Here is a 106,883-nt window from a genome sequence, read left to right on the forward strand (position 1 = left end):
ACCAGGGACCCAACGAGCTACACCCGCCAACATCAAGCCAAGGCTCAACGTACATCGCAATACACAGGGACCCAGGGCCGGCGCATCGCGGTTGCCCCCGGGTCCCGGCTCTCCGCTTCGCTGCGGCCGGGATGACAAGCTGGGTTTAACTACCGGTACGCTGTCAGCGACGTCGGCCTATCCGCCACCTTCGTCGCCCAGGTCTTGTTCGGCGTGGCGCTCATCGTGAAGACCAGTTCGCCGCCGGCCACGATCTCGTCGTGCCTGAGATAGGCCCGGGTCAGCGGCTTGCCGTTCAGCGTCACCTTGCCAACGTACGGCTTGTCGTCCGCCAGTCCCTCGGCGCGCACCGTGAAGCGTTTGCCGTTCGGCAGGTTCAGCGCCGCCTTGTCCACGAACGGCCGGCCGATGGCGTATTCGTTCGAGGCCGGTGTCACCGGATAGAAGCCCAGGCTGGTGAACATCAGCCAGGCCGACATCTGGCCCAGGTCGTCATTGCCCGACAGGCCGTCGGGCGTGGGCTTGTACTGGGTCTTGATGATCTGGCTCAGCCGGGCCTGGGTGCGCCACGGGGCGCCGGCGTAGTCGTACATATAGGCCACGTGGTGGCTGGGCTCGTTGCCGTGGATGTACTGGCCGATCAGGCCGGCGATGTCCTCGGCGTGCGAATAGTCGACCTTCGAATTGTCGAAGTCGAACATGGCGTCCAGCTTCTTGACCGTCGCGGCGTCGCCGCCCAGCGTCTTGACGATCCCGCCCAGGTCCTGCGGCGCGAACCACGAATATTGCCAGGCGTTGCCCTCGGTATAGTCCGAGCCGTAGTTGATGGCGGTCGGATTGAACGGCTCGCGGAAGGTCCCGTCGCTCTTGCGAGCCCGCAGGAAGCCGGTCTTCACGTCGAAGCTGTTGCGCCAGTAGGACGCCCGCTTCTCGAAGGTCTTGGCGACATCGTCCTGGCCCATGTCCTTGGCCATGCGGGCGATGGTCCAGTCGTCATAGGCGTATTCGACGGTCTTGGAGGCGGCTTCCGGCTCCTTGTCGATCGGTGCGTAGCCCAGCTTCATGTAGTCGCCGAGGCCGCCATACGGTGCGTAGGTCGCGCTCTTGACCATGGCGTCCAGGGCCGCCTTGCCGTCATAGCCGCGGATGCCTTTCATCCAGGCGTCGGCGATCACCGGCACGGCGTGGTAGCCGATCATCGTCCAGGTCTCCTGGCCGTGGAACTGCCAGACCGGCAGGATGCCGTACGGGCTCTGCTTCTGCGAGGCGATCAGCGAATTGACCACGTCGTTGGTGTAGTCGGCCGGCTGGATCAGGGTCAGCAGCGGGTGCTCGGCCCGGAAGGTGTCCCACAGCGAGAAGGTCGAGTGGAAGGTGAACGGGCGGCCGTCCAGCTTGCCCTCGTGCACCTGGTCGTCGGGCCCCCGGTAGCGGCCGTCGGCGTCGGCATAGACGCTGGGGGCCAGCAGGGTGTGGTAGAGCGCCGTGTAGAGCGTCTTCTTCATCGGGGCCGGGGCCTGGATGTCGACCACGCCCAGGGCCTTTTCCCAGACGGTCCTGGCGCGGGCGCGCTGGGCGTCGAAGTCGAAGCCCGGCTCGTCGCTGGCCAGGTTGGCGATCGCCCCGTCCTCGCTGACCGACGACAGCGCCACCTTCACGGTCAGCGGCCCGTCGATCTGGCCGAAGTCGAACACCCCGACCAGGGCGCGGCCCTGGACCTGGGCGCGGTCGCCCGGCGTGCGGCCCGGTTGGGCGAAGCCGTTATAGGGCACGTCCTTCTCGGTGTTGCGGAACTGCTGGCCGACCAGCGGGCGGTCGAACCTGATGGCGAAGAACAGCTTGCGGCCCGGCGCCCAGCCGCGCGTCTCGCGATAGCCGGTGACCACGCCGTCCGGCGAAACCCGCAGGCGCGACCACAGCACCTTGCCCGGATAGTTGTAGATCGAGCTGCGCAGGTCGATCAGCACCTGGGCGCGGTCGCCCTTCTGGAAGGTGTAGCGATGCAGGCCGGTGCGCAGGCCCGCAGTCAGCTCCGCCCGCACGCGGCTGTCGCTGAGGGTCACGGCGTAATAGCCCGGCTGGGCGACCTCGGTGTCGTGGCTGTAGCGCGACCGGTAGCCCGAACCCGGCTTGTCGACCTCGCCCGGCTCCAGCTTGGCCTCGCCGGCGACGGGGGTCAGCAGGATGTCGCCGAGGTCCGAATGGCCCGCGCCCGAGAAGTGGGTGTGCGAGAAGCCCAGGATGGTCGGGTCGCCGAAACGGTAGCCGGCGGCGCGGGCGTAGCTCTGCTTGAACGGCAGGATGTCGGTGTCGGGGCTCAGTTGCACCATGCCGAACGGCACGACCGCGCCGGGGAAGGTGTGGCCATCGCCGCCCGTGCCGATGAACGGGTCGACGGACTCATAGGCCGTTGTGGTCTGGGCCAGGACGGGCGTCGCCGCCAGGATCGAGAGGCTGGCGAGCAGGGCGAGGCCCGACACTGAACAGAGACGCATTCGGGAAACTCCGCAACTTGAGCGGAGCGCACCGTAGCAGCGCATCTCAACTTGTCATCCCAACGCCCGCTCCACCGCCGCCATCGCATGCAGGGCCGTGGTGTCGAACACCGGGACCGGACTGTCCGCCTGGCCGATCAGCAGCATGATCTCGGTGCAGCCCAGGATGATCGCCTGGGCGCCCCGCGCCGCCAGTCGAGCGATCACCGCCTTGTAGGTCTCGCGCGAGGCGCCCAGCACCTGGCCGGTCACCAGCTCCTCGTAGATGATCCGGTGCACGGCGGCGCGGTCGTCGGAGTCCGGGGTCAGCACGGTCAGGCCGTGCTTCTGCTCGAGCCGGCCGCGATAGAAGTCGTGCTCCATGGTGAAGGCCGTGCCCAGCAGGCCCACGGTCGTGAGGCCGGCCGCCTTGATCGCCTCGCCCGTCGGGTCGGCGATGTGCAACAGCGGGATCCGCACCGCCGCCTCGATGGCGTCGGCCTCGCGGTGCATGGTGTTGGTGCAGAGGACCAGGAAATCGGCCCCGCCGGCCTCCAGCGCCCGCGCCGCGTCGGCCAGGCGGCGCGACAGCTCGGGCCAGCGGCCGGCGTGCTGCAGGCGCTCGATCTCGGCGAAGTCGAACGACCACATCAGCGTCCGGGCCGAGGCGACACCGCCCACGCGCTCGCGCACGGCCTCGTTGATCAGCCGGTAGTACTGGGCCGAGCTTTCCCAGCTCATGCCGCCGATCAATCCGATGAGCGCCTGTTCGGTCATGCCGTCCTCCGTCGGAGACGGTCCTAGAGAGCCCGGCGCGGGGTTACAACACCTCGCGCCGCGCCAGATGGGCGATCGCTACAGCCAGGGCGACCAGGCCAAGGCCGCCGCCGAGCGCCAGGGCGGTCTCTACCCGCCACGCCTCCCTGGCCAGCATGTTCACCGGCATCTGCCAGGGGAAGAACACCCCCTCCTTGGCCGAGGTCGCCACCACCGAGAAGAAGGTCCCGCCGATGCCGATCGCCAGGGCCGGCACGAAGCTGGCGAAGCGCAGGGCGGTCCACAGCTGTATGGCGGTCAGCAGGATCGCGGCGGCGACGATCTTGAGATTCAGCAACAGCAGGCGCGCCACGTCCACCGTCCCGGTCGGCGTCATGACGGGCTTGATCGTCGCCGCCGCCGAGACCGACGCCCAGCTCAGCAGCAGGTTCAGGCCGCTCATGACCGTGACCACGGCGATCACGCAGATCGCCTTGGCGGCATAGAGCCTCCAGCGCGGGACCGGCAGCGCCCGCAGATGATCCCAGGCGCGGGGTCCGTGCTCCATGTGCGCGACCAGGGCAGTCAGGGCCGTCACGCTCATGGGCAGCATGAAGAAGGCCCATGCGGTGGTCGAGCCTTCCAACAGCCTGTCCCACGGCGGGGCCTTATCGCCGCGCAGCACCAGGAAGAACAGGAAGGTGGCGATCAGCGACGGCGCGGCCACAGCCAGGACGGCGGCCAGCGAGCGGTTCAGCTTGCGCAATTCGACGGACAGGGCGGCGAGCATCAGGCGGCCTCGGCTTGACGGGGGGCAGGAACGGCGACGCGGCGATAGATGTCCTCCAGCGACTGGGCGCGGGGACCGATGGCGAAGACGGGAACGGCGGCCTCGACCAGCAGGGCGGTGAGTCCGGCCACGGCCGGGTCGACGGCGTCGCCGGCGTCCAGGGCCACGGTCAGGCTTTCGCCGACGCGGACGTTCAGGCCGTGGCCGCGCAGCAGCGCGGCGGCCCGCGCATCGTCGCCGGTGCGCAGGACGATCTCCGGCGCGAGGCCGGCCTTCAGGCGGGAAAGCTCGCCCTCCAGCACCAGCCGGCCGTCATTGACGACGCCGACGTGGGTGGCGGTCTGCTCGATCTCGCCCAGCAGGTGGCTGGACAGCAGCACGGTGGCGCCGGTGCGTTCGGGCAGGGCGCGCAAGAAGCGGCGCATGTCGGCGATGCCGTCCGGATCCAGGCCGTTGGTCGGCTCGTCCAGCACCAGCACCGGCGGCGCGCCCAGCATGGCGCGGGCCAGGCCAAGCCGCTGGCGCATGCCCAGCGAATAGCCGGCGACCTTGCGACCGGCGTCGGGACGCATCTCGACCACCTCCAGCACCCAGTCGATCTCGCTGGCGGGACAGCCCAGCAGGGTCGTGGTCAGGGCCAGGTTCTCGCGGCCGGTCAGGTTGCCGTAGAAGCCGTGCGCCTCCAGCAACGTCCCGATCTTGCGGGCCGCGCCGATGCGGTCGCGAGCGACGTCGACGCCGCAGACCCTGGCCACGCCTGAGGTCGGACGGATCAGGCCCAGCACCATCTTCAGCGTCGTGGTCTTGCCCGCGCCGTTGCGGCCCAGGAAGCCGTACACGGCCCGCTCTGGCACGGTCATCGACACGCCGTCGACCGCCAGGCGCGGGCCGAAACGACGGGACAGGCCTTCGGTTTCGATGGCGACGGACATGCGGCGACGCTCACTTTCGTTTAAGTCAGATATAAAGTTGCGAAGCGACCGTCTTTAAGTCAAGATTAAAGATGAGACAGGTTGGGAGGCCGCCGTGAACGCCAAAGACGCCGAGAAATTCCGCCGCATGTGCGGCCAGTTCCGCTGGCTGGCCGTGTTCATGGTCGTCAGTGTCGGCCTGCTGCTGGCGCTGATGGCCTGGGGCTTTCCGCTCCTCTACGCGCTGGTGAAGCACAGGCCGCTGCGGCCCGACATCATGCTGGCGGTGACGATCCAGAACGCGCCGGCCGTCTGCTACCTGTTCGGCGTGTGGTCGATCGGCCGGGCGATGGGCCAGATCGCCAAGGGACGACTGATCCAGGCCGCCCTACCCTCGGCCCTGCGCCGGGTGGGCCTGGCTCTCGGCGTCGGCGGCGTGGCCAGCGTCTTCATCGTCAGCAACCTGATGCGACTGGTCGGCTTCACCAAGGGCAGCTATCTGAACTTCGACGTGGCCGGCATGACGCTGGGCATGATCGGCGGCGCCCTCTTCCTGCTAGGCCGGGTCATGGACCAGGCCCTGGCGGCGCAGGCCGAACTCGACGAGATGATCTGATGCCCGTTCGCGTCACCCTGGACGCCCTGATCGTCGCCAAGGGCCTCAAAGCCCGCGACCTGGCCCAGGAGGTCGGCCTCAGCGAGACCCAGCTGTCCCTGTTCCGCTCGGGCAAGGTCAAGGGCATCCGCTTCCGCACCCTGGCCCGTCTGTGCGCGGCCCTGGACTGCAAGCCGGGCGACCTGCTGGACTACGCGTTCGACACGTCTGACCTGACCGCGCCCGACGACGGGGACTAAGGCGCGTCCTGACCCCACATCTGGGTCGGGCCCGCCACGTCCATCGGCGGCGGCAGGTCGACCATCCTGATCAGCCGCGAGCCCAGTCGGGCGGCGACGGCCTGCGAGGCGAGATTGTCGGGATGGATCATGTGGGCCACCGACGTCCACCCCAGGTCCTCGAACACGAACTTCAGGCAAGCGCCAGCCGCCTCGGTGGCGTAGCCCCGGCCCCAGGCCGAGCGGTGCAGCATCCAGCCGACCTCCCGCGCCGGCCAGCCCTCCGGCTGCCAGGGACCGGAGCGACCGACCCAGCGCCCGGTGGCCTTCTCGATCACCGAGAAGGTCCCGAACCCGCGCAGCGGCCACATGCCGACCACCTGGGCCATGGCGCGCCAGGCGATGCTGCGCGGCATGGCGCCGCCCAGATAGCGCATGCACTCGGCATCGCCGTGGAACTCGGCCCAGCCGGCGTCGAAGTCGTCCTGGACCGGGACCCGCAGGATCAGGCGTTCGGTTTCGAGCGTGGGCGACAAGGCGTATCCCCAAGGCCAAGATTCTTCGCTCGACCTTAGGCGCTTCCCGGCGACCGCCAAGCCCCGCAAGGGCGGCGCGCCGCCGCCACCTAGTCCCGCAGGGGCCGCAACCGGTTCACGTGGCCCATCTTCCGTCCCGGCCGGGCCTCGCCCTTGCCGTAGAGGTGGATGCGGGTCTCCGGCTCGGCGGCCAGCTTGCGCCAGGCGTCGACGTCGGCGCCCAGAAGATTGGTCATCTCGACATGATGGTGCGGGTCGGTCGGGCCCAGCGGCCAGCCGGCGACGGCGCGGATGTGCTGCTCGAACTGGTCGACCTCGCAGCCGTCCTGGGTCCAGTGGCCGGTGTTGTGGACGCGCGGGGCGAACTCGTTGACCAGCAGCTTGCCGCCAGCCAGCTCGAACAGCTCCACACCGATCACCCCGACATAGTCCAGGGCGGTCAGGATCTTGATGGCGATGGTCTCGGCCTGGTCGCGGGTCGCCGGCGTGACCTTGGCGGGAGCCACGGTGCGCTTGAGCACGCCGCCCTCGTGGTGGTTCTCCGACAGGGGATAGCAGGCGATCTCACCGTCGCGGCTACGGGCGGCGATCACCGACAGTTCGCGGCCGAAGTCGGCAGGAGCCTCGAGAATGGCGGCGCGCCGGCCGATCTTCTCGAACGCGGCCTCGGCGTCGGAAGCCTTCTGGATCCAGGCCTGGCCCTTGCCGTCATAGCCATCGCGGCGCGTCTTCAGCAGCGACGGCGCGCCGATCTTGGCGACCGCCGCGGCCAGGCTCTCGCTGTCCTGGACGGGGGCGAAGGCCACCGTCGGCACGCCGATCTCGGCCAGGAAACTCTTCTCGACCACCCGGTCCTGAGCGGCGGCCAGGGCCTTGGCGCCCGGCGAGACCACCGCGCCCAGGGCGGCCAGTTCCGACACGGTGTCGGCCGGGACGTTCTCGAACTCGTAGGTTACGACGTCGCAGGCCTCGGCCAAGCGCTTCAGCGCCCAGCGGTCGTCGTAGGCCGCGACGATCTGGCGGGCGGCGACGCGGCCGGCGGGTGAATTCTCTTCCGGATCCTGGATGACGACATCGAAGCCCAGCCGAGCGGCGGCCTGGGCCAGCATGCGGCCCAGTTGGCCCCCGCCGAGGATGCCGATGGTCGAACCGGGAACGAGAGGAAACTCAGGCATCTGGATCAGTCCTCGACGCTCTCGGCGACGCTGTCGGTCTGGGCCTGGCGGAAGGCCGACAGGCGCTGGTTGAGGGCCGGATCCGACAGGGCCAGAATCTGGGCGGCCAGGAGGCCAGCGTTCTTGGCCCCAGCCTCGCCGATCGCCAGGGTCGCCACCGGGACGCCACCGGGCATCTGGACGATCGAGAGCAGGCTGTCGAGGCCGCTCAGCGCCTTGGATTGCACCGGCACGCCCAGCACCGGAAGATTGGTCATCGAGGCGGCCATGCCCGGCAAATGCGCCGCGCCGCCGGCCCCGGCGATGATCACCTTGTAGCCGGCGGCTTCCGCGCCGGTGGCGAAGTCGAACAGGCGCCGAGGGGTGCGGTGGGCCGAGACCACCTTGGCCTCATAGGCCACGCCCAGGGCGTCCAGCGCGTCGGCCGCGCCCTTCATGGTCGGCCAGTCCGAGCGGCTGCCCATGATGATGGCGACGGGCGGCGTGGTCGAAGGCATCGGCGTCGTCTCTCTGCTAGAGCCTGTCCGTTTCCGATGGAGACAATCGGAAACGGATGAACAGGCTCTACCTCAAACATTTAGAGCGTGGCAGGCGCCGAAACCGCTTACACTTTCGGCCGCCACGCTCTAGGCGAGCGTCGGAAGGCCGCCCCGTATGCGCGTCCGCCCGCTCCGGCAAGCCCAAAACGACACAAAACGTTCCGGGGTCGCCTCTAGAGTGGGCGCGTCGATCCGCGCCTGCGGCCTATCGGCGCTCCCGATTGCGTCGAACGGCGTTCCCGTTAACCTTAATGCTAGCTGTGCCATAACGATTCCCTGTGAACTCATGAAGATCTCCGGCGCCCGAACCGAACCTTTCGCCGCCATCCGCAAGCGCGCCCTCGCGCGCGCCGGGGCTCAGGTCGTGGCGCGCGAGGTGGCCGCCCCCGACAGCGCCGCCTTCCTGGGCCTCACGGAAGCCGACATGAGCCCGAAGGTCATCGAGGCGCTTCAGACCCTGATGAGCGAGATCGACGACCTGCGGAACGAGGTCGCCATGCTAAAGCTGCGCCTGAACGAGGCCCAGGGCCTGGCCGACATGGACGTGCTGACGCCGGTGCTGAACCGCCGGGCGTTCCTGCGCGAGATGAAGCGCGTCTCGGCCTTCGCCCAGCGCTATGGCTCGCCGGCCAGCGTGGTGTTCTTCGACCTCGACAACTTCAAGGCCGTCAACGACCGCTTCGGCCACGCCGCTGGCGACGAGGCCCTGAAGGCCGTCGCCAAGCGCCTGCTGGCCAATGTCCGCGAGAGCGACGTCGTGGGCCGCATGGGCGGCGACGAGTTCGCCGTGCTGCTGGCCCAGGCCGACAAGGAAACCGCCCTGTCCAAGGCCCAGAGCCTGGCCGACGCTGTCCGCTCCACGCCCGTCGAGTTCGGCGAATGGTCGGCCCCGCTGCATATCTCTTACGGCGTGCGCGAGATCGAGCCCGGCGCCGATCCGGAACAGGCCCTGGCCGAAGCCGACGCCGCCATGTTCGTCCGCAAGCGGAAGCAAGCCTGACGACAACTCAGGGGAATGCGACCTTATCGCACGGCGACGGCCCCCGCCGGTCGCGGTAACAGATCTTCATAGTCTGTTAAGCATGACTGGGCGTGGGACGGATGCAGCGTATTCTGATCGCCGAGGACGACCCTGTCCTCTCGCTGATCTACGAAATCACCCTGACCGAGGCGGGGTTTGACGTCCTGCTGTGTCGGGACGGCCAGGAAGCCTATGAGGCCTTGGACCGGTTCAAGCCCGACCTGGTGATCACCGACCACTCGATGCCGCGCATGAGCGGCGGCGAGCTGGTCAGCGCCGTGCGCAAGGCTCGCCCCTGCGCCATGACCCTGATGGCCTCGGCCGTCGACGCCCGCCTGCTGAAGGACGACCAGCACGCCGACGCGCGGCTGGAAAAGCCGATCACCCCGGGTCGCCTGCTGCAGACCGTCCGCGACCTGGAAGCGACCGCGATCGCCGCCTGACGCGTCCGAGAACCTGGCAGCCGAAAGCGTGAGCGGCTTCGGCGCCAGACACGCTTCTAAATGTTCGAGGTGGAGCTTGTCCGGCTCTACGCGATGATATCGGGGGTCAGCTGGTCTTCCAGCCGGCCGATCTCGTCCTTGAGGGCCAGCTTCTTGCGCTTCAGGCGGGCGACCTGCAGCATGTCGGGCTGGTAGCGCTCTTCCAGCGCTCGGATGGCGTCGTCGAGATCCTTGTGATCCTCGCGCAGGTCGGCAAGGCGACGTTCGATCGCGATGTCGGTGTCTTCCGACGGATCATCGTCGTTCATGGACATATCTCAGGTGAGCCCCAGTAGGGATTTAGATAGCAAAGGCTGACGAGCCGTAAAGGCGCTCAGCCCGTGGACTTTTCAAGCGCGACCGCCAGCTTTTCCAAAGCGGCGCGGCGAGGCGGGTCGCCCGAGGCCTCGGCGGCGGCGGCCAGGCCGTCCAGCACCGGCGCCGGCGCGCCCGGCGGACCGCTCAAAGCCTCCAGGCTTTCCATCAGCACCCGCTCGCCCTTCAACTCGGCGGCCTTCACGGCGTCGCGCAGGGCCTCCCTGGCGGCGTCATCGACCGGAGGGCGCGAGGGCTTCAGCGCCCGGCGCACGCCGCGCAGGGGCGCGCCGACCTCGGCGTCCCAGGCGCGCATCATCCTGGCCGCATCCTTCAGGTTGGCCGAGCGCCCTTCCCCGGCCATCCAAGCGGCCCATAGCAGGTAGGGCACGTTCTGGCCGTGGGCGTCCTGCAAGTGCAGGCACGCCTCCGCGACAGGTTGACGCGCATAGACCTCGAGAGCCCAGTCCCAGATCCGCATCGGCGTTAACTTTCCTCGCCTTGAACATCCTTGCCAGACAGGGTGGCGAGGTCCTCGCCCCAGCGCTTCACCGGCTTCCATGAGAGATCGAACAGGTCCAGCGCCCGGCCCACCGACTGGTCGACCATCTCGGCGATCGTGGCGGGCTTGGCGTAGAAGGCGGGCAGCGGCGGGGCGATCACCGCGCCCATCTCGGCCAGCCTGGTCATGGTCCGCAGGTGGCCCAGGTGCAGCGGCGTCTCGCGCACCAGCAGCACCAGCGGCCGGCGCTCCTTCAGGGTCACGTCGGCGGCCCGGGTCAGCAGCGAGGACGTTACGCCGGTGGCGATTTCGCTCATCGTCCGCACCGAGCAGGGCGCGATGACCATGCCCAGGGTGCGGAAGGAGCCCGAGGCGATGGCCGCCCCAATGTCGCTCACGCGATGGACAACATCCGCCCGCTCATTGAGCTCGGCGACCGACTGGCCGGTCTCCTGCTGCAGGGTCAGCACCGCCGACTTCGAGACGACGAGGTGGCTCTCGACGCCCAGTTCGCGGCACGCATCCAGGGTCCGCACGCCGTAGACCACGCCGGAAGCCCCTGAAATTCCAACGACCAGCTTGGGGCGATCCTGGGGGCGATCCGCGGCTTTCAAAACGTCCGTCATGGTAAATTTTCGTCCGTCTTGGGAGCAAACTCGGCCACGTCAAGCGGAGCCGCTTGCAATCATATGTGATCTGACACCGCCGCGCAGCGGGTGTTCACTTTCTTCTCCAACAGCAAGGAGCCGAGAGCCATGGCCATCGAATCCCGTATCCGCGAGCTTGGGTCCCGTCACGAGGGGCTCGATCGCAAGATCCAGGAGGAGACCAGTCGACCCGGGTGTGACGGAACGATGCTTAGGGAGCTTAAGCGGCAGAAGCTTCGGCTGAAGGAGGAGATCGAGGGCCTGAGGGCGCGACTTCACTAGCTGCTAGGGCAGCCGAAAAACGAGAGGCCCCGCTCCAGCACGGAGCGGGGCCTCTGCTTTTTTCAGCTCGGAAACGAGGATCAGTCCTCGTCGTCCTCGTCCACATAGGCGCCGGCCTTGCCGAACACGTCCTCGGCCTTGAGGTCGCCGCGCTTGGCGCGGAAGTCTTCTTCCTCTTCCTCGACCTCGGGCTCGAACTGGCCGGCCTCCGAGGCGGGACGCAGGGTCGGGTCTTCCGGCAGGATTCCCTTCTTCAGGTCGTCCTTGGCCTTCTTCTCGGCGGCCTTCTTGACCAGGGCGTCCAGCTCCAGCTGGCCGATCAGGCCCAGGGTCACCGGGTCGATCGGCTTGATGTTGGCCGCGTTCCAGTGCGTGCGGGCGCGGACCTGCTCGATCGTGGCCTTTGTCGTGCCGAGGATCTTCGAGATCTGGGCGTCGGTCACTTCCGGGTGGTGGCGCAGGAACCAGGCGATGGCGTCCGGACGGTCCTGACGGCGCGACACCGGCGTGTAGCGCGGCGCCTTCTTCTGGGGCTTCAGCAACTCGGCGTGACGGCTGACCTGGGCCTTCATGCGGTAGTCGGGATTGGCCTGGGCCTTGTCCAGCTCTTCGCGGGTCAGCTGGCCGTTGCCGATCGGGTCGGCGCCGCGGATGTCGCGCGCCACTTCACCGTCGGCGATGCCACGCACTTCCAGCGGGTGCAGGCCGCAGAAATCGGCGATCTGCTCGAAGCTCAGCGACGTGTTGTCCACCAGCCAGACGGCGGTCGCCTTGGGCATCAGAATGTCGGACATGCGGTCCTCCAGAAATGACGGCGCCCGGCCTTTCGGCCGGGCGGGATGTTGATGAACGCTATAATCCGGTTCTCGTGAAAAGGGAACGGGGATCAGGCAAACGAAAGCAACGTCAGAGCTTTGAGTGAATCTGCACTCTAGGCCTGGCCCTAGACCGTCAACACCACCTTGCCCACGTGCTCGCCGGCTTCGAGGTGCGCATGGGCCTTGGCGGCGTCCGCGAGTGGGAAGGTCGCGTCGATCAGCGGCTTCACCTGGCCAGCCTCGATCCACGGCCAGACCACGCGCTCGACCTCGGCGGCCAGCCGCGCCTTCTCGTCGGCGGAGCGGGGACGCAGGGTCGAGCCCGTGATCACCGCCCGCTTCTGCATGATCTTCATGACTGGCGCCTCCAGCACCGGCCCGCCCAGGCTGGCGATATAGACGATACGGCCGCCCACGTTCAGCGCGTCGAGGTTCTTGTCGAAATAGCTGGCCCCGACCATGTCGAGCACCACGTCGGCGCCGCCGGCCGCCTTGACGATCGCGGCGAAGTCCTCGGCCTTCGCATCGATGGCGATATCGGCGCCCAGCTCCAGGGCCTTGGCCTTCTTGTCGGCGCCGCGTCCCGTGGCGATGACCTTGGCGCCGGCCGCCTTGGCCATGGCGATCGCGGTTGTTCCGATTCCGGACGTTCCACCGTGAACCAGAAGCGTCTCGCCGGCCTTCAGGGCGCCATGCTCGAACACATTGGCGAAGACGGTGAAGACGGTCTCGGGCAGGGCCGCGGCGTGGACGAGGTCCAGGCCCTTGGGGATCGGCAGGGCGTGGCGGGCGTCGACCAGCGCGTATTGGGCATAGCCGCCGCCGCCCAGCAGGGCGCAGACCTTATCGCCGGCCTTCCAGCGCCCCGAACCGGTCACGACCTCGCCCGCGACCTCCAGGCCCAGGGTCTCCGGCGAGCCCGGCGGCGGCGGGTAGAACCCCATGCGCTGCAGAAGGTCGGGGCGGTTCACGCCCGCGGCGGCGACCTTGATCAGGATCTGACCAGCCCCCGCCTCGGGGCGTTGGACTTCAACGGGCTTCAGCGCCTCGGCCGGTCCCTTGCCGCCTTCGATCGCGATCGCCGTCATCGTTCCGGCCATGCTCGGGGTCCTCTCATGCTTGCCTTGGCCCCTAGGTAGGCGTCAGATGGCTGGCGGAAAAGGAGAGAAGCCGATGTTCGAAGAGCCCGCGGAGCCTCGCGCCTTCAACGGACACACCTTGAACGAGACGACCCACGAGGACCTGGAGGTCTACGGCGTCGCCGAACTGGAGGAGCGCATCGCGGCCTTGCAGGCCGAAATCGAGCGCACCAAGACCCAGCTCGCCAAGAAAAAGGCAGGCCGCGACGCCGCCAATGCGCTGTTTGGTCGCCTGGACTAAGGGTTCTTTTAAGGTTTCGGTGAGGTTACTGGCGTCTTAAGCGGTCATCCGCCTTCTGACGCCCATTCCTGTTCTCGCGCGCTCGGCGCGCTGGAGAGAGTATGGTCGATCGAAGGGGTGGGTCGCAACGGGACGGCGAGTTCTGGCACGGGGGTTGCACTCCACCCCGCCAAGCGAGACGTCCTCGCGGCCTTTCGAGGGGCATTGAGTAGATATGACCGAAGTGAACGCGTTCGCGGACACCCCTTGGCGCGCTGGAGTGATCCAGGATTTCGCGCGATCGGAGCTGTTCGACCGTACGTTCGAGGAGGGCATGCAACTGGTCGAGGAGACCGCCGCCTATCTCGACGGGGCCGGTCGGCATGACAGCAAGGTCCTCTCCCGCAACGCCGCCCTGGGCTACGCCACCGAGAGCATGCGCCTAACCACCCGCCTGATGCAGGTGGCCTCATGGCTGCTGGTGCAGCGCGCCGTGCGCGAGGGCGAGATGCCGCCGGAAGCCGCCTGCGCTGAATCCTACCGTTTGGGCGCGGAAGCCGCGGGCGAACCGCCGGTCATTGAGGAACTGCCCTTCGGCCTGATGAACCTGCTGCAACGCTCCGAACGCCTGTATGAGCGCGTCCGCCACCTGGATCGCCGCATGTACGTGGAATCGCCGAACGAAGAGGCGCCGCGGCCGGTGCAGGCTCACTTCGAACGCCTGGCGGCGGCGTTCGGGGGCTGAGCCAAATTCCGATCTTCCCAGCTTTCGCCGGGGAAATCGGAGTTGGGTTACTTCCCGTATCGGATGCGGGCCAGGGCCGAGACCGTCTCGCTGGCCAGGTCCATCGGCTTGAAGCCCGCCTTCCACGTCTCGAAGGCCATGACGTTGTCGATGCGCGCGTCCAGGTGCGACAGCGCCGAAGCGCGGCCCGAGGCCATGTCGACGGCCAGGGTCGAGATCAGGACGCCCGAGAGAATCGCCCGCTTCGAATAGTGGTTCTCGTCGGTCGCCACATCGCCGGCCCAGCGCCAGATCACATCGGCCGATTCCCAGGTCAGCCGCAGGGCCAGCGCCAGGTTGGTCGGAAAGGCCAGGAAGGCGGCCAGCGGGCGCAGCACGTCGGCGTTCTCCTGGGCCGCGTCGAGGCGCGCGACGACACCCTCGCGAATCCGCTGGCGAATCTTCAGCGTGGCCAGATCGAACGTCCGCAGCTTGCGAAGCGCGACCGCGTCATGGCGTCGCGAAAGCAAAGCGGCCAGGTCGCGCGGGCCTTCGGGCAACAGAAGCTGGCCCTCGGCCTCGCCGAGGCCCGCCGCCGCCAGGGCGCGACTGACCATCCCGGCGTTCCAGCCGGCCTTGGGCGCGAGACGCAAGGCTTCGTCCAGTACGCGCTGCTCGGCGGCGTCGGCCCATGAGGAGCCCGGTTGATCCGAAGCTTGGCTGGAGGTCTGAACGGCGGTCTGGGCGGTTTGCGTCATAAATCCGAGTCTACACTGGTGTTTAGGCCGCGTCGCGCATGGACAGCGGCCCTTCGCTCTGCTATCAGCCCCGCCTCATCGCCTGGGAGAACCCCTCTCAGGTTACCCGGTTTTGTTCGCCCGCCCGGCCCCTCAAGAGGGACTTGGGAATATTGGTCGGGCTGTCGAATGGAGAGATACCCCTGGTCCAGATTTTCGTCCGCGACAACAACGTCGATCAGGCCCTGAAGGCTCTGAAGAAGAAGATGCAACGCGAAGGCTCGTTCCGCGAAATGAAGCGGCACGTGCACTATGAGAAGCCGTCGGAAAAGCGCGCTCGCCAAAAGGCTGAAGCCGTCCGTCGCGCCCGCAAGCTGGCCCGCAAGCGCGCCCAGCGCGAAGGCCTGCTGCCGATGCCGAAGAAGCCGGCTGGTCGTTAAGACCAGACCTCTTCAGCTTCGAAGATCTCGAAAGCCGCGCGGCGATCCGCGCGGCTTTCGTCGTTTCTGGGCTAGAGGCTCCCTACCCCGCCTGCTTCCTGACGATCAGACCGACCAGGGTCTTCAGGTTCACCTTCCCCGTCGCCAGAGCCCCCACATGGAAGGCGCGGGTCGAGAAGGCGATGATCGCCGCCACGGCTGCGGCCATCAGCACCGTGGTTCCGACCACCTGGACCAGCGGCGGATCGCTGGCGATGCGCGCCGGCATCAGGAACGGCGTGAAGGGCGGAAACCAGGACAGGGCGCCGAGAATCGGCGCGTCGGGCGAGCGGATCGCCTGGCTCATGAACACCACCGGAATGGTCATCACCATCATGATCGGCCCCAGCAGGGTCTGGGCGTCGCGCTGGCTCTCGCAGAAGGCCCCGATGCCGGCGAACAGCGCCGCGTACATCAGATAGCCGCCGACCAGATAGGCGCCGAAATAGAACACCAGCCCCTTGCCCAGCAGCACGGCCGCGAGGTCTCCGGCCAGGCCGGGGGCGAAGTTGATCAGGGCCAGCCAGCCGGCCAGGGCCCAGATGCCCAAGACGGTCAGGGTCAGGCCCGCCACCCCCAGGATCTTGCCGCCCATGATCTCGGGCACGGAGGCCGATGACAGCAGCACCTCGAGGATCTTGGACGACTTTTCCTCGATCACGCTGTTGAGCAGGATACTGGCCCCGGTCAGGACCATCGACCACAGCAGCATCCCGGCCGCGAAGCCGACAATGGCCGGCAAGCGGTCGCGCAGACTGACCTTCTCGCCCGAAGCGGCCTTGGGCGACAGGCTGTTGAAGGCGGGCTTGAGACCGTCGGCGGCTTTCAGAACCTGGGCCGAGACGCCGGCGCGAGCCAGGGCGCGCTCGCGCATGAGGCCGCCCATGGCCTGGCGCAGGTCGTTCTCCAGCACCGGCGCGCCCAGGTTGCGGCTCCACAGGTCCATGACGATGGCGTCGTCGCGACCGCTGAGGATCAGCACCGAATCGAGGCGCTTGTCGGCCACGTCGCGACGCGCGACCAGGCCCGCCTCACGCGGCGTCGCGGCGGCTTGGGCCTCGGGAGACGCCGGCAGGATGATCACCTTGGCGCGTGGCGGCTTGAAACGCGCCGCGGCGGCCGGATTGAAGCCCGCCAGAGCCTCCCGCCCCGCCGCCTCGCCGCCCTTGGCCTGGGCCTTGCCGACGGCCTCCTGGGCCTTGGGACCAGCCGCCGACAGGGCCGCAGCGCGGAGGGCCCGGGCCGAAGCGCGGTTCTGGTCCTCGACCACCGCCCTGGCGACGGCGGGCCCCAGGTTCTGGCCCGTCAGGTCGACGATCGCCAGCCGCTCGGGCTTGGCGGTCTTCATCATCATCAACGGCGCGGTGGCGCTGACGCCGATGACCAGCGGCAGCGCCACGATCGACAGCCAGAAGCCAATGGTGCGGACATAGGCCAGGTATTCCCGGCGGGCGATCCTCAGCAGGCGGCTCATGCCTGGTCTCCCGTCAGGACGATGAAGGCGTCGTGCAGGCTGGGCTCCTTGAGCTCGAACCGGCGCAAAGCGAGATCCCGGGCGAAGGCGGCCTTCAGGGCGTCCTGACCGGCGCTCGTCTCCGGCAGCACGGCCACATGTCGCCAGCCGCCGTCCGGCAGTGGCTCGGACGTCACCGCGCCCAGGCCCGGCAAGGCCATGACCTGCTCGGCCAGCAGATCGCCCTCCAGCACCAGGGCTCGAGGCGCGGCGCGGCGGGCCGTGGCGACGTCGCCATCGAACACCTTCCGCCCGCGCGCCATCAGCACGACCCTGTCGCACAGCCGCTCGGCGTGCTGCATCACGTGGGTGGAGAACAGCACCGTGGCCCCGCGCGCGGCGATCTCGCGGATCATCGTCTCCAGGGCCTGCTGGTTGACGGGATCGAGACCCGAGAACGGCTCGTCCAGCACCACCAGTTCGGGCTCGTGGGCCAGGGCCGAGATCAGCTGGACCTTCTGGGCCATGCCCTTGGAGAGATCCTTGATCGGCCGCTTCATGGCGAAGCCCAGGCCTTGCGCCTCCAGCATCGCCTTGGCCCGCCTGCGGCCCTCGGCCTCCGGCACGCCCTTCAGCCCCGCGAAGAAGGCGATCGCATCGATCGGGGTCATGCGCTTGTAGAGGCCGCGCTCCTCGGGGAGGAAGCCGATCCGCTCGTGGACCTTGGTGGCGTCTCTGGCGCCCAGCACCGTGATCTCGCCCGCGCTGACCGGCAACAGGCCCAGGATCATGCGGATGGTCGAGGTCTTGCCCGCGCCGTTGGGGCCCAGGAAACCGGTGATCCGGCCCGAGGGGACCTCGAAACTGACGTCCCGGACGGCGTGGAAATCGTCATAGGTCTTGCTGACGCCCTCCAGGTTGACGGCGCTGACCATGATGACGACCTCCCCGAATCGACTTCCTGGAAGTTGTATCAGCCCTTCTGGCGAGCGTCGGCCACGAAGGCGACGGCCCGGACGATATGGTCGGCGAAGCGGCGGCCGATCAGCAGGGTGTGGGTGGCGGCCTCGACGTGATCGATCATGCCATGCTGGGAGGCGCGGGCCGGGGCGGCCTGCAGGTCCTTCCAGCTCTCACGCCCCTTCACAGGCCCGGCGGTCAGCACGGCGACCGGCCACTTCGGATCATAGGCCGGCTGCTCGCCGGCCTGCTGCGAGGCCTCATGCCACAGTCCGACCTCCTCGGCGGAGGTGCGGTTGTGGCGGCCATTGGCGAAGGCCCAGCCCTTCTCGGCCTTGGCGGCTGGGGGCAGGTCGATCTTGTCGCCCAGGCGGGTGTGCACCAGCGGCTTGTAGAGGCCGATCGAAGCGCCGCGCGCGGCCCATTTGGAGATGCTGGCGAAGGCCTCGATGAAACCCTTCATGCGTGGGCTCTGGGCGGCCTCGGGCGTAGCGGCGTCGATCAGCACGAGCCCGGCGACCTTGTCGGGATTGCGGCCGGCATATTGGCGCAGGCGCAGGCCGGCCATCGAGTGACCGACCAGGATGTAGGGACCAGGCTCGTCCGAGGCGGCGACCAGCTTCTCGAAGTCGGTGACGATGGCGATGCCGTCGCGCGGGTTGGGGCCCTTCGGCGAATAGCCCATGCCGGCGCGGTCATAGGCGCAAGAGCGCCAGCCGGCGGCGGTCAGGGCCTCCTGCGCGGCGCCCCAGTCGGCGGCGAAGCCGAAAGCCCCGGCCTCCAGCCAGACCACCGGGCGGTCGCTTCGGGGACCTTCGCAGACCAGCCGCAGCTTGCGCCCCGGCTCGATCTCGACCAACTGGCCGCGCGGCTGGGGCGCCCCAGAGGCGCTCATCAGCCCGCCGACGGCGATATAGGACAAGAGCAGGAGCACGAAGCCCGCGACGCCACGGCCGAGAAACTGGATCATGGCGTTCAATGTAGTAACGCTTTGTGACGCGTCGAGAACGCGGCGCTCTCTGAGCGGAGTTTTAGAGTCTGTCCGCTTCGGATTGCGTCCGAAACCTGGAGCGCTCTGCGCTCTAGCCGGCCACGCTGGGGATCGAGCCGTCGACCACCGGGATCGTGGCGCGCACGCGACCGCCCTTCACGCGGGTGACGGTGATTCCGTCCTTGCCGGTCCGAGCCACGCCTTTCGGCCATTTCGAGACCGTCGCCAGGCGAACCTTCCTGGACACCCGGCTGGCGGCCTTCAGCGGCAGGTCGTCAGCCTCGGCGAAGCTGCGGCCCAGGAAGAAGCTGGGGTTCAGGGCCTTGTCGCCGTCGCGGATCTCGAAGTGCAGGTGCGAGCCGGTCGAACGGCCCGAATTGCCGACATAGGCCACCGTCGCGCCACGACGCAGATAGACGCCGCGCTTGACGCCCTTGGCCGGTCCGGCGAGGTGGGCGTACATCGTGGTCAGCCCGCCCTTGTGCATCACCTGGACATAGCGGCCGTAGGTGGGAGAAACACCCGTGGCCTTGACCACGCCATCGGCGGCGACCTTGACCGCCGCGCCGCTGGGGGCGGCGATATCGACGCCCTGATGCAGGCGGCCGTTCTCTTCCCAGGGCAGCTGGCGCAGGCCGAACGGCGAATTGACCACCCGACCAGGCAGCGGCGCGTCGAACTGATAGGCTGGCGGCGGCGCGGCGGGCTCGGCCTCTTCTTCGGCGACGGGCTTGGTGGGAACAATGGCGGGCGTCGGGCGAGAGACAGGGGTCGCGTGGGCGACCCACTCACCCAGCGCCACCGCGCCGTTCAGCGCCCCCGCCATCGCCGCGACGCCCAGCATGGCGAAGAAGGCGACGCGTACTTGGGGAGACTGAACAGCCAGGCTCTTGGGGATCAAACCGCTTTCCTCTCGGACATTCGGTCAAGGAGAGGACCGCGCCGCGCGCGTCTAGCTCTCATGCTTGACCTTTCGGAACAGTGAATTGGCGGGGTGTATGGATGTCGCATGGGGCGAAAACAGGGCGCAGCTTAACCATTTGCTAACTATGCCGCCAAGCTCGCATCGACGATCGATCAACAGGCGTCATGTAATCGTCAAATATTACGGAAACTTCATTTCATTAAAACCAGGACACTTCTTTAATTTCACGTCATGAATGAGACGTAACGGGACTTCGCGAACTCCCGAGAATAGACAGTATTCATCGGCGCAGGGAATAGCGCCCAGCCAGAGGGATACTTCAAATGCGCAAGTTCATCATGAGCCTGACCACCGTCGCCAGCCTGAGCCTCGCCGCCGTGCCGGTGCTGGGCCTGACCCAAGCCGCCAACGCCGCCGAGCGCGAACCGGTCGCCACCGTCTCGTTCGCCGACCTGGACCTGTCCAGCCCGTCGCAAGCCGCGATCTTCAAGGCCCGCATCGACACCGCCGGCGAGGCCCTGTGCCGCGCCAAGCAACGCAGCAGCGAAGGCCTGCTCATGTCGCTGGGCGCCTGTGTCGCCGACGTCCATCGCGAAGTGAACGCCCAACTGCCCAAGCAACAACGCAAGGCCCTGGCCTTCGCCGCCCGCCGCAACGCGGTCGAGCTGGCCGCCAAGTGAGCTTGAGCGCCGCTTCCCCAAGAACACCCCACTCCCCCACACCCCGCGACAGAGGCTCCAGGTAACCCTGGGGCCTTTGTTTCGTTGGGGAACCGGGAAGAGCGCACACGAAAAAGGCCCCGGCGTCACCGCCGAGGCCTTCGTCGTTTCCAGCGGTGAGGAGCCCTACAGCCCCTTCACGATGCCTTCGACCATCTTCTTGGCGTCGCCGAACAGCATCATCGTGTTGTCGCGGAAGAACAGCTCGTTCTCGACGCCGGCATAGCCCGAGGCCATGCCGCGCTTGACGAAGAGGACGGTGCGGGCCTTCTCGACGTCCAGGATCGGCATGCCGAAGATGGCGCTGGTCGGGTCGGTCTTGGCGGCCGGGTTGGTGACGTCGTTGGCGCCGATCACGAAGGCCACGTCGGCCGTCGAGAACTCGCTGTTGATGTCCTCCAGCTCGAACACCTCGTCATAGGGGACATTGGCCTCGGCCAGCAGCACGTTCATGTGGCCCGGCATCCGGCCCGCGACCGGGTGGATGGCGTACTTCACCTCGACCCCCTCTTCCTTCAGCTTGTCGGCCATTTCGCGCAGGGCGTGCTGGGCCTGGGAGACGGCCATGCCGTAGCCCGGGACGATGATCACCTTGGACGCGTTCTTCATGATGAAAGCCGCGTCGTCGGCGCTGCCCTGCTTGACGGGACGGCTCTCGACCTTGCCGCCGGGACCGGCCGCCGCCGAAGCGTCGGCGCCGAAGCCGCCCAGGATCACCGACACGAACGAGCGGTTCATGCCCTTGCACATGATGTAGGACAGGATCGCGCCCGACGAACCGACGAGCGCGCCGGTGATGATCAGGGTGGTGTTCTCGAGCGTGAAGCCCAGCGCCGCCGCCGCCCAGCCGGAATAGCTGTTCAGCATCGACACCACGACGGGCATGTCCGCGCCGCCGATCGGGATGATCAGGGTGACGCCGATCAGCAGGCTCAGGGCGAAGATGCCCCAGAAGGCCCAGATGGCCGAACCGCCGCTGACCACCAGGACCACGACCAGGGCCACGATGGCCGCGGCGATGGCGATGTTCAGCAGGTGACGGGCCGGCAGCAGGATCGGCGCGCCGCCCATATTGCCGTTCAGCTTGGCGAAGGCGATGACCGAGCCGGTGAAGGTGATGGCGCCGATAGCCAGGCCCAGCGACAGCTCGATCAGGCTGTTGAGGTGGATGTGTCCGTCCTCGCCCACGATGCCGTAGGCGGCGGGCGTGTAGATGGCGGCCACGGCCACGAGGCAGGCGGCCATGCCGACCAGCGAGTGGAAGGCGGCGACCAGTTGCGGCATCGAGGTCATGGCGACCTTGCGGGCGATGACCGCCCCGACCGCGCCCCCGACGGCTACGCCGCCCAGGATCAGGCCCAGGGTCACGACGTCCAGCGCGCCCTGGCTCCACAGGGTGGCCAGGGTGGTGCCTACGGCGATGGCCATGCCGATCATGCCGTTACGGTTGCCCGCCTGGCTGGTCACGGGACTGGAAAGGCCACGCAGCGCGAGGATGAACAGCACCCCCGAGACGATGTAGAGAATGGCGGCGAGATTGGCGTTCATTGTTCTATTTCCCCCTGCTCTCGCTTGCTCACTTCTTCTCTTTCTTCTTGTACATCGCCAGCATGCGCTGGGTGACCAAGAAGCCGCCGAAGATGTTGACCGCCGCGAAGGCCGCGGCGAGCGTGCCGGCCCCCTTGGAGATCCAGGTCGAGCCGGCGACGGCGCCGCCGGCCAGGTCGCTATTGGCGCCATGGGCCGCGGCGGCCAGCAGGGCGCCGACGATGATCACCGACGAGATGGCGTTGGTGACGGCCATCAGAGGCGTGTGCAGCGCGGGCGTCACGCTCCAGACGACGTAGTAGCCGACGAAGATGGCGAGCACGAAGATCGCCAGACGGAACACGGTGGGGTCGACGGCTTCCATGGGAGCCTCCCTTTCGATGCTGTTGTTAGGCGGTCTTCAAATTCGGGTGGACGATCGCGCCGCCGCGGGTGACGACGGCGGCCTGCAGGATCTCGTCCTCGAAGTTGGGGGCGAAGGCGCCCTCCTTCGTCGTGAACAGGGTCGCCAGGGCCACCAGGTTGCGGGCGTAGAGCGCGCTGGCGTCGGTGGCGATGCGGCCCGGCAGGTTGGCGTGACCGAGGATCTTGGCGCCGTTGGCGGTGATCACCGTCTCGTTCAGCTTCGCGCCCTCGACATTGCCGCCCTGCTCGATGGCCAGGTCGACCAGGATCGAGCCCGCGCGCATCGAGGCCACCTGGGCGGCGCTGACCAGTTTCGGCGCCGGACGGCCCGGGATCAGGGCCGTGGTGATGACGATGTCCTGCTTGGCGATGTGGCTGGAAACCAGTTCGGCCTGCTTGGCCTGGTATTCCTTGGACATCTCCTTGGCGTAGCCGCCAGCGGTCTGGGCGTTCTTGAACTCTTCGTCCTCGACGGCCAGGAACTTGGCGCCCAGCGACTCGACCTGCTCCTTGGTGGCCGGACGCACGTCGGTGGCGGTGACCACCGCGCCCAGGCGGCGGGCGGTGGCGATGGCCTGCAGGCCGGCGACGCCCACGCCCATGATGAACACCTTGGCCGCGGCGACGGTGCCGGCGGCGGTCATCATCATCGGCAGGGCCTTGCCATAGGCCTCGGCGCCCTCGATCACGGCGCGATAGCCAGCGAGGTTGGCCTGGGACGACAGCATGTCCATCACCTGCGCGCGGGTGATGCGCGGGATGAACTCCATGGCGATCGCGGTCGCGCCAGCCTTGGCCAGGGCGTCCAGCGTTTCCTTGTCCTGGTAGGGATTGAGCGCGGCGGCGACGATGGCCCCGCTCTTCAGGGCCGCGATCTCGGCGGCCTCGGGCGCGCGCACCTTGAACAGGACATCGGCGTCCTTGAGGGCGTCTTGCGCGGTCTTGACGATCTTGGCGCCGGCGGCCTCGTAGTCGGCGTCCGGATAGGACGCGGCCGTCCCCGCCCCCGCCTGGACCACCACCGAGAAGCCGGCGGCGCCGAGCTTCTTGACGGTTTCAGGCGTGGCCGCGACCCGCGTTTCGTTCGCGCGGGTCTCTTTCGTGACGGCGATAACGGCCATCGGCATACCCCTCCCCAGAGCGCTGTTTGCTCAGCAGCATGCGGCGCTCTGTAGGGGATAGTCTTGCCTCTTGTCGAGGCTCAAGACACAGCTCAGGGAGAAAATATGCCGATGTCCACCGGTGTCAGTGGGTCGAGGCCGGCTTGTCGCGCAGGAAGAAGATCCCCGCGGCCAGCAGCAAGGCGGCGGCGATGGCGCTGCCGATGAAGCCGGCCGCGGTGCAGAACAGCAGGGTGATGAACAGCAGCAGGGTGGCGACGGCCAGCGAGCCCCACTTCGTCATGTTGTTGAACGCCGCGAAGGTCGCGACTTGTTCGTGAATGTCCATCTCACCGCGGTGATAATCGCCGGCCATGTGTCGTCCTTGGAAGCAAAGAGAGAATACCGAGCCCGCCCGATACAACGGGGGGCGCTAAGGCTCAAGCGTGCGTATTGCCCCAGGCTTCCGATACGAAGCGAGCGCGCACCGCGTCGACAGCCTGGTCGACCGTGATGTCGGAGATTCGCCCCTCGCCGCCGTCCAGCCGCGAGAGCCAGCGGGAATAGGCCGGCACCGGCGCCGTGCCCATCAGCCCCACGCACGGCGTGCCGACGGCGGCGGCCACATTCAGCGCGCCCGAATCGTTGCCCAGGAACCCGGCCGACAGCGCGATCAGAGCTGCGGACTTGTCCAACGTCAGGTCGCAGGCCACCACGTTGTTGGGCAGATCGCCGATCGCGGCCGTGGCGACGCGCGCCTCGTGCGGGCCGCCGACCCAGAACACCGTGCCGAACAGGTTCGAGAGCCGCGACGCCGTCTGGGCGAACCTCTCGGCCGGCCAGGTGCGCGCGGGCTCGCTGGCGCCAATGCCCAGGGTCAGCCAGGGACCAGGCTTGTCGGCGTATCTTGTCTTCACGGCCGCCAGCGCCTCGGGATCCAGCCTCAGCTCCGGCTCCCGACTGTCGACGACCAGGCCGTGAGCCTCCTCGAACGCCGCCAGCTTGTCGAGCCGGTGGGCGGAGCGCATCGCCTTGGGCAGGTACGGCCCCGTGGTCAGGAACCGCTCCTGCCCGTGCCCAAGGCCAAAGCCCCGTCGCTCGGGCGCGCCGGCCAGGGCGGCGGCGATGGCCGGGCGATCGATCTTCTCCAGGATCCACACCGCGCGCGGCCTCTCGGCGCGGCAGATGCGATAGAAGTCGATGACTTCGCGCACGCCCTTCAGCTTGCCCTTGTAGTGGGGGGCGTACAGCACGCGCGCGACGCTGGGCTCGACGGTCAGGACCTCGGCGGCGCGGCTGGACGGTCGCGCGACCAGCACGACCTGCCCCTCGGGGGTTGTCGCCGCGATCGCCCGGATCGTCGGCAGATGCCACATCAGATCGCCGATCCCGCGATCGGGCGCGTAGACGAGAACTGGTCCCGGCGCGTCGCTCAGGACCAGTTCGCCAATAGTCCACGGAGCCCGGCCACGAAGGCCAGGGGCTGGTCGATCATCACGTGATGATCGGCGTCGGGCAGCGGGAGAAGCAGCACGTCCTTGGGCATTTGCGCCACCATATAGTCGAGCGTCTCCGCATGCATCAGGTTAGATCGCTCGCCCCACATCAGGGCCGCCGGACAAGCGATCTGGGGCAGAAGCTGCCCAAGATCGGGCATCCGGAAATTGTGCCAGAGATCCGGATCGAACTTCCAGGTCCAGCCGCCCTCCACCGCCTTCAGCGAGCGACGGGCGATGAAGTCGGCGATGTAGAGGTTCTCGCACGGCTGCGGCGGGGCCAGGCGAAAGCGATTCAGCCCCTCTTCCAGCGTGGCGTAGACACGGCTGCCCTGCCCGGAACGCGGCGGCGGGCCCTTCCAGCGCTTTTCCGGCGGCTGGATGCTGCTGTCGGCCATGATCGCTCCGCGCAGGCGCTCGGGATGGCGCGCGGCGCAATAGAGGGTCGGAAAGCCGCCGAAAGAGTGGCCGACCACGATCGGCTTGACGCCGCCGGCCTCAAGGCCAGCGGCCTCGACGGCGGCGAAGATTTCGGTCGCGAACAGTTCGGCGCTGTAGGCCGGCCGCCAGTCGCTGCCGCCCATGCCCGACCACGAGATCGCCGCCACGCGCCAGTCCTGGGCGAAAAACGGCGCGATGAAGCTCCACCAGTCGGCGTGGGCGCCGTTGCCGTGCAGGAACAGCAGGCCCGGCTTGCCAATCTCGCCCCAGGTCAGCAGTTCGATGTTCGCGCCCTCGACGGCGATGGTCGAACGCTCCGGGGCTTGGGCGACGGCGCCCTTGAACCAGGCCGGGGCCGGCGGCGGCTCGCCGTGGAAGGGGGCCAGCAGCGAGACCGGCGAGGTTTGATCGTCAGCCATCGGCGCTTTCCGTATAGGCTAGTTCGCCCGGACGCGGCTTGCGGGGGCTCAGCGCCTTGAAGACGCCCGTACCGGTGATCAGGGTGCGGTCGCCGGCCCAGATGCGGCCGCGTACGGTGAACAGCAGGTCCTCCTCGCCGATCAGTTCGCCCTCGCCCTCCACCCAGTCGCCCAGCTTGGCGCCCGAGAGGAAGTCGCACATCAGCCGCACGGTGACCCAGCTGTAGGACTTCTGCAGCGAGATGATCCGGCCCCAGGCCATGTCGGCGAAGCTCATCAGCATGCCGCCGTGGCAGTTGCCCAGGCCGTTGGTGTGGTGCTCCTCGACCCGGAACGCCAGGCGCGCCTGGCCCGGGCCTTCGCTATGCTCGAACAGCGGCCCGATCTGACGGCCGAAGCCGCGAGACCAGTTCAGCTGGGAGAACCCGTCGGGGATCGCGGCGGTCTGGGCGTCTGTCAGGTCGTCGGACATGCCGTCAGGCTAACGAGCGTTTGAAAAAAGAAAAGCCTTCCGTAAGGACGAGGCCCCGGCCGGCATCTAACCTCTCGAAACGGGGAGACGGGTGGCCAAGGGGATGGCGAGCGACCACGACATCGACGAGGACTTCGCCGACTGGCTGGCGCCGCATCTGCCGATGCTGCAGCGGACGGCGCGGGCGTTCGCCGAACCCTGCGACCAGCACGACCTGCTGCAGGAACTGACGGTGGCGCTGTGGAAGGCGCGCCCGAGCTTCCGGGAGCAGAGCGCGGCCGGGACCTTCGCCCACCGGGTAGCCCACAACGCCGCCCTCACCTGGCGGCGGGGTGAGATCCGGCGACGCCTGCGCGGCGTGTCGATCGAGGCCGAGCTGCTGATCCGCGACGCGGGCGATGATCCGCAAGGCCCGCTGCTGGAGCGGCTCTACGCGGCCATCCGCACCCTGGCGCCGATCGAGCGCTCGCTGATCCTGCTGTCGCTGGACGGCGTCGCCTATGGCGAGATCGCCCGGCTGCACGGCCTCACCGAGAGCAATGTCGGCGCGCGGCTGACCCGCCTGCGCCAGCGGCTCTCGACCCAAGTGAAGGAGGACGCCGATGGACTTTGAGCGCCTCGAACAGGTCTGGCGGTCAGAGGCCAACCGCCCCTCCGAAGAGCACCAGGCCCGACTGATGGAGGCGTTGATGAGCACCCTGAAGACCCGCCGCAGGACGGAATTCCTGCTGAGCGCCATACCGTTCGCGGCCCTGGCCGTGTTCACGCTCGTCGCCGGCGCGGCCGTGCTGCGCGGCGGCGAGGACTTTCATGGCTGGGCCGGCATGGCGATGCTGGGCGTCTGCTGGATCGTGATGATCGCGGTGTTCTGGAACGGCTTCCGGGCCCGCGCCCGCGACACCGGCCAGCCGATGCGCGACACCCTGGCCAGCCTGCTGGCCCGCAACCAGGCGGCGCGGCGGAACTACCACGTGTTCTGGATGATGGCCCCGGTGTTCATCCTGCCCATGTGGTTCGCCATCGAACGCCTGCAGCGCGACGGCAAGATGGACAGCGCTGCGGGGATGCAGGCCCTGGCCCTGTGCGGCGGGGCGCTGGTGGCCAGCTTCGGCTGGAACACCCTGCGGTTCTACTGGGTGATGAAGCCCGAGCAGCGGCGACTGGAAGACCTTCTCCGGGAATACGAACACTAATCTTGTCATCCCGGCCGTAGCGTAAGCGGAGAGCCGGGACCCAGGGCCAATGGCAGGGCGGTTGCCCCTGGGTCCCGGACAGCCTCTGCGAGGCTTCCGGGATGACAAGAATTAGAGGCCGACCTCGGAGAGCGCCTTCGCCTGCCGCTCGGCGACACCCTCCTCCGAGAACCCCTCCAGCGACGCCTCGAACAGCGCCCGCCAGTTGTGGCGAGCCCCGAGATGCAGGAAGGCCGCGCCCAGCCCGATCGCCGCGCGGTCCATGAACACGAATTCGCGCGGGATGGTGATCCCGCCCACCGCCTTCAGGGCCTGGCGCACCTTGAAAGCTTCGCGGCGCCCGTACTCGCCCGGCGGGACGTCGTCGGCGACGGTGCGGATCCGGTCGTCCAGCAGCGGGCCGTAGATGAAGCGCGCCCAGACGTTCAGGGTGTCGACCAGTTCGTCGGTCAGGCCCTGGAAGCCCCAGGTGCGATAGGCCTCGACCTGCTCGGCGCGGTCGTCGTTCGAGAGCGCGCGATAGAGCCGCACCACCCCGGCCACGAACTTCGGCGGGAAAACGCGGATGCAGCCGAAGTCGAGCAGGTTCAGGTGCGCGGCCCCCTCGCCGCCGAAGCTGTAGTTCCCCAGGTGCGGGTCGCCATGGATGATCCCCAGGTGGGTCATCGGGCTCCACCACGCCTCGAACAGCAGGGCGGCGATGCGGTCGCGGGTCTCCTGCGGGGCGCTCTTGAAGGCCAGCAGGCCCTGGCCGTCCAGCCAGGTCATCGACAGCAGGCGGCCGGTGGACAGCTCCGGAACCGGCGTCGGCGTGCGGATGTTCTCGCGGTTGGCGAAAAAATTTCCGTACACGGACATCATCCTGGCCTCACGCCCGTAGTCCAACTCCTCGCGCAGGCGATCACCGATCTCGACGATCATTTCGGACGGGTCGATCGAGCCGTCCATGCGCCTGAAGACACCGATCAGGACGCGCAGCTGACCTAGATCGCTTTCGACCGCGCTCTGCATGTCGGGATATTGCAGCTTCACGGCGATGGCGCGGCCGTCGTGAGTCGTGGCGCGGTGGACCTGGCCCAGCGAGGCGGCGGCGGCGGCCTCGTGCTCGAAGCTCGCGAACCGGCCCTGCCAGTCCGGCCCCAGCTCGGCCGCCATGCGCCGGCGCACGAACGGCCAGCCCATGGCGGGCGCGTTGGTCTGGAGCTCGGCGAACTCCTGGGCGAACTCGGGCGGCAACAGGTCCGGCACCGTGGCGAACATCTGGGCCGCCTTCATCAGCGGCCCCTTCAGCCCGCCCAGCGCCGCCTTCAGCGCCTTGGCGTTGCGAGCGTTGGCGTCGTCGCCAGCGAAGACGCGGTTGGCGCCGTAGGACACGGCCGCGCCCGAGAGCCCGGCGCCCACCTTGGCGAAGCGGGAGAGCCGGCCGGAGAGCCGGTCGCGTTCGGGGTCTTTGGCGGGGTCGTTACGATCGTCAGCCATGCCGCGTCACCTCGTGCTTCGACAGGCTCAGCATGAGGTGACGGACGCACCCCGGAAGTTCTTCGCCCTCATCCTGAGCTTGTCGAAGGACGAGGGCGAACGCAGGGCGTCAGACGAGCCGTTCGAACTCGTCCACCAGCCGCTCCAGCTGCGCGCAGCCGGCGGCCCAGAACGCCTTGTCCCTCGGGTTCAGGCCGAACGGCTTCAGCGCCTCGACATAGGTGCGCGTGCCGCCGGCCGCGAGCAGATCCTCGTACAGGGGCGCGAATTTGGCCGGATCCTCGCGGCGCTTCTCCATCAGCCCGCGCACCAGGAGATCCCCGAACGCATAGGCGTAGACGTAGAACGGCGCGTGGCAGAAGTGGCTGACATAGGCCCAGTAGTGCTCGTAGCCTTCGTTCAGCTTCACGGCCGGGCCCAGGCTCTCGCCCATCACCTCCAGCCAAAGGCCGCCGATCTGGTCGGGCGACAACTCGCCCTCCTGGCGAGCCTCGTGGAAGCGGCGCTCGAAGCGGTGGAAGGCGATCTGGCGGACCACCGTGTTGAGGCCGTCCTCGATCTTGCCAGCCAGCAGGCCCTTGCGGTCCTCGGGGCTCGCCTCGGCCAGCAGGCGGTCGAAGACCAGGCCCTCGCCGAAGATCGAGGCCGTCTCCGCCAGGGTCAGGGGCGTATCGGCCAGCAGGGTGCCCAGCGGCTGGCACAGGGTCTGGTGGACGGCGTGGCCCAGTTCGTGGGCCAGGGTCAGCACGTCGCGCCGCTCGCCCATATAGTTCATGAACACGAACGGATGGCGGTCGGCGGTCACCGGATGGGCGAAGGCGCCGGACTGCTTGCCCGGACGCGGGCGAGCGTCGATCCACGGCCTGTCGAAGAACACCCGCGCGGCGTCGGCGAACTTCGGCGCCAGGTCTTGGAAGCTTTCCAGCACCATGCCCTTGGCTTCGTCCCAGGCGTAGGCGCGCGGGGCGGCGGCGGTCAGCGGGGCGTTGCGGTCCCAGTAGTCCAGGCTGTCGCGGCCCATGACCTTGGCCTTCAGAGCGTAGTAGCGGTGCGACAGGCGCGGATAGGCCTCGACCACCGCCTGCTCCAGGGCGTCGACCGCGTCGCCGTCGACATCGTTGGCCAGGTGACGCGACTGAGCCGGGCTGTCGTAGCGACGCCAGCGGTCCTCGACCTGTTTCTCGAAGGCCAGGGTGTTCAGCGCCAGGGCCTGGGTCGAGGCGCGCTCTTCCAGCGCCTTGGCCAGGCCGTCGGCGGCGGCCTTGCGCCGCGTGACGTCGGGATCCGAAAGGCGGTTCAGCGTCTCGGGCAGGGTCAGGGTTTCGTCGCCGGCGGTCGCGGTCAGCTTGGCAAGGGTTTCGTCCCACAGCCGCACCCAGTTGGCGACGGCCGGGCTCTTGTCGACGATGAAGCGCTCCAGCTCCGGCGACAGCTCGTGCGGCCGCGACAGGCGCACGCGGCGCAGCCACGGCGCCCAACGGGCGCTCAGCGGATGAGCTTCAAGCGCCTTGGTGATCTCGGTGTCTTCCAGCTGGTTCAGCTCCAGCGTGAAGAACAGGCTTTCGGCGGCGATCTGCGAGGAGCGGGCCCGCAGGTCGGCCTCGAACTTGGCCCAGGCCGGGTCGTCGCGGGCGACGGCGGCTTCCAGGCCGGCATAGGCCCCGACGCTCCAGAGGCCGTTGGTGGCCTGTTCGTAGAGCGTGATCCCGCGATCCAGCAGCACGCCCAGGCGGGCCGGTTCCTTGCGAGCCTCCAGGAACATCCCCTCCAGCGAGGCCAGTTCGTCATTGGCGGCCTTGGCGGCGGCGAGGTCGGTTTCGATCCGGGGATCGTCGCGGCCGACATAGAGATCGGCCAGGTTCCATTCGGGCGGGGTGTCGGGCTTGAAGGGCGCGTTCATGGGCTAGCAGATAGGCCTCGGCGGCCCGCAGGCGCAATGCGTCAGATCGCGGATGGCGTTTCTGGATCGCCTTGGGCGCCACGATCAGCCAGGCCTGCCGCAGAAGCCCCGCCAGTTCGTCGGTCTCGATAGCAGCAGATTGGCGTACGCACGCCCCTCCCCAGGTAAGGTCCTGTTAACGCTAAACCTTAAGCTCCGCGACACGTCTGCGAAAGCCGGTGTTTACCCGCGGCCTGTATCACTCTGAACCAACAAGAGCCTTGCTCCATGTGGGCATGGCCGGTTCTGGTGGATGTGCCCTATGACCAAAACGGTCCTAGTCGTCGATGACGACCCGACACAACGTCGGCTGATCCAGGCGGTGCTCGAGCGCGACGGGTTCGCGGTCTCGCACGCCGAAGGCGGCGACGCGGCGATCGCGCACCTGACGTCGGGCGCTCCGGCCGACGTGATCCTGCTCGACCTCGTCATGCCCGGCCTGACCGGTCAGGAGACGCTGAAGGAGATGCGCGCCCGCGGCTTCAACCAGCCCGTGATCGTGCTGACCGCCAGCGGCGGCGTCGATACCGTGGTCAAGGCCATGCAGGCCGGAGCCGCCGACTTCTTCATCAAGCCGGCCAGCCCCGAGCGCATCACCGTCTCGATCCGCAACGTCCTGTCCATGGGCGACCTCAAGGGCGAGGTCGAGCGCCTGACCAAGCGGGCCGGCGGCAAGACCACCTTCGCGGACCTGATCGGCGCCTCGCCGGTCATGACCATGGTCAAGCGCATGGGCGAGCGGGCGGCCAAGAGCGCCATCCCGGTGCTGATCACCGGCGAAAGCGGCGTCGGCAAGGAGTTGATCGCCCGCGCGGTGCATGGCTCCTCGGAGCGCGCCGGCAAGCCGTTCGTGGCCGTCAACTGCGGCGCCATCCCCGAGAACCTCGTGGAGTCGATCCTGTTCGGCCACGAGAAGGGCTCGTTCACCGGCGCCAGCGACAAGCATCTGGGCAAGTTCAAGGAAGCCGACGGCGGCACCCTGTTCCTGGACGAGGTCGGCGAACTGCCGCTGGACGTCCAGGTCAAGCTGCTGCGCGCGCTGCAGGAAGGCGAGATCGATCCGATCGGCTCAAAGCGTTCGCTGAAGGTCGACGTCCGCATCGTCTCGGCGACCAATCGCGACCTGCAGCAGGCCGTTTCGGCCGGGCATTTCCGCGAAGACCTCTACTACCGCCTGAACGTCTTCCCGCTGGAAGCCCCCAGCCTGCGCGAGCGCCGCGAGGATATCCCGGCCCTCGTCGAGGCGTTCATTCGCCGTTTCAACGTCGAAGAAGGCAAGCGCGTCATCGGCGCCTCGCCCGAGACCCTGCAGCTGCTGACCGCGTTCGACTGGCCCGGCAATGTTCGCCAGCTGGAGAACACGGTCTATCGCGCCATCGTGCTGGCCGACGCGCCTTACCTGCAGCCCTACGACTTCCCGGCCATCTCGGGGCTCGCCGCGCCAGTCGAGGCCGTCGCGACCCCGCCCGCGCCGCCGCCGGCCGCCATGCTGCAAGCCGCCCACGCGGCCATGGCCGCCCCGACGGGCGCGGCCGAGGCGCCCGTGCGGATCCTCGACGACTGCGGTCACCTGCGGACGCTGGAAGACATCGAGCGCGACCTTATTCAGCACGCCATCGACGTCTATGCCGGCCACATGAGCGAAGTCGCCCGCCGCCTCGGCATCGGTCGCTCGACCCTCTATCGCAAGGTTCGCGAGCAGGGCATCGAGGTCGACATGAAGGAGGCCGGCTGATGGCTCTGATGATCTTCCGTCCGGTGTCGCGCGAACAGCGCCTGAAGGCGCTGCTGAAGCCGGCGCGCCCAGCGGTGTCGGCGAAGCCGGCGCGCGCCTGAGGCGTTCAAGACCGAACTAGTGTCCGGGAGCGGCCAGGCTGAAGCTTGGCCGCTCTTCGGCGTTCTGGGGCGCCTCCTCGATGCGGATCCATCCCGCGCCGGACCGCCGCGCCATGCCCTCGATCTCCATCTGCTCCAGCTCGCGGCCGACCTGGGCCGGGGTCACCGGCCGGCTCCAGCGGTGATCCAGCTGACGGGCGATCTCCGCCTCGTTCAGGCCCGGCGCCTGGGTCAAGGTGATCAGGATCATGTCGCGGGTGGAGCGCCCCCTTCGGCCGCGCTTACCCGGAGCTGGCGGCGCGAACGGCGCCGGCTCGCCGGCCGACAGCCGCTCGGACATGCCGGCTTGCTTGAGGGCCTCCAGCGCCACGATGATCGCTCGTAGCTCGCCCTCGAACGGCGCCTGGGCGCGCTTTTGAGCCTCAACCATGCGGGTTTCCAACTCCGCCTTGCGGCGCAGCAGATATTGATAGGTGGTCGCCATTGTCCTTGATCCACGGAGCCGTGCAGCTCGCTCGACGCCGATCCAGGCTTTCGCCCGCGTACGTCGAGGCTGGAGCCGCGACCCGCCCGCGACCCAGAACCTCACAGCGATGAGTATTTAACTCTTTACAATTATTCACATTTTCAGCCGAGACTCTTACCAAGATCTTAACGTCACTCGGTGAACAATAGTTTTTGGTAAGCCTTTGAGACAAATCTCAGGCTGTTTTTGTCATCTTTTCTCGTGACGCCGCGATCAGGGCGATGGGCGCGCCGACCATGAACAGATGCGCGCCCAGATTGTTCACGAAGGTCGACAGCACGAAGGGTCCGCCATGCGGGGCCCGCGACAGCGGCAGGACCACATAATTCATCACCGCATAGGTCGCCAGGCCATAGGCCAGGCCCATGACGATCGGGCGCTTGGTCAGGATCGGCAGTCTCGGGCCGGCCAGCACATAGCAGGCGACCATCGCCGCCATGATGCCGAAGTGGGCCGCGAGCCCCAGCGCCGCCGCCGGCGCGCCGCCGGTGAAGGCCGCCTTGCCCAGCAGGCCGCTGGCCACGCTCTGGAAGATCCGCTCCGGCGCGACACCCTTGGTCACGCCCCAATAAACGCAGGCCTCGGTCATATCCAGGGTTCCGGCCACCGCCGTTCCCAGCAGGATGGTCAGCACGACGTGGCGCGGCGACTTGGTGTTTGCCATGGTTTTCCTCCCGGTTTCCTGGGGAGGAAGGCTAAGCGCGAACCGCGCGTCTCCAGGCCTGGCTTGGTCGCGTCGGAATCAGTCTTCGTCGCTTTCCGGCGCGGGTTCTGGCTCGCGACCACGCCGCGCAAAGCCCTTGCCGCGCTTCATCGGCTTGGCCTCGCCCTTGGCCTTGCGGGCGATTTCCTTGAGCTTGATGGCCTGGTTGCCCGACAGGGCCTGACCGCGCGCGCCCTTCTCGGGATCGGCGAAGGCCCGCCCATAGGTCTCGACGCGCTGGGCGACGCTGGTCAGGAACTCGCCCTCCCATTCGGAGAGTTCGACGCCCGACTTCTCGGCCGCGCGCCGGGCCCGCTTGAGGGCGTTCAGCGCGGCCTTCTTGGCCTGTTCTTTCGGATCGGGCGGCTTGGCGCGCATGTCGCGAGGACTATCCCCGACCCCGCGCGCCAAAACACTACCTAAAAAATGCGCGCCCGGTAAAAACTCAGATCTCGCCGATGGCCGAGAGGTACAGGTCGAGGATCGCGTCCTCTTCCTGGCGCTTGGCGCGGTCCTGCTTGCGCAGGCGGACCACCTTCTTGAGGATCTTCACGTCGAAGCCATTGCCCTTGGCCTCGGCATAGACCTCCTTCATCTGCTCCATGATCTCGGTCTTTTCGACCTCGAGGCGCTCGACGCGGTCGATGATCGACTTCAGCTGACCCTGGGCGGTCGAGTTCAGAACGTCGGCGTGGGGAGTGGCGTCATCGGCCATGCGGAAAGTCTCGCGAGAGGCTGGAATTGGGAGGCGCGGAACCTAGTGCGAACGCGCGCCCCTGGGAAGCGCGATTCAGCGACCTTCCACTACCTTCCTTCGACCCTGGCTCGCGCGACTTCGGCGAGGGCGGCCAGGTCGAGGTCCTTGTCCGGTCCGCCCAGCAGGGATTCCAGGCTGGCCTCGGCCAGATCGGCCAAAGGCATCGACAGACCCTTAGCCTCGGCGGCGTCCAGCACCAGGCGCACGTCCTTGAGGCCAAGCTCGGCGGCGAAGCCCGGCGGGCTGTAACGGCGCTCGGCGATCATGGCCCCGTAGATCTTGTAGATCGGCGCCGCGAACAGGGTGCTCGACAGCATGTCCAGCAACTCGGGCGCCTCGACGCCATAGGCTTCACCCAGCGCCACGGCCTCGCCCATGCTCTCGATGGCCGAGACGATCATGAAGTTGCCGGCCAGCTTCAGGGCGTTGGCGCGGACGGGATCCTCACCCAGCGGCCAGACTTTGGCGGCCAGCAGCTCCAGCACCGGCATGGCGGCGGCCACGGCGTCGGGCGCGCCGGCGGCCAGGACGTTCAGCCCCCCGGCCTGGGCCACGGGCGGACGGCCGAACACCGGCGCGGCGACATAGCCCAGACCCAGCTCGGCGTGCAGGACCGACAGCTCGGCGGCCAGGGCGGTCGAGATGGTGGCGAGGTTGACGTGGACCACGCCCTTGCGGGCCTTGGCCAGAACGCCGGTGTCCAGCAGCACCGCGCGCATGGCCTGGTCGTGGGCCAGCATGGTCAGCACGATATCAGCGGCGAAGGCCTCGTCGACGCTGGCGGCCGCGCTCGCGCCCTCGGCGGCCAGCTCGTCGACGATCGCGCGCGAGCGGTTCCACACCGTCACCTGGACGCCCTTGCCCAGCAGGTTGCGGACCATGGCCGCGCCCATGGCGCCGAGGCCGACGAAACCGACGTTCATGCAAGATCTCCCCTACTGGGACCTAGAGCAGGCCGTGCCGCTCGACAGCGGCGCGCAGCTGCGCCGGATCGGTGAAGTGGTGGGTGTGGAAGCCGATGTCCATGGCCGCCGCGATATTGGCGGCGCTGTCGTCGATGAACAGCAGGTCCGAGGCCCGCAGGCCCGTCCGCTCCAGCACGATCTCGTAGATCCGGCGGCCCGGCTTGATCACCTGCTCGTCGCCGGAGACGATCGCATCGCGGAAATGGCCGAAATGGGCCGGCGACATCGCCTGGACCACCGGCCACTTGCTCTGAGGCATGTTGGTCAGGGCGAATTGCGGCACGTCGGCGGCCGCCAGGGCTTCGATCACGGACGCCGTTTCGGGGATCGGCCCCGACAGCATCTCGCCGAACCGCTCGTCCCAGGCCCGGATCTCTGCTTCATGCTCGGGGAAGCGCGCGATCAGCGGCGCGGCGTTCTCCGGAAAGCCGACGCCCTTGTCGTGCTCGACGTGCCAATCCAGCGTGCAGACATGCGAAAGGAACCGGTCGAGATCGGCCGGTTCCTTGAACATCTTCGCGTACAGTGCGCGGGGATCCCAGCGCACGATGACGTTGCCGACATCCCAGAGAACGGCTCTGGGAGACGACAAGGTCATTAGCCTTGCTTGGCTTTGAAGCGCGGGTCGGTCTTGTTGATGATGTAGATGACGCCCTTGCGACGCACCATCTTGCAGTCGCGATGGCGACCCTTCAGCGACTTCAGCGAGCTGCGAACCTTCATGACCGGTCTCTGTACTTCGGCGGAGAGGTTCGGGCGCGCAGAATACGGCCAGAACTTCCGGGGTGTTTCGGAGGCGGTGCGTATAAGTGCGACGCGGACCGGAGTCAATGCGCTCGACGCCCTTTCGCCCAAATGCGCGTGGGGATTTCGCGGGAACTTCACCCGTCTGGCGCGCTTGTGATTGAAGGCTTTACTCGAACCCCGGTAGCTTCCCCCGCATGGCCATCGATCGTCGCGTCTTTCTCGTTCTCCTGCTCGCCGGTTGCGCGGACACGTCTCCACAAGGTCCGCTGACGGCGATCACCCCGCCGCAACCGGCGCCCAAGCCCCAGACTCCGGCCGCGCCGCAGCCGGTTCCGGCGACGCCCGTGCCCGCCGGCGAGCTGGCCTTCGACACCTGGCTGCGGGACTTCCGAGGCCGCGCCATCGCCCAGGGCCTGTCGCCCGCCCTGCTGGACCGCGAGCTGGCTGGCGTGACGCCCGATCCCAAGGTCATCAGCCTGGACAGCCGCCAGCCGGAGTTCTCCAAGCCGGTGGGCGACTACATCAAGGGCGTGATCAGCGACGACCGCGTGGCGGTGGGCCGCCGCAAGCGTGAAGAGCTGACCTACCTACCAACCATCGAGGCCCGCTACGGCGTGCCGCGTGACATCCTGCTGGCCGTCTGGGCCATGGAATCGGCGTTCGGCCAGCTGCAGGGCAATTTCGACGTCGTCCGCTCGATGGTCAGCCTGGCCGCTGACGGCCGCCGCCGCGCCTGGGCCGAGGGCGAGCTGATCGCCGCTCTGAAGATCATCGATTCGGGTGAGGTCACCCGCGCCCAGCTGCGCGGCTCGTGGGCCGGGGCGATGGGCCAGACCCAGTTCCTCCCCTCCAGCTACCGCTCGACCGCCGTCGACTTCGACGGCGACGGCCGCCGCGACATCTGGGGTTCGGACGCCGACAGCCTGGCCTCGGCCGCCAACCTGCTGGTCAAGGGCGGCTGGAAGCCCGGCGCGGGCTGGGCCAAGGAGGTGATCCTGCCGGCCGGCTTCGACTATTCGGTGACCGAAGTCGACAAGCAGATCCCGGCCTGGTGGGAAGCGCGGGGCGTGCGCCGCGCCGACGGCCTGCCCTGGACGGCGGCCGACGCCGCCTCGCCGGCCATGCTGCTCCTGCCGGCGGGCGCGGCGGGTCCGGCCTTCCTGGCCCTGCCGAACCATTTCGCGATCCGCACCTACAACAACTCGACGTCCTACGCCCTGGGCATCGGCCTGCTGGCCGACCGCTTCGGCGGCGGCGAGGCCCCGATCACGCCCTGGCCGGTCGAGACCCCGTTGTCGATGTCGGACCGCATGGCCGCCCAGATCGCCCTGGCCCGCGTCGGCTTCAATCCAGGTCCGGCCGACGGCGTCATCGGCGCCGGCACCCGCAAGGCCCTGCGCGCCTGGCAGCAGAGCCAGCAACTGCCGGCCGACGGCTACATGTCGAACGACATGGTGAGCAGGCTGAAAGCCCAGGCTGGGATTACGCCTTAGCCACTTCCATCCAGATCGACCGGCTCTCGCCGGGCTGAAGCGTCACCACGCCAGTCTCCCCTTCGCCGAACGGATTGGGGCGGCTGGCGCAGGGCTCGACGCAATAGTGATCCTCCCCCGGCGGGACGTAGACGTGCAGCCAGCGGCAATCGGCCGAAGCGGTGACGACCGTGTCCGGCTGGCCCGGCGCGCTCAGCACCGCTCGCTGGTCCCAGCCTGTGTAGCAATGGTCGATCAGCGCGTGGCCCTCGACCACGGCGCCAGTGGCCCAGTCTGGCCCCCAGACGCCCGGATGGCGCACCGTCGGCAGCACGTCGGCGTCGATCATCCAGACGCCGTCATTGGCCGCCGTCAGGACCTCGCCCTCGCGACGCGGGAAATAGGGGTGGAAACCCAGGCCGGCCGGCATCGCCGCGTCGCCGGTGTTGGTCACGGTCAGCTCGATGCGCAGCCCGCTCTCGGACAGCACGAGGCGCTGCTCGGCGCGATAGGCCCACGGCCAGGCGTCCGCCGCGTGTTCGTAGGAGAGCACCGCTTCGCCCCCCCGCGCCTTCTCCACCGTCCAGGCGTTGCGCCAGCCCTGTCCGTGCAGGGTATGCGGATGGCCGGCCAGGTTCGGCGGCAGCACGACCTCGCGGCCTTCGAACGCGAAGCGGCCGTTCGGGATGCGGTTGCAGAACGGGACCAGCGGAAAGCACGCCGAGGCCAGGGCGTCGGTCGCGCCGGCCGCCATCGGCCGCAGCACGTGGCGGTCGCCGATCGTGAAGCTGGCGATCGCACCGCCGACCTCTGGCGCGAGCACCAGGCGGGCCGGGCCCCATTCGATCACGGTCATGATGGCTGCTCCCTAGATGTTAGCGGTCTCACTGCCTTGCGCCCGGTCCCGACGCAAGTTCAACTAGAGCCATGGTCGAGACCCTCTCCGCGAAGGACGCGCGACGCATCGCGCTGGCGGCGCAGGGCTTCGCGCGGCCCCGTCCCGCCAATCCAGACAGGCGCCGCCTGCTCTCGACGATCGAGAGCCTGGGCGTCGTGCAGATCGACTCGGTCAATGTCGTCTCGCGCTCGCACTATCTGCCGCTGTTCTCGCGCCTGGGGGCCTACGACCGGTCGCTGCTGGAGGCGATGGCCTGGGGCAAAAAGCCGGACCTCGCCGAATACTGGGCGCACGAGGCCTCGCTGACGCCGCTCTCGACCCATCCCCTGCTACGCTGGCGGATGCAGGACGCCCTTGACGGCGTCGGGGTCTGGAAAAATGTCTCGGGCTTCCTGCGCAGCCACGCGGACTTCATCGACAAGGCCCTGGCCGCCGTCGCCGAGCGCGGCCCGCTGGCGGCCTCCGAACTGGAGCTGGGCGCCAAGGGCGAAGGCGGCTGGTGGGGCTGGAGCGAGGGCAAGCGGGCCATGGAATGCCTGTTCTGGACCGGCCGCCTGACCACCGCCACCCGTCGCAACAGCTTCGAGCGCGTCTATGGCCTGCCCGAGAAGGTGCTGCCCAGCGCGATCGTCGAGACCCCCACGCCCGACCGCGCCGAGGCTTGCCGCGAACTGCTGAAGATTTCGGCCCGCGCCATGGGCGTGGCCACCGAGCGGGACCTGCGCGACTACTTCCGGCTGGGCGTGACCGACGCTCGCGACGGCGTGGCCGCGCTGGTCGGCGACGGGACCCTGACCCCGGTCGCCGTGAAGGGCTGGGAGCAGCCCGCCTATCTGTGGCCGCGGGCGCGGCGGCCACGCGCGGTGAAGACCGCCGCCCTGCTCTCGCCGTTCGACAACCTGATCTGGTTCCGCGAGCGCACCGAGCGGATGTTCGGCGTCCGCGTGCGGCTGGAGATCTACACCCCCGCCCACAAGCGCACCCACGGCTACTACGTCCTGCCGTTCCTGCAGGACGAGGCGATCACCGCGCGTGTCGACCTGAAGGCCGATCGCAAGGCCGGCAAGCTGCTGGTCCTGGCCGCCCACGCCGAGCCTGACGCCGATGACGCGACCGCCGACCGGCTCGCCGGGGAACTGGCGCTGATGGCGTCCTGGCTGGGACTTTCCGGCGTCGAGGTTCGCCCCACGGGCGATCTCGCCCCCAAGTTGGGTTCGATCATCCGGGTCGCCGCATGAATGCTCGCTCGACCCGAGTGTAAAGCATTGTAAAAATGCCGCCTGAAGGCGAGCAACCGGGGGCGGGGCGCGATAACAATGAATAGCTGGTCGCCTGCTCGTCACCCCACCGACATCGGGCGTCCCGCGGCGCGTTCCGCTCCCCCGCGGGACGCGCCACTTCCCAGTATAAGTGAGCGCATGAAAGTCGCCCTGCTCGACGACGACCAAAGCCATAATGCGCTTGTCGCTTCGGTTCTGGATCCTGCAGGCTTTGTCTGCACCAGCTTCACGACGCCCTCGCGCCTTTTGGCTGAGCTGCGCAAGCAGACGTTCGACCTGATCATTCTCGACTGGAACATGCCGGAGCTGTCCGGTGTCGAGACCCTGCGCCTGCTGCGCGAGGATCCGACCACCGCCCCGCCGGTGCTGCTGCTGACCAGCCGCTCGGTCGAGGCGGACCTCGTGGAAGGCCTGAACGCCGGCGCCGACGACTACATCGTCAAGCCGCTGCAGCCCCAGGTGCTGCTGGCCCGCGTCAACGCCGTGGCCCGCCGCATCCACCGGCCGCCGGTCTCGCCCCAGGTCGAGCAACATGGTCCCTATCGCCTGGACCCGGGCGCCCAGACGGCCAGTTGGGCCGGCCATGTCGAGGCCCTGACGCCCAAGGAATTCCAGCTGGCGTCCCTGCTCTTCAACAACCTGTCCCGCCCCCTGTCGCGCGAGTACCTGCTTCGGCGCATCTGGGGCCAGCGGCCGGATCTGGAGACCCGCACCCTGGACGCGCACGTCTCGCGCCTGCGCGCCAAGCTGCACCTGCGGCCCACCAACGGTTTCCGACTCAGCACGGTCTACGGTTTCGGTTATCGTCTCGAGGCCTGCGATCCCGAGACGGCGGGCGGGGGAGAGTAGACATGATCAGGGCTGCCGGAGCGGGCCTCCTTTTTCTGGCGGGGCTGACGCTCGCGAGCGCGGCCAACGCCCAGACCGCCGCGCCGGAGCCGCCGGTGGCCTATGTGGTCAAGCCGGGCGACACGCTGATCGGTCTCGCCAGCCGCTACATGAACCGGCCTGGCGACTACCGGGCGGTGCAAAAGGCCAATCGCGTGGCCCAGCCCACACGCCTGCGACCGGGCTCGCAGCTGAACATCGACCCGAACCTTTTGAAGTCGACGCCGATCGCCGCCAGCCTGTCGGCGTTCACCGGCCCCGTCACCGTCGAGACCAACGGCCAGCGCACGCCGGCGCGGGTCGGCATGCCGCTGTCCGAGGGCCAGGTGATCAGCACCGGCCCCGGCGCTTTCGCCACCTTCGAGCTGGAAGACGCCTCGCGCGTCACCCTGCCGTCGAACACCCGCGTGCGGATCTCCAAGCTGCGTCAGGTGATGATCAACAATGCGCCCCAGCGGGTGTTCCAGCTGGACCAGGGCAAGAGCACGATCTCGGCGACGCCGACCCATACGCCGGGCGCCCGGTTCGAGGTGCGCACCCCTGTCTCGGTCTCGGCCGTGCGCGGCACCGAATTCCGGGTCGGCGCCAGCGGTGACGGAGCCCAGACGGAAGTGCTGAAAGGCGCGGTCGGGGTCGACGCCGGCCAGGTGGCGACCGGCGGACCGCCGGTGGCGGCGGGCTTCGGCGTCAGCGCCTCGGCCAGCGGCGTCGGCGCGCCCGTCGAACTGCTGCCCGGACCGAAGATGGGTCCCGGCGGCCAGACCCAGAACGAGGCGATCGTCCGCTTCACCGTCGAGCCCGTCCAGGGCGCGGCCGCCTATCGCCTGCTGCTGGCCCGCGACGCCGGCTTCATGGACGTCTTCGCCGAGGCCAGGACCCAGACCACGACCCGCGAGCGCCCGACCGCCGACTTCAGCCAGCTGGAGAACGGCACCTATTTCGTCCGCCTGACCGCGATCGACCCGGGCGGCCTGGAAGGCTTCCCGTCCGACTACAGCTTCGACCGCGACCTCAACACGCTGGACGCCGGCGCGCCGTCCGACAGCCGCGAGGGCAAGCATCGCAAATTCCTGTTCCGCTGGAGCGCGGCTGGCGACGGGGTGCGCAACTATCGCTTCCAGCTGTTTTCCGACGCCGAGGCCAAGGTCGCCATCGTCGACCAGCCCGGCCTGACCGAACCCCAGCTGACCCTGACCGACCTGCCGCCCGGGAGCTATTCCTGGCGCGTGGCCGCCGTGCGCTTCAAGGATGGCGCGGTGACCGAGAAGGTAGGGACGCTGCAGCAGCTGCAGATCGGGAAGTGACGAACGCCGGGCCCCGCGCGCCGCGCCCGAGCGGGCGGCTGCTGTCCTGGCTGCTGCTGGCCATCGTCTCCAGCCTGCTCATGGTGGTCTTCGCCGTCCTGCCGCCCAAGCGGCTGGACAACGTGCTCTACGACATCCTGGCCCGCGCCAACGGCCGGCCGGCCGATCCCTCGATCCTGATCATCGACATCGACGACCGCAGCCTGGCCCAGCTGGGCGCCTGGCCGTGGTCGCGCGAGACCCACGCCAGGATGGTCGACCGCCTGACCGAGGCCGGCGCGCGGACCATCGTCTACGATGTCCTGTTCAGCGAGGCCGGCGACCCGGCTCAGGACCAGGCGCTGGGCGAGGCCATCAAGCGTTCAGGTCGGGTCTACCTGCCGCAGTTTCTGGCGGACGCGGGCGCGGGCGCCCCGCCGCGAGTCGTGGGCTCGGTGCCCGCCATCGCCCAAGGCGCGGCTGGCGTCGGCCTGGCCCATGTCCGCTTCGACGACGACGGCGTCGTGCGCCGCATGGCCCCGTTCGAAATCAGCGGCGTCAGCCTCAGTCCCGATCTCGTCACCGTTGTCCACCGCGCCACCCGTCCGGTCGGGGCGCGCGACGTCACCCGCGGCTTCGACCAGACCCTGCTGATCCCGTTCGCCGGCCCGCCGTCGATCTATCGCCACGTCAGCTTTTCCAGCGTGCTGGACGGCGAGGCGCCGCCGTCGCTGATCGCCGGCCGCACCGTGTTCGTGGGCCTGACCGCCCCGGGCCTGGGTCCCGCCTTCCCGACGCCGGTGACGCCCGACGCCGCCAGCATGACCGGCGTGCAGTTGCAGGCCAGCATCCTGGACGGCCTGCGCAGCGGCCTGATGGTCAAGCCCGCCGGCCCGTGGAGCCGCGCGGCCTTCACACTCACCCTGCTGTGGCTGCTGATGGTCGGGTTCCTGATCCTGCCGCCGCGCGCCAACCTGATGCTGACGATCGGCCTCTGCCTGGTTGGTGTGGCCTATTCGGCGGCGATGTTCTGGCTGGGCCAGGTCTGGCTGTCGCCGATCGCCACCGTGCTGGGCCTGCAGATTATCGCCCTGGTCTGGGGCTGGGGACAGCTGGGCCGGGTCAACGACCTGTTGAGCCGCGAACTCGCGCGGGTGCGTGGCATCGTACGCGGACGCGGAACCGCTCCGGCCGACTTCGAAAGCGACGTCGTGGCGCGCCAGGCCTCGAACCTGGGCGAGGCCATCACCCGCATGGACGACCTGCGCCGCTTCTCGGCCGACGCCCTGTTCAGCCTGCCCGACGCCACCCTGGTCGCCGACGCCCACGGCCGGGTGATCGCCGCCAACGCCGCCGCCCAGGCCCTGTTCAAGCCCAGTCAGATTCAGCTGACGGGCTCGTCCCTGGCCGATCTGATCAACGCTCTGGAACCGCTGGGCCATCGCTTCGAGCTGGACTGGCCCCCCACTCCCCCCTCTTTGGCCAACGAGCGGCACGAGCCGATCGACCTGCATCTGCCCGACGGCCGCGCCTTCCAGCTGCAGACCGTGTTCCGCAGGGACGAGGCCGGCGCGCCGGCCGGCTGGATCGTCCGCCTGGCCGATATCTCGATCCTCACGGCCGCCATGCGCCAACGCGAGCAGGCCCTGCAACTGCTGACCCACGACATGCGCTCGCCGCAGACCTCGATCCTGGCCCTGCTGGCCACGACGCCGGACGTCCCGCCCGAGCTGTCCGACCGCATCGCCGCCTACGCCAAGCGAACCCTGGCCCTGGCCGATGGCTTCGTACAACTGGCGCGGGCGGAGGTGACGCCGGTCCATCTGGAGCCAGTCGACCTGGCCGACATCGCCGTCGAGGCCATCGACGAGGTCTGGCCGCAGTCGGTGCAGCGCAAGATCCGTATCGAGCAGGTCGGCGACGACGCGCCGCTGACCGTGCTGGGCGACCGGGGCGTCCTGGCCCGCACCCTGGTCAACCTGCTGGGAAATGCCGTGAAGTACAGCCCGGAGGGCTCGACCATCACCGTCAGCCTCTCGGAGCAACCTTCGGCCAGCGGCCCGACCGCCAATGTCTCCATCGCCGACCAGGGGCCGGGCTTCTCGCGCGAGGAGGCGGCCACCGCTTTTAGGCCCTTTCAGCGGTTCGAGCGGCCGGGTCACGACTTCGCGGTCAATGGCGCGGGCCTGGGCCTGGCCTTCGTGCAGGCCGCCGTCGCCCGCCACGGCGGCGAGGTTTCGTGCCGCAGCGCGCCTGGCGTCGGGGCGGAGTTCACCGTCCGCCTGCCGCGCCACACCGTCGGGCTGGCTAACTAGCTCCTGGCGTCTAGCCCTTGGTGGAAGGCCGCAGGGCCGCGACCAGCAGGTCGGCCACGGCCGCCGGCTCGCCTTTGCGCGCCCGGATGGAGGACCAGGCGACCGTCTTGCCCGTACCGGCCTCGACCACCGCCAGGGTGACGGTGCGGGCCGGTCCCTTGCCCTGCCAGGGTCGCCACCAGGGACGGCGCTCGGCCGGACTGCGCCAGGCCTTGTCGTCCAGGGTCCCGGCGGCGCTGGAAACCCCGACGCTCAAAGGCGCCACGGCCACGCCGACCTGCACGAGATAGGCCGGCTTGCCGCCATCGCTTCCGCCCAGCGCGTCGATCGCCCGCGCCTGGACCGCCTTGGCGAAGGCCGCGTCGGCGCCGTCGGCCGAGCTGGAATAGGGGGCCAGACCCTTCAACCCGGTGACGTCCCCCTGCCCCACGGCGCGAGGCGAGGCGCAGGCGGCAAGCAGCGTCAGACAGGCTCCGGCCAGCAAAAAGCCGCGTGCGCGCATGGTCGTTCGCCCCAGGTGGTCCAACTAAAAGATGATAGCGCCGTGCGCGCCGAAGGTCACGCGAGCCAGGCGCTCAGCGCGCACCAGGCCAGGATGATCATCGCCCAGCTCAGCACCGCCAGGCCCACGGCCACCAAGAACCGGCCGGGGCGAAGGCGACGCGGTCGGGACCGGTGGCCAACGGTCTCGACCGTCGGCGCCATCATGCTGGACCGTTCCATGTTCCGCGCTCCCCAGTCGCGTTTTTCAACTTAAATGGCAAGAGCTCGACGCCGGCCAGGGACCGCGTCTCTGATTTTACAATGGATTACATTGCCGACGTCGGCCGCAGGCGGACGATCGCCTTGAAGCGACGCAAAAACTGATCGTTCCATTCAAGTTTTCTTCGAGCCGAAGGCGCAAGGTGACGGGGTCTCGCAAGGACGAGGCCCGCCCCTCCCCCAAGCAGGGCCTGACATCGCCGCCCTTCTCCCCCCGTTCAGCGGAGGAGGGCGGTCCCCACTTCACGCGGAGATTTCGATGCGCGCTAAGACGGCGCCGCCTCGCGACGCCCGCGCCGCGACATTTCGCCACATAAGTCCAGGCATCGCCACCGTTCGTCGAGGACGGCGCCATTCAGGCGGCGAGGCTTAAGCATGAAAAGCCGCCGTTATTTGAACTTTCGCGGGTTTTTGGACCATCGACAGCCTCGCGCCCGCTCCGAGTCTGACTTGAGGATCGGTCGCAACAAACGATCGTCTTTCCGCCAAAAAGATGGATAGTGCTGCGCCGTGACGGGGCGGTTTTTGGCGGACGTGGGTGATCTTTTGGGCGTGACGAGCTCGGACAAGGCCACGCTGCTGGGCCTGTACGAGGAAAAGCGCGCCAATCTGGTGCGTTTCTTCTCCGCGCGCCTGGGCTCCCGCGCCGAGGCCGAGGACCTGGTCCAGGACCTCTACATCCGCATCAGCGGCATGGAGTCGATCGGCCCGGTCGACAATCCGTCGGCCCTGCTGCACCGGATCGGCTCGAACCTGATGCTGGACCGCCTGCGCAGCCAGAAGCGGTCGGGGACGCGCGACAGCGACTGGCGCCACGTCAACACCACCGTCGTCGCCGGCCACGAGGTCGCCGACGAGCCCGCCGCCGACGAGGTGGTCGCCGGCCGCCAGCGGCTGAAGGCCTTGGTCGAGGCTGTCGAGGATCTGCCTGAAAAGACCCGTCAAGCTTTCCAGTTGCATAAGCTGGAGGGTCACAGTCACATGGAAACCGCCCGGCGCATGGGCATCAGCGTCAGTACGGTGGAAAAGCACATTAGCGCCGCCCTAAAGACCCTGACGAGGCGGCTCCGGTGATTTATGCAAGTCCGCATGGGGGACGGGTCTCGTCGGCGCCGTCAGTTTTTAAGGGGATGATGGATCCTCGTCGGAGCACCACCGGATGAGCCGGTCAGCGCAACACCTGCAAGAGGCGGCTGATTGGCTGACCCGATTGCAGCGGCCGGAGGTCGAAGAGACCGACTGGCTGGCGTTTGACGCCTGGCTCGACGAGCCCGGTGCGCGGGAGGCGTATGACGCCATCCAGGCCGTCGACGAGGAGATCTTCCAGCGAGGCGCGGCCGTCCGGGGGGAATTGGCCGAGCCGAAGCGCGCCGCGGCGAAGCGTGTGTTCTCGATCGACTGGCGTTGGCTGGGTGGTCTGGGCGCCGCAGGCGCCGCGGCGGCCGTCGCCCTGGTCGTCGCGCCATGGAGCGAGCTCCTGCCCGCTTCCGACACGCTCTACACCACGGCCAAGGGCGAGAACCGCGCCATCGCGCTGGCCGACGGCAGCCACATCGACCTGAACACCGACTCGCATCTGTCCGTGCGCCTCGAGAAGGACGCCCGCCGCGTCACCGTCCATGACGGCCAGGCCCTGTTCGACGTGGCGCACGACGCCGCTCGCCCGTTTCTGATCACCGCCGGCGACGAGACCGTGCGCGTGGTCGGCACCAAGTTCGACGTCCGCCGCCGCGACGGCCTGCTCACGGTCACCGTGCTGCGCGGCCTGGTGGAAGTCTCGACCGATGGTGACGACACCCCCGTGCGGCTGCGCCCGGGCCAGATGCTGGAACATGTCGAGGGCGCTGCCGACGTCAGCGTGCGCGGCGTCGCGGCCGAGGACCAGGTGGGCTGGCGCTCGGGCCGGCTGATCTATCGCAACGAGCCGCTGACGCGGATCGTCGGCGACATGAACCACTATTTCGACCGGCCGCTTCGCCTTGAAGGTGAAAACACCGCCAACCTTCGGTTCTCCGGCGTATTGATCGTGGATGGTCAGGATGCGATGGTCCGTCGCCTGACCAGCCTCATGCCGATTTCGGCGACGCCGAGCGATGATTCGATTGTCCTGCGCGGAAGGCCGTCCGCTCCCAACTGACGTTCTTGACCGGGTCCGACCCTGAATCGGGCTTCGCTCCTGCTCGCCGCCAGTCTTCTGGGTCTGGGCGCCAGCGCGCATGCAGCCGCCGCGGCGGAATCGCGCGTCCGCCTAGACATCCGCAAGGCCACCGCCGCCGAAACCCTGATCGAGCTGGGCGTCCGCATGGGTACGACCATCGGAGGCGTCGAAGCCTGCAAGGGTCCAGGCGTCCCGCTGATCGGAACCTTCAGCCTGCGCGAGGCCCTGGATCGCGTCAGCCTGGGCAAGGGCTGCGCTTACAGCTTCGTCGACGCCCGCACGGTTCGCTTCTGGGTCGCTCGCCCGCCGGCGCCGCGCCCCGTGGTCGCCGGCCGGCCGGCCGTCGTCGCGCCAGAGCCGATCGCGCCCCTGACCCCGCTGGTCATCAACGCCGGCAAGCGCTCGCCGCGCCTCGGAGCCCTGGCCGGCGGCGTCAGCGTCATCGGCTCGCCGCAGCTGCAGGACACCGGGGTCGGCGAAACCGGCTCGGTGGCCCGCCAGACGGCTGGCTTCATGACCACCAACCTGGGCGCGGCGCGCAACAAGATCCTGCTGCGCGGCCTGTCGGACGGCACTTTCACGGGCCGCACCCAGTCGACGGTCGGCACCTATCTCGACGACATCCCCGTCAACTACAACGCCCCCGACCCGGACCTGCGGCTGATCGATGTCGATCGGGTCGAGGTGATGCGCGGTCCGCAGGGGGCGCTCTACGGCGGCGGCTCGCTGTCGGGCATCTATCGTATCGTCACCCGCCAGCCGGAGCTGGGACGCTATTCAGCCTCGGTCGGCTCGACCATCGCCACCACCGAATCCGGCTCGAACAGCTATCGCGCCGAGGGCGTGATCAACGCGCCGATCGGCCAGGTCTCGGCCTTGCGCGCGGCGATCTACTACGACGTCGACGGCGGCTATCTCGACGACGTCAACCTGCGCCTGTCCAACGTCGACAAGACCACGCGCCGCGGCGGCCGCGTGGCTTGGCGCGGGAACCTGGGCGAATGGCAGATCAAGCTGAGCTCGGCCCTGCAGAGCGTCTCGTCCAAGGACACCCAGTACGTCACCCTGGCCCCCGGCGGCCCGCGCCGCGCCAATCAGATGCGCGAGATTCACCGCAACCGCCTGTCCCAGACCTCCGTCAAGATCAGCGGCTCGGGCGACTGGGGCCAGTTCGAGTCGGTGACCGGCTACGTCACCCACCGCTACGCCAGCCGCTACGACGCCACCGTCTCGCTCAAGCAGTTCTCGAAGGAGGCGCTTGAGCTCGGCTTCTATGACGAAGCCGCGCGCGTGCGCATGGCGGTGGAGGACATGATCTACACCGCGCCCGCCCTGGGCCGGCTGCGCTGGATGATCGGCGGCTTCCTGGCCACCAGTATCGAGGACGGCGACGCCAATCTGCGCGCCCGCGCGGGCAATGTAACCCGCAGCTTCTACGACGAAAACCGCAAGGACCGGCTGAACGAGTACGCCCTCTATGGCGAGGCGACCTACGACCTGGGCGGCGACTGGAAGGTCGCGCTGGGCGGGCGGGCGTTCAAGACCACGGTCCACACCCGCTCCTACGTCCTGGCGCCGTCGCCAGGCCAGTCGCGCGACCTCGACCGCAAGGCCTCGTTCAACGGCTTCTCGCCGAAGATCTCGATCCAGCGCGACCTGGCGCGCGGCGGCATGATCTACGCCCTGAGCTCGGAGGGCTATCGCGCCGGCGGCTTCAACTCAGGGGGCCTGACAACGCCGTCCGAGGCAAGGCGAGTGTTCCATCCCGACCATCTGCGCAACTACGAGGTCGGCGCGACGCTGAGTCCGTTCGACGGCCGGGTGAATCTGCGGGCGGCGCTGTTCTATGATGACTGGCGCGATATCCAGACCGACCAGTATTTCGCGTCAGGCCTGTCCTACACCGCCAATATCGGCGACGGTCGCAACCGTGGCCTGGAGATCGAGGCGGGCTGGAAGGCGACGCCGCGCCTGACCCTGAAGGCCAACGCTCTGTTCAACGAGCCGAAGCTGACCCGTATCGCGCCCGGCTATGGCATCACCAACACCGCCAGCCTGCCCGGCGTGCCGGACGTCTCGTTCGGCAGCCTGGCGACCTATCAGCGCCCCATCGCCGGCGCCACACTGATGCTGACGGCCGAGACCGGCTATATCGGCGAGTCTCGCCTGACCTTCGACCCGCGCTTCTCGCCGACCATGGGCGGCTACTACACCGGCAAGCTGTCGGCCCAAGTGATGACCGACCGCTGGCGCGCGGCCGTGTTCGTCAGCAATCCCTGGAACAGCTCCAGCGACACCTTCGCCTACGGCAACCCGTTCAGCTTCGGCCAGGTCCGCCAGGTGACGCCGCAACGTCCGAGGACGTGGAGCCTGGCCCTGTCGGCCAACTTCTAGTCATCCCGGCGCCCCAGGCCGCGCCGGTAGTTTGTTGCAAAGCTTACATATTTGTCATCCCCGGGGGGAGGTCGCGCACGGCGGCGTCTTACTATCAAAGCGACCGCGGGGCGTGGTCGTTCGGTCGAGGACATGTGATGGCCAAGCTTTCGGCCCTGCTCTGCGTGCACAACGAAGAACAACGCCTTCCGGCGTGCCTGGCGGCCCTGTCGTTCTGCGACGAGATCGTCGTGGTCGCCGACCGTTGCAGCGATGGCTCCGAAGCCATCGCCCGCCACTACGGCGCCAAGGTCGTTTCGGGCATCTTCCCGATCGAAGGCCCGCGCAAGCACGCCGGCATCGCCCGCTGCACCGGCGACTGGGTCCTTGAACTGGACGCCGATGAAGGCGTCACCCCGGCCTTCGCCAAGGAGATCCGCCAGACCATCGAGCGTGACGACGCCGCCGACTGGTACCAGATCCCGATCGACAACTATGTCGGTCAACAACTGGTCCGCCACGGCTGGGGCGGGTCCTTCGGCACCGCCTCGGCGGCCCGCCTGTTCCGTCGCGGCGTCAAGTCGTGGAAGGCCGAGCGCGTCCATCCGGGCGCCAAGCTCGAGGGAGCCTACGGCGGCCGTCTGACCCACCCCCTGCAGCACATGGTCGACGAGGACATCGCCGACATGTTCGCGCGCCTGGGCCGCTACACCGCCCTGAAAGCCCAGGACCTGGCCGACAGCGGCAAGATCACGGGCCTCGGCGACGACGCCTTCCGCGGCGTGCGCCGGTTCTTCAAGTGCTACGTCTCGCGCAAGGGCTACAAGGAAGGCGACCTGGGCTTCCTGATCTCGCTGATGGCCGGCCTGTACCCGATCCTGTCGAACCTGCGGGCGCGCGAGATCCTGCGCGCCCGCGCCCAGGCGACCGAGGCCGGGCGTCCGGTGATCGCCCCCGCCCCGCTGCCGCTGCGCCGCGCCGAGGCCAGCGGCCAGTAACGCTCAGCGCCAGTATGTCCCGACCGCCGCTCGCCTTCCGTCTGGTCCTGGGGCCCGAGCTCGCGCTCTGGACCAAGGCCGGCCATGCGCCGGTCCTGTGGTGGCGCGATGACGACGCCCGCGTGGCGACCGACGGGCTGGAGCGGCTGCTGGCCCTGTCGCGCCGTCACGCCGCCCCGCTGACCCTGGCGGCCATCGCCGGGCCCAGCCTGTCGCTGCTGGTGCGCCGCCTCGAGACCGAGCCGCACGTCGAGCTCGCCGTCCACGGCTTCAAGCACGTCAACCGCCAGCCGGAAGGCCAGGGCTTCGGCGAGATCATCGACAGCGACGACGTCGACTGGCTGCGGGCCCAGTTGCGCGCCACCGTCGCGCTCTTCCATCGCGCGGGGGTGACGCCGACGCTGTTCGTGCCGCCATGGAACAATATCAGGCCTCGGCTTCTGGAGGCCTTGCCCGACTCGTCGATCACGGTGGTGTCTGGCTTCGACCAGACCAGCGGCGTGCGCGACGGCGTCACGCGCCTCGACGCCCACCTGGACGTGCTGCGCTGGAAGGGCGGCGGCCGGTTCCGCGGAACCTGGCGCTTCCTGTCACGGATGCGACGGCTGATGAGCCAGCGGCGCAAGACGGGTCAATGGAACGAGCCGATCGGCCTGCTGACCCACCACCTGGATCATGACAAGGCGACCTGGCTGTTCCTGGAGCGCTTCCTGGCAACGTTCCCCGTCACGGCGCGCCGTCAGCTGACGGGCGAAGCCGCCGTCCAGTCCGAAGCGCTCAGCGCTTAAGCCAGCTCGGGGCGGTCGCGCAGGCACTCGCCGATGGCGCGGGCGCAGCCCGGGATGCCGAGGGCCCCCACGAAGGACATGGCCACGGCGCAGACCAGCATGATCGGTTGGAAGATGCGCATCTGGGAATCTCCACGCGGGCGTTCGTCATAGGCACTGTGCCGGAACTGTAAGACGGAAACTTGACGGTTGTTCCGCGCCCGAATGAAAAAACTCAGGGTGCGGTGTTTTTGGCGCCGTTCGGTCCAAGGGCGTAGGCCACGCGGGCGGCCTCGATCCGGCCAAGCTTTTCGGTGAGCGGTCCCCAGTCGTCGCTCTCCGCGATCGGCGCCCACAGGGCCTCGACCTCCTCGATGATCAGCTCCTCCGGCTCCGGACGCTGGAATACGGGATCGGCCAGGCGCTCGGGCCGATCGGGCTCGAAGTCGGCCAGCCGGCGGCGGAACGTCTCGAACGTCTCCGTGCGGTAGAGATCGGCGCGCGGACTGTCCAGCGCCCGCGCCTCGGACGCCGCCCCGCCAAACCAGTCGAAGAAGAACGGCTCCCAGCGCAAGGCGTCGCCCCCTTCGGCCAAGGCCCGGAACGCGCTGTTGACCAGTTCGACATCATCGTCCGGGTCGCGGCTCTTCACGGCCAGGCGGTCCAGCATCGCGCCGCGCAGGGCCAGACGATAGGCGTCGGAGAAGCCGTTCAGCGCCGCCAGCAGCCCGGCCTGGTCGGCGACCAGAGTCAGGCAGGCGGCCAGCTGCTGCAGATTCCAGAACACCGCCTCGGGCTGGCGGCCGAAGCTGTAGAGCCCCTGGTGGTCGAAATAGGCGGCCGTGAAGTTCGGGTCGTTGCGCGGCAGGAACCGCCAGGGGCCGTAGTCGAAGCTCTCGCCCGTCACGACCATGTTGTCGGTGTTCAGCACCCCGTGCACGAAGCCCGCCGTCATCCAGCGCGACAGCAGCCTGGCGCTGGCGCTCACCGTCTCCCCCATCAGCGCCGCCGCCCGGTCGGGCGCGTCGGCCAGATGCGGGAAATAGCTCTCGACCACGTGATCCACCAACTGGACGATCAGGTCACGCTGGTCGAAATAGGCCAGGCGCTGGAAGGTCCCGAAGCGGATATGGCTGTGCGACAGCCGGGTCAGCACCGCCGAGCGGGTCGGACTGGGCTCGTCGCCGCGCGTCAGGGCCTCGCCGGTCTCGACCAGCGAGAAGGCGCGCGAGGTCGGAACGCCCAGAGCCTCCAGCATCGCCGCGGCCAGGATCTCGCGCACCCCGCCCTTCAGGGTCAGACGGCCGTCGCCGGCCCGCGACCACGGCGTCTGGCCCGAACCCTTGGTGGCGAGGTCCAGCAGGCGATCCGTTCCCCGTTCGCGAAGCTGGGCGAACAGGAAGCCGCGGCCGTCGCCGAGGTCGGGATTGTAAACGCGTAACTGGTGGCCGTGATAGCGCATGGCCAGCGGGACCGGCTGGTTGTCCGGCAACGGCGCGAAGCGGCCGAAGTGGCGGACCCAGTCGACGTCGGTCAGGCCGTCCAGCCCGACGCTGGCCGCCGCCCTCTGGTTGCGGAATCGCAGGATCGTTTCCGGAAAGTCGGCCGCCTCGACGGGATCGGCGAAATCGCGCCCCAGGGCCTGCAGGCGAGGATCGGGACGGTAGACGGGCGAGAGGCTCATGAGTGGGCAGATGAGACCCGCCCGCCGCGCGCGCAAGCCTCTTTCGAATTTCTACGACGGCCGGCCAATGCTGTCGCTTCCCGGCAACAGAAGTCGCCCGAACCTAGTCCTGACAAGGGATTTTGCTTGCCGAGCGCGCCTGTGGCGCCTAACCCTTGGCTATCCATTCGAACAATCGTTCGACGGAACAACAAAAAAAACGAGCCGGGGGCGGGCAAGCGCTTTCGGCCGACAACCGAGAGGTAGGAAATGCGCTTCACCCAGGTGCTTTGCGGCACTGCGTCCGCTGTTGTCCTCGCCGGCATGGGCGCCGGCGCCGTCCAGGCCCAGCAGGCCGCCCCCCAGAACGAGATCCCCACCGTCGACAGCATCGTCGTCACCGCCCAGAAGCGCGAGCAGAACCTGCAGGACGTGCCGATCGTGGTGACCGCGGTCGGCGCCAAGCAGCTGGAAGGCGCGGGCGTCAAGGACATCAAGGATCTGCAGATCCTGACCCCCGGCCTGAACGTGGCGTCGACGTCGAACGAGACCAACACCACCGTCCGCATCCGCGGCGTGGGCACGGTCGGCGACAACCCCGGCCTGGAATCCTCGGTCAGCGTCGTCATCGACGGCGTCTATCGCCCCCGTAACGGCGTGGCCTTCAACGACCTGGGCGAAATGGAGCGGGTCGAAGTGCTGAAGGGTCCGCAAGGCACCCTGTTCGGCAAGAACACCTCGGCCGGCGTCATCAACGTCCTGACCAAGGCGCCCGAGTTCGAATTCGGCGCCGAGGCCGAGGCGACCTTCGGCAACTACGGCTCCAAGGGCGGTTCGGTCGCCGTGACCGGTCCGATCATCGCCGACAAGCTGGCCGGCCGCCTGTTCGCCGCCAAGCGCGAGCGCGACGGCTTCTACACCATTAAGACCGGCGCGGGTCCGCGCACGGCCACCGACGACGCCAACCAGGACTTCTACACCATCCGCGGCCAGCTTCTGGCGACCCCGACCGACGAGCTGAAGTTCCGCTTCATCGGCGACTACACCAAGCGTGACGAACGCTGCTGCGTGGGCGTGCAGATCGTGACCGGCCCGACCGGCCCCATCCTCGACGCCCTGTCGGCCGACTCCGGCGTGTCCATTCCGGCCAAGCCCTTCGACCGCATTTCCTACGCCAACCGCCCGACCGATCAGCAGATCGAGGACAAGGGCGTTTCGCTGGAAGGCGAATGGACCACGCCGTGGCTGGGCGGCGCGACCCTGACCTCGATCACCGCGGCGCGTGAGTGGACGACCAACAACGGCCAGGACATCGACTTCTCGACCGCCGACATCGCCTACCGCAACGGCGACCAGTGGCGCACGCGCTTCAAGCAGTTCAGCCAGGAACTGCGCTTCGCCGGCCGCGCCGAAAAGGGCGAATGGCTGATCGGCGCCTTCTACGCCGACGAGGACCTCGATCAGTTGACGCCGTTCCGCTATGGCTCGGCCTACGAGACCTATCTGGGTCTGTTGCTGTCGGGCGGCGCCAGCCCGACCTTCGTGTCGGCGCTGACCGGCCGCGCGCCCGGCACCTCCTACACGGCGAATTCCGGCTCGCTCGACGCCTACGCGCAGAACTCCAAGAGCCTGTCGTTCTTCACCAACGACACCTACCACCTGACCGATCGGATCGACCTGACGATCGGCCTGCGCCATACGCATGAACTGAAGACCCTGGCGACGCAGTACACCAACCTGCCGGGCAACAACGGCTGCGCCGCCACTCTGGGCCGCACCGGGACGATCGTCGGCATCGTCGGCGCCGCCAACGCCGCGACCGTGATCGGCAACCTCTGCCTGCCGTGGACCGATCCGGGCTTCAACAACTACAGCTCCAAGCAGAAGCGCAACGAGAAGGAATGGACCGGCACCTTCAAGGTCTCGGCCAAGGTCACCGACGACATCATGTCGTATGTGTCCTGGGCCAAGGGCTACAAGGCCGGCGGCTTCAACCTCGACCGCTCGCGCATCGGCCTGGGCGCGCCGAACCCCGACACCGGCTTCGCGCCGGAAACGGTCGAGTCGATCGAGGTCGGCTTCAAGACCAGCTGGCTGAACCGCCGCCTGTCGGTGAACTCGGCCTTCTTCCACCAGTCGTATGACGGCTTCCAGCTGAACACCTTCACCGGCGTCAGCTACATCGTCACCTCGATCCCGAAGGTGGAATCGTTCGGCGTCGACACCGACCTGCTGTGGTTCACGCCGATCCGGGGCCTCAGCCTGCAGGGCGGCGTCACCTACGCCGAGACCGAGTACGGCCCGTTCATCGCGCCGACCGGGGTCTCGCCGCGCCTGTCCGACGCCCGCCTGTCGTTCGCCCCGCTGTGGTCGGGCTCGCTGGCGGCCAGCTACGAGCATGACCTGGGTTCGTCGCTGCTGTTCCACGCCAACCTGAGCGCCAAGTACAGCTCCAGCTACAACACCGGTTCGGACCTGGCCCCGCAGAAGGTCCAGCCGAAGATGACGGTGATGAACGGCCGCATCGGCATCGGCAGCCAGACCGGCCTCTGGACGGTCGACGCCTGGGCCCAGAACCTGACCAACAAGAAGTACTATCAGGTCGGCTACGACGGCCCGCTGCAATCGGGCACCTACGACGCCTTCCTCGGCGCGCCGCGCACCTACGGCGTGACCCTGAAGGCCAGGTTCTAACCAGCCAGAGTTCTAGCCGGGAGGGGGAACCGGCGGCGGCCTCGAGCCGAGGCCGGCTTTCGGAAGAGGGGAAGGGCGATCCGGGCGACCGGATCGCCCTTTTCTTTTTCCGTAGGCGAAGGGGTTTTCGATCGCCGCGCATCACCCCAGCATGGCCTGCGGGGGATTCGTTCAACGCCGGAGCCGCGCCCATGAAGACGATCCGCTTCCTCGGGTTCTGGATCTGCCTGGCCATCGGCCTGGCGCTGGGCGCGTGGAGCCAGAGAACCCCCGCGCCCGTACCCGCCAGCGCCCCGGCCACGGCCTTCTCCGCCGACCGCGCCATGGCCGACGTCACGACCATCGCGCAGAGGCCCCACCCCACCGGCTCGGCCGAGATCGCCAAGGTCCGCGACCATCTGCGGGAGCGGATCGCGGAGCTGGGGCTGCAGGTCTCGATCCGGTCCGGCGAGGGCTTCTGGACCAAGTCCGACACCGGCCGCGCGCTGACCGTGGCCGCCGTCCAGAACGTGATCGGCGTCCTGCCCGGCAAGGATCCCAGCCTGCCGGCCATCCTGGTGATGAGCCACTATGACTCGGTTCACAATTCACCCGGAGCCGCCGACGACGCCACGGGCGTGGCCGCCGCGCTGGAGATCGCCCGCGCCCTGAAGGCCGACGGCCCCCACGCCCGCGACGTCATCTTCCTGTTCACCGACGCCGAGGAAGCGGGCCTGCTGGGCGCCGACGCCTTCTTCAACCGCGACCCGACCCTGGAGCGCGTGGGTCTGGTGGTGAACATGGAAGCCCGGGGCGACGCCGGCCGCGCGGCCATGTTCCAGACCGGCCCCGGCAACGGCGCCCTGATGAGCGTCTTCGCCCGTCAGGCCAAGGGTCCGTCGGCTAACTCCCTGGCCTCGACGGTCTACGAGAAGATGCCCAACGACACCGACTTCACCCACGCGGTGAAGAAGGGTCTGCCGGGGCTGAACCTGGCCTTCATCGACGACCAGTTGGCCTATCACACGCCGCTGGCCCGGCCCGACCACCTGGAGCGCGGCAGCCTGCAGCATATCGGCGACCAGGCGCTGCCGACCATTCGCGCCCTGGCCGACGCCCCGACCCTGCCAGCCAAGGCTCCGAACGCGATCTATTCGGACGTGCTGGGGCTGTTCCTGATCAGCTATCCGCCGACCGTCGGCTGGGGGCTGCTGGTCCTCGCCGCGGGCCTGATCGTCTTCACCGCCTGGCGCACGCTCAGCCTCGGCGCCGCCAGCGGCTGGGAGATCGCCCGGGGGGTGGCCGGCCTGCTGCTCACCGCTGCCAGCATCGCCACGGTGCTGCATCTGGCCGGCCGGCTGCTGATGATCACGGACGTGCAGCGCTACTACGGCGTCCTGACCCGCTTCGACATGCTGTTGTGGGGCTGCGGCCTGCTGGCCGTGGCGGTCGGCCTGGGCGTCGCCACCGCCCAGGCGCGGGGCGCGCGCCGGATCATCCCCTGCGCCGTCGCCCTGGCCCTGGGCGGGGCGTGCAGCCTGGTCGGCGGCTTCGATCCCATCGGCCTCGGTCTGGGCGTCGCCGCCTGCGTGCTGGCCGCCCTGTCCCTGGGCTTCAAGACCGACGTCCTGGGCGCCTGGATCGGCGGGATGATCGTGCTGCTGGTGCTGGCCACGACCGCCCAGATCCTGGCCCCCGGCGCGACGGTGATGCTGACCTGGCCGCTGCTGGTCGCCGCCCTGGGCGCGGCCCTGATCATCGGCGTCGGCGGGACGCGCGACCGGCGGGTGGCGCTTGCGCTCACTTGCGCCGTCGGCCTGCTGGCCGTGCTGTCGACGGCCCAGCTGACCGCCTGGGGGTCCTGGACCTTCGCTGGCGTCGGCATGATGGAACCGGCGGTCCTGGCCCTGTTCGCCATGTTGGCCGCGCCGGCCCTGTCGCCCTTGGCCCACGACTTCGCGGCCACGCGCTGGGCCTGGCGCGCCGCCGGCGTGCTCGCCCTGGCCGGCATCGCCCTGATCGCCAACGCCGCCCGCCTCGGCGGCGAGCCCGGCCGCCCGGCCGTGACCCAGGCCCTGCACGTCGCCGATCTGTCGACCGGCAAGGCCTGGCGGCTGACCGAGGCCCCGCGCCTCGACGCCTGGACCAAGGCCGTCCTGCCCGACGACGGCGGTTCGGCCGCCAAGCAGCAGCCGCTGGCCCCGTTCTGGCGCAAGCCCGTCTGGATGTCCGAGACCCGCGCCGTGCCGGTCGAGGCGCCGCAGTTGACCGTCGATCGCGCCGAGGACCGCCTGCTGGTCCGGCTGATCCCCGCGCCGGGGGCCGAGATGGTCACCCTGCGCCTGCGGCCCAGCGGCGCGCTGGCCTCGCCGCGCCTCAATGGTCGGCCGATCACGCTGAAGACCGAGGCCGGCCAGTGGTCGGCCCTGACCTATCACGCCCCCGACCCGAACGGCGTCACCCTGAGCTTCACTACCCAAGGCGCCGGCAAGGTCGAGGTCGCGGCGCTGGAGTATCACGACGGCTGGCCCGCCCTGGCCAAGGCCCCGCCCGCCAAGCCGGCCGACCTGATGGCCATCGGCATGTCGGACAAGACCGCCGTCCTGGTGCGCGGCGGGATGAGCTGGTGACGCGCTAAACGGCGAACACGCCCTCGCCGGGCTGCTTGGCGTACAGCGCCTCCACCCGCTCGGCCCGGCGGTCCAGGGCGCAGCGCTGGTTGACATAGCCCTTGTCGGTGATCTCGCCAGCGTCGATCGAGGGCGGTTCGGTCAGGAGGGTGAAGCGGCCAATCCGCCGCGACGAGCCGCCCGCCGCCGCGTTGAAGGCCGCAATTCGTTCCCGCACGATCGCCACAAGCTTCTCCAGCGGCGTCCCCGGCCCCGGATCGGCGACCAACGCCTGAAGGCCCGCCGGCGAAGGCCACAGCATGGCGCCGATGAACGGCTTGTCCTGGCCGGTGATCACCGCGTCGTGGATATAGGGGCTGCAGGCCGCCACCAGGTCGGGGCGCAGCACGCCGACGCTGACCCAGGTGCCGCTGTCCAGCTTGAAGTCCTCGGTCACCCTGCCGTCGAACACCAGGCCCTTGGCCGGGTCGTTCGGATCCACGAAGCGCGCCGCGTCGCCCAGCTTGTAGAAGCCCTCCTCGTCGAAGGCCGCCGCCGTGCGCTCCGGATCCTTGTGGTAGCCGGCCGCCACGGTCGGCCCCTTCACCCGGACTTCGTACTTGGAGCCGTTGGGGGCCAGCTTCAGGGCGATACCCGGCAGCGGCAAGCCGACCAGGCCGACCCGCTCGGTGATCCAGTGGGTGACGGTGACGCCTTGCGTCTCGGTCGCGCCGTACATGGTGGTCAGCGGGATCCGCTGGCCCGTCTCGGCCACGGCCAGGGCCTGGATGCGATCATAGACGTCGTTGGACAGGGTCGCGCCGCCATAGCCCATGTAGCGCAGGTTCTTGAAGAAGGAGCGGCGCAGGGCCGGATCGCTCTCCATCGCCTCGGCCAGCATCGAAAAGGCGATCGGGGCCGAGCCGAACACGATCGGCGAGACCTCGTAGAGGTTCTTGATCGTCGTCTCGAACAGGCCCGGCAGCGGCTTGCCCTCGTCGATGTGCAGCGTGCCACCGGCCCAGATCACGGCGTTGAAGCCGATATTGCCAGCCGAGATGTGGCTCCAGGGCATCCACTCCAGGCTCTGGGGGACCTCATCGGTGAGCGCATCGGTGCGCAGGCCCTCCTGGCCGGCGATCACGCCCGCCATCATGCCGTGGGTCTGGGGCACGGCCTTGGGCAGGCCGGTGGAGCCGGAGGTGAACAGGTACTTGGCCACGGTCGCCGGGCCCAGGGTCTCGCGGGCGGCCGCGACCGCTGGCGTCGGCGTCGTGCCGGCCACGTCGGCGAAGGCGATCGTTCCCGCGCTCCCGTCGGCGGTGATCACCGCGATGGTCGGGTCGATGGCCTTCAGGGTCTCCAGCGCCTTGGCGAACATCGCCCCGCTCTGGGCGAAGACGACGCGGGGGGCGACCTTCTCGAAGCAGTGCTTCAGCTTGGCGTGGTCGGTCGAGATCAGGCTGTAGGCCGGGCTGATCGGCGCGGCCGGGACGCCGGCGGCATAGGCGCCCAGGGTCATCAGGGCGTGCTCGATCGAATTGCCCGACAGGATCATGACGCTGTCGGCATGGGTCAGGCCGCGATCCAGCAGCCCGCCTCCCGCCAATAGAAACTGGGCGACGCCCTCGACCGCCCGCTGGGCCTGGCCGTAGGTGACCTCGCGCCAGGGACCATGGCCGGGCTCGCGCTGCTTGATGTAGGGCCGATCCGGATGCTCGGCGGCCTTTTGCGCGATCAGGTGGGCGATCGAGCGCGGACCCTCGCCCGGCGCGTGGTTCGAGGTGATGACGATCGAGCCGTCCGGCCGCCGCTCGACGCTGACGTCGGGCCCCTTCATGGCCAGCGGCTTGAACGGAACCTTGGAGACGTCGCGCGAGGGCGACGCGCCGTCCGGCGGCGTCATGGTCTCACTCCCTCAGGTTATCGTTGTTCTTTTGCAAACAACGGTAACGGAAAGCGGACGCGCGGCAAGGTTGCCGTTTGGGGAAGCCTCAGGCCCCGGCGGACTGGTCCAGGGCGCTGACGGCGACGCCGCCTTCCAGGACGCGGACGCCCAGGAAGTGCATCTCGCCGCCGCGATAGCTGATCTGCTCCAGCGGCACGGTGTCGTCGCGGCGCAGGCGACGGCCGTCATTCAAGGTCAGCCGCAGGGTCATCTTCTTGGCCGAGGCGCCGGCGGCGATGGCCGCCTCAATCTCTCGGCGGAACAGGACCGAAGGGGCCTGCGGCGGCGGCTTGGGCGCGGGGCTCTTGCTCACGGGCGACCTCCGAAACCGTGTTCTCCGGTGATGCGGATCTGACAGGCCTGGCCGGAGTCCTGCAGGGTCCGCGCGCGGCGATGCGCGGCGGCCTTGGCGACTTCCTTGTCGGCGGATTGGCCAAAATGCTCGCCCGCCAGCTCGACGCTCCACGCGCCCTCATGTCGGGCGACAGTGAGAACGGCTCGATTGGTAATTTCTCGCATTTCAGAAGATTAACACAAAATCGAACCCTCCGGGGAATTAATCGTTCGCGATTGGAACCCGACGATTTTCTTGATCGTCCAAAATATTTCAGCCGCCGAAACTCTCGCGAAAACAGACGGAAATCTTGAAATGTCCTCCGGACCACCCCTCGGCTTTCCGTCGAGATTCAGAAGGCGCGCGCCTCCCCGGTCGAAACGTGGTATGCTGACGAGGTTCATGTCGACCTGGCGGCTTCCCCAGGCGCCCGGGTTCCCCGGCCGATCGGCGGCTTCGATCACCGATGCATCGGAACGACATGACCCAGGATCCCCCCGTCAGCGACACCCTGTCCGACAGCCAGCTCAACGCCTTGCGGAGCCTGGCCGAACGCCAGCCGGGCCAGGACTCCAACTTCGTCAACATCAGCGCCGCCCAGGCCCTGACCCGGCTGGGTCTGGCGCGTCGCGGCGGCGGGGGTTGGGAGATCACGCCCCAAGGCCGCAATCACCTGCTGCGGGCCGTCTCACGCGACGACGCCGGCGGCGCGGCCAACGCCCGCTAGAGTCAGCGCCGCCCGCGCCGCGAGGGCTTGGCCGCCGCCTCGGCTCGCGTCACCTGGGCGCTGAACGTCTCCAGATCGACGCCGAAACGCCCGCCGCACGCTGGGCAATCCAGCACCGGCAGCACGCGCACGACCGCGATGGTCGCGTGCGCGTGACCGCCGCAATGCGGACAGGGAAATTCGAGTTCTACGCCACCAACGTCCACGCCCGCCATGCCGGTCGCTCCGCTGAGCCTGATCTCAGGTCAGGAAGCAGACCATGCAAACGATGACATTTCTTTCGCGGCCGCGCGGCGAAACGCCGTGCGAGAGCCCCTTAGCTTCAGATGCGATCATCCGAAGCGTTTCAAGGGGCTCTAAATGTTTGATTCTAGGGCCCGTTTATCCCGTTTCGATGACGCCATCCAAACGGGACAGGCTCTAGCGAACCGAGGCCTTCGACAGCGAGGCGCCTTCGCGGGCGGTGACGCGGCGCACGTCGGCGACGCGGCACAGCTGCGAGCCGGCGGCCGTGCGGGCGGTCAGCTCGGCGCGGTCGCCCGGGCAGACCACGTCGCTGCCGTCGGCGCGCAGCGAGATCTTCTGGGCCGCGTTCAGGCCCGAGCAGTCGCCGGCTAGGCGCATCTGGTAGATGGCGCCGCCGTCGGCCGACTGGACATACAGGGTGCTGGCGTCCGCGCGGTTGGCGCCGGCGATCATCTGGCCGTTGAAGCACTGCTTGGCGACCTGGGGCGGGGCGCGATCGTTCGTGTAGCGCGCTTGCTGGGCCGCCCAGTCGAAGCGCTGACCTTCGTCAGCGAAGGCCGAAGCCGAAACCAGGGCCAGCGCAACGCCGGCAACCGCAAAAACCGCCTTCATGGTGGTGCTCCACATCATCCTGAACCAGAAGCTTAGTCCAAGAACGTGGGTCCGGGAAGCCTGGCTCTGTCAGGGTCTCAGCGCTTTTTCCCGAGCTCGGCGGCGATGTCCTTGGTCATCCGGCCGACCTTGCGGTGGGCGGCGGTGATCTGGTCGCGGGTGACGCCCCAGCGCTTCATCCAGTACTCGACGGCCTGGCGTTCGGTGAGATCCAGGCGGTCCTTGTCGATGAACCCGCGCTTGTCCTTGAGTCCGGCCATTATTTCTTCATCCAGGGTTTGGAGTCGCCCGCCGCGATGCGCGCGGACTGCTGTCGCTGAAACTTCCCGCCGCGCGGCGCCTTCGGCCGGGCGTCGAGCGCGGCCTGCTTGAGGCGCAGCGCGCGCTGCATCGGGGTCTCGTCGAGAGGCGCTTCGGGAGGCGCTTCGGGCGGCGGGGCGTGGGTTGTCATGGAGGAAGCCTAGCACATCTTGCGGCGGGCGCCGCCGCGGACACATCCGATCGACTTCACGCGGCGGGCCGCTGAAGGTGTTGGGGAGGCGACGGAGCGGCCGGGCGAACCCGGAGACCGTGAGGTTTGTTGTGTTTCGGCTCGCGAGTCCGCTCCGCCAGGTTGTTCTTGCCCGTGAGGATGGGGGGCGTGAGCGTCTTTCAGCTCGGGACCCCACTAGCCCCCGGACGGGCGCGGACCAACTGGATCGGCTACATCCGTCTCCAGCCCGACGGTCCACGATAGGCGGCTTGTACGATCACCGCCCTGTCGCTCCGCTGATGGCTTTGGCCCCGGAGACTGCCCGTTCGCCAACCGATCCGCCTAAAGAGTACGGACGGGGCGACTTTCGAATCTCCAGGAACCGCCAGCGGCCCCGCTCAACCTACCCCCGCCGCCGTCTTGGGCCGGATCCAAACGCCCTCCCCCGCGACGGGGACGCATTGAGTATCGCGGCGGATTCAACGCGGATCATTCAGGGGCGCGTAAAATCGACAAGTCGTTGATTTCGTGGGGTTCGGCGCCGCCAACGCCGGGGATACAGCGCCCTCAATCCCCACAAACAACCGTCATTCCCGCCCTTGTGGCGGGAACCCCTGGTTCAGCTGAAACGTGAGATGCAAGCGGACTGCTCAGCAGTCCGCCCGTCCCGCACCTGCGGCGGATAGAGGGGTTCCCGCCACAAGGGCGGGAATGACGGAGTTTTGGGGAACCTGGGGGTCGCCGGCAAGGCCTTGCTAGACCTGCCTTGGAACCGGCGTCCACTCAAAGACCGCTGCGTAGAGATCATCCCAGCGCGGATTGTCTCGCTCGATCAGGTTGATCTTCCACTGGCGGGGCCAGCGCTTGATCGAGGTTTCCCGCTGGATGGCCTCGGTCATCAGATCGTGCGCCTCGTACCAGACGAGGCTCTTGAGGCCGTATTTGCGGGTAAAGCCTGAGCCACGTCCCTCGCGATGGTCGGTGATGCGGGTCATGAAGTGGCCCGTGACGCCGGTGTAGAGCGTGCCGCGATACCGGTCGGCCATGATGTAGACGGCGATCCAGGCTTCGCGCGAGACCATGACGCCCTCCCTCTAGACGAGGGAACAATACACGAACACATAACAACCGTCATTCCCGCCCTTGTAGCGGGAACCCCTCCATCCGCCGCAGGTGCGGAGATGTGGCGGGCTGGCCCGCCACTGTGTCTCACGTGTCAGCTGAACCAGGGGTTCCCGCCACGAGGGCGGGAATGACGGAGTTTATTGTGGTGGCGTTGAGACCCCTTCCCGCCCGGGAAGGGAGCCCTCCTTACATCTCACGGCGAGACGATCGCCGGGCTGTCCAGGTCACTCAAGGACGACGCTCCGCGTCGCCGCACGCGGCCGCTCGGAGAGCGGTCCTTGACTGACCTGGTCAGTCCGGCACGCTGCTGCCTCCAAGAGATGTAAGGTTGGGTCCGACCTGTAGGTCGACTGGGGGATCTGCAATGGCTGATATCGCCGAACTACTTGTAAATGCAGTTTCTGGCCTAGGCGGCGCTCTCCTCGGCGGCTTCTTTACGCTCTATTCTGCAAAGAAAGAGCATGAGCGAGCCCGCAAGGCCGCAGCAGAAGACGAGGCGAAAGCCGAGCGGGCGCGCGACACGGCACGCTGCTGGCAGATAATTCACAACATTCAGCTTGCGACGGGGTGTTTGCGGGGGATGCGCCGCAACCTCACCAATATCCTAAAAGAGCGAGGCGCTCCCGATGAACCCAATTATTGGAGAGTGCTCCAAGCACCTGTTATGTCTTCCGATGTGCCGAAGTTCTCCGCCGATGAACTCGCTCTCTTCGTCGTGCGCAAGCGCGGCGATCTGATATCCAAGGCACTCGATCTACAGTCGATGGCGGCATCCAACATGGAAGTAATGCGCACTTACGGCCAATATCGCGAGACGCTTATTGCGGATCATCGAACGCTTATTCAAGTCAGCACGACAGGAGAGCTATTCAATATAGATCCTAGATTTATTGGCCTATCTAACATGGCAATTCATATGGTTCGAGACATCGTTCGAGATGAAGCAAGTGCCACTACGATCGCCGAAGAAATATTTAGGACACTCGAGAACGACTACAGGGCGATGGGGCTTAACATCGTGAAAGCGCTGCCCTTTGAGCAGCAACCCGAGACCAACTCATGAAAAAAGGCGGAGCCTCTCAGCTCCGCCCTCTGCGTCTCAATCAGCGGAAGCCGCAGCCCCTACTCCGCCGCCGCCTTCGCCGAGTACCCCAGGATCGCCTTCGTCTCCAGGAACTCGCCGAAGGCGTGGTCGCCCCACTCGCGGCCGTTGCCGCTCATCTTGTAGCCGCCGAACGGGGCCATCAGGTCGGGGCCGGCGCCGTTCAGGTTCACCTGGCCGGCGCGGAGCTTGCTGGCCACCTTGCGCACCGTCTCCAGGTCGCCGCCCGAGACATAGGCCGCCAGGCCATACTCGGTGTCGTTGCCGACGGTGACGGCTTCATCCACCGTGTCGTAGCCGAGGATCGACAGCACCGGGCCGAAGATCTCTTCCTTGGAGATCGTCATGTCGGGCTTCACATTGGCGAAGACGGTCGGCTTGACGTAGTAGCCCTTGTCCAGCCCTTCCGGACGGCCGACGCCGCCGGTGACCAGGGTGGCGCCCTCGTCGATGCCCTTCTGGATCAGCCCCTGGATCTTGTTCCATTGGGTCTCGCTGACCACCGGGCCCATCTTGTGATTGCCGTTCGGGTCGCCGACCGTGTGGCTCTCGGCGGCGGCCTTGGCGATGGCGATGACCTCGTCCATGCGCTTGCCCGGCACCAGCATCCGGGTCGGGGCGTTGCACGACTGGCCCGAGTTCATCATCACCGAGGCCACGCCGCCGCCCACCGCGCGGGCGAAGTCGGCGTCGTCGAGGATGATGTTGGGGCTCTTGCCGCCCAGCTCCTGGTGGACGCGCTTGACGGTCGGGGCGGCGTTCTTGGCCACCTCGATACCGGCGCGGGTCGAGCCGGTGAACGAGACCATGTCGACTTCCGGATGGCTGGACAGGGCCGCGCCGACCGTGGGGCCGTCGCCATTGACCAGGTTGAAGACGCCGTGCGGCACGCCGGCGGCGTGCAGGATCTCGGTCCAGATATAGGCGCTGAACGGCGCGATCTCGGACGGCTTCAGCACCATGGTGCAGCCGGTGGCCAGGGCCGGCGCGACCTTGCAGGCGATCTGGTTCACCGGCCAGTTCCACGGCGTGATGAAGGCGCAGACGCCGATCGGCTCCTTGACGATCCGGGTCGTGCCCCGGTCTTCCTCGAACTTGTAGTCCTTGAGCACGGCGACGGCGGTCTGGACGTGGCCGATGCCCATGGCGGCCTGGGCGCGCTGGGCCAGCCAGGCGGGAGCGCCCATCTCCTCGGTGATGGCCTTGGCCATATCCTCAAAGCGCTTCTGGTACTCGGCGATGATGCGCTCGAGCACGTCGATGCGCTCTTCGCGGCTGGTCTGCGACCAGCTGTCGAACGCCTTGCGGGCGGCGCGGACGGCGCGGTCGACATCGACCTCCGAACCCATCGAGATCACGCCGGCGACCTCTTCGTTGGCCGGGTTGATGACGTCGAGCGTCTTGGGTTGGGCCGGATCGACCCAGGCGCCGTCGATATAGAACTTGGTGTACTCGCGCATGCCGTTCTCCTGCCCTTGGATGTGGGATCCGCTCTGCGGGGCGGTTTCAAACAAGCATTTAATGTGATCGGCGTTCAGGTGGGAAGGGGCCACCTGTCAATCTCGCATCCCATTCTTGTCATCCCGGCCGCAGCGAAGCGGAGAGCCGGGACCCAGGGGGTGCGTGAACGCTGTGCCGGCCGCCCCTGGGTCCCGGACAGCGCTACGCGCTTCCGGGATGACAAGAGTTTTGCGGCTTCACCACATCGGATCCGCTTCCACACCGCCCAGAGCCTCGGCGATCCGCCGCCGGGTGGCCTTGGTCGTCTCCTCCGGAAGGTCGTCCGGATCGAACCAGCCGACCGCGTGGATCTCGCCCTCGGCGTCCGAGGCGCAGGGCTCCCAGGCCTCGATACGGTAGAGCAGCACGTGGTCGCCGGGGTGCAAAACCTCGTTGCTATGGGCCGAGACCAGGCGCGGACGCGACAGGGCGCGCACGCCCGCCTCCTCCTGAAGCTCGCGGGCCACGGCGATCTCCGCCGTCTCGCCGCGCTCGACCCCGCCGCCGGGCAGGTACCAGCCCTTGATATAGGTGTGCTGGATCAGCAGGACCTTGCCGGCGTCATCGGTGACCACCGCCCGCACGCCCAGGGTCAGTCCCCGGGTCACGCGGAAGAAGGCGTAGACCAGGGGGCGGGTGAAGGGTTCGATGCGACGGCGCCAGAGCATAAATCCTTGTAGCCATATCGCCGACCCCGAGGGACCGAAAACCTCGTCCTTCGACAAGCTCAGGATGAGGTTTCCTACTGAGCGGCTCAAAAGCAGCCCTCATCCAGAGCCCCGTCGAAGGACGAGGGCGGCCCCACCCTTGCGGTCAGCGGCGCCGGAGGCTAAAGCCGGCTCGATCTTTGTTTTCTCTTTCCGGAGCCGCGCCATGATCGCGATCGGTGTCATCGCCATTTTCCTGGCTGTCATCCTCGGCCTGAACTTCTTCGAGTTCGGCCGCATCGACTAGGCGATGACGGGCCCCTTCGACTGGCAGACCGCCGCGCCGCACCAGGTTGCGGTGCTGGAAGACGTCGAGGTTCTGGTCCGTTGCGGGCTGCACCCGTGGGAGCGCCATCCCGAGCGCCCCAACCGGCTGCGCGTCAGCGCGCGGCTGTATTCCCGGACCGAGTTCACCGGTCCGGGGACCTATATCGACTATGATCCGCTGCGCGCCCTGATCGTCGGCTGGCAGGGCCGCGACCATGTCGACCTGCTGGAAACCCTGCTGCAGGAGGCCGTCGACGCGGCCTTCCTCGACCCGCTGGTCGACGCCTGCTGGGTCCGCGTCGTCAAGCCGGAGATCTTCCCGGAGACCCGCGCGGCCGGCGTCGAATGGTTCAAGGTCCGGCCGGCTTGACGACCGCCCCTTCAAAAGTCGCCCTGGTCACCGGCGCGGCGCGGCGCATCGGCGCCGTCTTGGCGCGGGCGCTGGCCGAGGCGGGCTATGCGGTCGCCCTGCACTATCGCCACTCCGCCGAGGACGCCCAGGCGCTGGCCGCCGCCCTGACCGCCGACGGCCACGCGGTCGCGCTATTCCAGGCCGATCTGTCGACTCCCGCCGATTGCCAGGCCCTGGTCGCCGCCGTCCGCGCCCGGTTCGGCCGGCTGGACCTTCTGGTTAACAACGCCTCGCTGTTCGAGTACGACACCTTCGAGACCCTGACGCCCGAGCGCTGGGACCGGCATATCGCCACCAACCTGACCGCGCCGGTCTTCCTGATCCACGCCTTCGCCACGGCCCTGGGCGAGGCCGAGACCGGCCTGGTGGTGAACCTGCTGGACCAGAAGGTGCTGCGGCCCAATCCCGACTACTTCTCCTACACCGCCGGCAAGCTGGGCCTGGCCGCCCTGACGCCGGTGCTGGCCCAGGCCCTGGCCCCGAAGGTGCGGGTCTGCGGCCTGTCGCCGGGCGTCACCCTGCCCTCCGGCAAGCAGACGCAGGACGACTACGTCCGCGCCGCCCGCGCCACCCCGTCCGGCGTCAGCAGCACTCCGGCCGACCTGGCGCGCGCCCTGCTGTTCATCGTCGACACCCCGGCCTTCTCGGGCCAGACCCTGACCGTCGACGGCGGCGAGAGCCTGCTGGGCCGGGCGCGGGACGTGGCCTACGATCCAGACGTCTAGCGAGGCGGCGCTGAGCAACTATATTTTGCGCTGCACCTGCTGTTCATGATAAGGGCGCGGCCTCTCTGAAGCGCTCGACTATTCGTCACCGTCGTTTCGCCGAACCGCCCTTCCACATTTGACGCGTTCCGCGCCGCGCTTGGCCAACCCAGCGCAGCCGGTCCAGGTATTCCAGATGCTTAGCCTCGAATTCAATCGCCGGTACTCCATGGCCCACCGGCTGTTGAGCGAACCGTCGTCCAAGTGCAAGACCCCGCACGGCCACGACGAGTACGTGTTCATCCGCCTGCGCCCGGCCACGCGGCTGGACCTGGGCGGCTCGAACATGTCGGCCTCGTTCGAGCGGGCCAAGCGCGCCTGGCATGGCTGGATCGACAGCGCGGTGGACCACGCGTTCCAGGCCAATCTGGCCGACCCGCTGATCGGCTTCTTCCGCGAGCACGAGCCCGAGACCCTGGCGCGGGTCATGACCTTCGACGGCGACCCGACCACCGAGGCCCTGGCGATCGCCATGGCGCTGAAGGCCAAGGCTTTCCTCGCCATCGACGGCCTGTTCACGCTAGAGTCCCTCAGGATCCAGGAAACCCCGACCAACGCGGTCGGCCTGGACGCCACGGACATGGCCGGCCTCGCCGGTTGGGCGCCCGGTCAGTGGTGCCTGCGCGCGGACAACAGCATCAACGACTTCTAGCGAAACCGGATCGAATGGCCGCTCCCGCTTCCCTCGCCGACACCGCGCCCGCCGACGCTCCGGCCGACGCCCCCTTGGCGCGGATCATCGTCACCAAGGTCTTCGTCCGTGGCCTGAAGGTCGACGCCGAGATCGGCGTCTATGACCACGAGCACGGTCGCATGCAGCCGCTGGTCGTCGATGTCGAACTCGACGTGGCCGCCAGCCACTGCGAGCGCCTGGGCGACACGGTCAACTACGAGACCATCGGCGAGGCCGCCCGCGCCATCGCCGCCGAGGGCCATATCGACCTGGTGGAAACCTTCGCCGAGCGCCTGGCCCAGGCCTGTTTCACCGATCCGCGCGTCACCCGCGCGCGGGTGCGGGTCGAAAAGCCCCTGGCCCTGGCCCCACACGCGGCCGCCGCCGGCGTCGAGATCACCGCCGTCCGGTCCTAGTCCATGGCGATCACCCACAGCGCCCGACTGGCCCCCTTCCAGCCCGAGACGGTCTGGACCCTGGAGGCCGGCGCGCTGGTGGAGTCGCGCGGCAAGGTCGAGCGCCGCTTTCCGCTGTCCAGCCTGACCCGCTACAGCCTGGCTGTCGACAAGACCGGCGGCCGGCGGCGCAGCCTGCTGCTGACCTTCGGCCGGCGCCGCCTGAGCATCGCCTCGCAGAGCTATCTCGGCCCGGGCCAGTTCGAGGACCGGCTCTCCAGCTTCTCGACCCTGGCCCGCGCCATCGCCGCCGTCGGCGCGGATCTGGCGCCCCGCGCCCGCTTCGGCCTGGCGCGGTTCGAGGCGCGCGCCGCCCTGACCTGGATCATCGGCCTGACCGCCTTCGGCGCGGCGGCGATGCTGCTGTTCTCGCTCACGGCGGGCATGGCCTCGGTCGGCGTCGACATGGCCGCGCGGATGAGCTTCGTGCTGATCCTGCTGCTCGCCGTCCTGCCCTGGCTGAACCGAGGGACGCCGTTCGATCCCCACGACCCGCCTAGCGATCTTCTGCCTTGAGATCCGTGATGCGGGGGAGCATCTGGGTTACGTCGCCTTCATGACGCCACCTTCATTTGCATCCCGCCGCGATCGGCGCGACGATTGAGCCAACGACGTTCTTCTAGGCTCAAGCTCGTGCCCGACTCCCTTAGTGACCCCACCGCCATCGACCCCGCCGTCCCGCCGCGTCTGCAGGACGACAAGACCCTGCCCGGCGTCGTCTACGCCCTGCACATCGCCGGCGGCGTGACCGGCGGCCTCACCAGCCTGATCGGCGCGATCATCGCCTATATCAGCCGCAAGGACGCGCCCGAGTGGCTGGCCAGCCACTACGAGTTCCAGATCCGCACCTTCTGGCTGGCGCTCGGCTTCAGCGTCGTCGCCCTGCTGCTGACCCCGGTCGGGATCGGCGTCTTCCTGCTGCCCGCCATCGGCGTCTGGCTGGTCGTGCGCGGCGTCGTGGGCCTGTCGAACCTGCTGAAGGGCCAACCCTATCCCACGCCCAAGAACTGGATGCTGTAAGACCATGACCGACACCACCGCCGTCACCTCCCCCGCGGCCGAAGAGGACAAGGTCCTGCCGGCCGTCGTCTACGGCCTTTATCTGCTGGGCTTCACCAACGGCCTGACCTGGATCATCGGCCTGATCGTCGCCTATGCGAACCGCGACGCGGCCGGGCCGATCAACGAAAGCCATTACACCTTCGCCATCCGGACCTTCTGGCTGTCGATCGCCTGGTTCCTGATCGGCGGCGCGCTGATCTTCTTCGGCATCCCGATGCTGATCGTGCTGGTCGGCCTGCCGATGATCATCGCCGGCGGCCTCATTCTGGGGGCGGTCGGCCTGTGGTTCGTGGCCCGCTGCGTTGTCGGGATCTACTATCTGTCGCGCGGCGAGGCGTATCCGCGCCCGCGCGCGTGGTTGATTTAGAGGCGCCCTTTCCGCTGGGCGCCCACCGAGGAGTCATCCGGCCGCCCCGCTTCCCCTGCCAGTTGAGACGGCTCGACGGAAGCGGGGCCATCGGATGACCTGTGCGGCCTGGCGGCTGGGACGCCCCGTTTTCGGGGTTTGCGCCCGCCTTGGGTGAACGTCTGGGGGGACGTGATGCTGGCGCGACTGGTTGGGATCATCTTGGGGCTGATCCTGGCGACGTCGGGATACGTGGTGGCGGGTTGGGGCTCGCTGGGGAACTGGGCCACGAATCTCGATCTCGGACCGTTCGAGCCGCATCGGCCCGCCGTCGGTGTGGCGGCGGCGATGGTGGGCGGGGCGCTCATCGTCGCCGCCCTGCTTCCCCGCCGCAAACCGAAGAAGCGCGCCCCGCCGATGGCCTTCGGCCTGGAGCTGCGGGAGCCGCGAGCCCAGCCGGCAGCCGCCTCGTCGGCTCCGGAGCCCGTCGCGGCCCCGCTGCAATCTCATCCCCAACCTGTGGCCCCGCCGGTCATGACAGTGGCCGCGCCCGTCGCCACGCCGACTCCTCAACCGACCCCGCCGCCAAGGCCCGCGACCTTCGTCGAACTGCGCGCGCGTCTGGTCTCGCTCAGCCGCGGCGAGTCCTGGCACGAGGCCGCGCGCACCCTGTCGGCGATGAAGACCACCGCCCGCACCGACGAGGAGTTGGCGATCGTCTATCGCGATCTCGGCGACTTCGCCCGCGCCCAGGGCCAGATGGACGACGCCGCCGAGGCCTATGACACCTCGGTTTCCTACGCTCGTCAGGTGCGCCAGACGCGCGGCGACGACGAGAGCGCCGAACTGCTGGCCGGTTCGCTGTCGGGCGTCGGCGACGTGGCCGAGGCCGAGGGTCGCCTGGACGCCGCCCTCGCCGCCTTCGAGGAAGCCCTGGCCCTGCGCCGCTCGCGCGGCGGCCGCGAGGCCGGTGACACGGGCGCTCAGCGGGCCTTGTCGGTGAACCTGGAGCGCCTGGCCGACCTGCGCGAGGACCGGGGCCATCGCATGCGAGCCCTGGATCTCTACCGCGAAAGCTACGACATCGCCGGCCGCCTCGCCGCCGCCGACCCGGCGCGGTTCGGACCGGACCTGGCGGCGACGCGCGCGCGCCTGAACGAGCTTGAAGCCAAGATCTCGACCTGAGCGTCTACCAGGTGAAGGTCGTCGCCGCCCGTGCCGGGATGCTGGCCTTGAAGTGGCGAGCGCCCTCGACGATCGCGAAGTCCGCCGGGGCCTTGCCGGTGTTCAGCACCAGCAGCACGCGGCCGCCATCCCGGTTCTGGAACGCCACCGTGCGCAGGTCGCCGACCTTTTCCGGCGAGCCGATCCGCACCGCGCCGGGCTTCACGAAACGGCTGGCCTGGCCGAAGGCGTAATATTCCTGGGTGCGGGTGATCGCGCCGCTCATGCTGTCGATGGTGACCACCGGGCGGCAGTCGCCGCAGCCCCCGGCATGCGGGCCGAATTTTTCGTCCAGGGCCAGGTTCCACATCAGCACGCCGCGCGCCCCCCGACGGGTGGAGCCGATGATCAGCTGCTCGACCATCCACGAGAAGCTGTCGTCGAACTTGGGGGCCCATTCGCCGCCCGAGCACTCGGTGAAGAAGACGTCCTTGTCCGGATGGGCCGCGCGCACCGTCTCCATGGCCTCGACCTGGCCGGCGTAGCAGTGCCAGGCGACGCCGGCGACGAAGGCCCTGGCCTTGGCGTCGGCGAGCACGGTCAGCGGCTGCTGCGGCTGGTCCCAGTTGTGGTCCCAGTCGAGCACCTTGGTCGTGATCTTCTGGCGCTTGAACACCGGGGCCAGGTTCTCGCCGAAGAACCTGGCGCGGTCGGCGGGGAGCCAGCGCATGCCCGGATAGTTGTCCGGCTCGAAGTCGGGCTCGTTCTGAATGCTGAGGTAGTCGGTGGGCACGCCCACCTTCCTGGCTTCCTTGATGTAGCGCGCGAAGAAGTCGGCATAGACCGGATAGGCTTCCGGCTTCAGTTGGCCCTTCACCAGCGAGCCGGTGGTCTTCATCCAGGCCGGGGCGCTCCACGGCGAGGCCATGACCTTGAGGTCGGGATTGATCTTCAGGGCGGCGCGGACGGTCGGGAAGACGAATTCCTGCGGCCGCTTCAGCGAGAAATGCTGCAGCGCCGGATCGGCCGCGCCGTTCGGCGTTTCGTCCAGGCTGTAGTGGTCCAGCGAGAAGTCGGACGCGCCAATCGTCACGCGGGTGAAGCTGAAGCCAAGGCCATCCTTGCCGCGTCCATAGAGTTCACGCAGCAGGCCGTCGCGCTGGGCTGGCGTCAGCTTGTTCTGGATCAGCCAGGCCGAGGCGTCGGTAATCGCCGCGCCGAAGCCGACCATGGTCTGGTGGCGCTCCTTCGCGTCGACCGCGACCACAGGCAGGCCAGCGACCGCATCGGCCGCCACCGCGACCGACGGCGCCTGGGCGGCCAGGAGCTGGCTCTTGTCGCCGGTGGTCGTCCAGCTGTGCAGCTTGGGCGCGGCGTGGGCGGGGGCCGCCGCGACGAGCGCGGCGGCGAGGGTGAGGGACAGAATACGCATCACGGCTTCCGCGACCAGGCCTTGAGGTTGGCCTTGCCGGTCAGGGCCATATCCCCGGCGTGGCTGCCGACATAGAGCGGATAGGTCCCGGCGGGGATCGTCCAGCCCGGCTTGGCGACATCGTAGTCGGCCAGCAGGCGCGGCTCGACGGTCAGGGTGACGCGCTTGGTCTGGCCCGGCGCCAGATCGACCTTCTCGAAGCCCGCCAGGCGAACCATCGACTTGCGCTTGCCCGCCGTGACGTAGAGCTGCGGGGTGTCGGCGCCGGCGACCTTGCCGGTGTTGGTGACGTCGAAGCTGACCTTCAGCCCCGCCGCGTCCTCGACCTTGAGGTTCTTGTAGGCGAAGGCCGTATAGGAGAGGCCATAGCCGAACGGATAGAGCGGCTGATGCTTCTCTTGGGCGTACCAGCGGTAACCGACGGCCGCGCCCTCGGGATACTGGACGGCGAAGCCCTTGATGCCATCGACCTTCTGGCCGGCGCGGCGGGCGTCGTCGATGGCCGCCTGCTCGGCGAAACCCGGCGCGCTGGCGCGAGGGGCCTGGTCGGCGGATTTCGGGAAGGTCATGGCCAGGCGGCCCGACGGATTGACCTCGCCGAACAACAGGCGGGCGATGGCCTGGCCGCCGCGCTGGCCGGGATACCAGGCCTGCAGCACCGCGCCGACGCGATCCAGCCACGGCATGGTCACCGGGCCGCCGGTCTCCAACACCACGATGGAATTCTTGTTGGCCGCCGCGACGGCGTCGATCAGGGCGTCCTGGTTCTCGGGCAGGGAGATCGACGGCGCGTCCTGCGCCTCGGTCTGCCAGTGCCAGGCGAAGACGATAGCGACGTCGGCGTCCTTGGCGGCGGCGGCGGCCGCGGCCGGGTCCTTGCCGTCGACATAGATCACTTCAGCGCCCGGCGCGGCGGCTTTGATCGCCTCCAGCGGCGAGGAGGCGTGCCAGGTGACCCGGACGAACGAGGCCGCCTCGCCGCCGTTCAGCGGGATCTCGACCGGCGCGCCGCCGACCGAGCGCACCTGCGACGAGCCGCCGCCCGAGATCACGCCGACATCGGCATGGGCGCCGATCAGCACGATCTTCTTGGCGGTCTTGGCCAGGGGCAGCAGGTTTCCCTCGTTCTTCAGCAGCACCGAGCCGCGCTCGGCCACGGCCTGGGCGACCTTGGCGTGGGCGTCGTAGTCGATGGGCTGGGCGGTCGTCGGAGTCGGGTTGTCCATCAGGCCCGAGGTGATCACCCCGTGCAGGATGCGGCGGACCATGTCGTCGACACGGGCCTGGCTGACCTCGCCCTTGGCCACGGCGGCCTTCAGGTCGTCACCGAAGAAGATCTGGGTGTCCAGCTCCTGGCCCGACTGCTGGTCGAGGCCGGCCAGGGCCGCCTTCACCGTGCTGTGCACCGCGCCCCAGTCGGACATCACGAAGCCCGGATAGTTCCAGTCGCGCTTCAGCACCTTGTTCAGCAGGAAGTCGTTCTGGCAGGCCCAGTCGCCATTAACCTTGTTGTAGGCGCACATGACCGAGGCGGGGTTGCTCTTTTCGATCGCGATCTGGAAGGCCAGCAGGTCGCTTTCCCGCAGGTCGGCCTCGCCGATCTGGGCGTCCATCACGTGGCGGCCGGTCTCCTGGGCGTTGAGGGCGAAGTGCTTGATCGTCGAGATGATGTGGTTGGACTGCACGCCCTTGATCTGCTCGGCGACCATCTCGCCGGCCAGCAGCGGGTCCTCGCCCAAATACTCGAAATTGCGGCCGGCCCACGGGTCGCGGGTCAGGTTGACGCCGCCGGCCAGCAGGACGTTGAAGGTCTTGGCGCGGGCCTCGGCGCCGATCATCGCGCCGCCGGCATAGGCCAGCTTGGGCTCAAAGGTCGAGGCCAGGGCCAGGCCCGACGGCAGGGCGGTGGCGACGTCGCCCTTGCGCTGCTCGACCTGGTTGGCCACGCCCAGGCTGGCGTCGCTCTCTCGCAGGGTGGGGATCTTCAGGCGCGGCACGCCCGGCACATAACCGGCCGACGGGATCATGTCGGCCGGGGCCGGCTTGGTGTTCGGCGGGAACAGGCCGTGCAGATACGTGATCTTCTCGTCCATCGTCATCTGCTTGACGAGGGCGTCGGCGCGGGCCCAGGCCGGGTCGTTGGCGGGCGGGGCCAGCGGGGCGCTGTCCTTGGTCGGCATGACCTGGGCGAGCGCCCCGGATCCAAAGGCCAGGGACATCGGTGTGAGGGCGAGCAACGCCACGGCGGCGGTGGTCCGGCACAGGATCCGCAGGGCGGATGAAGGCTGGGCGGCGGTCGTCATGGCGTTACTCCGTCGAAAACGTCTAGGGGACTGGAACAGGGGTCGCCGGCTGCGGCGGGGCCTGGCACGCGCGGGCCACGAACTCGGCGTGGCTGGGCATCACGTTCAGGCACTTGCCGATGACCGTCTGGATGTCGCGAAGGTGGGTGGCGATGGCCTCGTCCGAGTGGACGCGGACCAGCGGATCGTAGCCGCGCGGGATCACGCCCTGGCCCAGGAACACCTGAATCCAGCTTTCCTCGGTGAACAGCTCGTCGTCCTCGCGGAACACCCGGCCGTTGGCGCGGAACAGGTCCATCTTCCGCTGCAGGGTGGCGGGCACTTCCATGTCGCGGCAGTGGCGCCAGAACGGCGTGTCGTCGCGCTCGGTGGCCTTGTAGTGCAGGATGATGAAGTCGCGGATGCGCTCGTATTCGAAGTCGCTCTGACGATTGAACTCGTCGACATTGGCCTGGTCGAAGCCGCCATCGGGCAGCAGGCGGACCATGCGGATCACGGCCGACTGGATCAGGTGCAGGCTGGTGGACTCCAGGGGCTCCATGAAGCCGCTGGCCAGACCGATCGAGACGCAGTTCTTGTTCCAGATCTTCTTGCGCTTGCCGGTCGTGAAGCGGATGCGCAGCGGGTCGGCGCGCTGGGCGCCGTCCAGGTTCGCCAGCAGGACGCGCTCGGCCTCGTCGTCGTCGATATACTGGCTGGAATAGACATGGCCATTGCCGGTGCGGTGCTGCAGCGGGATCCGCCACTGCCAGCCGGCGTCGTGGGCCGTCGAGCGGGTATAGGGCGTGAAGTGCGCCGAGCGCTCGGTCGGCACGGCGATGGCCCGGTCGGCCGGCAGCCAGCGGGTCCAGTCCTCGTAGCCGGTCTTCAGCGCCTGCTCGATGATCAGGCCCCGGAAACCCGAGCAGTCGACGAACAGATCGGCGGCGATGACCTCGCCGTCGTCCATGGTCACCAACTGGACGAAGCCGTCCTCGGGCCGCAGCGTGACGTCGACGATCTTGCCCTCGCGCCGCTGCACGCCGCGCGCCTGGGCGTAGGTCGACAGGTGCTTGGCGTAGAGGCCGGCGTCGAAGTGGAAGGCGTGGGCGATGTGGCCGATCGGCGACTCGGCCATGTCGGCCCGGGCGCGCATGAACTTGTCCTGCCGCGCCATGGCGTTGTTGATCGACAGGGCGTCGAAGTCCGGGGCCTGGCCCAGCTCCCGCATCCGCAGCCAGTACTGGTGGACGCGCAGCCAGCCCAGGTCCTGGCCCAGCACGCCGAAGCCATGCAGGTAGCTCTCACCCTTGCGGAACCAGTCGCGGAACTCGATGCCCAGCTTGAACGAGCCCTGCGTCTTGCGCAGGAAGTCGTCCTCGTCGAGGCCGAGCAGCTCGTTGAATTTCTTGATGGCGGGGATGGTCGCTTCCCCGACCCCGACGGTGCCGATCTGCTCGGACTCGATCAGCACGATCTCGTAGAGACCCTGGAACAGCCGCGAGCACAGCGCCGCCGTCATCCAGCCGGCGGACCCGCCGCCGGCGATCAGTATCTTCTTGAGCGGTTGCAACCACCCGCCTCCCATTGAGCAAAGGTCGGGGACGCCTCAGGCGCCCCCGCCTCCGTTGGTTCTTGCCTGGCGAGCCCAAGCCGCGGGGGAGCGCGGCTCGGCTCAGCCTTCTGCTTAGAACCGATAGTTCACGCCGAACAGGATCTGACGGCCGTACTTCTCGTAGGTCTCCGGCAGCGAACCGCCGCTCTGGGTCTTGGTGCCGCCGCCATCGAGGCCCAGGCGCGTGCGGTACGGCGAGTCCGTCAGGTTGTTGACCTGCAGCAGGATCCCGAGGTTCTCCAGCGGACCGTCGTTGAAGGTGTAGCCGATCTGGGCGTCCACCTGCTTGTCGGCCAGGATCTCGGTGAAGCCCCGGGTGGCGAACAGCTGCACCACTTCGCCCTTGAAGGCCGAACGGTAGCGCTGGCTGATGCGCGCCTGGAAACCGCCGCGCTCATAATAGCCGGTGACGTTGTAGACCGTGCCCGACAGGCCCGGGATGCGGACCTCCTGGGTCGGATCGGGGTTGCTGGTCGGGTTCAGGTTCGACTTGGTCAGCGACAGGCTGCCCTGCAGGCCGAAGCCCTTCAGGATATCGGCGAACTGGCCGAACTCGACCGCGCCGCTGAACTCCACGCCCTTGACCGTACCGCCGTTGCCGTTGGCCGGCAGGGTCATCTGGCCGATGTTGTTGATGATCGTCCCGGCCGGGATGTTGGCCCCCGCCGGCAGCGGGATCCCCGTGAAGTCGAACGTGCCCGACTGCTGGTAGATGTAGGTGTCGAGCTTCTTGTAGAAGCCGGCCACCGACACATAGGTCGCGGGGCTGACATACCACTCGTAGGCCAGGTCGGCGGCCTTGGCCATCCAGGGCTTCAGGTGCGGGTTGCCGCCCGAGGCCGACCAAGGATTGACCGTCGTGCCCGGACCGCAGGGCTGGCTGGAACAGACCAGGCCATTGAAGCCCGGGGTCACGTTGGCGCGCATGTCGTCCATGCGCGGACGGGCCATGGTCTTCGACAGGGCGAAGCGCAGGCGGTGGCCGCCGCCCAGGTCGTAGATCAGGTTCATGCTGGGCAGGACGTCGGTGTAGTCGTCCTTGGCGTTGATCTTGGTCGGGACGATCGGCTGGCCCGAGGCCAGGCCGTTGATCACGACGCCGCTCGACTCCTGCTTCTGCTTGACCACCTGGACGCCGACATTGCCGCGCAGGTCGCCGCTCTGGAAGTTGGCCTTGGCGAAGAAGGTCGTGACCTCCTCGGTGATGTCCCAGTTCTTGTCGTAGTAGTTTGCGTCCAGGATCGGGGAGGAGTTGTAGTACTTCTTCCAGACGTCGCCGATCTTGACCGAGAGGACGTCGCCGAAGCCGGCGAAGCCGAGGTTGGTCGGCGAGACCAGGTCGGCCTGGTCGACATAGACCTGCTGGCGGCCGTTCTTCAGGAACAGGTCGTTGTCCGAGACGGTCTTGCCCTTGTCGCGCTTGGTGTAGTTCACGCCGCCCGACAGCTGGGTGATGAAACCGTCCATCTCGTGCTCGAGACGGATGTCGACGGCCTTGACGTCTTCCTTGACGTGCGGGTAGCGGATCGCGCCGTCGTGACCCCAGCCGCCCCACGGGGCGCGGTCGCCCAGGGTGACCTTGCTGGCGTCGGCATAGTTCAGGCCTTCGTCATATTGCGAGAACCCGTTGTCGGCGACCTTGAAGCCGATGGTGTCATAGGTGCGGCCCACGTCCGCCGTCGCCCCGGTGACCCCGCCCACGCCACGACCGTAGCCGGCGTAGGTCTCCATGATCTGTTCCTTCCGCTTGTTCGACGAATAGGACAGGTCGGCGACCAGCTTGGTCTTTTCGGTCAGCTGGAATTCGTTGTTGAAGCCGGCCGAGAACAGCTGGTCCTGGCGCGTGTTGTAGTCGTTGCGCACGATCGGCACGCCGTGATTCAGCGTGCCGCCAGTGGCGAACTTCGAGCCGCCCATGTCGGCGGTCGTGACGTTCGAATAGGTCACGCCGTCGGCGTACGGGTTCGAGAACCACTGGGCGCCGCGCGTCGTCTCCTTCTGCTTGAAGGTCGAGTAGTACAGGTCCAGCGTCGAGTGAATCCGGTCGTTCGGCTGGTACTCGAAGATGCCGATGACCGCGTCGCGCTTGTTGTTGCGCGAGACGGCCATGATTTCCTGGCCGTTCAGCATCAGGGCGCCGTCGGCGCTGTCCGGCGAGGTCGATTCCGGCGGAAAGGCCTCGTAGCCATAGGCCTTGTAGCGCTTCACCTGCGACGGCGAATCCAAGTGGGCGTAGCCCAGGGCCACGCCGATCGTGCCGTCGGCGAACTGGTTGATGTAGCTGGCGCTGAAGCGGCCGCCCACGTTGTGGGAGTCTTCGTTCAGCTTCTTGCCCGAGGTCTTCTCGCCGCGCAGGTTCAAGGCCAGGACGCGCTTGCCGTATCCCAGCGGGCGCACGGTGCGCAGGTCGGCGGTGCCGGAAAGACCCATGCCGGAAACCTGGGCGTCCGGCGTCTTGTAGATCACGACGCTGGACAGCAGTTCCGACGGATACTGGTCGAACTCGACGGCGCGGTTGTCGCCGGAGCTGGCTTGCTGGCGGCCATTCAGCAGCGTGGTGGTGAAGTCTGGCGCGAGACCCCGGATCGAGATCACCTGGGCGCGGCCGTTGACGCGCTGGGCGGCCAACCCGGGAAGACGCGCGATCGACTCGGCGATCGATACGTCCGGCAGCTTGCCGATGTCCTCGGCCGAGACGGCCTCGACGATCGAGGTCTCGTTCTTCTTGATGTTGATCGAGTTCTGGATGCCGGCTCGGATGCCGGTCACGACGATCGCGTCGACCGTGTCGTCGGCTTCCGGGGCCGGAGCAGCCGCCTGCTGGGCAAAGGCCGAGCCGGCCAGGGCCAGCGTGATCGCGGCCGTGGAAGCGGTGACGTAAAATTTCTGGATGGACGGACGCGCGCCGCTCTTGCGGTTTATCATCTAGCTCTCCCCTCTGAAGCCGCTCCTGCGCGAAGCGACGGCCTTTTTTGTCGTGAGGCCAACCTTGGCCGTGGAAGCGCTTCCATGGAAGCGCTTCCACTAGCATGGCAAGCGACAACGTTGTCAAGATCGAAACCGGAAAGCGGGTACGGTCGGCTAGTGCGCGGCCGTGGTCTGGCGGCGTACGACCGCGTGGTCCAGCTGCTGGAAGACCGGCTCGGAGGCGCTGTTGGTTCCGGTCAGGCGGGCCACCAGCATCTCGACGGCGCGCTGGCCCAGCACCTTGACCGGCTGATGCACGGTGGTCAGAGGCGGCCAGACGATGGCGGCGACCGGGGCGTCGTCGAAGCCGGTGATCGACAGGTCCCGAGGGATGCTGAGGCCCCGCGCGTGGGCGGCCGACAGGGCGCCGGCGGCCATGTCGTCATTGGCGCAGACCAGGGCGCTGGGGCTCAGCGGATGGTCCAGCAGTCCCGGCGCCAGGTGCGTGCCCGAGCGGAAGGTGAAGTCGCCGCGCGCCATGATCCAGGCGTCTTCGCCCAGACCCTGCTCGGCCAGGGCGCGCTCGAACCCCTTCATGCGTCGGTCCGCGGAAAGGTGACCCTCCAGCCCAGCGATGAAGCCGAAGCGGCGATGGCCCAGGCTGAGCAGCTCGCGCGCCATGTCGTAGCCGCCGGCCTCGTCGTCGACTCCGACTCCGTCGGCGATCCCGCGCCCCGGTCCGCCGGGCGACACCGTCACCACCTTGCAGCCCTGGGCCAAGGCCGCCTGGATCAGCGAGACGTCGTCGCTGTAGGGGGGCGACAGGATCAGGCCCTCGCAGCGCTGGCTGGTGATCAGGTCCAGCACCCGCTTCTCGCGGTCGGGCGTCTGCTGCGGGACGTTCTGGACCAGCACCTGGTAGCCCAGGGTCAGGCAGGCGCGCAGGGCCCCCAGCTCCAGAGCGGATTCATAGTAGGAATTCGGATCGTTCTCGAGGTCCGAGGCGAAGACGAAGGCCAGCAGACGGCTGGCCCCGCCGGCCAGGCTGCGGGCCTGCGGATTGACCTTGTAGTCCAGCTGCTCGATGGCTCGCATGACCCGGGTCCGAACCTCGTCGCGGACATTGGGGCCGCCGTTCAGCACTCGAGACACCGTCACGCGCGCCACACCCGAAACGCGGGCGACGTCGTCGATGGTCGGTCTCTTGCCGGTCAAATCACACTCCACTGGATATGGGACCATGGTCGGGAAGCCCCGGTCACACAAGCGATAGGCGTTCCACAGGCAAGGGTTCGCGCGCAAGGGTTCGCACGAGATGGCTTAGCCGATCAATCAAATTGGTCTGACCAATATGAGGCATGACATGCCCGTCGCGGCGAAACGCCAGCGCGACGCGCCCTGACTCCATAAGTTTTTGCGACAAAGCAACGACGGGGCCGCGCTAGCGACCCATACTCGACATTCGATAATTCATCATTCGATCAACGAATGCTAAATATGCCAGCCAAACCCATTTCGCTTTTGCGAAATTGATAGATCCACTCTATCCCGTTGAGAAGTTTTATCAATTTGATCAATCGCGAGTCGGGCCTGTAACAGGGCTCATCTCTTCCAACTGGAGCGCCTCATGTCGCTGATCAACACCGAGATCAAACCCTTCACCGCCCAGGCCTACAAGGACGGCAAGTTCGTCACGGTCAGCGAAGCCGACACCAAGGGCAAGTGGTCGGTCTTCTTCTTCTACCCCGCCGACTTCACCTTCGTCTGCCCGACGGAGCTGGAAGACCTGGCCGACAACTACGACGTCTTCACCCGCCTGGGCGTCGAGATCTATTCGGTGTCGACCGATACGCACTTCTCGCACAAGGCCTGGCACGACAGCTCGCCGGCCATCGGCAAGATCAAGTACACGATGATCGGCGACCCGTCGGGCGTGGTGACCAACAACTTCGAAATCATGCGCCCGGGCGTCGGCCTGGCCGACCGCGGCACCTTCCTGGTCGACCCGCAAGGCGTGATCCAGTTCATGGAAGTCACCGCCGAAGGCATCGGCCGCAACGCCATCGAGCTGCTGCGCAAGATCAAGGCCGCCCAGTACGTGGCCAGCCACCCGGGTGAAGTCTGCCCGGCGAAGTGGGAAGAGGGTGAAAAGACCCTGGCCCCGTCGCTCGACCTGGTCGGCAAGATCTAAAGCCTAAGAACTACCCGGACCGCCGGCCGTTCATTCGGACCGGTCGGCGGCCCGGCCTTTGATCGTACGCCGCGTTCGATCCTCCTCCCCCCGAAAATCGAACGCTACCTTTCTCTCCCCCTAGCCTTTTTGGGAGCGCGCCATGCTGGACGCCGGTCTGAAGACCCAGTTGACCACCTATCTGCAGAACCTGCGCCAGCCGATCGAACTGGTCGCCTCCCTCGCGGATGACGCCGGTTCGAAGGAGATGCTGGCCTTGCTGGAAGACGTCGCCGCGACGTCGGACAAGGTCACCCTGAACCTGTCGGGCGACGACGCCCGCAAGCCCTCCTTCGCCATCACCCGCGCCGCCGGTGACGCTTCGGTGCGTTTCGCCGGCCTGCCGCTGGGTCACGAGTTCACCTCGCTGGTGCTGGCCCTGCTGCATGTCGGCGGCCACCCGCCGCGCCTCGACGCCGAGGTCATCGAACGGATCAAGGCGCTGGACGGCGACTACCGCTTCGAGACCTATTTCTCGCAGTCCTGCCAGAACTGCCCCGACGTGGTGCAGGCGCTGAACACCATGAGCGCCCTGAACCCGCGCATCAGCCACGTCGCCATCGACGGCGCCCTGTTCAAGGACGAGGTCGAGGCCCGCCAGGTCATGGCCGTGCCGACCATCCTGCTGAACGGCGAGGCCTTCGGCCAGGGCCGCATGGACGTCGAGCAGATCCTGGCCAAGCTGGACACCGGCGCGGGTGACCGCATGGCCGAGAAGATCAAGACCAAGGACGCCTTCGACGTGCTGGTCATCGGCGGCGGCCCGGCCGGCGCGGCCGCGGCGGTCTACGCCGCCCGCAAGGGCATCCGGACCGGAGTCGCGGCCGAACGCTTCGGCGGCCAGGTGCTGGACACCATGGCCATCGAGAACTTCATCTCGGTCCCCCACACCGAGGGGCCGAAAATGGCCGCGGCGCTGGAGCAGCACGTCAAGGAATATGACGTCGACATCATGAACCTGCAGAAGGCCGTCGGTCTGGTTCCGGCCAAGACCCCGGGCGGCCTGATCGAGGTCAAGCTGGAGAACGGCGCCAGCCTGAAGTCGCGCACCGTCATCCTGTCGACCGGCGCCCGCTGGCGGAACGTCAACGTCCCCGGTGAAGCCGAGTACCGCAACAAGGGCGTGGCCTATTGCCCGCACTGCGACGGCCCGCTGTTCAAGGGCAAGCGCGTGGCGGTGATCGGCGGCGGCAACAGCGGCGTCGAGGCGGCCATCGACCTGGCCGGCATCGTCGCCCACGTGACGCTGATCGAGTTCGACAGCCAGCTGCGCGCCGACGCCGTGCTTCAACGGAAACTGGCCAGCCTGCCGAACGTCACCATCGTCACCTCGGCCATGACCACCGAGATCCATGGCGACGGCGGCAAGGTCTCGGGTCTGTCGTACAAGGACCGCAACCACGACAGCGTCCACCGCGTGGACCTGGAAGGCGTCTTCGTCCAGATCGGCCTGGTGCCCAACACCGAGTGGCTGAAGGACTCCGGCGTCGCCCTGACCAACCGCGGCGAGATCGAGGTCGACTATCGCGGCGAAACCTCGCTGCCCGGCGTCTTCGCCGCCGGCGACGCGACGGTCACGCCCTACAAGCAGATCATCATCGCCATGGGCGAAGGCGCGAAAGCCTCGCTGTCGGCCTTCGACTACCTGATCCGTCAGGTTCCGGCGAACGAGGAGGCGGAGGCGGCTTAAGCGCCGACGCGGGCGGCGGCGGCGACCACGGCTACGGCTAAGGGTCGCGACGCCGCTCGGTCGCGGCCCCCTCGCTCCCGGTGGTCTCCACCAGTTCCTCCATGAACAACGCCATCAGCGCGGATTGCGAGCGCACGCCGGCCTTGGCGTAGACCCGAGCCAGTTGGGCGCGCACGGTGCCGGCGGCCGCGCCGCGAAGGGCGGCGATCTCGGCGACGTCACAGCCCTTCAAGGCGAAGAGGGCGACATCCGCCTCGGCCCCGGTCAGCCGCCAATCGGAAAAACGCAGGTGCGCGAGGTCGGCCAGGGCGCCCTTGGCCGCGGCTACCGCCGCCTCGTCCTGGCGCGCGCGCAGGACGAGCCAGCGCACCTGGGTCGCGCCGAACAGGACGCCGACCAGCAGGGCCAGCGCCGCGCCACCCTCGGCCAGCAGGTGCGAACCCAGCCCGCCAGCGCGCAGATCGCCGGTGAAGTCGACCAGGAAGAAGATGGTCGCGGCCAGCTGCAGGATCACGATGACCGCGATCATCGTGATCCTGTGCTCGAGGGCTCGACGTCGACTGATCATCGCCAGAGACTTAGCGCCGCCCGGGAAGCATCGCCAAGACTATCCGCCGACCGCTCCGCCGCGTCTCGAAGACGACACCCGCGATGTGCAGGACGATGAGGCCGTAGAGCAGGTTCACCGCCGTCTCGTGGATCTCGGTCAACGGGCCCTCCTCGTGCTCTTCGCCGGCTTCCCCGGCCTCTTCGTGGTCATCCCCGTCACGATCGAGCGTCGCGACCACCGCGGCGGGTGGGGCGGCGGCGCGCTCCGGCGCGGCGGGGGCGCTGACCATCAGCACGCCGGTCACGACGATGACGGCCAGTACGCTCCAGATCGCATAGACCATCAGGGCGCCCAGCGGATTGTGCGAGGCGTGCTCGGTGCGTCGACCGGCGCCGATCTCCCGGACATGCGCCAGGGCGCGGCCTGGGCTAGGCGGGAAGGCCGAAAATCGGGCCTCGGCCGGTCCGATGACGCCCCAGATCAGACGCAGGATCAGGGTGGCGGCCAGCGTATAGCCGACCCACAGGTGCGGGGCCGAACCCGCCTCGGTGATCAGACCGTTGGCGAGGACGGCGGCGACAACGGTCCAATGCGTCAGCTTGACCACCGGGTCCCAGCGGCGGGGCGCCGGCGTGGTCTCAGTCGCGGTCATGGCGGCGCTCCGCGTCATGCCTTTCGGCCCGCTCGGCGTCGTCACGCTCAACGGATTTGTGGCGAGCCTTGTGGCGGGCGTCGTCGTCCGGATCCTCGGCCTTGGCCGGCGCCGGCTTGGACGTGGCGGGGGCGAGCGAGACCACCTTGGCCCGAGGAAGCCTGGCCTCCTCCGCGAGGGCGGGGGCGGCCAGGGACAGGATCAGGAGGCTGGCGCCGAATATGGCGAACGAGGGTTTGGTCACTTGCGGTTCTCCCGTGCTTGAGACGAGAGAAGGCGTGCGCCGCGCCAGCCGGCGCGGCCATAGGCGGCAGGCTTACAGGCGCCGGATAAGCGCCTGCTTACAGGCCCTCAGGCCTCGGCCATCGCCCCGTCGCGCACCAGCGCCGCGTAGGTGTCCATCAGGTCCAGCGACAGCTTGCCGGGCGTGAACTTGAACTCGCCGATCTCCGAGACCGGGGTCACCTCGGCCGCGGTGCCGACGATGAAGCACTCGGTGAAGGTCGCCAGCTCTTCCTTCTGGATGTGGCGCTCGACGACCTCGATCCCCTTGCCGCGCGCGATGTCGATCACCGTGCGGCGAGTGATGCCGTCCAGGAAGCAGTCGGGCTTGGGCGTGTGCAGGGCGCCGTCCTTGACGAAGAAGACGTTCGCGCCCGTGGCTTCGGCCACATAGCCGCGATAGTCGAGCATCATCGCGTCGGCGTAACCATCCTTCTCGGCGGCGTGCTTGGAGATGGTGCAGATCATGTAGAGGCCGGCGGCCTTGGCCGCGACCGGAGCGGTCTTGGGGTCCGGACGCTGGTACTTGGCCCAGGTCAGGCGGATGCCCTTGGCCTTGGTCGCCGGGTCGAAGTAGCTGGGCCACTCCCAGACGGCGATGGCGACGTGGATCTTGGTCTGCTGCGCCGAAACACCGATCATTTCCGACCCGCGCCAGGCGATCGGGCGGACATAACAATCCTTGAGGTTATTCTTGGCCGCCGTCGCCTTGCAGGCCTCGTCGATCTCGGCCACCGTGTAAGGGATCTTGAAGTCGAGGATCTCCGCCGACTTGAACAGGCGCTCGGTATGCTCGGTCAGCTTGAAAATCTCGCCGCCGTACATCCGCTCGCCCTCGAACACGGACGAGGCGTAGTGAAGTCCGTGGGTCAGTACGTGCACCTTCGCCTCGCGCCAGGGAACGAACTGGCCGTCCAGCCAGATCCAACCGTCACGATCGTCGAAGGGAACCAGAGACATCGGTCCAAGACCTCCTTATTGGAAACCCGGCTCTTAGACGCCTCCGAGACAGGGTGCGTCAAATAAAATGGACTCCTCGCGATGATAGCCCCGCTGCAGCCCGGTTCGGACGATCCCCGTCTGATCCTCCGCGAGGAGGAGCTGGACGGCGGGCTGGAACTGATCCTGCTGGCCGAGGCCTCGCTGTGGGCCGCCGTCGACACGGCGCTGGAGGCCGAACCCCTGGGTCTGGGCCGCTCGCATTGGCGCGCGACCTTCCTGCTGCGCCGCCGGCCGGGCATTGGCGTGCAAGACCTTTCGAAGCTGACCAGCCTGTCCAAACAGGCCGCCAGCCGCACCCTTGCCGACCTGCAGAAGGCCGGCCTGGTCGAGCGCGGCGCGGGCGAGTTGGACGGCCGTCGGCGTCCGGCGACCCTGACCTCCGAGGGCGTGGCCTTCGAGCAGCGCACGGCCGAGCGGCTGCGGGCGCTGCTGGCCCGCGCCTACCGCACCGGCGGTCTTGACGGCGTGGCCGGCGCGCGGCGGATTCTGGCGGCGCTGGCCGGCCCGCGCCAGGGCGTCGGCGCCCCCCGCCGTCAAACCTGATAGTGTTCCGCCATGAGTCCTGAAGAGCGCCGCGAGCGTCACATCCTGGTCGTCGACGACGACGACCGCCTGCGCAAGCTGATCAAGGAATTCCTGGGCCGCGCCGGCTTCCGGGTCACGGCCGCCTCGGACGCGGCCGGAGCCGACCGCCTGTTCGGCGCGCTGGACTTCGACCTGATGGTGCTGGACGTGATGATGCCCGGCGAGGACGGCTACGCCTTCACCAAGCGCCTGCGGTCCAAGGGCGGCGAAAGCGGCCGCACGCCGATCCTGATGCTGACCGCCCGCGACCAGACCGCCGACCGCATCGAAGGTCTGTCCAGCGGGGTCGACGACTATCTGGGCAAGCCGTTCGAGCCGCAGGAGCTGCTCCTTCGCATCGAGGCCATTCTGCGCCGCTCGTCGGCGCGCCCGGTGGGGCCCAAGGCGCTGCTGCTGGGCCGCTGCACGTTCGAGGCCGATCGCGGCGAACTGACCTGTGACGGCGAGGTCGTGCGCCTGACCGAGGCCGAGGTCACCCTGCTGCGCCGCCTGGCCCGCTCGGCTCACGAGCCGGTCGACCGCCTGGAGCTGGCTCGCGACACCGCCGACGCCACCGGCCGCGCGGTCGACGTCCAGGTCACCCGCCTGCGCCGCAAGATCGAGCCGGATCCGAAGAACCCGCGCTACCTCCAGACCGTGCGCGGCGTCGGCTATCGGCTGGCTCCGGACTGATTGATGCGCCTGCGCACCAAGCTGTACGTCCCGCTCTTCATCAAGCGCTGGCTGCCGACGAGCCTGTTCGGGCGCAGCTTGCTGATCATCATCCTGCCGGTGGCGGTGATGCAGATCGCCGTGACCTGGGCCTTCTTCGACGCCCACTGGCAGTCGGTGACCAGCAAGCTGTCCGAGGGCCTGGCCGGCGACATCGCCTGGGCCGTGCAGTCCTACGAGGACGATCCCAGCCCCGCCGCCGTCGAAAAACTGGCCAAGCGGGCCGAGGACTCGATGTCGCTGTCGATCGCCTTCCAGAAGGGCCGCAAACTGCCGACCGGACACCGGCCCTCGCTGTTCGCGGCCCTGGACCGCTCGCTGGACAAGGCGCTGGACGAGCGGCTCGACAACCCGTTCTGGTTCGACACCACCCGCTACACGGCCTATATCGACATCCGCGTGCAGGTGAAGGACGGGGTCCTGCAGATCTACGCGCTGCGCGACCGCGCCTACGCCACCCAGGGGCACATCTTCATCCTGTGGATGGTGGTGGCGACCATGCTGCTGACGGCGGTGGCCATCCTGTTCATCCGCAATCAGGTGCGGGCCATCGAGCGCCTGGCCGACGCCGCCGACGCCTTCGGCCGGGGCGAGGACCATGACTTCAAGCCGCATGGCGCGCGCGAGGTGCGCCAGGCGGCCATGGCCTTCATGGCCATGCGGGCGCGCATCATCCGCCACATCGAGCAACGCACCGCCCTCTTGGCCAGCGTCAGCCATGACCTGCGCACGCCGCTGACCCGGCTGAAGCTGGAAATGGCCATGTCAGAACCCAGCGAGCAACTGGAGGCCATGAAGGGCGACCTCTCCGAGATGGAGCACATGATCGACGAGTACCTGGCCTTCGCCCGCGGCGAGGGCGGGGAGGCCGTGCAGGAGGTCAACCTGTCGGAGCTGGTCGAGGGCGTGGTCGCCGACGCCGAGCGCGGCGGGGCGATGGTCGAGACCGAAATCACCCGCGACCTGGAGGCGCGGCTGCGACCGCTGGCCTTCCGCCGGGCCCTGGCCAACCTGATCGACAACGGCGTCGCCCACGCCGACCGGGTGAAGGTGACGGCCACGGCCCGCCTGACGGGCGGCGTCGAGGTGACGGTCGACGACGATGGGCCAGGGATCCCCGAGGACCGCTACGAGGAGGCCTTCAAGCCGTTCTCGCGCCTGGACGAGAGCCGGAACCAGAACGAAAAGGGCGTCGGCCTGGGCCTGGCCATCGCGCGGGACATGGCGCGCGGGCTGGGCGGGGATCTGGTGCTATCGCGGTCGATGATGGGCGGCTTGAGGGCCTCGATCCGGTTGCCGGGGTAAGGCGGTCCGAAACCTCGTCCTTCGACAAGCTCAGGATGAGGTTTCTACGGCCACGCGGCGAAAAGTAGTCCTCATCCTGAGCTTGTCGAAGGACGAGGATGGGCCCGCTGCCTAAAATCCCGCCCCGATCCTCCCCAGCCGATCGGCCATCTGCTTCAGGCGCTTGTCCAGCTCGGCCATCGTCCGGTTCAGCGCGCCTTCGTCGTCGCGCCAGACCTGGACGACCCGGGCCCAGACCGCGGTCATGGCGGCCAGGCGCGGTGCGGTGGCCTCGACGCCGGCGGCTTCCAGCACGGCGCGGGCGATGCGCGGGAAGCGGGTCGCCGAGACGAGGACGCCCTCGGCCTTGGCGATGGCGATCAGGGCGGCGCGATGGGGCTCCATCGCTTCCAGCCGGGCCATGGCGGCGTCGAACAGGCGATCGTGGACGTCGGCGGTCTCGGCATAGTCGACGCCCAGCGCCGCGCGGTCGAAGCGGGCCGAGAGATGGGCCAGCACCGCGTGCTTGCTGTCGGCCAGCCCGTAGAGCTCTGCGAACGGGACCTCGGCCTTCACGGCGATGTCGCGCAGGGCGATGGCCGGCCACGGCTTGTCGGCGGCCAGGGCGAGGGCCGCGGCGGCGGCCCGGTCGAGGATGTCGTCGGCGTCGGTCATGGGAGTCACATGGCGGCGGAAAGCGACGAGAGCAAGACGGTTAGCCGCCAAGTTCCTTCGAGCGCGCCACGGCGGCGTCGAGCGCCTTCGGCAGCAGGTCGCCGAAGCCGCCCTCGCCCATCAGCACCGCCAGCGCCGCCGCCGTCGTGCCGCCCGGCGATGTCACCTGCTTGCGCAGCTCGGCCGGCTCCTCGCCGCTCTTCTCCATCAGGGCGGCGGCGCCGATGATCGTGGCCCGGGCCAGGCGGGCGCTATCCGCCGCGTCCAGGCCCTGGGCCGCGCCGGCGGCTTCGAGCGCCTCGATGAAGGCGTAGAGATAGGCCGGGGCCGAGCCCGACACGGCGGTGGCCGCGTGCATCAGGTCCTCGTTCGGCAGGTCGACCACGGTCGCGACCGGCGCGAACAGGGCATGGGCGGCGGCCCGGGCGTCGTCATCCTCGGCATGGATCGAGGCCGCTCCCCGGCCGATGGCGACGGCGGTGGTCGGCATCACCCGCGCCACGCGACGGCCGCCGAAGACTTCGGAGATGTCCGCCGCGCGGACACCGGCGGCGATCGAGACGATGACGGCGTCGGGGGCCAGGTGCGCAACCACGTCCTTGACCGCCTCGCGCCAGATCTGCGGCTTCACGGCCAGCAGCACGGTCTTGGCGGCGGACAGGGCTTCAAGCGGCGGATTGACCACCGCGCCGGCGAAGGCGGCGGCGGCGGCGGCGGCGTTCGGATCACGCACGATCAGGTCGGCGGCGGCGAAAGCGCCGGCCGCGCTCCAGCCTTCGATCAAGGCGCCGCCCATGCGGCCCGCGCCGAGGAGGAGAATGGGGGTCATGCTTCGCGTTCCACCTGTTGTGTCATCCCGGACGCGCTTGCGCGATCCGGGACCCAGGGGCCACGCGCGATGAGGTTGCCCCTGGGTCCCGGCTCTCCGCGCTTCGCGCTGCGGCCGGGATGACAACCCTGGGGGCTAGGCGCAAGCCTAAATCAGGCTTGGCCGACGGTCTCGAACATGCAGGCGGCCATGGCCTCGTCCGGGGTCTTGGCGCCCTGGAGCAGGAATTCGAAGGCCGGGAAGAAGCGATCGGCGGCTTCCACCGCCGCGTCGATCATCGAGGCGGCCTGGGCCATGGTCGGGCGCTCGCCCGCCGGCAGGGCCAGGGCGTGGCGGAACACCACTTCGCCGTCCTCGGTCCAGACCTCGAAATGGCCCAGCCAGACGCGCTGGTTGATCAGGGCCAACAGCTCGTAGGCGTTGGCGCGCTTGGACTTCGGCGCGCGCAGGTCCAGCGACAGGCACAGCTGCAGGCAGTCGGCTTCCGGACGCCAGGCGAACCACAGCTCGTAGTCCTTCCAGTCGCCTTTCAGCGCGAACGCCAGATCGCCGTCTTCCGTGCGGTCGAAGGTCAGGTTTTCGGCCGACAGCACGTGTTCGACCACCTCGAGGGGGTCGAGCGCCATCAGGACGTCGTCGTCTTCCGGTTGGGTGTCCATGAAAAACCTACGTCCCCGCCCGCGACGGCGAGGGTTGCCCCCGCCATGAATCGCTCACGCGCCAAGGGACACTAATCTGCTTCGTGACGTTCGTCTCAACTCGCTTCACGCCGTGAGCGAGCGCCGAATCGCCTATTCGCCTGAAGTCGCGGTTTTTCCAGAAGCGCTTTTAGCGGGCGCCTTCTTGGCCGCCTTCAGAGCCGCGACCTCTTCGCGCAGCGCCGCGACCTCGGCCTTCAGCGCCTCGAAATCATCGCGGCGGATCAGGTCGAATTCGGCCGCCAGACGATCGGCCTGGGCCCGCATGGCGGTCTTGGCCTCCTCGCCGGCCGTCTGGGCGATGCCCATGGCCGCCTGGGTCAGCTTGGCGAATTCGTCGAGGAAAGGGTTCTGGCTGTGCATCGCGGTTCCGAGTGGCCCAAAGAGTGGGCTGCGTCCTTATATGGGAAACGGGGGATGAAAGCGAAGCCCGAAGGCTATACGAGTGCGACCATGTGTCCCGCACGGAGCCGCACGTGATTTTCCCGAACATCGACCCGATCGTGCACATCGGTCCCTGGGCCCTGCAATGGGGTCCGCTGGCCTTGCGCTGGTACGCCCTTGCCTATGTGGCGGGCATCCTGCTGGGCTGGCGCTTCGCCGTCCGGATGACCCGGACCGAGCGCCTGTGGGGCGGCCGCGCGCCGACCGCCACGCCGCTGCAGATCGACGACCTGGTGCTGTGGATCACCCTGGGCATCATCCTGGGCGGCCGGCTGGGCTACATCCTGTTCTACATGCTGATGAACGAGGACCAGCGAATCTGGCTGTTCGCGCACCCGCTGGACCTGTTCAAGATCTGGGAGGGCGGCATGTCCTTCCACGGCGGCTTCCTGGGCGTCTGCGCGGCGATCGCCCTGTTCGCCCGCCAGCAGAAGATCGACATGCTGAAGCTGGGCGACCTGATCGCGCCGGTGGCCCCGATCGGCCTGTTCTTCGGCCGCATCGCCAACTTCATCAACGGCGAGCTGTGGGGCCGCCCCACCGACGGGCCGTTCGGCATCATCTTCTGCAACGAGACGATCAAGGCCGCCCACCCACAGCACATTTGCCCGGCCGGCTCATACCCGCGCCATCCCAGCCAGCTCTACGAGGCGGGGCTGGAGGGCTTGCTGCTGTTCCTCATTCTGGTCTTCGCCGTCTATCGCCTGAAGTGGCTGCAGCGGCGCGGGGCGATCGTGGCGACCTTCCTGATCGCCTACGGCCTGTTCCGCCTGTCGCTGGAAAATGTGCGCAATCCGGACGTCGGCATGCCCGACTTCCCGTTCGGCCTGACCATGGGGATGATGCTGTCGACCCCGATGATCCTGGTCGGCGGCTGGCTGATGTGGAAGGCGCTGCGCGAGCCTGTTCAAGTCGGTCCAGGCGAAGGCGGGCATGAGCCTGCTTGATCGTCTGAAGGCGCAGATCGCCCAGGACGGGCCGATCGGCGTTCCCGAGTTTTTCACCCGCTGCCTGCACGACCCGCGCGACGGCTACTACGCGATGCGCCCTGATCTGGGCGCGGGCGGCGACTTCATCACCGCGCCGCTGGTCAGCCAGATGTTCGGCGAGTTGATCGGCCTGTGGGTGCTGGAGACCTGGACCCGCATGGGCCGGCCCGCGCCGTTCCGCCTGGTCGAGATGGGCCCGGGCGACGGTACGCTGATGAGCGACCTGCTGCGGGCGGGCCGGCTGGATCCGGACTTCCTGGCCGCCGCCGAGGTCTGGCTGGTGGAGGTGTCGGGGCCGCTGCGCGCGAAGCAGGCCGCCAAGCTGGGCGAAGGCCCGCGCTGGGTCGGTCGCCTGGACGAGGTCCCGGCCGGCGCGCCGATGATCCTGGTGGCCAACGAGCTGCTGGACTGCCTACCCGCCCGCCAGTTCGTCCGGACTGGTGAAGGCTGGGCCGAGCGGGTGATCGGGTTGGGCGAGGACGGTCAACTGGCGTTCGGGCTGCGCGGCCTCGGGAAGTCGCCTGACGCCGCGCCGCCTCACCTGCCCGAAGCCGGCGAAGGGAGCGTCTGGGAATCTTCCCCCGCCCAGGCCGCCCAGGCCTCGGACATCGCCCACCGCCTCGCTGCCGACGGCGGCGCGGCGCTGCTGATCGACTATGGCCGCGACGCGCCGGAGGCCGGCGACACCCTGCAGGCCATCCGCAACCACCAGAAGGTCGACCCGCTGACCACCGCGGGCCTGGCCGACCTCACCGTCTGGGCCGACTTCCCCTCGGTCGTCGCCGCCGCGCGGGAAACCGGCGCCAAGGCCGGGCCGATCCTGACCCAGGCGCAGTTCCTGCTGGCCCTGGGCATCGAGGCCCGGGCCCAGACCTTGGCCGTCGCCCGCCCCGATCACGCCGATCGGATCGCGAGACAGCTTGATCGTCTGGTCGGCAAGGCGCAGATGGGCGCTCTGTTCAAGGTCGCGTGCCTGACCGCGCCCGACCTTTCGCCCCCCCTCTTCGAGGACGCGACATGACCAAGAAGCCTGACCTGCCCACCGTCCAGTCGCCGCTCCTGGCCAGTCTGCCCGGCATCAAGCACGCTTTCTTCACGCGCCAGGGCGGGGTCTCGAAGGGAATCTACGACAGCCTGAACGTAGGGCGCGGCAGCAAGGACGAGCCGGCCGACGTCGAGGAGAACCGCGCCCGCATCGCGCGCTGGTTCGGCGGCGCGCCCGAGGACCTGAACATCTGCTACCAGATTCACTCGACCATCGCGATCACGGCCGACGGCTCCTGGGGCGATGCGCGGCCGGAGGGCGACGCGGTGGTCTCGAAGACTCCCGGCGTCATCTGCGGCGCCATGGCGGCCGACTGCGCGCCGGTGCTGCTGGCCGATCCCGAGGCCCGCATCGTGGCCGCCGCCCACGCCGGCTGGCGTGGAGCGCTGGACGGCGTCGTCCAGGCCGCCGTCGACCGCATGGTTGAGCTGGGCGCCCGGCCCGAGCGTATCACCGGCGTCGTCGGCCCCTGCATCGGCCCCAAGTCCTACGAGGTGGGGCTGGAGTTCCTGCACAGGTTCGAGGCCGACTGCCCCGGCTCGGGCCGGTTCTTCAAGCCGGGCGCCGCCGAGGACAAGCGCTTCTTCGACCTGCCGGCGTTCGTGCTGGACCGCCTGGAGACCGCCGGCGTCGAGCGTCGCGAGTGGGTCGGCCGCGACACCCGGGCCGAGGAGGAATGGTTCTTCTCCAACCGCCGCGCCTTCCTGAATGGCGAGGGCGACTACGGCCGTCTGCTGTCGGCGATCAGCCTGGAAGCGTGACCGTCCGGACACGGATGCCAATAAGTCGCCACGTTAACACTTGCCCCAGAGGCGATCGCTGATAGAAGGCCCGGCAACGGCGACCCCCACACCGAGATCATCATGAAGCTGCTGTCCGGCAACTCCAACCGCCCGCTGTCCCAGGCGATCGCGGAATATCTCGACATGCCGCTGACCCGCGCCCAGGTGCGCCGGTTCGCCGACCTCGAGGTGTTCGTCACCATCGATGAGAACGTGCGGGGCGAGGACGTCTTCGTCATCCAGTCGACCAGCTATCCGGCCAACGACAACCTGATGGAGCTGTTGATCTGCATCGACGCCCTGAAGCGCGCGTCGGGCAAGCGGATCACCGCCGTGCTGCCCTATTTCGGCTACGCCCGCCAGGACCGTAAGACCGGCGGCCGCACGCCGATCTCGGCCAAGCTGGTCGCCAACCTGATCACCCGCTCGGGCGCCGACCGCGTCCTGACGATGGATCTGCACGCCGGCCAGATCCAGGGCTTCTTCGACATCCCGACCGACAACCTGCTGCCCTCGCGTCTGATGGCCGAAGACATCCGCCGCCACTATCCGATGGGTCCCGACCTGATGGTCGTCTCGCCGGATGTCGGCGGCGTGGTGCGCGCCCGCGCCCTGGCCAAGCGCCTGGAAGACGCCGACCTCGCCATCGTCGACAAGCGCCGCTCGGGCCCGGGCCAGTCGGAAGTCATGAACATCATCGGCGACGTCAAGGACCGCCGCTGCATCCTGTTCGACGACATCGCCGATTCGGCCGGGACGCTGTGCAACGCCGCCCAGGCCTTGATCAGCCACGGCGCTAAGTCGGTCAGCGCCTACATCACCCACGGCGTCCTGTCGGGCGCGGCGGTGGACCGCGTCGCCAATTCGGCGCTGACCGAGCTGGTCGTCACCGACTCGATCGAGGCCTCCGACCCGGCCAAGGCCTGCCCCAAGATCCGCTACGTCTCGTGCGCGCCGTTGATCGGCGAGGCCATCCGCCGCATCGCCAACGAAGAGTCGGTGTCGAAGCTGTTCGACTAAGCCTATCGGGCGAGGGCCGAGCGCGAACTCGCCTCGCGCACGGCCACGCTTGTAAAAGTCTGGTTAACGAGGCGAAGTCACAATCTCGCCGACCCGGGCTGCTATGCGCGCCCCAAGACTTGATGGGGATGTTCAGAAAATGCGTTCTTTTTCGCGTACGCGCGTCGTCCTGACGACGACCGTCGTGGCGCTGGCCGCCCTGGTGGCGGCCTGCAGCTCGCCGCCGCCGCCGCCGCCGCCACTCGTGCAGGCCCCGCCCCCGCCGCCGCCGATCACGCTGTCGGCCAGCATCGTCGAGCGGGCCAGCGCCTTCCGCGGCTATATGGCCCGCGCCGGCGCGGTGTCTCCGACCTTCCAGAACGGCGAGCAGATCCAGGCCTCGCTGAAGATCGGCGCGGCCTATGAGGCCAAGTCGTTCATGAACGGCGCGGTGGCCTACGCCGCCGTCCTGGCCCTGCAGGACCCCACCTTCGTCGCCTCGGTGCGCGAGGTCGCGGCCAATCCGACCCAGCGCCAGGAGATGATCAACAACATCTTCTCCAACCCCTCGTACGCGGCCGTGTTCAAGGGCGCCGACAGCGCCGCCGGCCTGATCATCGATACCGTCGGCCGCGACGGCCTGAAGGTCTACATGGCCGGCAAGGCCGTGAAGCAGGCCGCCTATGACGTGCAGAGGTCGACCTGGTCGAAGAGTTCGGTCGTCGATCGCGACGGTCGCCTGGCCTCGGCCAAATCGCTGTCGGCGATTCCGGCCCTGGCCGAAAGCGCCGACGTGGCCGTGCTGCAGCAGGCCTCGACCGGCGGCCAGTCGCTGGGCCTGACCCCGCGCGCGGCCCCCGCCCCCTACCAGCCCGTGGTCATCCGCGGCCTGGCGGTCGCGGCCCTGGCCGCCCTCGGCGCGGCCGGCGACAACAACCTGGCCTCGATCGACGCGCTGAGCGGCGACTGGGCGACGGCCAACTGCCTGAACATGGCCAAGCTGAACCTCTACCAGTGCCTGGCCGTGTCCAAGCCGCACTACGAGGACATCTTCTGCCTGGGTCAGCACATCCTGATCGACACCGGCGCGTGCGTGGTCAAGGCCTCGGGCGCGACCCTGCCGCCGGAACCGCCCCCGCCGCCGAAGGCCGAGCCGGTCAAGAAGGCCGTGGCCAAGAAGGCTCCGGCCAAGAAGTCGGCCACCAAGAAGAGCTGATCTTCTCCCCGATTCCAGCCGAAAGGGCCGGGCGTTGCGTCGCCCGGCCCTTTTGTGTATGTAGCGCGACCCCAAAACGATGCTGGCGAGCGTGGCGATACAGCCATAGGCGCCGGGTCACAAAAGAGAGCATCCGGCTCTCTAGAAAGACACGACAATGTCCGAGATCATTCTGAACGTTGAAGTCCGTGAAGGCGCCGGCACCGGCGCGGCCCGCGCCGTCCGTCGCGAAGGCAAGATCCCGGGCACCCTGTACGGCGGCGGCAAGGCCCCGGTGAACATCGCCGTGCGCGCCAACGAGTTCCGCAAGTCGCTCTACACCGGCAAGCTGCTGGGCCACCTGGTCACGCTGCAACACGGTGAAGACAAGCAATCGGTCATCGCCAAGGCCGTCCAATTCCACCCGGTCACCGACGAGCCGGTCCACTTCGACCTGTACCGCGTCGACGAGCACCAGCTGATCAAGATCGAAGTGCCGGTTCACTTCAAGAACCACGAAACCTCGGTCGGCCTGAAGAAGGGCGGCTCGCTGGAAGTGATCCGTCACACCGTCGAACTGGCCTGCCCGGCCGACAAGATCCCGGAAGAACTGGTCATCGACCTGACCAACCACGACATCGGCGACACCATCCGCATCTCGGAAGTGAAGCTGCCGGAAGGCGTGAAGCCGGCCATGGACCGCGACTTCGTGATCGCGACCCTGAAGGCCTCGTCGGCCGCCCAGTCGGACGCCGGCGACACCACGGCCGAGGCCTAATCCGCTCGGTCATCCGACCGAACTGTTTTACGGAACGGGCGGGCCTTCGGGTCCGCCTGTTTTCGTTTGAAGTCTTGAGATCCAAGCGATGCTGATCCTCGCCGGCCTGGGCAATCCCGAGCCCAAGTACGAGAAGAACCGCCACAACGTCGGCTTCATGGCCGTCGACGCCCTCGCCCGAAAGTGGGGGACGGCCCCGTGGCGCGCGCGCTTTCAGGGCCTGGCCTGCGAGGGACAGGTCGGCACGCCCGACGGCCCGGTCAAGCTGCTGCTGCTCAAGCCCAAGACCTACTACAATGAGAGCGGCCGCGCCGTGGGCGAGGCCATGAAGTTCTTCAAGCTTGCGCCGTCAGACGTCATCGTCTTCCACGACGAGATCGACATGGCCCCTGGCCGCTTCCGGATGAAGGCCGGCGGCGGGGCGGCGGGCAACAACGGCATCCGCTCGGTGACCAGCCAGGTCGGCGACGCCTTTCGCCGCGGGCGCATCGGCGTGGGCCATCCGGGTCACAAGGATGCGGTCATGCACTATGTGTTGGGCGACTTCCACAAGGTCGAGCACCAGTGGCTGGACCCGATGCTGGACGCCATCGCCGACGCCCTGCCCTTCGCCGCCGCGGGCGACGACGAGCGCTACCAGGCCGAGGTCATGCGCCTGGCGCCGGCGCCCAAGGCCGATCCGCGCAAGCCCGCCAAGGACGACTGACGATGTTCTCGCTGCCTCTGCCCCTTATCGGCCTGTCGCTCCTGATCGCCATCGCCCTGTGCGTCCACGTGGTCCGCACCGGCCAGCAGATGTACTGGCTGTGGATCATCCTGGCGTTCCAGCCGATCGGCGGGCTCGTCTACTTCGTCGCCATCATCGCCCCGGCCTGGTTCGGCGGCCGCACCGCCCAGAAGATGGGCCAGGCGGCGCGCAAGGCCATTGATCCGCAGCGCGAGTACCGCGAGGCCGCTCGCGCCGTCGATGACGCCCCTACGGTCGCCAACCGCGTCCGCCTGGCCGTCGCCGCCACGGAGCTGGGCAAGCACGCCGAGGCCGAAAAGCTCTATGCCGACAGCCTGACCGGCATGTACGCCGACGATCCGCAGCTGCTGCTGGGCCGCGCCAACGCCCTGATCGAGCTGAGCCGTCCGGCCGAGGCCCTGCCCCTGCTGGAGAAGCTGGGCGAGACACCCACGGGCGGCCGCACGGCCCATATCATGCTGGCGCTGGGCCGCGTCTACCACGCCCTGGGCCGGGAAGAGCAGGCCGAGACCGCGCTCTCCTGGGCCGCCGACAACTATCCGGGCTTCGAGGGCATCGCCCGCTACGCCGTCTTCCTGGCCCGCATGGGTCGCAAGGATGAGGCCCGGGCTCAACTGGCCGAGATCGACAAGCGCCTGTCCAAGACCCACGCCCACTTCCGCAAGGAGGCCAAGGCCTGGCGCGACTTCGCGGCGGCGGCGGTGGGTTAGAACCGCCCGCGCTGGAAGTCCTCGAACGCCTGCACGATCTCCTCGCGGGAGTTCATCACGAACGGGCCATGCCAGAAGACCGGCTCGTCGATCGGGCGGCCGGCCAGCAGCAGCACCCGCGCGTCGGTGACGGCCTCGATACGGACCGTGTCGCCACGGCCCAGGAAGACACCCGACAGCGCGTCGACCGTGTCATGCGCGACGCGGACCTGGCCTTCGTAGACCGCCAGCATGGTGTTGCGGTCATCGCCCACCGGCTCCTCGAACACGGTCCCGGCCGGCAGGACGACGTCGAAATAGAGGGCGTCGACCGCGCCGCCGCCGATCGGGCCGGCCGTGCCGGCGCCCCCATCAGGAGGAGAGGTCACGCCGGAGATCACCTTGACCGTGACGCCGCCGTCGCGGGCCTCGACCGGGATCGCATCGCTCTCGAACTCGCTATAGCCCGGCGCACTCATCTTCAGCCTGGCCGGCAGGTTCACCCACAGCTGAAAGCCGCGCATCCGGCCCTCGGCCTGCTCGGGCATCTCGGAGTGGACGATGCCCTTGCCGGCCCGCATCCACTGGATCCCGCCCGGCCCGATCACGCCCTCGCGGCCGGTGTTGTCCTTATGGCGCATCCGGCCTTCCAGCATGTAGGTCACGGTCTCGAAGCCGCGATGCGGGTGGTCGGGAAAGCCGCCCATGTAGTCGGAGGCCTGGTCGTTGTCGAAGCAGTCCAGCATCAGGAACGGGTCGAACATCTGGGCCTCGGGCGTGCCCAGCATCCGGGTCAGCCGCACGCCGTCGCCATCCGAGGCGGGCATGCCCTTCACGATCTTCAGGACGGGGCGAACGCTCATGGGAAGCTCCTTTGCGCCTTTGATATCTGATCTGGTTGCAGTTCATGCAAGAGGGGTCCGGTTCGCCTTTCCCGACCATCCGTGCTAATCGCCCGCCCAACGAAATCCACGAGAGTTCCATGGCCCTTAAAGTCGCCATCGTCGGCCTGCCCAACGTCGGCAAGTCCACCCTATTCAACGCCCTGACCCAGACGGCGTCGGCCCAGGCCGCCAACTACCCGTTCTGCACGATCGAGCCCAACACCGGCGAAGTGGCCGTGCCCGAGCCGCGCCTGGACGCCCTGGCCAAGGTGTCCGGCTCCAAGGAAATCATCCCCGCCCGGATCACCTTCGTCGACATCGCCGGCCTGGTGCGCGGGGCAAGCAAGGGCGAAGGCCTGGGCAACCAGTTCCTGGCCAATATCCGCGACTGCGACGCCGTGGCCTTCGTGGCCCGCTGCTTCGAGGACGGCGACATCGTCCACGTCGAAGGCCGCATCGACCCGATCAGCGATCTCGAGATCATCGAGATGGAACTGATGCTGGCCGACCTGGAAAGCCTGGAAAAGCGCGTCCCCGCCCTGGAAAAGCGCGCCAAGGTCGGCGCCGACAAGGACAGCGCCAACACGCTGCGCCTGGCCAATATCGCCCTGGCCCTGCTGCGCGAAGGCCGCCCGGCCCGCGCCGCCAAGATCGACGCCGAGGACGAGAAGGCGTGGCACATGCTGCAGCTCTTGACCTCGCTGCCGGCGCTCTATGTCTGCAATGTCGACGAAGGCTCGGCCGACAAGGGCAACAAGTACAGCGACCTGGTCGCCGAACGCGCCGCCAAGGACAACGCCAAGTCGGTGGTCATCTCGGCCCAGATCGAGAGCGAGATCGCCCTGCTGGACGCCGCCGAACGCGCCGAGTTCCTGGAGACCCTGGGCCTGGAAGAGCCGGGCCTGAACCGCCTGATCCGCGAGGCCTACACCCTGCTGAACCTGCAGACCTATTTCACGGTCGGCCCCAAGGAAGCCCGCGCCTGGACCATCCACGTCGGCGACACCGGCCCGCAGGCGGCCGGCGTCATCCACACCGACTTCGAGAAGGGCTACATCCGCGCCGAAACCATCGCCTTTGACGACTTCATCCGTCTGGGCGGCGAAAACGGCGCCAAGGAAGCCGGCAAGATGCGGGCCGAAGGCAAGGAGTACGTCGTCAAGGACGGCGACGTGATGCACTTCCGCTTCAACGTCTAAGCGCTCAGAACAAGCCAGCGGCCGGAGCGGAAACGCCCCGGCCGTTTCTCATTGGGGAGTACGCCTATGTCCGACACCGTCACCCTGACGTCCGCCGTCGACGGCTTCCAGTTCACAGCCCTGCACGCCCAGCCGAACGGCGCGCGGAAAGGCGGCGTGGTCGTGGTCCAGGAGATCTTCGGCCTCGACCAGTACGTTCAGGAGGACGTCGCGCGTTGGGCGGCCCTGGGCTTCGAGGTATTGGCCCCGTCGATCTTCGATCGCGCCGAGCCCGGCTTCGTGGCCGAGCACGACCCCAAGGGTTTCCAAACCGGCGTCAGCTATGTGCAGAAGGTCGGGATCGACGCCATGCTGTCGGACATCCAGGCCTGCATCGACGATCTGGCGGCGCGCGGCCCGGTGTTCGCGGTCGGCTACTGCCTGGGCGGCTCGCTGGTCTGGCTGGCGGCCGGCCGGCTGCAGGGCCTGGCGGCGGGCTCGGCCTATTACGGCAGCATGATCGCCGCCAATGCCGAGCTAGCGCTGAAGGCGCCGGTGATCGTGCACCTGGGCCGCAAGGACGCCCATATCGCCGCCGACGAGGTCAAGGCCAAGGTCGAGGCCGCCCATCCCGACGTGCCGGTCCACATCTATGAGGCCAGCGGCCACGGCTTCAACAACGATGGCCGGCCCGACAGCGATCTCGCCGACGCGGAACTGGCCCGCGCGCGAACGCTGGCGCTGTTCGTCGCCAATGGAGCCGCGTGATGGGCCAGCGGATCCCTCTGGCCTGCAGGGAGGACGGCTCGCCGTTCACGGCCTACCACGCCCCGCCCCAGGAAGCCCGGCGCGGCGGCGTCGTCATGCTGCACGCCATCTGGGGCGTCACGCCGCATCTGCGCGCGCTGGCCGACACCCTGGCCGAGCAGGGCTATGAGGTCATCGTTCCCAGCCTGATGGACGCGGCCGACGCCGACTTTCCGGTCGAAGACATCACGCCGACGATCCTCGACGCGCGGATGGCCATGGGCAAGGCGACCGGCTGGGGCGTCTCCACCCTGCCGCGCGTCCAGGCCTGCATCGACGCCCTGGACGGCCCGGTGTTCGTCATGGGCTTCTGCTATGGCGGCACCACGGCCTGGCTGGCGGCCTGCCGCTGCGAGGGGCTGACGGCGGTCTCGGCCTTCTATGGCGGCGACATCGTCGCCTACCACGACGAGACGCCGAAGGTCCCGACCATCCTGCATTTCGGCAAGACCGACAGCCTGATCCCGCTGGCCGATGTCGACACGATCCGCGGAGCACATCCGGACCTGCCGATCTATCTCTACGAGGCCGGGCACGCCTTCGTGGCCCCCAGCGGCCACCACCCCGACAGCGCCCGCCTGGCGATGCTGCGAACCTTGCAGCTATTCCAGCGCTCGGGCGGCGGCAAGGGCGAGGCTTGAGCACGGGTCGAGCCCCGCCTAGGCTCAGCGGATGATCCGCTCACTGACCGCTCTCAGCCTGTCGCTCCTGCTCGCCGCCTCGCCGGCCCTGGCCCAGACGGTGGTGATCGTCCGTCACGGCGAGAAGGTCTCGCCCAACGGCGATCCGGACCTGTCGCCGGCCGGCCAGGCCCGCGCCCGGGCGCTGGCGGCCAGCCTCGCCGGGTCCAAGGTGGCGCTGGTGCTGGCGACGCCGCTGAAGCGCACCCAGCAGACCGGCCAGCCCACGGCCGAGGCCACCGGCTTGAAGATCGTCCCGATCACCCTGGATGGCGGCGCGGTCGCCCACGCCCAGCGCGTGGCCGAGGCCGCCCGCGAGGCGCCCGCCGACGCCACCGTGCTGATCGTCGGCCACAGCGACACGGTCACCGACATCGCCCGCGCGCTGGGCGATCCCGCGCCGGAGATCCTGACCGACTGCGAGTACGACCACATGACTGTCATCCAGCTGGGCGGCGCGGCGCCCAAGGCGATCCACGCACGTTACGGCGCGCCGACCCAGGCTTGCTGAGTCCTTCGGCGGGATCGTCCCCGCCGGCAGGGTGACGGCGATGGCGGCGGTGTCGAGACCATCGCGCGAACGTCATGGCTGAGCTACGTTGACCCCATGCGTTGCCGCGTAACCGCCCTGGCCCTGTTGTTTTCGCTGCCCCTCGCCGGCGCGGCGCGGGCCGGGGAGACGGCGTGCTGGTTCGAGAACGGAGCCGTGATCGTCCCGGCGGTGATCGCCGACATGGCCGGCGACTATGTTCTCGACCTCTCGGCCCCGCGCACGCTACTGCACGAGACCAAGGCTCAGATGGAGGGCATCACGGCGCCCGAGCTGACTCTACCGGTCGAGGTCGCGGGGCTGAAGGCCCCGGGGGTGTCGGTCAGGGTCGCCGATCTGGACGCGCGAGGCGCCGGCTTCGTCACCCCGATCGCCGGGGTCATCGGGATGGACGTCCTGGCCGGCCACAGCATCGAGATCGACTTCGCCCACTGCCGGGTGCGCATCGACCAGCCGTGGAGCGCGCGCCGACAGGTCGTATTACCGGTCACAGTGATCGACGGCCTGCCGACCCTCGCCGCTGCCGTCAGCGACGGCCCCACGGCCCTGCGCGGGACCTTCGCCATCGACACCGCCTCGAAGGCCATGGCGCGGCTCTCGACACGCGGGGCGGCCGCGACCGGAAAGCTGGATACGAACGCCCGCCACACGGCTCCGGCCCGGCTGCGGGCCCTGTCGATCGGCGGCGTCCTGGCCGAGAATGTCCCCGCGACCCTGGCCGACGACCTGCCGAGCGGCGTCGACGGGACCCTGGGCACGGCGCTATGGGCCCGTCACCGCCTGCGGCTGTCGGCCGACGCCCGCACCTTGTCGGTCGCGCCCTGAGACCTTATGGCTTGAGGCTTGGACGTAGGAGAGCGCCTTTGATCGTCGTCGCCATTCCGTACAGCCGCCGCGGCGGCGACGCGAGCCTACGCGCCTGACGTCCGTCGCTCGGCCTTCGCGCTGATCCCAGCGCGCCTTCTCAAAGCCGAGACCTTTGATGCTTATTGAAGCCCATACCCAAGACTTCGCCGCCCTGCTGCGCGGCGAGGCCCCTGCCCCCTATCGCCTGGCCGACAGCCCCGTGGCGCCGCCCGAGGTGCTGGCCATGCTGAGCGATCTGGCCGACCACATCCGGGCGACCTTCAGCCCCAGCGCCTGGATGATCGTGGAAGACGGCGAGGTCGTGGGCCTGATCTCATCCGTCCAGCCGCTGGACGCGGCCGACCGATCCTTGCTGATCGGCTACGGCGTCGCCCCCACACGCTGGGGCCGAGGCGCCGCCACCCGCGCCGTCGCCGACCTTGCCACCTGGGCGCGAGGGGATGACCGCGTGCTGGCGCTCACCGCGGAGACCTCGGTCGACAACCCCGCCTCCCAGACGGTGCTGAGCCGCAACGGCTTCCAGGCCGTGGGCGAGCGCGAGGACAGCGAGGACGGGTCGCTGATCGTGTGGCGGCTGGACCTGTAGCCCCCAAAGAAGAAGGGCCCGGTGTTTCCGCCGTGCCCTTCGAACTTCAGCTCTAAGTGTCGCCTGGAGCGCGTCGCCGCGCTCCATCTATAAGGCTGAGCCTGCCTAGGCGGGCTCAGTGCGACTCGTTGCGCCACACGGTCTTGTAGCTGGCGTACAGCAGACCCGAGAGCAGGACGAGGTAGATCAGAACGGCGAAACCGGTCTGCTTGCGCTCTTCCAGCTTGGGCTCGGCGGCCCACATCAGGAACGCCGAAACGTCCTTGGCCTGCTGGTCCAGGGTCGACTTGGTGCCGTCGTCGAACGTCACCAGGCCAGCCTTCAGCGGCGGGGCCATGGCGATGAAGCCGCCCGGCGGGACGTGCTCGTGGCTACCCGACCAGGCCGAGGTCAGGTCGCCTGGGAAGTACGGGTTGTAGTGACCGCCGGTCGGAACCTTCAGGCCCTTCGGCGGATCCACATAGCCGGTCACCACCGAGTAGATGTGGTTCGGCCCCTCTTCACGGGCCTTGGCCAGCAGCGACATGTCCGGCGGCAGAGCGCCGCCGTTCGAGGCGCGGGCCGCGGCTTCGTTGGCGAACGGCGCCGGGAAGTAGTCCGCGCTGGTGGCCGGACGCTTGATGGCGTCGCCGGTTTCACCGTCGATGTCGGCGACCTCGTAGTCCTTGGCGATCGCCTTGACCCACGGGTTGTCGTTCGAGTTCGGATACTTCTCGCTGTAGAACGGGCCGCCCTTGTCGCCGAGGTTGCGGAACGCCACCAGCTTCATCGCGTGGCAGGCCGAGCAGACCTCGCGATAGACCTTGTAGCCGCGCTGCAGCTGGGCCTGGTCGAACTTGCCGAACGGGCCTTCGAAGGACCAGTGGACTTCCTTGGCCTTCAGCGCGCCGCCGCTGGCGAGCGCCGGACCGGTGACGCCGACCGTCAGGAGACCGACCGCCGCCGCGAGAACCGAGAGTTTGCGGAGCATCGGGATCAACCCTTATGAGCGTCGGCCGAGAGGGCCGGCGAAGCGATCGAGTCCGGAACCGGCAGGGTCTTTTCGACCAGACCCAGGACCGGGAGCACGACCAGGAAGAAAGCGAAGTAGTAGAGCGAGGCGACGCGGCTGAGCCACACGAAGCTGTTCAGGTCCGAACCGCCCAGCTGGAACGTGGTCAGGTGCGGGATCACCGGATCGTCCGGCAGCTTGGCGCCGCAGAAGCCCAGGATGATGCAGGCCACCAGGAAGAACAGGAAGTAGATCTTCGCGGTCGGGCGGTAGCGCATCGAGCGCACCTTCGAGGTGTCCAGCCAGGGCAGGGCGAACATGCAGGCGATGGCGCCGAACATGGCCAGCACGCCCATCAGCTTGTCCGGCACGGCGCGCAGGATCGCGTAGAACGGCAGGAAGTACCATTCCGGAACGATGTGCGACGGCGTCACCAGCGGGTTGGCCTCGACATAGTTGTCAGCGTGGCCAAGCGCGTTGGGCATGTAGAAGACGAAGAAGGCGAAGAGGATCAGGAAGACGCTCATCGCGAAGCCGTCCTTCACCGTGGCGTAAGGCGTGAAGGCGACAGTGTCGGCCTTCGACTTGGGATCGACGCCGGTCGGGTTGTTCTGGCCGACCACGTGCAGGGCCCAGATGTGCAGGATCACGACGCCCGCGATCATGAAGGGCAGCAGGTAGTGCAGCGAGAAGAAGCGGTTCAGGGTCGGGTTGTCGACCGCGAAGCCGCCCCACAG

119 protein-coding genes and 3 pseudogenes (1 of these 122 running past the window's edge) are annotated in these 106,883 nt (G+C 68.3%); 56 read left to right on the top strand and 66 right to left on the bottom strand.

Annotated features, from left to right (window positions below; all coding sequences use genetic code 11):
* Window positions 1–65: 65 nt before the first annotated feature.
* The 5 genes and pseudogenes from AC07R7_RS11495 to AC07R7_RS11515 form a co-directional block, all read right to left on the bottom strand.
* Window positions 66–140: pseudogene (locus tag AC07R7_RS11495) on the bottom strand (hypothetical protein); the annotation flags it as partial.
* Window positions 141–149: 9 nt separating this feature from the next.
* On the bottom strand, window positions 150–2,495 hold the full coding sequence (locus AC07R7_RS11500) for a GH92 family glycosyl hydrolase (RefSeq protein WP_494635234.1): 2,346 nt from the start codon (window positions 2,493–2,495) through the stop codon (window positions 150–152).
* Window positions 2,496–2,549: 54 nt separating this feature from the next.
* Window positions 2,550–3,251 (bottom strand): aspartate/glutamate racemase family protein, encoded by a 702-nt coding sequence (locus AC07R7_RS11505; RefSeq protein WP_494635235.1) that lies wholly within the window; start codon window positions 3,249–3,251, stop codon window positions 2,550–2,552.
* A 43-nt stretch (window positions 3,252–3,294) separates the two neighbouring features.
* Window positions 3,295–4,020, bottom strand: a complete 726-nt coding sequence (locus tag AC07R7_RS11510) for an ABC transporter permease (RefSeq protein WP_494635236.1) — start codon at window positions 4,018–4,020, stop codon at window positions 3,295–3,297.
* Window positions 4,020–4,952, bottom strand: coding sequence for an ABC transporter ATP-binding protein (locus AC07R7_RS11515; protein ID WP_494635237.1), 933 nt, complete (start codon window positions 4,950–4,952; stop codon window positions 4,020–4,022). The genes AC07R7_RS11510 and AC07R7_RS11515 overlap by 1 nt, the downstream gene beginning before the upstream one ends.
* A 127-nt stretch (window positions 4,953–5,079) precedes the next feature.
* Here AC07R7_RS11515 and AC07R7_RS11520 point away from each other — a divergent pair, with 127 nt between their 5' ends.
* On the top strand, window positions 5,080–5,547 hold the full coding sequence (locus AC07R7_RS11520) for a DUF2975 domain-containing protein (protein ID WP_494635595.1): 468 nt from the start codon (window positions 5,080–5,082) through the stop codon (window positions 5,545–5,547).
* Entirely contained in the window at window positions 5,547–5,786 is a 240-nt protein-coding gene (locus AC07R7_RS11525) for a helix-turn-helix domain-containing protein (protein ID WP_492836849.1), read from the top strand. Before AC07R7_RS11520 ends, AC07R7_RS11525 begins: the two co-directional genes overlap by 1 nt.
* Here AC07R7_RS11525 and AC07R7_RS11530 read toward each other — a convergent pair.
* The 3 genes from AC07R7_RS11530 to purE all read right to left on the bottom strand — a co-directional run bounded on the left by AC07R7_RS11530 (window position 5,783) and on the right by purE (window position 7,973).
* On the bottom strand, window positions 5,783–6,301 hold the full coding sequence (locus tag AC07R7_RS11530; RefSeq protein WP_492886911.1) for a GNAT family N-acetyltransferase: 519 nt from the start codon (window positions 6,299–6,301) through the stop codon (window positions 5,783–5,785). The genes AC07R7_RS11525 and AC07R7_RS11530 overlap by 4 nt on opposite strands.
* Before the next feature lie 89 nt (window positions 6,302–6,390).
* Entirely contained in the window at window positions 6,391–7,476 is a 1,086-nt protein-coding gene (locus AC07R7_RS11535) for a 5-(carboxyamino)imidazole ribonucleotide synthase (RefSeq protein ID WP_494635238.1), read from the bottom strand.
* Window positions 7,477–7,481: 5 nt separating this feature from the next.
* Window positions 7,482–7,973, bottom strand: a complete 492-nt coding sequence (gene purE, locus AC07R7_RS11540; protein WP_492886913.1) for a 5-(carboxyamino)imidazole ribonucleotide mutase — start codon at window positions 7,971–7,973, stop codon at window positions 7,482–7,484.
* 328 nt (window positions 7,974–8,301) lie between these two features.
* Between purE and AC07R7_RS11545 the strand changes: the two genes are divergently transcribed.
* Both AC07R7_RS11545 and AC07R7_RS11550 read left to right on the top strand, forming a co-directional pair.
* Complete coding sequence (locus AC07R7_RS11545) at window positions 8,302–9,015, top strand: GGDEF domain-containing protein (RefSeq protein ID WP_492886914.1); 714 nt, start codon at window positions 8,302–8,304, stop codon at window positions 9,013–9,015.
* A 101-nt stretch (window positions 9,016–9,116) separates the two neighbouring features.
* On the top strand, window positions 9,117–9,479 hold the full coding sequence (locus AC07R7_RS11550; RefSeq protein WP_494635239.1) for a response regulator: 363 nt from the start codon (window positions 9,117–9,119) through the stop codon (window positions 9,477–9,479).
* Between the two features lie 86 nt (window positions 9,480–9,565).
* Here the strand turns inward: AC07R7_RS11550 and AC07R7_RS11555 are convergent, their stop codons facing one another.
* The 3 genes from AC07R7_RS11555 to AC07R7_RS11565 are packed head-to-tail and all read right to left on the bottom strand — an operon-like array spanning window position 9,566 to window position 10,961.
* Window positions 9,566–9,793 carry a YdcH family protein gene (locus AC07R7_RS11555; protein ID WP_492836844.1) on the bottom strand — a complete coding sequence of 76 codons (228 nt, stop codon included), beginning with the start codon at window positions 9,791–9,793 and terminating at the stop codon, window positions 9,566–9,568.
* Window positions 9,794–9,852: 59 nt separating this feature from the next.
* A complete protein-coding gene (locus AC07R7_RS11560) occupies window positions 9,853–10,314 on the bottom strand; it encodes a TIGR02444 family protein (protein ID WP_494635240.1) in 462 nt (153 codons plus the stop codon).
* 5 nt (window positions 10,315–10,319) lie between these two features.
* A complete protein-coding gene (locus tag AC07R7_RS11565; RefSeq protein ID WP_494635241.1) occupies window positions 10,320–10,961 on the bottom strand; it encodes a UbiX family flavin prenyltransferase in 642 nt (213 codons plus the stop codon).
* A gap of 129 nt (window positions 10,962–11,090) precedes the next feature.
* Between AC07R7_RS11565 and AC07R7_RS11570 the strand changes: the two genes are divergently transcribed.
* Window positions 11,091–11,264, top strand: a complete 174-nt coding sequence (locus AC07R7_RS11570) for a YdcH family protein (protein WP_492836841.1) — start codon at window positions 11,091–11,093, stop codon at window positions 11,262–11,264.
* Between the two features lie 80 nt (window positions 11,265–11,344).
* On the opposite strand, the gene AC07R7_RS11575 is transcribed toward AC07R7_RS11570, so the two are convergent.
* Together AC07R7_RS11575 and AC07R7_RS11580 are read right to left on the bottom strand one after the other, a co-directional pair.
* The gene (locus tag AC07R7_RS11575; RefSeq protein WP_492836840.1) at window positions 11,345–12,058 is read right to left on the bottom strand and encodes a DUF1013 domain-containing protein; all 714 of its coding nucleotides are present in this window, start codon (window positions 12,056–12,058) and stop codon (window positions 11,345–11,347) included.
* A gap of 149 nt (window positions 12,059–12,207) precedes the next feature.
* Entirely contained in the window at window positions 12,208–13,182 is a 975-nt protein-coding gene (locus AC07R7_RS11580) for an NAD(P)H-quinone oxidoreductase (RefSeq protein ID WP_492886919.1), read from the bottom strand.
* Between the two features lie 73 nt (window positions 13,183–13,255).
* On the opposite strand from AC07R7_RS11580, the gene AC07R7_RS11585 reads away from it, so the two are divergent.
* Window positions 13,256–13,462: a DUF1192 domain-containing protein gene (locus AC07R7_RS11585; RefSeq protein ID WP_492836838.1), complete on the top strand. Its 207-nt coding sequence runs from the start codon at window positions 13,256–13,258 to the stop codon at window positions 13,460–13,462.
* A gap of 214 nt (window positions 13,463–13,676) precedes the next feature.
* Window positions 13,677–14,186 carry a protease adaptor protein RcdA gene (gene rcdA / locus AC07R7_RS11590; RefSeq protein ID WP_492836837.1) on the top strand — a complete coding sequence of 170 codons (510 nt, stop codon included), beginning with the start codon at window positions 13,677–13,679 and terminating at the stop codon, window positions 14,184–14,186.
* 47 nt (window positions 14,187–14,233) lie between these two features.
* Here the strand turns inward: rcdA and AC07R7_RS11595 are convergent, their stop codons facing one another.
* Window positions 14,234–14,923, bottom strand: coding sequence for a COQ9 family protein (locus AC07R7_RS11595; RefSeq protein ID WP_494635242.1), 690 nt, complete (start codon window positions 14,921–14,923; stop codon window positions 14,234–14,236).
* Between the two features lie 182 nt (window positions 14,924–15,105).
* On the opposite strand from AC07R7_RS11595, the gene rpsU reads away from it, so the two are divergent.
* A complete protein-coding gene (gene rpsU, locus AC07R7_RS11600) occupies window positions 15,106–15,342 on the top strand; it encodes a 30S ribosomal protein S21 (protein WP_125159223.1) in 237 nt (78 codons plus the stop codon).
* 82 nt (window positions 15,343–15,424) lie between these two features.
* Here the strand turns inward: rpsU and AC07R7_RS11605 are convergent, their stop codons facing one another.
* The 4 genes from AC07R7_RS11605 to AC07R7_RS11620 all read right to left on the bottom strand — a co-directional run bounded on the left by AC07R7_RS11605 (window position 15,425) and on the right by AC07R7_RS11620 (window position 19,686).
* Window positions 15,425–16,855: an ABC transporter permease gene (locus AC07R7_RS11605; RefSeq protein WP_494635243.1), complete on the bottom strand. Its 1,431-nt coding sequence runs from the start codon at window positions 16,853–16,855 to the stop codon at window positions 15,425–15,427.
* Window positions 16,852–17,769 carry an ABC transporter ATP-binding protein gene (locus AC07R7_RS11610; protein WP_494635244.1) on the bottom strand — a complete coding sequence of 306 codons (918 nt, stop codon included), beginning with the start codon at window positions 17,767–17,769 and terminating at the stop codon, window positions 16,852–16,854. Before AC07R7_RS11610 ends, AC07R7_RS11605 begins: the two co-directional genes overlap by 4 nt.
* A gap of 38 nt (window positions 17,770–17,807) precedes the next feature.
* Window positions 17,808–18,764, bottom strand: coding sequence for an alpha/beta fold hydrolase (locus AC07R7_RS11615; protein ID WP_494635245.1), 957 nt, complete (start codon window positions 18,762–18,764; stop codon window positions 17,808–17,810).
* A 112-nt stretch (window positions 18,765–18,876) separates the two neighbouring features.
* The gene (locus tag AC07R7_RS11620; RefSeq protein ID WP_494635246.1) at window positions 18,877–19,686 is read right to left on the bottom strand and encodes a M23 family metallopeptidase; all 810 of its coding nucleotides are present in this window, start codon (window positions 19,684–19,686) and stop codon (window positions 18,877–18,879) included.
* Window positions 19,687–20,033: 347 nt separating this feature from the next.
* On the opposite strand from AC07R7_RS11620, the gene AC07R7_RS11625 reads away from it, so the two are divergent.
* On the top strand, window positions 20,034–20,390 hold the full coding sequence (locus AC07R7_RS11625; protein ID WP_494635247.1) for a UrcA family protein: 357 nt from the start codon (window positions 20,034–20,036) through the stop codon (window positions 20,388–20,390).
* Between the two features lie 165 nt (window positions 20,391–20,555).
* On the opposite strand, the gene AC07R7_RS11630 is transcribed toward AC07R7_RS11625, so the two are convergent.
* The 7 genes from AC07R7_RS11630 to AC07R7_RS11660 form a co-directional block, all read right to left on the bottom strand.
* A complete protein-coding gene (locus tag AC07R7_RS11630; RefSeq protein WP_492886927.1) occupies window positions 20,556–21,977 on the bottom strand; it encodes an NAD(P)(+) transhydrogenase (Re/Si-specific) subunit beta in 1,422 nt (473 codons plus the stop codon).
* 28 nt (window positions 21,978–22,005) lie between these two features.
* The gene (locus AC07R7_RS11635; RefSeq protein WP_099581343.1) at window positions 22,006–22,341 is read right to left on the bottom strand and encodes a proton-translocating transhydrogenase family protein; all 336 of its coding nucleotides are present in this window, start codon (window positions 22,339–22,341) and stop codon (window positions 22,006–22,008) included.
* Window positions 22,342–22,366: 25 nt separating this feature from the next.
* Window positions 22,367–23,509, bottom strand: coding sequence for a Re/Si-specific NAD(P)(+) transhydrogenase subunit alpha (locus AC07R7_RS11640; protein ID WP_494635248.1), 1,143 nt, complete (start codon window positions 23,507–23,509; stop codon window positions 22,367–22,369).
* A gap of 118 nt (window positions 23,510–23,627) precedes the next feature.
* On the bottom strand, window positions 23,628–23,858 hold the full coding sequence (locus tag AC07R7_RS11645; RefSeq protein ID WP_125159184.1) for an aa3-type cytochrome c oxidase subunit IV: 231 nt from the start codon (window positions 23,856–23,858) through the stop codon (window positions 23,628–23,630).
* A gap of 64 nt (window positions 23,859–23,922) precedes the next feature.
* On the bottom strand, window positions 23,923–24,858 hold the full coding sequence (locus tag AC07R7_RS11650; RefSeq protein WP_494635249.1) for a glycosyltransferase family 9 protein: 936 nt from the start codon (window positions 24,856–24,858) through the stop codon (window positions 23,923–23,925).
* Window positions 24,859–24,914: 56 nt separating this feature from the next.
* A complete protein-coding gene (locus AC07R7_RS11655; RefSeq protein WP_494635250.1) occupies window positions 24,915–25,838 on the bottom strand; it encodes an alpha/beta fold hydrolase in 924 nt (307 codons plus the stop codon).
* The gene (locus AC07R7_RS11660) at window positions 25,831–26,310 is read right to left on the bottom strand and encodes a PaaI family thioesterase (protein WP_492886931.1); all 480 of its coding nucleotides are present in this window, start codon (window positions 26,308–26,310) and stop codon (window positions 25,831–25,833) included. Before AC07R7_RS11660 ends, AC07R7_RS11655 begins: the two co-directional genes overlap by 8 nt.
* Before the next feature lie 103 nt (window positions 26,311–26,413).
* On the opposite strand from AC07R7_RS11660, the gene AC07R7_RS11665 reads away from it, so the two are divergent.
* Both AC07R7_RS11665 and AC07R7_RS11670 read left to right on the top strand, forming a co-directional pair.
* On the top strand, window positions 26,414–26,923 hold the full coding sequence (locus tag AC07R7_RS11665) for an RNA polymerase sigma factor (RefSeq protein ID WP_494635596.1): 510 nt from the start codon (window positions 26,414–26,416) through the stop codon (window positions 26,921–26,923).
* The gene (locus AC07R7_RS11670; protein WP_494635251.1) at window positions 26,913–27,503 is read left to right on the top strand and encodes a hypothetical protein; all 591 of its coding nucleotides are present in this window, start codon (window positions 26,913–26,915) and stop codon (window positions 27,501–27,503) included. The genes AC07R7_RS11665 and AC07R7_RS11670 overlap by 11 nt, the downstream gene beginning before the upstream one ends.
* 111 nt (window positions 27,504–27,614) lie before the next feature.
* Here AC07R7_RS11670 and AC07R7_RS11675 read toward each other — a convergent pair whose 3' ends face one another.
* Both AC07R7_RS11675 and AC07R7_RS11680 read right to left on the bottom strand, forming a co-directional pair.
* Window positions 27,615–28,982: an ABC1 kinase family protein gene (locus AC07R7_RS11675; RefSeq protein ID WP_494635252.1), complete on the bottom strand. Its 1,368-nt coding sequence runs from the start codon at window positions 28,980–28,982 to the stop codon at window positions 27,615–27,617.
* Between the two features lie 109 nt (window positions 28,983–29,091).
* Window positions 29,092–30,882, bottom strand: coding sequence for a M3 family oligoendopeptidase (locus AC07R7_RS11680; protein ID WP_494635253.1), 1,791 nt, complete (start codon window positions 30,880–30,882; stop codon window positions 29,092–29,094).
* A 301-nt stretch (window positions 30,883–31,183) separates the two neighbouring features.
* Here AC07R7_RS11680 and AC07R7_RS11685 point away from each other — a divergent pair, with 301 nt between their 5' ends.
* Window positions 31,184–32,656, top strand: coding sequence for a sigma-54-dependent transcriptional regulator (locus AC07R7_RS11685; protein ID WP_494635254.1), 1,473 nt, complete (start codon window positions 31,184–31,186; stop codon window positions 32,654–32,656).
* Window positions 32,656–32,757, top strand: a complete 102-nt coding sequence (locus AC07R7_RS11690; RefSeq protein ID WP_492836820.1) for a hypothetical protein — start codon at window positions 32,656–32,658, stop codon at window positions 32,755–32,757. The genes AC07R7_RS11685 and AC07R7_RS11690 overlap by 1 nt, the downstream gene beginning before the upstream one ends.
* Window positions 32,758–32,773: 16 nt before the next feature.
* On the opposite strand, the gene AC07R7_RS11695 is transcribed toward AC07R7_RS11690, so the two are convergent.
* From AC07R7_RS11695 to ykgO, 7 genes are all read right to left on the bottom strand, one after another.
* Window positions 32,774–33,241, bottom strand: coding sequence for a hypothetical protein (locus AC07R7_RS11695; protein WP_494635255.1), 468 nt, complete (start codon window positions 33,239–33,241; stop codon window positions 32,774–32,776).
* Window positions 33,242–33,458: 217 nt separating this feature from the next.
* A complete protein-coding gene (locus AC07R7_RS11700; protein ID WP_492886935.1) occupies window positions 33,459–33,947 on the bottom strand; it encodes a hypothetical protein in 489 nt (162 codons plus the stop codon).
* A gap of 78 nt (window positions 33,948–34,025) precedes the next feature.
* The gene (locus AC07R7_RS11705) at window positions 34,026–34,364 is read right to left on the bottom strand and encodes a hypothetical protein (RefSeq protein ID WP_494635256.1); all 339 of its coding nucleotides are present in this window, start codon (window positions 34,362–34,364) and stop codon (window positions 34,026–34,028) included.
* A 67-nt stretch (window positions 34,365–34,431) separates the two neighbouring features.
* Window positions 34,432–34,701: a nucleoid-associated protein GapR gene (gapR, locus tag AC07R7_RS11710; protein WP_099581374.1), complete on the bottom strand. Its 270-nt coding sequence runs from the start codon at window positions 34,699–34,701 to the stop codon at window positions 34,432–34,434.
* 89 nt (window positions 34,702–34,790) lie between these two features.
* Window positions 34,791–35,666, bottom strand: a complete 876-nt coding sequence (locus AC07R7_RS11715; RefSeq protein ID WP_492886936.1) for an NAD(P)-dependent oxidoreductase — start codon at window positions 35,664–35,666, stop codon at window positions 34,791–34,793.
* A 22-nt stretch (window positions 35,667–35,688) separates the two neighbouring features.
* Entirely contained in the window at window positions 35,689–36,306 is a 618-nt protein-coding gene (locus AC07R7_RS11720; protein WP_492886937.1) for an HAD family hydrolase, read from the bottom strand.
* A complete protein-coding gene (ykgO, locus tag AC07R7_RS11725) occupies window positions 36,306–36,431 on the bottom strand; it encodes a type B 50S ribosomal protein L36 (RefSeq protein WP_004616427.1) in 126 nt (41 codons plus the stop codon). Before ykgO ends, AC07R7_RS11720 begins: the two co-directional genes overlap by 1 nt.
* Window positions 36,432–36,649: 218 nt before the next feature.
* Here ykgO and AC07R7_RS11730 point away from each other — a divergent pair, with 218 nt between their 5' ends.
* Entirely contained in the window at window positions 36,650–37,948 is a 1,299-nt protein-coding gene (locus AC07R7_RS11730) for a lytic murein transglycosylase (protein ID WP_494635257.1), read from the top strand.
* Here AC07R7_RS11730 and AC07R7_RS11735 read toward each other — a convergent pair.
* Window positions 37,938–38,783 carry an aldose 1-epimerase gene (locus AC07R7_RS11735; protein ID WP_494635258.1) on the bottom strand — a complete coding sequence of 282 codons (846 nt, stop codon included), beginning with the start codon at window positions 38,781–38,783 and terminating at the stop codon, window positions 37,938–37,940. The genes AC07R7_RS11730 and AC07R7_RS11735 overlap by 11 nt on opposite strands.
* A 71-nt stretch (window positions 38,784–38,854) precedes the next feature.
* Here AC07R7_RS11735 and AC07R7_RS11740 point away from each other — a divergent pair, with 71 nt between their 5' ends.
* The 4 genes from AC07R7_RS11740 to AC07R7_RS11755 all read left to right on the top strand — a co-directional run bounded on the left by AC07R7_RS11740 (window position 38,855) and on the right by AC07R7_RS11755 (window position 44,591).
* Window positions 38,855–40,063, top strand: coding sequence for a winged helix-turn-helix domain-containing protein (locus AC07R7_RS11740; protein WP_494635259.1), 1,209 nt, complete (start codon window positions 38,855–38,857; stop codon window positions 40,061–40,063).
* A 78-nt stretch (window positions 40,064–40,141) separates the two neighbouring features.
* On the top strand, window positions 40,142–40,954 hold the full coding sequence (locus tag AC07R7_RS11745) for a response regulator transcription factor (RefSeq protein WP_492836811.1): 813 nt from the start codon (window positions 40,142–40,144) through the stop codon (window positions 40,952–40,954).
* Window positions 40,921–42,297: a FecR domain-containing protein gene (locus AC07R7_RS11750; protein WP_492887223.1), complete on the top strand. Its 1,377-nt coding sequence runs from the start codon at window positions 40,921–40,923 to the stop codon at window positions 42,295–42,297. The genes AC07R7_RS11745 and AC07R7_RS11750 overlap by 34 nt, the downstream gene beginning before the upstream one ends.
* Window positions 42,294–44,591, top strand: a complete 2,298-nt coding sequence (locus tag AC07R7_RS11755) for a CHASE2 domain-containing protein (protein WP_494635260.1) — start codon at window positions 42,294–42,296, stop codon at window positions 44,589–44,591. Before AC07R7_RS11750 ends, AC07R7_RS11755 begins: the two co-directional genes overlap by 4 nt.
* 10 nt (window positions 44,592–44,601) lie before the next feature.
* Here the strand turns inward: AC07R7_RS11755 and AC07R7_RS11760 are convergent, their stop codons facing one another.
* Window positions 44,602–45,093, bottom strand: coding sequence for a hypothetical protein (locus tag AC07R7_RS11760; protein ID WP_494635261.1), 492 nt, complete (start codon window positions 45,091–45,093; stop codon window positions 44,602–44,604).
* 56 nt (window positions 45,094–45,149) lie between these two features.
* Window positions 45,150–45,314, bottom strand: coding sequence for a hypothetical protein (locus tag AC07R7_RS11765; protein ID WP_492886943.1), 165 nt, complete (start codon window positions 45,312–45,314; stop codon window positions 45,150–45,152).
* A gap of 591 nt (window positions 45,315–45,905) precedes the next feature.
* Here AC07R7_RS11765 and AC07R7_RS11770 point away from each other — a divergent pair.
* The 5 genes from AC07R7_RS11770 (at window position 45,906) to AC07R7_RS11790 (ending at window position 51,670) form a co-directional block, all read left to right on the top strand.
* The gene (locus AC07R7_RS11770) at window positions 45,906–46,427 is read left to right on the top strand and encodes an RNA polymerase sigma factor (RefSeq protein WP_492886944.1); all 522 of its coding nucleotides are present in this window, start codon (window positions 45,906–45,908) and stop codon (window positions 46,425–46,427) included.
* Window positions 46,428–46,512: 85 nt separating this feature from the next.
* Window positions 46,513–47,490: a FecR family protein gene (locus AC07R7_RS11775; RefSeq protein ID WP_494635262.1), complete on the top strand. Its 978-nt coding sequence runs from the start codon at window positions 46,513–46,515 to the stop codon at window positions 47,488–47,490.
* Between the two features lie 165 nt (window positions 47,491–47,655).
* Window positions 47,656–49,905: a TonB-dependent receptor gene (locus tag AC07R7_RS11780; RefSeq protein WP_494635263.1), complete on the top strand. Its 2,250-nt coding sequence runs from the start codon at window positions 47,656–47,658 to the stop codon at window positions 49,903–49,905.
* A gap of 137 nt (window positions 49,906–50,042) precedes the next feature.
* Window positions 50,043–50,882: a glycosyltransferase family 2 protein gene (locus tag AC07R7_RS11785; RefSeq protein ID WP_494635264.1), complete on the top strand. Its 840-nt coding sequence runs from the start codon at window positions 50,043–50,045 to the stop codon at window positions 50,880–50,882.
* A gap of 14 nt (window positions 50,883–50,896) precedes the next feature.
* A complete protein-coding gene (locus AC07R7_RS11790; RefSeq protein ID WP_494635265.1) occupies window positions 50,897–51,670 on the top strand; it encodes a polysaccharide deacetylase family protein in 774 nt (257 codons plus the stop codon).
* Here the strand turns inward: AC07R7_RS11790 and AC07R7_RS11795 are convergent.
* Together AC07R7_RS11795 and AC07R7_RS11800 are read right to left on the bottom strand one after the other, a co-directional pair.
* Window positions 51,667–51,792, bottom strand: a complete 126-nt coding sequence (locus AC07R7_RS11795) for a hypothetical protein (RefSeq protein WP_099581400.1) — start codon at window positions 51,790–51,792, stop codon at window positions 51,667–51,669. The genes AC07R7_RS11790 and AC07R7_RS11795 overlap by 4 nt on opposite strands.
* 92 nt (window positions 51,793–51,884) lie before the next feature.
* The gene (locus AC07R7_RS11800) at window positions 51,885–53,333 is read right to left on the bottom strand and encodes a protein adenylyltransferase SelO (RefSeq protein ID WP_494635266.1); all 1,449 of its coding nucleotides are present in this window, start codon (window positions 53,331–53,333) and stop codon (window positions 51,885–51,887) included.
* Between the two features lie 249 nt (window positions 53,334–53,582).
* Between AC07R7_RS11800 and AC07R7_RS11805 the strand changes: the two genes are divergently transcribed.
* Window positions 53,583–56,006 (top strand): TonB-dependent receptor, encoded by a 2,424-nt coding sequence (locus AC07R7_RS11805; protein WP_494635267.1) that lies wholly within the window; start codon window positions 53,583–53,585, stop codon window positions 56,004–56,006.
* A 191-nt stretch (window positions 56,007–56,197) separates the two neighbouring features.
* On the top strand, window positions 56,198–58,615 hold the full coding sequence (locus AC07R7_RS11810; protein WP_494635268.1) for a M28 family metallopeptidase: 2,418 nt from the start codon (window positions 56,198–56,200) through the stop codon (window positions 58,613–58,615).
* Window positions 58,616–58,619: 4 nt separating this feature from the next.
* Here AC07R7_RS11810 and AC07R7_RS11815 read toward each other — a convergent pair whose 3' ends face one another.
* Both AC07R7_RS11815 and AC07R7_RS11820 read right to left on the bottom strand, forming a co-directional pair.
* On the bottom strand, window positions 58,620–60,500 hold the full coding sequence (locus AC07R7_RS11815) for an AMP-binding protein (RefSeq protein ID WP_494635269.1): 1,881 nt from the start codon (window positions 60,498–60,500) through the stop codon (window positions 58,620–58,622).
* An 88-nt stretch (window positions 60,501–60,588) separates the two neighbouring features.
* Window positions 60,589–60,855 (bottom strand): hypothetical protein, encoded by a 267-nt coding sequence (locus AC07R7_RS11820; protein WP_492836798.1) that lies wholly within the window; start codon window positions 60,853–60,855, stop codon window positions 60,589–60,591.
* Between the two features lie 17 nt (window positions 60,856–60,872).
* Here AC07R7_RS11820 and AC07R7_RS11825 point away from each other — a divergent pair, with 17 nt between their 5' ends.
* On the top strand, window positions 60,873–61,190 hold the full coding sequence (locus tag AC07R7_RS11825) for a hypothetical protein (RefSeq protein WP_494635270.1): 318 nt from the start codon (window positions 60,873–60,875) through the stop codon (window positions 61,188–61,190).
* 167 nt (window positions 61,191–61,357) lie between these two features.
* The gene (locus tag AC07R7_RS11830) at window positions 61,358–61,603 is read left to right on the top strand and encodes a hypothetical protein (protein ID WP_492886954.1); all 246 of its coding nucleotides are present in this window, start codon (window positions 61,358–61,360) and stop codon (window positions 61,601–61,603) included.
* A 2-nt stretch (window positions 61,604–61,605) separates the two neighbouring features.
* Here AC07R7_RS11830 and AC07R7_RS11835 read toward each other — a convergent pair whose 3' ends face one another.
* The 6 genes and pseudogenes from AC07R7_RS11835 to AC07R7_RS11860 all read right to left on the bottom strand — a co-directional run bounded on the left by AC07R7_RS11835 (window position 61,606) and on the right by AC07R7_RS11860 (window position 64,015).
* Entirely contained in the window at window positions 61,606–61,818 is a 213-nt protein-coding gene (locus tag AC07R7_RS11835; RefSeq protein WP_494635271.1) for a hypothetical protein, read from the bottom strand.
* Between the two features lie 205 nt (window positions 61,819–62,023).
* Window positions 62,024–62,461: a DUF6491 family protein gene (locus AC07R7_RS11840; protein ID WP_494635272.1), complete on the bottom strand. Its 438-nt coding sequence runs from the start codon at window positions 62,459–62,461 to the stop codon at window positions 62,024–62,026.
* Window positions 62,462–62,538: 77 nt separating this feature from the next.
* A complete protein-coding gene (locus tag AC07R7_RS11845) occupies window positions 62,539–62,721 on the bottom strand; it encodes a DUF3606 domain-containing protein (RefSeq protein ID WP_010918311.1) in 183 nt (60 codons plus the stop codon).
* Entirely contained in the window at window positions 62,721–62,912 is a 192-nt protein-coding gene (locus AC07R7_RS11850) for a hypothetical protein (RefSeq protein ID WP_492886957.1), read from the bottom strand. Before AC07R7_RS11850 ends, AC07R7_RS11845 begins: the two co-directional genes overlap by 1 nt.
* A gap of 606 nt (window positions 62,913–63,518) precedes the next feature.
* Window positions 63,519–63,681, bottom strand: a pseudogene (locus tag AC07R7_RS11855) (hypothetical protein); the annotation flags it as partial.
* Between the two features lie 7 nt (window positions 63,682–63,688).
* Window positions 63,689–64,015, bottom strand: coding sequence for a GIY-YIG nuclease family protein (locus AC07R7_RS11860; protein ID WP_494635273.1), 327 nt, complete (start codon window positions 64,013–64,015; stop codon window positions 63,689–63,691).
* A 407-nt stretch (window positions 64,016–64,422) separates the two neighbouring features.
* On the opposite strand from AC07R7_RS11860, the gene AC07R7_RS11865 reads away from it, so the two are divergent.
* Window positions 64,423–65,121, top strand: coding sequence for a hypothetical protein (locus AC07R7_RS11865; protein ID WP_494635274.1), 699 nt, complete (start codon window positions 64,423–64,425; stop codon window positions 65,119–65,121).
* A 59-nt stretch (window positions 65,122–65,180) separates the two neighbouring features.
* Here AC07R7_RS11865 and AC07R7_RS11870 read toward each other — a convergent pair whose 3' ends face one another.
* Together AC07R7_RS11870 and AC07R7_RS11875 are read right to left on the bottom strand one after the other, a co-directional pair.
* Window positions 65,181–66,620: an aldehyde dehydrogenase family protein gene (locus tag AC07R7_RS11870; RefSeq protein WP_494635275.1), complete on the bottom strand. Its 1,440-nt coding sequence runs from the start codon at window positions 66,618–66,620 to the stop codon at window positions 65,181–65,183.
* Between the two features lie 237 nt (window positions 66,621–66,857).
* Window positions 66,858–67,328, bottom strand: a complete 471-nt coding sequence (locus tag AC07R7_RS11875) for an NUDIX domain-containing protein (RefSeq protein WP_494635276.1) — start codon at window positions 67,326–67,328, stop codon at window positions 66,858–66,860.
* Window positions 67,329–67,533: 205 nt separating this feature from the next.
* On the opposite strand from AC07R7_RS11875, the gene AC07R7_RS11880 reads away from it, so the two are divergent.
* The 9 genes from AC07R7_RS11880 to AC07R7_RS11920 all read left to right on the top strand — a co-directional run bounded on the left by AC07R7_RS11880 (window position 67,534) and on the right by AC07R7_RS11920 (window position 72,531).
* Window positions 67,534–67,614 carry a hypothetical protein gene (locus AC07R7_RS11880; RefSeq protein WP_492836925.1) on the top strand — a complete coding sequence of 27 codons (81 nt, stop codon included), beginning with the start codon at window positions 67,534–67,536 and terminating at the stop codon, window positions 67,612–67,614.
* Between the two features lie 3 nt (window positions 67,615–67,617).
* Window positions 67,618–68,004: a dihydroneopterin aldolase gene (locus AC07R7_RS11885; RefSeq protein ID WP_494635277.1), complete on the top strand. Its 387-nt coding sequence runs from the start codon at window positions 67,618–67,620 to the stop codon at window positions 68,002–68,004.
* Window positions 68,001–68,771 carry an SDR family oxidoreductase gene (locus tag AC07R7_RS11890; RefSeq protein ID WP_494635278.1) on the top strand — a complete coding sequence of 257 codons (771 nt, stop codon included), beginning with the start codon at window positions 68,001–68,003 and terminating at the stop codon, window positions 68,769–68,771. Before AC07R7_RS11885 ends, AC07R7_RS11890 begins: the two co-directional genes overlap by 4 nt.
* 175 nt (window positions 68,772–68,946) lie before the next feature.
* The gene (locus AC07R7_RS11895; RefSeq protein WP_492836787.1) at window positions 68,947–69,462 is read left to right on the top strand and encodes a 6-pyruvoyl trahydropterin synthase family protein; all 516 of its coding nucleotides are present in this window, start codon (window positions 68,947–68,949) and stop codon (window positions 69,460–69,462) included.
* Between the two features lie 14 nt (window positions 69,463–69,476).
* Entirely contained in the window at window positions 69,477–69,899 is a 423-nt protein-coding gene (gene folB / locus AC07R7_RS11900) for a dihydroneopterin aldolase (protein ID WP_492886963.1), read from the top strand.
* Between the two features lie 3 nt (window positions 69,900–69,902).
* A complete protein-coding gene (locus AC07R7_RS11905) occupies window positions 69,903–70,454 on the top strand; it encodes a hypothetical protein (protein WP_494635279.1) in 552 nt (183 codons plus the stop codon).
* Between the two features lie 117 nt (window positions 70,455–70,571).
* Window positions 70,572–70,958 (top strand): DUF4870 family protein, encoded by a 387-nt coding sequence (locus tag AC07R7_RS11910; RefSeq protein ID WP_494635280.1) that lies wholly within the window; start codon window positions 70,572–70,574, stop codon window positions 70,956–70,958.
* Window positions 70,959–70,962: 4 nt separating this feature from the next.
* Window positions 70,963–71,367 carry a DUF4870 family protein gene (locus tag AC07R7_RS11915; RefSeq protein WP_492886965.1) on the top strand — a complete coding sequence of 135 codons (405 nt, stop codon included), beginning with the start codon at window positions 70,963–70,965 and terminating at the stop codon, window positions 71,365–71,367.
* 174 nt (window positions 71,368–71,541) lie between these two features.
* Entirely contained in the window at window positions 71,542–72,531 is a 990-nt protein-coding gene (locus tag AC07R7_RS11920) for a tetratricopeptide repeat protein (RefSeq protein WP_494635281.1), read from the top strand.
* 4 nt (window positions 72,532–72,535) lie between these two features.
* On the opposite strand, the gene AC07R7_RS11925 is transcribed toward AC07R7_RS11920, so the two are convergent.
* The 5 genes from AC07R7_RS11925 to AC07R7_RS11945 all read right to left on the bottom strand — a co-directional run bounded on the left by AC07R7_RS11925 (window position 72,536) and on the right by AC07R7_RS11945 (window position 81,961).
* The gene (locus tag AC07R7_RS11925; RefSeq protein ID WP_494635282.1) at window positions 72,536–73,942 is read right to left on the bottom strand and encodes a glycoside hydrolase family 30 protein; all 1,407 of its coding nucleotides are present in this window, start codon (window positions 73,940–73,942) and stop codon (window positions 72,536–72,538) included.
* Entirely contained in the window at window positions 73,942–76,245 is a 2,304-nt protein-coding gene (locus tag AC07R7_RS11930) for a beta-glucosidase family protein (protein WP_494635283.1), read from the bottom strand. The genes AC07R7_RS11925 and AC07R7_RS11930 overlap by 1 nt, the downstream gene beginning before the upstream one ends.
* A 22-nt stretch (window positions 76,246–76,267) precedes the next feature.
* Window positions 76,268–77,797 carry a tryptophan halogenase family protein gene (locus AC07R7_RS11935; RefSeq protein WP_494635284.1) on the bottom strand — a complete coding sequence of 510 codons (1,530 nt, stop codon included), beginning with the start codon at window positions 77,795–77,797 and terminating at the stop codon, window positions 76,268–76,270.
* Window positions 77,798–77,911: 114 nt separating this feature from the next.
* Window positions 77,912–80,764: a TonB-dependent receptor gene (locus tag AC07R7_RS11940; protein ID WP_494635286.1), complete on the bottom strand. Its 2,853-nt coding sequence runs from the start codon at window positions 80,762–80,764 to the stop codon at window positions 77,912–77,914.
* Window positions 80,765–80,920: 156 nt separating this feature from the next.
* Complete coding sequence (locus AC07R7_RS11945; protein WP_492836778.1) at window positions 80,921–81,961, bottom strand: LacI family DNA-binding transcriptional regulator; 1,041 nt, start codon at window positions 81,959–81,961, stop codon at window positions 80,921–80,923.
* 412 nt (window positions 81,962–82,373) lie between these two features.
* On the opposite strand from AC07R7_RS11945, the gene ahpC reads away from it, so the two are divergent.
* Together ahpC and ahpF are read left to right on the top strand one after the other, a co-directional pair.
* Window positions 82,374–82,937, top strand: a complete 564-nt coding sequence (gene ahpC / locus AC07R7_RS11950; RefSeq protein WP_099581443.1) for an alkyl hydroperoxide reductase subunit C — start codon at window positions 82,374–82,376, stop codon at window positions 82,935–82,937.
* Window positions 82,938–83,079: 142 nt separating this feature from the next.
* Window positions 83,080–84,666, top strand: coding sequence for an alkyl hydroperoxide reductase subunit F (gene ahpF, locus AC07R7_RS11955; protein WP_494635288.1), 1,587 nt, complete (start codon window positions 83,080–83,082; stop codon window positions 84,664–84,666).
* 37 nt (window positions 84,667–84,703) lie between these two features.
* Here the strand turns inward: ahpF and AC07R7_RS11960 are convergent, their stop codons facing one another.
* From AC07R7_RS11960 to AC07R7_RS11975, 4 genes are all read right to left on the bottom strand, one after another.
* On the bottom strand, window positions 84,704–85,234 hold the full coding sequence (locus AC07R7_RS11960; RefSeq protein WP_494635289.1) for a helix-turn-helix transcriptional regulator: 531 nt from the start codon (window positions 85,232–85,234) through the stop codon (window positions 84,704–84,706).
* Window positions 85,235–85,244: 10 nt separating this feature from the next.
* On the bottom strand, window positions 85,245–85,868 hold the full coding sequence (locus AC07R7_RS11965) for a cytochrome b/b6 domain-containing protein (protein ID WP_494635291.1): 624 nt from the start codon (window positions 85,866–85,868) through the stop codon (window positions 85,245–85,247).
* Window positions 85,855–86,112 (bottom strand): hypothetical protein, encoded by a 258-nt coding sequence (locus tag AC07R7_RS11970; protein ID WP_494635293.1) that lies wholly within the window; start codon window positions 86,110–86,112, stop codon window positions 85,855–85,857. Before AC07R7_RS11970 ends, AC07R7_RS11965 begins: the two co-directional genes overlap by 14 nt.
* 107 nt (window positions 86,113–86,219) lie before the next feature.
* On the bottom strand, window positions 86,220–87,110 hold the full coding sequence (locus AC07R7_RS11975) for a branched-chain amino acid aminotransferase (protein ID WP_494635295.1): 891 nt from the start codon (window positions 87,108–87,110) through the stop codon (window positions 86,220–86,222).
* 81 nt (window positions 87,111–87,191) lie between these two features.
* Between AC07R7_RS11975 and AC07R7_RS11980 the strand changes: the two genes are divergently transcribed.
* From AC07R7_RS11980 to AC07R7_RS11990, 3 genes are read left to right on the top strand one after another with little or no spacing between them, the layout of a single operon-like run.
* A complete protein-coding gene (locus AC07R7_RS11980; RefSeq protein WP_494635297.1) occupies window positions 87,192–87,695 on the top strand; it encodes a MarR family winged helix-turn-helix transcriptional regulator in 504 nt (167 codons plus the stop codon).
* Between the two features lie 12 nt (window positions 87,696–87,707).
* Complete coding sequence (locus AC07R7_RS11985) at window positions 87,708–88,409, top strand: response regulator (RefSeq protein ID WP_492836771.1); 702 nt, start codon at window positions 87,708–87,710, stop codon at window positions 88,407–88,409.
* A gap of 3 nt (window positions 88,410–88,412) precedes the next feature.
* Window positions 88,413–89,753 carry a sensor histidine kinase gene (locus tag AC07R7_RS11990; protein WP_494635298.1) on the top strand — a complete coding sequence of 447 codons (1,341 nt, stop codon included), beginning with the start codon at window positions 88,413–88,415 and terminating at the stop codon, window positions 89,751–89,753.
* A 111-nt stretch (window positions 89,754–89,864) separates the two neighbouring features.
* Here the strand turns inward: AC07R7_RS11990 and AC07R7_RS11995 are convergent, their stop codons facing one another.
* From AC07R7_RS11995 to AC07R7_RS12015, 5 genes and pseudogenes are all read right to left on the bottom strand, one after another.
* Complete coding sequence (locus tag AC07R7_RS11995; RefSeq protein ID WP_494635300.1) at window positions 89,865–90,407, bottom strand: TetR family transcriptional regulator; 543 nt, start codon at window positions 90,405–90,407, stop codon at window positions 89,865–89,867.
* A 40-nt stretch (window positions 90,408–90,447) separates the two neighbouring features.
* On the bottom strand, window positions 90,448–91,236 hold the full coding sequence (gene proC, locus AC07R7_RS12000; protein ID WP_494635301.1) for a pyrroline-5-carboxylate reductase: 789 nt from the start codon (window positions 91,234–91,236) through the stop codon (window positions 90,448–90,450).
* 18 nt (window positions 91,237–91,254) lie between these two features.
* Window positions 91,255–91,361 (bottom strand): annotated as a pseudogene (locus AC07R7_RS12005) (hypothetical protein); the annotation flags it as partial.
* A gap of 27 nt (window positions 91,362–91,388) precedes the next feature.
* Window positions 91,389–91,895: a type III secretion system chaperone family protein gene (locus AC07R7_RS12010; RefSeq protein WP_125156682.1), complete on the bottom strand. Its 507-nt coding sequence runs from the start codon at window positions 91,893–91,895 to the stop codon at window positions 91,389–91,391.
* Between the two features lie 132 nt (window positions 91,896–92,027).
* Window positions 92,028–92,297, bottom strand: coding sequence for an accessory factor UbiK family protein (locus AC07R7_RS12015; RefSeq protein WP_125156683.1), 270 nt, complete (start codon window positions 92,295–92,297; stop codon window positions 92,028–92,030).
* Window positions 92,298–92,410: 113 nt separating this feature from the next.
* Here AC07R7_RS12015 and lgt point away from each other — a divergent pair, with 113 nt between their 5' ends.
* The 8 genes from lgt (at window position 92,411) to AC07R7_RS12055 (ending at window position 99,624) form a co-directional block, all read left to right on the top strand.
* A complete protein-coding gene (gene lgt, locus AC07R7_RS12020; RefSeq protein WP_494635302.1) occupies window positions 92,411–93,325 on the top strand; it encodes a prolipoprotein diacylglyceryl transferase in 915 nt (304 codons plus the stop codon).
* A complete protein-coding gene (locus tag AC07R7_RS12025; RefSeq protein WP_494635303.1) occupies window positions 93,312–94,388 on the top strand; it encodes a class I SAM-dependent methyltransferase in 1,077 nt (358 codons plus the stop codon). The genes lgt and AC07R7_RS12025 overlap by 14 nt, the downstream gene beginning before the upstream one ends.
* Window positions 94,385–95,173: a peptidoglycan editing factor PgeF gene (gene pgeF, locus AC07R7_RS12030; RefSeq protein ID WP_494635304.1), complete on the top strand. Its 789-nt coding sequence runs from the start codon at window positions 94,385–94,387 to the stop codon at window positions 95,171–95,173. Before AC07R7_RS12025 ends, pgeF begins: the two co-directional genes overlap by 4 nt.
* A 102-nt stretch (window positions 95,174–95,275) precedes the next feature.
* Complete coding sequence (locus AC07R7_RS12035) at window positions 95,276–96,214, top strand: ribose-phosphate pyrophosphokinase (RefSeq protein ID WP_492886983.1); 939 nt, start codon at window positions 95,276–95,278, stop codon at window positions 96,212–96,214.
* A 139-nt stretch (window positions 96,215–96,353) separates the two neighbouring features.
* The gene (locus AC07R7_RS12040; RefSeq protein ID WP_492836760.1) at window positions 96,354–97,409 is read left to right on the top strand and encodes a hypothetical protein; all 1,056 of its coding nucleotides are present in this window, start codon (window positions 96,354–96,356) and stop codon (window positions 97,407–97,409) included.
* A 157-nt stretch (window positions 97,410–97,566) separates the two neighbouring features.
* Window positions 97,567–98,166 (top strand): 50S ribosomal protein L25/general stress protein Ctc, encoded by a 600-nt coding sequence (locus AC07R7_RS12045; RefSeq protein ID WP_492886984.1) that lies wholly within the window; start codon window positions 97,567–97,569, stop codon window positions 98,164–98,166.
* Window positions 98,167–98,254: 88 nt separating this feature from the next.
* Window positions 98,255–98,872: an aminoacyl-tRNA hydrolase gene (gene pth, locus AC07R7_RS12050; protein ID WP_492886985.1), complete on the top strand. Its 618-nt coding sequence runs from the start codon at window positions 98,255–98,257 to the stop codon at window positions 98,870–98,872.
* Window positions 98,873–98,874: 2 nt separating this feature from the next.
* Complete coding sequence (locus AC07R7_RS12055; RefSeq protein ID WP_494635306.1) at window positions 98,875–99,624, top strand: tetratricopeptide repeat protein; 750 nt, start codon at window positions 98,875–98,877, stop codon at window positions 99,622–99,624.
* Here the strand turns inward: AC07R7_RS12055 and AC07R7_RS12060 are convergent.
* Entirely contained in the window at window positions 99,621–100,466 is an 846-nt protein-coding gene (locus AC07R7_RS12060; RefSeq protein ID WP_494635307.1) for a pirin family protein, read from the bottom strand. The two genes, AC07R7_RS12055 and AC07R7_RS12060, sit on opposite strands and share 4 nt — an antisense overlap.
* Before the next feature lie 119 nt (window positions 100,467–100,585).
* On the opposite strand from AC07R7_RS12060, the gene ychF reads away from it, so the two are divergent.
* From ychF to AC07R7_RS12090, 6 genes are all read left to right on the top strand, one after another.
* A complete protein-coding gene (ychF, locus tag AC07R7_RS12065; RefSeq protein ID WP_494635309.1) occupies window positions 100,586–101,686 on the top strand; it encodes a redox-regulated ATPase YchF in 1,101 nt (366 codons plus the stop codon).
* Between the two features lie 66 nt (window positions 101,687–101,752).
* Entirely contained in the window at window positions 101,753–102,433 is a 681-nt protein-coding gene (locus tag AC07R7_RS12070; protein ID WP_494635311.1) for a dienelactone hydrolase family protein, read from the top strand.
* Entirely contained in the window at window positions 102,433–103,113 is a 681-nt protein-coding gene (locus AC07R7_RS12075; RefSeq protein WP_494635313.1) for a dienelactone hydrolase family protein, read from the top strand. Before AC07R7_RS12070 ends, AC07R7_RS12075 begins: the two co-directional genes overlap by 1 nt.
* Window positions 103,114–103,144: 31 nt before the next feature.
* Entirely contained in the window at window positions 103,145–103,663 is a 519-nt protein-coding gene (locus AC07R7_RS12080; RefSeq protein WP_494635315.1) for a histidine phosphatase family protein, read from the top strand.
* A gap of 96 nt (window positions 103,664–103,759) precedes the next feature.
* Window positions 103,760–104,527 (top strand): pepsin/retropepsin-like aspartic protease family protein, encoded by a 768-nt coding sequence (locus AC07R7_RS12085; RefSeq protein WP_494635317.1) that lies wholly within the window; start codon window positions 103,760–103,762, stop codon window positions 104,525–104,527.
* Between the two features lie 157 nt (window positions 104,528–104,684).
* Window positions 104,685–105,155, top strand: a complete 471-nt coding sequence (locus tag AC07R7_RS12090; protein ID WP_494635319.1) for a GNAT family N-acetyltransferase — start codon at window positions 104,685–104,687, stop codon at window positions 105,153–105,155.
* A 115-nt stretch (window positions 105,156–105,270) separates the two neighbouring features.
* Here AC07R7_RS12090 and AC07R7_RS12095 read toward each other — a convergent pair whose 3' ends face one another.
* Window positions 105,271–106,125: a cytochrome c1 gene (locus AC07R7_RS12095; protein WP_492836738.1), complete on the bottom strand. Its 855-nt coding sequence runs from the start codon at window positions 106,123–106,125 to the stop codon at window positions 105,271–105,273.
* A gap of 5 nt (window positions 106,126–106,130) precedes the next feature.
* Window positions 106,131–106,883 carry the 3' portion of a cytochrome b gene (locus AC07R7_RS12100; RefSeq protein ID WP_492886994.1) on the bottom strand. Its footprint extends 534 nt past the window's final position, so only the last 753 of its 1,287 coding nucleotides appear in the window; its start codon lies off the right edge, out of view; the stop codon is at window positions 106,131–106,133.

This window comes from Caulobacter sp. GW821-FHT05F04 (genome assembly GCF_059419665.1).

What these genes read in the sequence shown, in the direction of transcription:
- AC07R7_RS11500 (WP_494635234.1), bottom strand. Translation starts at nt 2,495, where the DNA reads ATGCGTCTCTGTTCAGTGTCGGGCCTCGCCCTGCTCGCCAGCCTCTCG.
- AC07R7_RS11505 (WP_494635235.1), bottom strand. Translation starts at nt 3,251, where the DNA reads ATGACCGAACAGGCGCTCATCGGATTGATCGGCGGCATGAGCTGGGAA.
- AC07R7_RS11510 (WP_494635236.1), bottom strand. Translation starts at nt 4,020, where the DNA reads ATGCTCGCCGCCCTGTCCGTCGAATTGCGCAAGCTGAACCGCTCGCTG.
- AC07R7_RS11515 (WP_494635237.1), bottom strand. Translation starts at nt 4,952, where the DNA reads ATGTCCGTCGCCATCGAAACCGAAGGCCTGTCCCGTCGTTTCGGCCCG.
- AC07R7_RS11520 (WP_494635595.1), top strand. Translation starts at nt 5,080, where the DNA reads ATGTGCGGCCAGTTCCGCTGGCTGGCCGTGTTCATGGTCGTCAGTGTC.
- AC07R7_RS11525 (WP_492836849.1), top strand. Translation starts at nt 5,547, where the DNA reads ATGCCCGTTCGCGTCACCCTGGACGCCCTGATCGTCGCCAAGGGCCTC.
- AC07R7_RS11535 (WP_494635238.1), bottom strand. Translation starts at nt 7,476, where the DNA reads ATGCCTGAGTTTCCTCTCGTTCCCGGTTCGACCATCGGCATCCTCGGC.
- purE (WP_492886913.1), bottom strand. Translation starts at nt 7,973, where the DNA reads ATGCCTTCGACCACGCCGCCCGTCGCCATCATCATGGGCAGCCGCTCG.
- AC07R7_RS11545 (WP_492886914.1), top strand. Translation starts at nt 8,302, where the DNA reads ATGAAGATCTCCGGCGCCCGAACCGAACCTTTCGCCGCCATCCGCAAG.
- AC07R7_RS11550 (WP_494635239.1), top strand. Translation starts at nt 9,117, where the DNA reads ATGCAGCGTATTCTGATCGCCGAGGACGACCCTGTCCTCTCGCTGATC.
- AC07R7_RS11555 (WP_492836844.1), bottom strand. Translation starts at nt 9,793, where the DNA reads ATGTCCATGAACGACGATGATCCGTCGGAAGACACCGACATCGCGATC.
- AC07R7_RS11560 (WP_494635240.1), bottom strand. Translation starts at nt 10,314, where the DNA reads ATGCGGATCTGGGACTGGGCTCTCGAGGTCTATGCGCGTCAACCTGTC.
- AC07R7_RS11565 (WP_494635241.1), bottom strand. Translation starts at nt 10,961, where the DNA reads ATGACGGACGTTTTGAAAGCCGCGGATCGCCCCCAGGATCGCCCCAAG.
- AC07R7_RS11570 (WP_492836841.1), top strand. Translation starts at nt 11,091, where the DNA reads ATGGCCATCGAATCCCGTATCCGCGAGCTTGGGTCCCGTCACGAGGGG.
- AC07R7_RS11575 (WP_492836840.1), bottom strand. Translation starts at nt 12,058, where the DNA reads ATGTCCGACATTCTGATGCCCAAGGCGACCGCCGTCTGGCTGGTGGAC.
- AC07R7_RS11580 (WP_492886919.1), bottom strand. Translation starts at nt 13,182, where the DNA reads ATGGCCGGAACGATGACGGCGATCGCGATCGAAGGCGGCAAGGGACCG.
- AC07R7_RS11585 (WP_492836838.1), top strand. Translation starts at nt 13,256, where the DNA reads ATGTTCGAAGAGCCCGCGGAGCCTCGCGCCTTCAACGGACACACCTTG.
- rcdA (WP_492836837.1), top strand. Translation starts at nt 13,677, where the DNA reads ATGACCGAAGTGAACGCGTTCGCGGACACCCCTTGGCGCGCTGGAGTG.
- AC07R7_RS11595 (WP_494635242.1), bottom strand. Translation starts at nt 14,923, where the DNA reads ATGACGCAAACCGCCCAGACCGCCGTTCAGACCTCCAGCCAAGCTTCG.
- AC07R7_RS11605 (WP_494635243.1), bottom strand. Translation starts at nt 16,855, where the DNA reads ATGAGCCGCCTGCTGAGGATCGCCCGCCGGGAATACCTGGCCTATGTC.
- AC07R7_RS11610 (WP_494635244.1), bottom strand. Translation starts at nt 17,769, where the DNA reads ATGGTCAGCGCCGTCAACCTGGAGGGCGTCAGCAAGACCTATGACGAT.
- AC07R7_RS11615 (WP_494635245.1), bottom strand. Translation starts at nt 18,764, where the DNA reads ATGATCCAGTTTCTCGGCCGTGGCGTCGCGGGCTTCGTGCTCCTGCTC.
- AC07R7_RS11625 (WP_494635247.1), top strand. Translation starts at nt 20,034, where the DNA reads ATGCGCAAGTTCATCATGAGCCTGACCACCGTCGCCAGCCTGAGCCTC.
- AC07R7_RS11630 (WP_492886927.1), bottom strand. Translation starts at nt 21,977, where the DNA reads ATGAACGCCAATCTCGCCGCCATTCTCTACATCGTCTCGGGGGTGCTG.
- AC07R7_RS11635 (WP_099581343.1), bottom strand. Translation starts at nt 22,341, where the DNA reads ATGGAAGCCGTCGACCCCACCGTGTTCCGTCTGGCGATCTTCGTGCTC.
- AC07R7_RS11640 (WP_494635248.1), bottom strand. Translation starts at nt 23,509, where the DNA reads ATGCCGATGGCCGTTATCGCCGTCACGAAAGAGACCCGCGCGAACGAA.
- AC07R7_RS11645 (WP_125159184.1), bottom strand. Translation starts at nt 23,858, where the DNA reads ATGGCCGGCGATTATCACCGCGGTGAGATGGACATTCACGAACAAGTC.
- AC07R7_RS11650 (WP_494635249.1), bottom strand. Translation starts at nt 24,858, where the DNA reads ATGTGGCATCTGCCGACGATCCGGGCGATCGCGGCGACAACCCCCGAG.
- AC07R7_RS11655 (WP_494635250.1), bottom strand. Translation starts at nt 25,838, where the DNA reads ATGGCTGACGATCAAACCTCGCCGGTCTCGCTGCTGGCCCCCTTCCAC.
- AC07R7_RS11660 (WP_492886931.1), bottom strand. Translation starts at nt 26,310, where the DNA reads ATGTCCGACGACCTGACAGACGCCCAGACCGCCGCGATCCCCGACGGG.
- AC07R7_RS11665 (WP_494635596.1), top strand. Translation starts at nt 26,414, where the DNA reads ATGGCGAGCGACCACGACATCGACGAGGACTTCGCCGACTGGCTGGCG.
- AC07R7_RS11670 (WP_494635251.1), top strand. Translation starts at nt 26,913, where the DNA reads ATGGACTTTGAGCGCCTCGAACAGGTCTGGCGGTCAGAGGCCAACCGC.
- AC07R7_RS11675 (WP_494635252.1), bottom strand. Translation starts at nt 28,982, where the DNA reads ATGGCTGACGATCGTAACGACCCCGCCAAAGACCCCGAACGCGACCGG.
- AC07R7_RS11680 (WP_494635253.1), bottom strand. Translation starts at nt 30,882, where the DNA reads ATGAACGCGCCCTTCAAGCCCGACACCCCGCCCGAATGGAACCTGGCC.
- AC07R7_RS11685 (WP_494635254.1), top strand. Translation starts at nt 31,184, where the DNA reads ATGACCAAAACGGTCCTAGTCGTCGATGACGACCCGACACAACGTCGG.
- AC07R7_RS11690 (WP_492836820.1), top strand. Translation starts at nt 32,656, where the DNA reads ATGGCTCTGATGATCTTCCGTCCGGTGTCGCGCGAACAGCGCCTGAAG.
- AC07R7_RS11695 (WP_494635255.1), bottom strand. Translation starts at nt 33,241, where the DNA reads ATGGCGACCACCTATCAATATCTGCTGCGCCGCAAGGCGGAGTTGGAA.
- AC07R7_RS11700 (WP_492886935.1), bottom strand. Translation starts at nt 33,947, where the DNA reads ATGGCAAACACCAAGTCGCCGCGCCACGTCGTGCTGACCATCCTGCTG.
- AC07R7_RS11705 (WP_494635256.1), bottom strand. Translation starts at nt 34,364, where the DNA reads ATGCGCGCCAAGCCGCCCGATCCGAAAGAACAGGCCAAGAAGGCCGCG.
- gapR (WP_099581374.1), bottom strand. Translation starts at nt 34,701, where the DNA reads ATGGCCGATGACGCCACTCCCCACGCCGACGTTCTGAACTCGACCGCC.
- AC07R7_RS11715 (WP_492886936.1), bottom strand. Translation starts at nt 35,666, where the DNA reads ATGAACGTCGGTTTCGTCGGCCTCGGCGCCATGGGCGCGGCCATGGTC.
- AC07R7_RS11720 (WP_492886937.1), bottom strand. Translation starts at nt 36,306, where the DNA reads ATGACCTTGTCGTCTCCCAGAGCCGTTCTCTGGGATGTCGGCAACGTC.
- ykgO (WP_004616427.1), bottom strand. Translation starts at nt 36,431, where the DNA reads ATGAAGGTTCGCAGCTCGCTGAAGTCGCTGAAGGGTCGCCATCGCGAC.
- AC07R7_RS11730 (WP_494635257.1), top strand. Translation starts at nt 36,650, where the DNA reads ATGGCCATCGATCGTCGCGTCTTTCTCGTTCTCCTGCTCGCCGGTTGC.
- AC07R7_RS11735 (WP_494635258.1), bottom strand. Translation starts at nt 38,783, where the DNA reads ATGACCGTGATCGAATGGGGCCCGGCCCGCCTGGTGCTCGCGCCAGAG.
- AC07R7_RS11740 (WP_494635259.1), top strand. Translation starts at nt 38,855, where the DNA reads ATGGTCGAGACCCTCTCCGCGAAGGACGCGCGACGCATCGCGCTGGCG.
- AC07R7_RS11745 (WP_492836811.1), top strand. Translation starts at nt 40,142, where the DNA reads ATGAATAGCTGGTCGCCTGCTCGTCACCCCACCGACATCGGGCGTCCC.
- AC07R7_RS11760 (WP_494635261.1), bottom strand. Translation starts at nt 45,093, where the DNA reads ATGCGCGCACGCGGCTTTTTGCTGGCCGGAGCCTGTCTGACGCTGCTT.
- AC07R7_RS11765 (WP_492886943.1), bottom strand. Translation starts at nt 45,314, where the DNA reads ATGGAACGGTCCAGCATGATGGCGCCGACGGTCGAGACCGTTGGCCAC.
- AC07R7_RS11775 (WP_494635262.1), top strand. Translation starts at nt 46,513, where the DNA reads ATGAGCCGGTCAGCGCAACACCTGCAAGAGGCGGCTGATTGGCTGACC.
- AC07R7_RS11780 (WP_494635263.1), top strand. Translation starts at nt 47,656, where the DNA reads ATGGGTACGACCATCGGAGGCGTCGAAGCCTGCAAGGGTCCAGGCGTC.
- AC07R7_RS11785 (WP_494635264.1), top strand. Translation starts at nt 50,043, where the DNA reads ATGGCCAAGCTTTCGGCCCTGCTCTGCGTGCACAACGAAGAACAACGC.
- AC07R7_RS11790 (WP_494635265.1), top strand. Translation starts at nt 50,897, where the DNA reads ATGTCCCGACCGCCGCTCGCCTTCCGTCTGGTCCTGGGGCCCGAGCTC.
- AC07R7_RS11795 (WP_099581400.1), bottom strand. Translation starts at nt 51,792, where the DNA reads ATGCGCATCTTCCAACCGATCATGCTGGTCTGCGCCGTGGCCATGTCC.
- AC07R7_RS11800 (WP_494635266.1), bottom strand. Translation starts at nt 53,333, where the DNA reads ATGAGCCTCTCGCCCGTCTACCGTCCCGATCCTCGCCTGCAGGCCCTG.
- AC07R7_RS11805 (WP_494635267.1), top strand. Translation starts at nt 53,583, where the DNA reads ATGCGCTTCACCCAGGTGCTTTGCGGCACTGCGTCCGCTGTTGTCCTC.
- AC07R7_RS11810 (WP_494635268.1), top strand. Translation starts at nt 56,198, where the DNA reads ATGAAGACGATCCGCTTCCTCGGGTTCTGGATCTGCCTGGCCATCGGC.
- AC07R7_RS11815 (WP_494635269.1), bottom strand. Translation starts at nt 60,500, where the DNA reads ATGACGCCGCCGGACGGCGCGTCGCCCTCGCGCGACGTCTCCAAGGTT.
- AC07R7_RS11830 (WP_492886954.1), top strand. Translation starts at nt 61,358, where the DNA reads ATGACCCAGGATCCCCCCGTCAGCGACACCCTGTCCGACAGCCAGCTC.
- AC07R7_RS11835 (WP_494635271.1), bottom strand. Translation starts at nt 61,818, where the DNA reads ATGGCGGGCGTGGACGTTGGTGGCGTAGAACTCGAATTTCCCTGTCCG.
- AC07R7_RS11840 (WP_494635272.1), bottom strand. Translation starts at nt 62,461, where the DNA reads ATGAAGGCGGTTTTTGCGGTTGCCGGCGTTGCGCTGGCCCTGGTTTCG.
- AC07R7_RS11845 (WP_010918311.1), bottom strand. Translation starts at nt 62,721, where the DNA reads ATGGCCGGACTCAAGGACAAGCGCGGGTTCATCGACAAGGACCGCCTG.
- AC07R7_RS11850 (WP_492886957.1), bottom strand. Translation starts at nt 62,912, where the DNA reads ATGACAACCCACGCCCCGCCGCCCGAAGCGCCTCCCGAAGCGCCTCTC.
- AC07R7_RS11860 (WP_494635273.1), bottom strand. Translation starts at nt 64,015, where the DNA reads ATGGTCTCGCGCGAAGCCTGGATCGCCGTCTACATCATGGCCGACCGG.
- AC07R7_RS11865 (WP_494635274.1), top strand. Translation starts at nt 64,423, where the DNA reads ATGGCTGATATCGCCGAACTACTTGTAAATGCAGTTTCTGGCCTAGGC.
- AC07R7_RS11870 (WP_494635275.1), bottom strand. Translation starts at nt 66,620, where the DNA reads ATGCGCGAGTACACCAAGTTCTATATCGACGGCGCCTGGGTCGATCCG.
- AC07R7_RS11875 (WP_494635276.1), bottom strand. Translation starts at nt 67,328, where the DNA reads ATGCTCTGGCGCCGTCGCATCGAACCCTTCACCCGCCCCCTGGTCTAC.
- AC07R7_RS11880 (WP_492836925.1), top strand. Translation starts at nt 67,534, where the DNA reads ATGATCGCGATCGGTGTCATCGCCATTTTCCTGGCTGTCATCCTCGGC.
- AC07R7_RS11885 (WP_494635277.1), top strand. Translation starts at nt 67,618, where the DNA reads ATGACGGGCCCCTTCGACTGGCAGACCGCCGCGCCGCACCAGGTTGCG.
- AC07R7_RS11895 (WP_492836787.1), top strand. Translation starts at nt 68,947, where the DNA reads ATGCTTAGCCTCGAATTCAATCGCCGGTACTCCATGGCCCACCGGCTG.
- folB (WP_492886963.1), top strand. Translation starts at nt 69,477, where the DNA reads ATGGCCGCTCCCGCTTCCCTCGCCGACACCGCGCCCGCCGACGCTCCG.
- AC07R7_RS11905 (WP_494635279.1), top strand. Translation starts at nt 69,903, where the DNA reads ATGGCGATCACCCACAGCGCCCGACTGGCCCCCTTCCAGCCCGAGACG.
- AC07R7_RS11915 (WP_492886965.1), top strand. Translation starts at nt 70,963, where the DNA reads ATGACCGACACCACCGCCGTCACCTCCCCCGCGGCCGAAGAGGACAAG.
- AC07R7_RS11920 (WP_494635281.1), top strand. Translation starts at nt 71,542, where the DNA reads ATGCTGGCGCGACTGGTTGGGATCATCTTGGGGCTGATCCTGGCGACG.
- AC07R7_RS11925 (WP_494635282.1), bottom strand. Translation starts at nt 73,942, where the DNA reads ATGCGTATTCTGTCCCTCACCCTCGCCGCCGCGCTCGTCGCGGCGGCC.
- AC07R7_RS11930 (WP_494635283.1), bottom strand. Translation starts at nt 76,245, where the DNA reads ATGACGACCGCCGCCCAGCCTTCATCCGCCCTGCGGATCCTGTGCCGG.
- AC07R7_RS11940 (WP_494635286.1), bottom strand. Translation starts at nt 80,764, where the DNA reads ATGATAAACCGCAAGAGCGGCGCGCGTCCGTCCATCCAGAAATTTTAC.
- ahpC (WP_099581443.1), top strand. Translation starts at nt 82,374, where the DNA reads ATGTCGCTGATCAACACCGAGATCAAACCCTTCACCGCCCAGGCCTAC.
- ahpF (WP_494635288.1), top strand. Translation starts at nt 83,080, where the DNA reads ATGCTGGACGCCGGTCTGAAGACCCAGTTGACCACCTATCTGCAGAAC.
- AC07R7_RS11960 (WP_494635289.1), bottom strand. Translation starts at nt 85,234, where the DNA reads ATGATCAGTCGACGTCGAGCCCTCGAGCACAGGATCACGATGATCGCG.
- AC07R7_RS11965 (WP_494635291.1), bottom strand. Translation starts at nt 85,868, where the DNA reads ATGACCGCGACTGAGACCACGCCGGCGCCCCGCCGCTGGGACCCGGTG.
- AC07R7_RS11975 (WP_494635295.1), bottom strand. Translation starts at nt 87,110, where the DNA reads ATGTCTCTGGTTCCCTTCGACGATCGTGACGGTTGGATCTGGCTGGAC.
- AC07R7_RS11980 (WP_494635297.1), top strand. Translation starts at nt 87,192, where the DNA reads ATGATAGCCCCGCTGCAGCCCGGTTCGGACGATCCCCGTCTGATCCTC.
- AC07R7_RS11985 (WP_492836771.1), top strand. Translation starts at nt 87,708, where the DNA reads ATGAGTCCTGAAGAGCGCCGCGAGCGTCACATCCTGGTCGTCGACGAC.
- AC07R7_RS11990 (WP_494635298.1), top strand. Translation starts at nt 88,413, where the DNA reads ATGCGCCTGCGCACCAAGCTGTACGTCCCGCTCTTCATCAAGCGCTGG.
- AC07R7_RS11995 (WP_494635300.1), bottom strand. Translation starts at nt 90,407, where the DNA reads ATGACCGACGCCGACGACATCCTCGACCGGGCCGCCGCCGCGGCCCTC.
- proC (WP_494635301.1), bottom strand. Translation starts at nt 91,236, where the DNA reads ATGACCCCCATTCTCCTCCTCGGCGCGGGCCGCATGGGCGGCGCCTTG.
- AC07R7_RS12010 (WP_125156682.1), bottom strand. Translation starts at nt 91,895, where the DNA reads ATGGACACCCAACCGGAAGACGACGACGTCCTGATGGCGCTCGACCCC.
- AC07R7_RS12015 (WP_125156683.1), bottom strand. Translation starts at nt 92,297, where the DNA reads ATGCACAGCCAGAACCCTTTCCTCGACGAATTCGCCAAGCTGACCCAG.
- AC07R7_RS12025 (WP_494635303.1), top strand. Translation starts at nt 93,312, where the DNA reads ATGAGCCTGCTTGATCGTCTGAAGGCGCAGATCGCCCAGGACGGGCCG.
- pgeF (WP_494635304.1), top strand. Translation starts at nt 94,385, where the DNA reads ATGACCAAGAAGCCTGACCTGCCCACCGTCCAGTCGCCGCTCCTGGCC.
- AC07R7_RS12035 (WP_492886983.1), top strand. Translation starts at nt 95,276, where the DNA reads ATGAAGCTGCTGTCCGGCAACTCCAACCGCCCGCTGTCCCAGGCGATC.
- AC07R7_RS12040 (WP_492836760.1), top strand. Translation starts at nt 96,354, where the DNA reads ATGCGTTCTTTTTCGCGTACGCGCGTCGTCCTGACGACGACCGTCGTG.
- AC07R7_RS12045 (WP_492886984.1), top strand. Translation starts at nt 97,567, where the DNA reads ATGTCCGAGATCATTCTGAACGTTGAAGTCCGTGAAGGCGCCGGCACC.
- pth (WP_492886985.1), top strand. Translation starts at nt 98,255, where the DNA reads ATGCTGATCCTCGCCGGCCTGGGCAATCCCGAGCCCAAGTACGAGAAG.
- AC07R7_RS12055 (WP_494635306.1), top strand. Translation starts at nt 98,875, where the DNA reads ATGTTCTCGCTGCCTCTGCCCCTTATCGGCCTGTCGCTCCTGATCGCC.
- AC07R7_RS12060 (WP_494635307.1), bottom strand. Translation starts at nt 100,466, where the DNA reads ATGAGCGTTCGCCCCGTCCTGAAGATCGTGAAGGGCATGCCCGCCTCG.
- ychF (WP_494635309.1), top strand. Translation starts at nt 100,586, where the DNA reads ATGGCCCTTAAAGTCGCCATCGTCGGCCTGCCCAACGTCGGCAAGTCC.
- AC07R7_RS12070 (WP_494635311.1), top strand. Translation starts at nt 101,753, where the DNA reads ATGTCCGACACCGTCACCCTGACGTCCGCCGTCGACGGCTTCCAGTTC.
- AC07R7_RS12075 (WP_494635313.1), top strand. Translation starts at nt 102,433, where the DNA reads ATGGGCCAGCGGATCCCTCTGGCCTGCAGGGAGGACGGCTCGCCGTTC.
- AC07R7_RS12080 (WP_494635315.1), top strand. Translation starts at nt 103,145, where the DNA reads ATGATCCGCTCACTGACCGCTCTCAGCCTGTCGCTCCTGCTCGCCGCC.
- AC07R7_RS12085 (WP_494635317.1), top strand. Translation starts at nt 103,760, where the DNA reads ATGCGTTGCCGCGTAACCGCCCTGGCCCTGTTGTTTTCGCTGCCCCTC.
- AC07R7_RS12090 (WP_494635319.1), top strand. Translation starts at nt 104,685, where the DNA reads ATGCTTATTGAAGCCCATACCCAAGACTTCGCCGCCCTGCTGCGCGGC.
- AC07R7_RS12095 (WP_492836738.1), bottom strand. Translation starts at nt 106,125, where the DNA reads ATGCTCCGCAAACTCTCGGTTCTCGCGGCGGCGGTCGGTCTCCTGACG.